Source organism: Bacillus massiliigorillae (assembly GCF_000380245.2).
Taxonomy (GTDB): Bacteria; Bacillota; Bacilli; order Bacillales; family DSM-1321; genus Bacillus_AD; species Bacillus_AD massiliigorillae.
In genome coordinates this window covers 1-100,626 of the sequence record NZ_HG428741.1, presented here as the reverse complement: position 1 = coordinate 100,626, position 100,626 = coordinate 1, and the positions used below count along the sequence as shown (strand labels likewise).

Here is a 100,626-nt window from a genome sequence, read left to right as displayed (position 1 = left end):
TGTAACACTTCAGGCTCTTTATCCTCTATTGCTTCTATAGGTGCTACCGTCACAGCTGTTTCCACGTATGAAGAAACATGATTTTTGTTTATATTAACATCATGATTTAACTCAATAACGTTTTGCTCAATCTCATATTGTTTATTTTCACTTACTAATTCACTATCGTTACTAGTACTAATCTGTTTTTCTATATGGTCTGGCTTCTTCTCTGACCATACTTGCTTAATCTCTTCAGTCCGAGGAATGATTCTAGCATCATGAATTACAGATTCAGGTTTCTTTTCAGTCACATAATGATTTACCTCATTAGAGTTTACTTTTTCATCATGCTTAAAAACATGTACTTCATTCTCAACTGTTTTTGGTTCTTTATTAGTCTTTTGCCAATCAGTGATAATAATTTCGGGCTCACCTTGCTTTTGCTGACTGTTCACAGTTTCATAATTGATGTCTTTATTAATCTGTTGTGGTCGTACATTAGTAGTATTTAAATGATCAGTTGTTTGCTCTTGAACTCTAGTATTGTGCAAGGGAGTCTGTTTTCGAAATACAGCTGGAGTATGATGATCCTCTCTTTCAATATTCGACAACTCAAATTCAAACTCGTCATTTTCTTCCTTCTTCGGTCTTCTCTGAAATCCATATACAGGAGAAGGTATCTCAGCAGGTACAAAAGGACGTTTTCTCGTCTCTTCTTGTTTCACTACTGGAGCTTTTGTTACTTTATTCTGATTTTCTTGTATTGGTCGCTCTCCTCTTGTTCTATCGCGTCTTGCCTGTGTAGGAGTAGATGTTGGAGCAGATGTTTCCTTGCGAACTGTTGGTTTCTTTCGCTCCCGCTCACTTGGCATATAATCAGGAATCACCGGAAAACGAAAAGCTCCTTTCGGATACTGATAACTTACCTTTGCATCCACATCATGAAAGTTTGTTTCACTCTCTTGCGGTCTATGATCAACAAATTTTTTAGGCTCTTGAAACTCTCTTCTTTTAGGTTCTTGCTGTTCTCTTCTTTTTTGAAAGAAGCTACTTTCTTGTTCAGTAGTTATTTTTACTCCTCTATTTTCAAGCTCTTGTAAATCAAGATGTTCATCATCTTTCAATACGATTTCTTCAATTTCATAAACTTCATCGGCTTTAAACCATTTTGCCATTTTTTTAAGCCACTTCAACACAATCACTCTTTCTAAAGCTATTATTCGTCTCTTTATTTTACCAGTAAATTAATAAATATCGAGCGAAAAGTAAAGGAATCATACCATATAATGAGAAAAAAATAAGCTAGTACTATTTTTGACATAGAAAACACTTACTTTGTACTTATAATTCCATAATAAAAACTGCCTTAAATAATGTTGTTATGTACAACATTATAAGGCAGTTTCATTATTCATTTGGTTTATTTTTACCTAAAATAAAAATAGGTTCTAATTCTCCGTCATTATATAGAAATGACAATGCCGTAATCGGTACGTGACCACTTGTAAAAAAGCTCATACTCATTTGAGCAAGAATGTCATACCCTGTGTTATTTCGAATATCCGCAATAATACATACATCACCATGCGGAACAGCAACAGCCATTTCACCTGTAATAGAAGTACGCATTTTTTCCAACCATTGCGTATTTAAAATTTTACTTGCATCATATCCATCTTTTGTACTCACAAAATAAAAAACATTACCCGCTACGCTTTCACTTTTTGCACTTGTATATAGCTTTGCCAAATTGCTGGCAGCTGAATGTTTCACCATCTCTGGTTTCCAACCATTTTGCTCGATAAAATTTATATCAAGCAAACGATACGTTGTACCTAAATCTAGCGCATAATAAATACGCGTTTCTGCAGTATGCTCTTCAGTCATAAATGTTTCGCCATCTTGATTAGACGTTGGAAATGAAGTACTACGAATAACAGGATATATATTCGCTTCCTGCTGATTTAAGCTATGGTCACTTCCCATGACTTGTAGCGCTTCATTGACATAATAAACCGTTTCATCAATCACTGCTTCTTTGGAAACTTCTGCTTTCGCCACAAGCGGTGACAATGAAATCGTAATCCCTTTCTTCGTCATGGTATTCTCAATTCTTAACGTTTCTTCCTTCGCATTATAGACAAAAGAACGATTAGTTTCTTCTAATCGCTCAATCAACATATCCTTTAACTTCTTGCTAGTCATTTTCATAGGGCTTGTAAGAAGCTTACTACTTCATCTTTAGTTTTTGCTTCTTTACTTACAAAACGTCCTAGCTCAGTACCGAAGCTGAATACGATAAAACTTGGAATACCAAATACATCATTTTCAATACATACATCAATAAACTGATCACGATCAACATATACAAATGTATAATCGGCAAAATCTGCTTCAATTTCAGGCATAATTGGTTCTAATAGTCGACAATCTGAACACCAATTTGCAGAAAATAAAAATACTACTCGATTATTATCTTTTAAATCTCTATATTGTTGTTCAGTTTCTAATTTAATCATTTTATAGTTACCTCCAAAAAATCTCTTTTAATATATGTGTATGATAACAAACTTCGATACTCATACCAACATATATCAATTTATTTCTTAAAAACTTTACAGTAAATTGCAAAGGCATAGTAGAAACAGGTAAATAGTCTTGTTCAAATAGGAAAAAAATTCTATACTATAGGGACAATTATGCAAAAAAATAGAGAGTTGGGGGGGTACCATGTTTTCGATAAAAGCAAAGATTGGAATGATATTAATTATGACCACCATTGGTCTAGTCGTATTCTTTTCCTTTAATATGATTTCGAACAATTTAAGTGAAGACGCTCGAAAAAAAGATGACGCACTTTCTAATGCAGTGGTCGTCAGCAAAGAAATCAAATATGAAATGATGCAAGCACGCAATTACAGCCAGCAATATCTTCAAAAACCACAACAAGGTACTGCCATATTAGTATTAAATGAGATCGATAAAATTCAAAAGCAAACAAATCTTTTAAAGAAACAGTTTAAAAATAACAAAGAAGTACTAGTGAGCTTTGATAGAATTGACAAGAGTACAAAGGAGTATATTGAGAAATTCAATACGCTTACCGATCTCAATAAAAAAATTGGCTATACTATATCTCTTGGATTACGAGGAGAGACGAGCAAACTTGCTAAAGAAGCAAATAAAATACTAATTAACAATGAATCACTTTATAAACGTTTTCAATATATTAGACAGCTTGAAAAAATTTATTACTCCACGAAAGATCCTGATGTATACGATGAGTATATGACTTCCCTTAATGACTTTACAACACTCATACAAAATGATGAAGCCGTAAAAAAAATAATATCTGAATATTCTATCGTTTTCACAAATACTATTACTTCTATTCGAGATAGTGAGAAATTAGCCCTTACGTTTGATAACAGCACAACAACAATTGAACGTGCTATTTTTGAAGTTGAACAAAGTGTAGGAAATCAAAAAAAATCCATTCAAAAATCACTTAATGGACAAATAAAAAAACTATCTAACCTACTAATAATAGTAAGCGCTATCATTCTAATCATCCTTGCTGCAATAAGTTATTTGTTATCAAAATCCATTCAATCCTCTATTGCACTATTTAAGAAAGGTGCAAACAAAATTGGTGAAGGTGATTTAAACTCTCGAGTAAAAATAAAAGCAAAAGATGAAATCGGAGAACTAGCAATAACCTTTAATGAAATGGCGAACACAATGCAACAGGCACTATTAAAAGTTCATACTTCAGCTGAGCAATTAAATTCATCGTCTCAACACTTAGCTGCAATATCAGAGGAAACAACCGCACAATCAAATGAAGTAAATGCAGCTGTTAAACAAGTGGCTCTTGGTGCTAACTATCAAGCCTCACAATTAGATGATAGTAATACTATTATGCTTCGCGTTGAAAAGGCCATTAACGATACTGAAACAATAAGCAAAGAAATCTATAAAGAAGCCGTACTAACGGAAGCACAAGGAAAAGAAGGAATTGAAACCATTCATCTACTTGAAGACACATCCCACCAATTCTTAGAGCTTTCGAACCATTTAATCATACAAGTGCAACAAGCAGCTGAATTCTCCAATAGCATCGCTAGCATCGTAAATACAATCCAAGAAATCGCCGAAAATACTAATTTACTTGCATTAAACGCAAGCATTGAATCCGCTCGGGCTGGTGAAGCTGGTAAAGGCTTCGCTGTTGTAGCGAATGAAGTAAGAAAACTAGCAGAGAAAACAAAAGCAGAAGCATTAAGTATACAAGAAGTGATTTTTAATATGAATGGTCAAATGCAGCAACTACTCACTGAATCAGAGAAATTCAATGAATATAAAACGATTCAAAGTAATTCTGTTACAACTACGAAAAACGCGTTTACAACCATTGTAGACCATGTTTCAGGTATCACAAGCAAAATAGCAATTATTCAAAAAGCAGTCAATGAAATCCAGTCCTCTAACACATTTCTTGGAGAGAAAATGCATAGTATATATGAGATTTCTCAACAATCTGCAAGTGCGGCAGAAGAGGTTAGTTCTTCAAGCGAAAATCAATTAACTGCAATCTCTCAAGTAAGTGAAGCCGCTACGCAATTAAGCTATATAGCAAACGACCTTCAAAATGCAATTAGCACCTTTAAACTAAAATAAAAGAGGAGTCATGAAAGTGATTTCAATCACTTTCATGACTCCTCTTTACACTTCCATGATGCTTCGTAGTTGTTTACATACATAGGTAATTCAGAAAAGTTACATAAAAAGGTTGATTCTTAACGCTTATGATATAGAGGATCGATTTTTAAGTTTCATCTATACCAAAAGGAAATCTTCATAACAATAACTTTTGAGTCAACCTCTTACTTTCCTTTCTGCTTAATAGAGGAAGCTATATCCATCATGTCTTCAGCATACTTTGACAGGTCTTTTACTTTTGTTTGGGCTGTTACTTTAACACCGCCAACACCAGTTGTTACTTCATATTCATCCTTTGATAATTCCTTGATAGCTGCAAAGCCAACACGATCGTCTTCTTGAAAAATCTCGTAAGCTAAGTAATCCTCTTTTTTCTTTTCAATTCTTTGGCTAATTGATTGGCTACTGCTACCTTCATTTGGATTAATGAAAATAATAACTGGATTATCCCCTTTATGAAGTATGATATTATGCTCTTCTTCTTTTTCTATTGTATAGTCTGAAGGCAAATAAAATTTAGTATTACCACTTTTTTCATTTATCTCCTTCGGTTTATTCATAAAAGCTTGCTTCGCTGAATCAATTGCTGTAACCTTTTCTTCGTCTATATTAGCCGAACAAGCTACTCCTACTAGAAGCAACAAACACATACAAACAAGAAGCATTATGTTTTTTCTTACCAAATCTTGATTCACCTCAAATCAACTTACCTTTTACAAAATAGTGTACCCATTCTGTAAAACAAATTATGATTTCTTTGTATATTTTTTCATTTTAACTATGGAGCCTTTGTTGTTGATACTTATACTGGCCAATTAACATTTTGACAATATGTTCAAACATAGCAATTCTTGAAATTTCCTCATTCGTGAAAACTCCAATAGCTCCTTCTTTTTTTCGGATATTTTTCTTCTTTGTGTATTCATCCATAATAGGACCAAGTTCTTCACCTTGTCTCAAACGAATAGCTATTTCTTCTGGTAACGGTATTCTAGCTCCGCCAGCTATAATTGGCTCTTGCTTATTAGTAACAAGTGCTCCCCAATTACATAGAAATAAGCCATATGGCGTTTCTACAACGCCACCTTCTAGCCCAATTCCGATTTGCCCGCTAGTCTCCATTAAACTCGCCTTTGCTCGATTAATAGCTCCTTTAATTGTTTCTTCATCAGAAAAAGGCTGATTTGAAACCCCCGAAGGCACATCCACTGCTAAAACCTTATTTTGATTAATTTCTACAACATTACTGACCGCCTCAACCTTAGCAGGATTTCTACTTCCTATAGCAATAATCATGATGGTTATACTCAGATCCTTCCCTTTATCACTTACATGCTTTTAATAGCTTTTACAGTTGCTGCATCTGTTTTTCTTACTAAGGCGATTAATAATTCTTTCGCCGCTTCATAATCATCAATAGAAATAATTGAAGCATGCGTATGTACATAGCGAGAACAAACACCGACAAACGCACTCGGAACACCATCATTACTAATATGAACACGCCCAGCATCCGTACCACCTTGAGAAGCGAAGTATTGATATGGAATCTTATTCGATTCAGCCGTATCTAATAAAAATTCACGCATACCTCTATGTGTAACCATTGAGCGATCATAAATACGTAATAATGTTCCTTTACCAAGTTGCCCAAATGCCTCTTTATCCCCTGATGTATCATTAGCAGGGCTTGCATCTAAACAATAGAAAATATCTGGTTTAATTAAGTTAGCAGCCGTTTGTGCTCCTCTTAACCCCACTTCTTCTTGAACCGTAGCTCCTGAATATAATATATTCGGCAGTTTTTCCCCCTGCACATTTTTTAACAACTCAATAGCTAGGCCACAACCAATTCGATTATCCCATGCTTTTGCCATAATTTTTTTGCTATTTGCCATTGGTGTAAACGGGCAAATTGGCACAATTTGTTGTCCAGGTTTGATACCGATTTTTTTCGCATCCTCTGCATCATCAGCACCAATATCAATTAACATATTTTTTATATCCATTGGCTTAGCTCGTTGTGCCTCATCTAATAAATGTGGAGGAGTAGATGCAATTACACCGACAACAGGACCTTGATCGGTAATAATATTCACTCGCTGTGCTAATAGAACTTGGCTCCACCAGCCACCTAGCGTTTGAAAACGAAGCATCCCATTAGCCGTAATGGATGTAACCATAAAACCTACTTCATCCATATGACCACCTACCATAACTGTAGGACCCTTCTCATCGCCAACCTTCACACCAAAGATGCTACCTAACCCATCTTGTACAATTTCATCACTATATTTTTCAAGCTCTTTACGCATAAATCTTCTTACTTCATGCTCAAATCCAGACGCACCTGGTAATTCTGTTAACGTTTTATATAAGGCTAAAGATTCTCTATTCATCACTTTACTCCTTTTTTATAGTTTCTTTAATATTTATTATTTTACCGAAACTTTTAGACTGTTACCACTACTACTAATTAAGAGAAATATATGTTAATCGACAATAAATTCATACCTAAAATTGAAGTTGTCCTCTTACTCTTGTATACTAATAAAGATACTAACTGGTGTGAAATTTTAGTTTTTTCTGAAAAAAGCATCATGTAAAAAGAATAGGGGGTAATTCAAAATGAAATGGAAAAACACTATATTGGGAGCAGCTATTGGTTTTGTGTGTGGTTACGCGACAAAGTATGCTATTGAAAAATGTACACAACCATCTCCTGACGCTATCTTAGCTCGTGTAAAAGAAACTGTTAGCCGTGAAGGGAAAATTACAGGATCATGGATACTAATGAAGCCAGAAAACTACGCAAAAAATGGTTTACATTATGACATATTCAAAGGTGGATTAACTCAAGTTACAGATGATGGACAAAAGCACTTTGAATTTATCGCTGATGCATCAACAGGGACAGTGCTTGATTTAATTGAGCAAACGGCATAATTGCCTTTAATTAAACGGTTAAACAATATAAAAAAAGAACCCTTTCGGTTCTTTTTTATATTGTTTATTATTTGTTACTTCTTTTAATACTATAAACAATTTCTTTTCCATCACTATCAAATTTAACAGCGCGATAAAGAGCATCATGATAAAATGTATAGATTGCATCTCTTTTCAGACCATATTCCATCCAAGTTTGTTTTTGGTACACGGAATTCATTGGATAGTCATCATATGCCATAACCCATAGCGCATTAGCATGAGCATGTGTCGCCATAATATCCCCCATATGAATTAGTACTTCACCATTTTGTTCCATAATAATGATAGCGTGTCCATCACTATGTCCACCAGTATGTACCATTTTTATCGAGTCAGTAATAACTATTTCATCCTCAAATGTAATAACCTGCTCTTGAATCGGCTCCCAATTTTCTTTCCAATACGTATTCTGAGAGCGAATATTCGGCTTTCTCATTTCATTCCACTCTGTACTAGTTGTCATGATTTTTGCATTCGGAAATACAGACTGTAATTGATTATTTTCAAGTTTGGTTAAGCCGCTAGCATGATCAAAATGCAAATGCGTCATTATAACCGTATCGATATCATTTACACTCAATCCTAGTTTTTCTAACGATTCATCTATTTCTGTCTCTGCTTCGACACCATAATTTCTTTTTTGTTTATCAGAAAACTTTCCCTTTCCAAGTCCTGATTCTATTAAAATATTTCTACCTTCCGTTTGTACTAAAATAGGATCTGTCGTTAGCTGAATTTGATTATTGTCATTAGAAGGATACTTCTTTGACCATAGTGGCTTTGGTACGACACCAAACATTGCTCCACCATCTAAATTCGTCACGCCTCCCTTTAACCATGTTAAAGTTATATTACCAAACTGTAATTTTTCCATATTACCCCTCCTTCTGTATATTTTATCAGAATATTAAATTATTAAAAACCTCAACGAAGGACTTTGTAATTAGTGTAAAAAAAAAGAAAAAAGTACACCACTCTATAAAAGTGCTGTACTTTTTTCTAAATCAGTAACAAACCGTCATTCAATTTATCTCTTTGGAAATTGAGCTTCTACTCGGTAAATACGACTACCTTTTTTCGAGAATTTCTCTTCGTATTCCGTCATAATATTGCCTTCAAATTCGCTATCATGTAAATGTAAATTTACATCTTTTAAAATCATACCGTATTGAGACATACTAACTAATGAATATTGGAATAAACCACGGTTATCCGTCTTGAAGTGAATTTCTCCACCTTCAGGTAAGATATCTTCATATATATTTAAGAAAGAAGCATAAGTTAATCTTCTCTTTTCGTGTCGATTCTTTGGCCATGGATCAGAGAAATTCAAGTATACTCTGCTTACATCTGTTTTCTCAAAGAACTCTCTTAAATCAACAGCATTCACAGGTAATAATTTTAAATTTGGAAGATTTGCTTCAATTAAACGATCTAAAGCATGTACAATAACACTTTCATAAGCTTCAATTGCTATATAGTTAATATCTGGATTAGCCAGTGCCATTCCAGTAATAAAACGTCCTTTACCTGTACCAACTTCTATATGGACAGGATTGTCATTTCCAAATAATTCATTCCAACGACCTTTATAATCTTCTGGATTGTGTACTACATATTGGGGATGAGCTAGTAATTTGTCTTTCGCCCAAGGTTTAAATTTAAGACGCATGATGACACTCCTTATTTGATTTACGTAGAAAACATAACATTACTAATGATAATTAACAAGTTACTTTTTTTGTAAAGCACACTGCATATTAATCTTTGTCCAATGACATCCTACAAAAGAAAAGCCCCTTAAAAGGAGCTTAAGCTTTATCCCGTTCAAACTGTTGCTAAGACTCCCGATTCAACACGAAGCCGATACAGAGTTGTTATAAGCAGGAGATCAAGCACCAGTAAGAACCCGATTGGTTCAACTAATGATCGGTGGGAATAAATTCCTCACCGATCAAAGTTTCACTTTATAAGAAGAAAGGTTGATTATAAATGCCTCTTTCACAACGAGATCAAGTAACTTTATTAAAAGATATTCTTAACAATCATCAAAGCGATTGCTGTGGCTCTGTATCCGAATGTCAACAAGTAGAGCGACTTGTAACATCACTATTAACGAACGGTGAGGTAAACGAACAGTTAATACCCATTCTTAATGAAATACAGAAGTATAGTCACGGTGGACAATCTACCAGTGATTTAGATACTCATATTACATCTCATCAAACACAATTATCAGAATGGGTTACAAACATGGATTCACTCACTTAGAATTGCTTGAGCATATTATCTAAATAGCCAAACCAATAGTTCATCTCTTCATAACGCTGTTTGGCTTTATGCCATTGAATTGCAGTAATACTTTGAGCAATCACATACCAAAGCATTCTTTTCTGTAAGAAATCTGTTAACTCAATACCATACTTATCGAGCCATGAGTTCCATTCATTCTTAGGAATATACGAATGAAGGAGCATGCCAAGATCAATAGCTGGATCGGCAATCATGGCTCCATCCCAATCAATAAGAAATAACTGCTCATCCTCAGATAGCAGCCAATTATTATGATTTACATCGCAATGGCATACCACTTCTTCATCACATTCAATATGAGGCAACATTTCAGTCAAAACGGCCATTGCCTTTTTTATTTTAGGATTAGAAGTAAGTTCTTCATCTAATGATATTTCTATACTTTCAAGTAGCTGTTCAGGCTTTAATGGCGTTTTCCCCAATCTTTTTAACATCGTTAATAATGGAGCAGATTGATGAATTTTTCGCAAAAGCCGAGCTACTGTTTCTTGTTTCATTTCATTCTGGTCTAATTCTCTACCATCTAACCACCGTTGAGCTGTAATAACATCTCCGCTTTCAAGACGTTTTGTCCAAACGAGTTTAGGAACGATGCCCTCAGCTGATAAAACAGCTAGAAATGGAGATGAATTACGTTTTAAGAAGAGCTTTTGTTCCTCATTTGTTGCAATGAAGGCTTCTCCAGTTGCACCGCCAGCAGGAATGATCTCCCAATCTTGACCCAGTATATGTTCCAATGTGGTCACCTTCAATTTCATTCAATAGCTAGATTAACATAGCTATTTAAGAGAGCTCTAATTCAATATTTAATGGTAAAGAGCCAACTAATATAGCTAGAATTTATAAAAAACCGTAACTAGTTCTTCACAAAATATTCACATACATTTCTAAAGTTTCATATATAGATAAAAAGCATAACATGTTTATGCTGTTTTTTAAACTAAAAAAGACAGCTATTGAGTCTATATCACATAACAATAGCCATCTATTAAATTTTATTGAAAATTTACTAATACGTCAAGTATATGTGTATAAATACATGTTAGTAAATAGCTATTTACTAAATATTCATATGTCTATTTAATGACTCGAACAGCTTCCGGAATAATTTCAGCTGAAATCTTCGAATAACCAATATGCTCCCCATCCGCTTGAATAGGTATTTCTCCATCTGCCTGTATATGAATATTATTACAGGTGAATGATTCAACCCACTTGAGCTTTAAATGCCCTCCCCAAGTAACGGTCGCGAAAACAAGTAAAAATAGCAGAGAAGGAATATTGTTTACAATAATTACTTGTATTTTTCCGTCCGTAACGGTTGAGTTCGGTGCAACTTTTATACCACCACCAAAATAAGGCTGATTGGCTGCTACTAAAAACCATACCTTCTCAAAATTACGTACCCGTCCATCTATTTTTGTTTTCATATGAAATGTGTTAAACGTGAACAGCATCTTCATAAAAAAATATAAATACACAAATTTCCCTAAACCAACCATTTGAAATCGTTTCTTCCAATGAGACTCATTCACTGCTTTAGCAATCGCCGCATCAAAACCAATGCCTAAACTGTTAACAAAATGCTTCTTATTTCCTTCATAGATTAATTGCCCTACATCAATAATAGAGGGTGCTTTCACATGCAAAATAGCAGAAACCACTTCTTCGAGACCTGAAGTACGTTGTACACCTCTTACATAATCATTCCCTGATCCAGCGGGCATACAGACAATTATGGCATGAGGATAGTTAATAGCTCCATTCATTACTTCATGAACTGTGCCATCTCCCCCAACAGCTACGATAATTGTATCTGATTGAGTCATTTGAAGTATTTCTTTCGTTAGAACGGTAGCATGCCCTGCGTATTCTGTCTCATATATCGAATACGAAAATGCTTGTTGTTTTAAAAGGCTTTCAACTTTCTTCCAAACCTTATTACTTTTGTTTGAATGTGGCGAACCGTTTTTTACAAAATAAATATGGCGCACCACTTCCTTTTCATTGTTCTTCGTTATTAGTTTTGAATTCATTATAATCATTCCATTCTAATCGATGCATTGATGTCGTTTGTGTATGCTCTAGCAGCACTTCTGCACCCTTTAGTTGATGATGTTTTAATGGAGAACTTAATTTTCTCATAGATTCAAACCAAGGCGTAAAGTTTTTCTTATCTAGCAATATAAGATCAAACGATGCAGCTGGATATTCAATATAGCCATTTCTAGAAATGATGGCTTTTTTAATTGGTAAATCTACTTGATTTAAAGAATATAACCTTTTAATAATGACCTCAGATCTATGTAAAGAAATGCTCGGATTTACTACCTTCTTCTCTTCACGTTGATGATGTCTCCTTACCCAAAACTTCCCGTTTGACCCGTCAAATACTGAATCTTCTTCATCCTCAAGAAAGCTAATACACCATGTAGCATTTGGTGTTAATACAATTGTTTCTAGTTCTACTGGTGCTTTGTTCAATCGAAAGACAGGTTGATACAAGATAAGAAACGTGTCAGGAAATCTTTGCAGTAAGAATTTCAACTTCTCGTCTACATAGTATTCTGGATTAACTAAAGATTTCTCCCTTACCGTTGACGTTGCCCACTTCATTTGAAATTTAAACATTTGATTTAAAAAAGTGATTTTCAATTCATCAATACTTCTTGGCATAAATGTTAAAGTCAATCGAAGATCTTTATCTTGATATATTCTATCTTCGATTTCACTTTCCGTGATCTCCTTACTTTCTTCCTCTTTACTCTCTACTTCCTTTGATTGACGTCTGAACATATTTTTAAACTTTTCGAAAAAACCTGGATCCTCTTCAAGCCAATCTTCTCGTTCATCCTGAGGGAAATACTTATATAACTCCCCATTTTCAAATGCATAATTCACTTTTTCCCATTGCTGCTTCTTCAATCTTACATACTGAGTAGGATATCTATATATACCATGTTCATATCTTGAAATATAATCTTGAATTTTAATCAACTGCCCCATATTCTCACAACCCATTCTCCCTAAAATACTATGTATTTAATAATTCTTATATATATATCGTCTGTAATTCTTGATACTTTGGTACTTTATCCATATGTGTTTCAAAAAGTGAGATTCGACACGCTTCAAAACTAATACCTTCTTCTATAATGTCATTACACTCTTTTAAATGTTCTTCAGTAAAATTCATCTCATTATTATATTTTCGTGCGATTGTAATATGAGGATTAAACGGCTTTGTATCCAGAATATAACCACTTTGTTTGCACGCTTCACTAACCTTTGTTTGCAGCGTATATAAGCATTCTTCATATTGTGGACCGCACCAAAAAATACGAGGCTTATCATGATGCCCGAACACGCCAAAATGTGTTAACCGAAGAGGAAATGCAGAATAATCTTTCAATTGCTCTGCTACCTTCTCCATACAATTTTGCCATTTTTGTTCATCTGATGCACCTAAAAAAGCTAGTGTAATATGAAAATCTTCTTTATGTACCCATTTTTTGAAATCATATCTTTCTTGTAATACATTTACTTTTGTATGTAATTGATTTTTCACATGCTCTGGTAATGACAAAGCAATAAAATAATGATGCTGGTTCATATCTTCACCTACATTTAATCTAGAATATAATCGTAGTAAAAAGCTGATACATTACTACTCCTGTATCAGCTTTTCTTACTTTTTATCACAAACAATAACTACCGCATTGTTTTTTTATTTCTTCTTCGTAATATGACTGGAGTTTTTTCGTAATCGGACCTGGCATACCGTTACCGATGATTGTACCATCCACTTCAACGATTGGAGTTATTTCCGAGGTTGTACTGGTCATAAAAATTTCATCTGCCCTCATGAGATCTTCTAAAGTAAATGGTGCTTCATCCACCTGTATATGATTACTCACACAAGTTTGAAGCATAACTTGGCGGACAATCCCATTTAATATGAGATGATTTGCAGGATGAGTCTTTACTTTCCCATCTACAACAATCGCAATGTTCGAGGCGCTTCCTTCTGTTACCATACCAATCCGATGCTGAATAGCCTCAAAACAACCCGCTTCATATGCACTTTGCTTCGCCAATACATTTCCAAGCAAATTCAAGCTTTTCACATCGCACTTTAACCAGCGAATATCTTCGACAGTCTTTGCTTTCACACCATTATAAATAGTTTCAACTGGACGTGAAAATTCTTTTGTATATGCACTTAGAATTGTTTCAACAGTGGCTGGCGGAAATAGATGATTACGAGGTGAAACACCTCTCGTTACCTGAACATATATACTTCCATTCTGTAGCTCATTTTCTTTCACTAACCGCGTCAACATATCAACCATTTGTTGGAATGAATATGGGATGTGTAACCTTACCTTTGAAGCACTTTCATAAAGTCGATTGATATGCTCTTTACCAGTAAACAAACATCCTTTATATACTCTTATTACCTCGTATATACCATCACCAAATTGATAACCTCTATCTTCAATGTCTACATGTACATCCATACGATCAACGATATTTCCTTGCCAGATTACCTTCATTACGATGCCAACTCCTCTCATGTTTGTCGGTTCCGCTTTTCTTCGTTATTTAGCTAAACGATATATAGCTTCCGCGTATAAAGCCGTAGCCTTTAACAAATCCTCTATATACATATATTCATCTTTTTGATGTGCTATATCTTCTCGACCTGGAAATAATGGTCCAAATGCTACACCAGCCTCCAATGAACGAGCATATGTGCCGCCGCCAATTGCTAACAGCTCTGCTTTTTCTCCTGTTTGTCCTTCATACACTTCTGATAATGTCTGAACGAGAAAGCTATTAGCGTCTACATGATGAGGTCCTGAATGAGAAGCCGTAGTAATTGTAAAGCCTTGTTGCTGCAATACTGTTTCTAATTGCTTCGCTGAAGCTTCATAGTCATATGTCACAGGATAGCGCAAATTAACACCTATAGTTCCACCGTCTTGTTCATCATACTTTAATAAACCAATATTTAAGGTTACGTCACCTGTTGCTTCATCTTTAAAATCGATTTTAAAAGTCTTTCCTCTTGAGTCCTTCCATAAATAGTCGGTTACAAAAGTAAAGTATACTTTCGCTTGCTGAGATAGTTCTAAACTATTTAAGAAAGCTGCCAAATAAAGACCGGCATTTACCCCATTATTTGGTTCCATTCCATGTGCTGAAACACCTTCAATAGAAATAGACACATGATTACCATTAGCTTGATAAGCTCCTTTTACCTTATGTTCATTAATAAATGCATTAAATGCTGTTTCTAATTCATTAATTCCATTAGATACTTCCAATTCAGCATTCGCTAAATCTGGTACCATATTAAATCTTCTACCAGATTCGAATTGTTTTACAGTCACTGCACCTATATGGTTATCCTTCATTGTTTCTTGTTTAATATAGAAATCCCAAATACCTTTTTCAGCAAAAATGATTGGAAAATCAGCATCTGGTGCAAAACCTAATTGAGGCATTTCTTCATGTTTAAAATATGTATCTACACAGCGCCAATCTGACTCTTCATCTGTTCCTAAAATCATTCGAACTCTTTTAGATAGCGGTAATTTTAGGTCGTTCACTATTTTCATAGCATAGAAAGCTGCCATTGTTGGACCTTTATCATCAAGAGCACCACGAGCAAATATTTTCCCATCACGAATATCAGCGCTATATGGATCTGTTGTCCATCCATCACCTTCTGGGACAACATCTACGTGACATAGAATTCCAAGAATATCTTCCCCTTGTCCCATTTCAATATGACCGGCTAGATGCTCTACATCCTTTGTAACAAAGCCTTCTTCTTTCCCTTTATTCAACATGAATTGTAGTGCCTCTTGAATTCCTTTACCAAGTGGCGCTTCTTTCGTACCATTCTCTTCATCTAACACACTTTTGATTTGTAGAAATGTTTGCGTATCTTTGATTAACGCTTCTTTTCTTTTCGAAACTTCTTCAGTCCAATTAATACTATTCAATTGAAACACTCCTTTTCTATATAGCTTGCTGTAATTTAATATAAGCGTCCTTACTACAAATTATAAACAATGTATCATCTTTAGAAATAGGCTCAGACAATTGACTCGTTATATTTAACTGTTTTTCTGTGCCAATTAACATTATGCCTGCCTCTGCTAAACTAATATATGCATCACGATAATTTACCCAATTTGGATTCGGTTTAATCTTAAATAAATCATCACCTTCGCCTTTACTAAGTAGCTGATTAAATATTTGCGTCGTTCCACCAGATAGAGCAGCATGTACCGCTAAATAAGAAATGGTTTCATCTGACACGATGAACTCATCCACAGATACATGACGAAATAATTCAATATTTCGTTCTTCTAGGACTTCCACTGTAATATGCAAATTCCCGGCATACTTCTCAAGTGCAGTAGCTGACATTAAAGAATAGGCATCCGCAAGCTTTGAATCCTTTATTTCATCCTCTGCAAATATAATAACACTTTTTGAACTTGCTACTTTTCCTTTTTGAAGAGTTACAGGATTTGAAGGATCACCTTGTATGTAATGGACACGATGATGATCAAAAGGAGATTTATCTAAAGGAGCGATTAACACAATCACGATATTCTTATCATGCTCTAAAATTTCATTAATCGCATGTCTTACCTTTCTTGACCATCCAAAAATAACAATATGATCACTACCATTAAAACTCAATTTTCCTTCCTCCCTTAACTTGCGAAAAATCGATAAGCTATCGATTAGCTTAGTAATCACAATACCGATTAAGCCAATTCCAAACACGAATAAAAATATAGCGTAAATTTTACCTGGTACTGTAACTGGGTAAAAATCGCCGTATCCGACAGTAGTAACAGTCGTCATGGTCCACCAAAAAGCATCCATATAAGTAGTAAAAGTATCGGGCTCTAACGCCTTCATAACAACCGTACTAATTAATAACAATAAGATACTTGAAATAGCTAGTAGCCAATTATTTAACGAAATAATTTTTCGAAATAAAATATGTAATACTATACAAACTCCTCCTTGTGAAATATCTAGCTGTAAAGATTTAACTAAAATAAATAATAACTAAGTGCTAGTACCGTTACGATAATCAAAATAGCAGGAAAGGCTAAATAAAGGCTAGCTCGTCTTCTTGCATGATAAAATGAATCTCGCTTCTCATATTGTTTGCTTATAGGATTAGAAAGAATAATATGGTTCCATAAATTGTTCAACCAAAAAAAGATAAAGAATACAAATCCTCCAGCAATAAAAAGCTTAAAGATAAGCGGTGGTAGTAAAATAATTGCCATTAGCGTAACACTAATAAGTTGCAAGTAACCTTTTAAATATGAAAAATTACGCAAAATTACTTTTAAAAAAACTTCGATAAAACCATTTTCTCGTGTGCGTTTCGAGAAAATTCGTTTTGATTTTGGAAATATAATAGGTCGTTTACGTTTAATAATTTTAGGTTTTTCCACTGAAGAAGATACAGAAAAAACCTTATTCATATAACGTAGTTTAGCCTCATTTTCTTGTACGAATTCTTCTTGAAAATATTTTGTTGATTGTACTCTTGGTCTATGTAAGACAATTGCTAATAACAAAAGGAGAACTGCTATACTAATTGAAAAAGAAAGCTCATAAACTTTCATTGCTTGTGTAAAAATCATGATGAAAAGAAATACGAAGAGTAAAGCAGAGTAAATTTTCCCACTCCAACGCTCTCTTATTGAAAACATAGTGGTGTGAATGGAAAGCAATAAAATATGTAAAGCAATAAAAAAACAAAAAAAGCTAATAATTTCTCCAATCGAAAGTGAAAACTTATGTAGATAAAATGGAAGTATTAGAATGACGATAAAACCTATTCTTATAAAAGCTTTAACAATGGAGAAAATTAATGCCCATTTCTTCATCGCAATAAATTTCCTAGTATGTTGAATGAAATACAGACCATCCGCTTCTTGAACAAAAGTCCGCAAGCTACCTGTCCAACATAGTAAATAGGCAATAATAACAGTTAGCTTCAATGATAAAAAGACGCTCCAATCTGGTAGCTCATTCCACCACGAACGATAAATCATAATTCCTGCGATTGAAAAAGGAATGATAATATATAGCATAACTGTCCAATCAGCAACAGACTTAATAATGCCATATTGGTATACATAATCTCTTTTCACTCGATTACAAAAAATACGAAAACTACTCATGACTATCACCTGTGATAATAGCATGGAAACAATCAAACAATGCCCCATTAGGTAACCGGGATTTCTGTTGAAAATCTTCTAAAGTTCCATCTGCAACTAAACGGCCTTGATCAATCAAAAGAAAGCGATCACAAATTTTTTCTGCAGTATCTAGCACATGCGTACACATCAATATCCCCACTCCACGTTCTTTCTCATGCTGTATTAACTCTAGTAAAAGCTTAGTAGCCATTGGATCTAATCCGATAAATGGCTCATCAATGATTAACACATCAGGCTCTGTCATTAATGCTAATATAATCATTGCCTTTTGTTGCATCCCTTTCGAATACGTAGCAGGAAGTTCGTGAACATGGTCTTTCATCTTAAACTGATTTAACAAAGATGTAATACGCTTCGAAACCATTTCATCTGTAATCTCTTCAACCGCAGCCACAAAATCAATATGTTCCTGTAGTGTTAAATCATCATAAAACACAGGTCGCTCTGGGATATAAGACATAAGAAAATTCTGCTCTCTCTTAATCTCACCTTCATAGAAAGGCAGCAGTTGTTGAATTGCCTTAATCGTTGTACTTTTCCCTGCCCCATTAGCACCAATTAAACCAATTAATTCCCCTTTTTCAATGGAGAATCGAATCTGATGAATCATCATTTCGCTTTTTTCATATCCCTCTTCCTTAATATTTACTGATAATAAGCTCATGATATTTCTCCCCCTCTTTTGTTATTACGAAAAAAGACAATAAATGTTACATCTAAAATACCATTTATTTAATTAACTATAGTTACCTAGAACCAAAATACAGATAATTAAATATACTAAGATATCAACAATATACAAATATAAAAAGTAAAATTCCTCTTTCTAAATATAATTCAACCTCTCTTTGTACACTGTTAAGTCCCTTTATCTTCTACCCTTAAAACAATAAAAATTGAATTCGTACAATGTTATTAAAATAAGTATAAAATTCACAAAATATAAGGTATATTCACTCTACTATTAACCATAGAATAATAATTAAAGAAGGGATTTTCTATAAAATCTTTTAATTCAATGGATTTTTAATCTTTATAGCGTTAAAATAAAAGTGTAAAAGGAGAAAAACTATATAGTAAATCTCTTTAAACTAATCCGCATAGGAAAAAGGAGATGTGTATTTTCAAAAACACAATACTTTATTCTTAGCAGTTTGTAGTTGTTGTAGTTTTGTCACTTGCAATTGGTACTAAACGGGAATGTCCGACAGTATGCTATTGATTTTAAGAAAGTGAGACTTCATTCCTGTAGACTAATAAGATATAAGGAGTGGTTTTTTGAAACCTTCTACGAACAGGATGCTAACCCGAATTAAATCAGTTTATATGTATATTAAACAGAACGGGACAGTAACTACTCAAGATCTTGTCGATGAATTTGGCAGCACTCCTCGTACTATTCAACGCGATTTAAACGTCCTTGCTTATAATGATTTAGTAACAAGTCCAAGTAGAGGACACTGGAAAACAACCAGTAAAAAAATTAGATTATCCTCTTAAAGAAGTAAAACAATTAGAACGACCTCTATATAAAAAAGACCAAGCAATCCAACGCTTGGTCTTTTTCTGTGTATAACATTCTAAACGAGCGCTTATTCACTCTGATAATTTAGTAAACCCTCAAGCTCTTCATCAGTAAGCTCTCTATACTCACCTAATTCCAATGTTTCATCCAGCTGAAGATTTCCCATTGTTAAACGCTTTAAATAGATAACTTTCTTATCTACTGCTTCAAACATTCTTTTTACTTGATGGAACTTTCCTTCTGTAATGGTTAACTTAATATCAGATGTTAATCCTGACTTTATTATTTCTAACTCACCTGGCTTTGTTTCATAGCCATCTTCTAATGTTACACCTTCTCGAAAAGCAACAACATCAGCTTCTGTCACTTCTCCTTTAATCACGGCAAAATATGTCTTAGGGACATGTTTTTTTGGTGATAACAAGCGATGAGCTAATTGACCATCATTTGTTATAAGTAATAATCCCTCTGTATCTTTATCAAGGCGACCTACAGGAAAGGGAGCAAAAACACGGTCTTCTTCTTCAAGAATATCAAGCACCGTTTCTTGACGATCATCTTCCGTTGCTGAAAGAAGCCCCTGAGGTTTATTCATCATTAAATAAATAAACTCTCTATATTCAACTTCTTCGCCATGAACCATAATCACTTGTTGCTCTGGATCAACATGCTGTTTAGCATCCTTAACCGTCACACCATCAACCTTGACCGCACCTGTTTTTAATAATTTCTTTACTTCTTTACGTGTTCCAAATCCAATGTTCGCTAACATTTTATCTATTCTCATTGCACATCAACCTTTCTTCATATGTATGTGAAGAAACCTTGCCATGAAAGACAAGGTTTTTATTTAAAATAAGAATGTAATCATTTAAATCATGTCTTGCTTCATCACTTACGCATTACTCGTTATAAACCAATTTTACTTTTTAAACGTAGTAATCGATCACCAAACAATCGATAAGCTAGCTTTGATTTAACGGCTAACAAGAAGTAAACAAGCGCTCCTATACCAGCTCCAATTACAATCGTAATAAAGGCAGGGAATAAATGTTCAGGGTTCAAGAACATTGATAACCCACTTGTTAGTAATACAACAACGACTCCCATTACTAACGTAAAGATTCCCATTAGCACCGTTCTCTTAAATACTAGTTTATAGCTATAGCCTGTAAAGTAATAAATCACAAAGAAGTTAATGAGTGTAGCAACTAAATATCCTAAACTTGTCGCATAAATAGCTCCCTCTGTTTCAAATATACGAATTAACGGTATATTCAACGCTAACTTTGCTAAGAAGCCTATCAATAAACTTAAGACCGTATATTTTTGTTGATTAATTCCTTGCAATACAGCAGCCGTTACAGAAAAGAATGCGAACAGAATAGCCGTTGGAGCATAAGTTTGTAAAACTTCAACTCCAAGCTGGTCATAACCATAGAAAACCGTATAAATTGGTTTAGCCAATAAAGACATACCGATAGCTGCAGGTAAAGTTAAGAACAATAATACTTGAAAGGCTTGGTTTAATTGAGTAGTAAACATTTGTGTATTTCTTTCAATAAAAGCCTTCGTAACAGAAGGAACAATCGTCATCGCAAAAGCCGTTGCTAATGACATTGGTATAATTACTAGTTTTTGCGTATTGAAATTTAGTATCCCAAATGCATCACCCGCAATTGACTTAAGACCAATGGAAGCCATTGCAGAGTTAAATGTTAATGTATCAACAAATTGGAAAAGAGGCATAGCAATTCCTACAAATACAAACGGAATTGAGTAAAGAATAATCTCTTTATACATATCTTTTAATGAAATAGAGGTTGCTCGTTGGTCGGTTATTCCCTTTTTCTTTAATTGCGGTTTTACCTTCTTCCAGTGCATTAGTAAGACAACTAATCCACCAACAGCACCTACAAACGCCGCAAAAGTTGCAACACTAATTGCTGTTACTATATTTCCATCCATTACGAACATAACAACAAAAGCTCCACCTAGTAGAACAATGATACGTACGATTTGTTCTACTACCATCGAGATTGAAGTAGGTCCCATCGATTCATTTCCTTGAAAGAATCCTCTAATTAAACTCATAAACGGTACAATAATTAAAGCGAAACTCACCGCTCTAATAACAGTAGCAATTTGATCCGGTGTAAAGTTCTCTTGTCCTTTTCCCATTGCTTCTCCTAAACCTGGAGCAATCAAGAAAAGAATTAAAAACGATACAATACCTGATAACAACATAATCTTCATACTAGAACGGAACAATTTTTGACCGACGTGGTATTCACCCAAAGCATTGTACTTAGCTACGAATTTCGAAACAGCTAACGGAATACCACCCGTTGCAATACTTATAAATATCGTATATGGTACATATCCATAAGAATACAGCTGTGTACCTTTATTTCCTACAATTGCCTCAAATGGAATAACATATAATAATCCTAGTACCTTCGATAAAACCATACCAATCGTAAGGATAAAGGTACCCTTTAACAATTTAGATGACATATAATCCCTTCCTATTGATGATCCTTTATGTAGCACGTTCTTAATATTACCATACTTTTCAAAGCTACAAGCAAATGGTTATTTAACAGGCATATATAAAGCTCATTATTTTTAAAATAAAAACATCTTACCTATTCTATCAAGTATTTTTATAAAGCAACAACTTACATTATAATGAAAGAATGAAAAAAAATATAGTTGGTGAAATAATGAAATATGATGTAATTGTAATTGGTGGCGGTCCCTCTGGATTAATGGCTGCCATTGCAGCTGGAGAAAAAGGCGCAAAGGTGCTTCTAATCGAAAAAGGAGACAAACTTGGAAGAAAGCTCGCTATCTCTGGCGGTGGTCGCTGTAACGTCACAAATAATCTTCCGATAGACGAAATCATTAAACATATTCCTGGAAACGGTCGTTTTCTTTATAGTGCCTTTTCTGTTTTTAACAATCAAGATATTATTCAGTTCTTCGAGAGACTCGGAGTCAAACTGAAAGAAGAAGATCATGGACGTATGTTTCCTGCGTCCAATCAATCAGCTGATGTAGTGAATGCTATGATTCGTCAATTAGATAACTATCAAGTTAAAGTTATGCAAAGCACAACCGTTCAAGATGTTATTTATAATGAACACGGTGTTTCATCTATCTTATTAAAAGACGGCAGAAGCTATGATGCAAACGCTCTTATCATTGCAGTTGGTGGAAAGTCTGTTCCGAAAACAGGTTCAACAGGAGATGGCTATGCCTGGGCTGAAAAAGCGGGTCATACCATTACAGAATTGTATCCTACTGAAGTTCCACTTACTTCAAATGAACTATTTATCAAAGCAAAAACACTGCAAGGCTTATCTTTACGCGATGTAGAATTAAGCGTGCTTAACCCTAAAGGCAAAGCAATCATTACACATAAAATGGATATGCTTTTTACACATTTCGGTATTAGTGGTCCAGCTGTTCTTCGTTGTAGCCAATTCGTCGTCAAAGCAATGAAAAAAACAAAAGGTGACGTTACGATGAAACTTGATGTTTTCCCTGATTGTAATCAAGAAGAATTATTTCAACTCGTTGTAAAGAAAATCAAAGAAGACAATAAAAAAGCTATTAAAAATATATTAAAAGGCTTTATCATCGAACGTTATTTACTTTTCTTATTAGAAAAAGCAGACATTGATGAAAATGAACAAGGTGGTACAATCTCTCATGAGAAACTACGTCAATTTGCATCACTATGCAAAGGATTTCTGTTCACTGTTAACGGAACTCTTTCGCTTGAGAAAGCATTCGTCACTGGTGGTGGCGTATCTGTAAAGGAAATTCATCCAAAGGAAATGAGCTCTAAATTCATGAACGGCTTATTCTTTTGTGGAGAAATACTAGATATTCATGGATATACTGGAGGATATAATATTACGTCTGCACTTGTGACAGGTAGATTAGCTGGTGTGAATGCTGCAGCCTATAGTCAAACAATAAAATAATAAACAAGGGGCTGTTGCCAAAATGATTTCAACTTCTTTGACAACAGCCCCTCTCATATTTAATTTCATTTATTTGTATCTTCTTAAACATGGATTCATCAAGCACGATAAATAATCATCGAGCTGAAACAATAAATCTGTTCATTAGCGTCTTCTCCGATAGCAGCTACATTATATTTAATATCCACAAGCTGGTCTTCAGACATTTTATGCAAGAACTCATTCATTTCTTTCTCTAAATCTTTCTCATGCTCATAATCAAACATTTTAACTTTAATCATGTTCTACCTCTCCCAGTCCTCTTTTCAGCTAGTTTCGCCAAAAAGATAGAAAAGTAAAACAATTATTGCACATCACCCGTCCAGCTATGCATGCCGCCTTCCATATTAACAACGTCATATCCGTTCGCTAATAAATAGTGACATACCTTTTCACTACGTACTCCTCCAGCACATACAATAACATATTCTCTGTGCTGATCAAGAATCTCTAAATTATTTGGAATCTCATTCATCGGAATATGTACCGCATTTGGAATCATACCATTTGCAACTTCAAAATCTTCACGAACATCGATAATATATACTTCTTCATTCGCTTCAACCTTTGCTTTTAGCTGATCAGCTGTCATTACTTTCATTTCACTCATACTATCATCCCCTATCGTTATTCTTCGCTTATCAAAACATCTTTTTATTGTAGTAATTCCCTAAAAAAAATGCACGTATAATTACTTAAAAGTAAAAAAAAGCTAATTAATTCTTTAACTTAAGAAATAATTAGCTTTTTTTAGGATACTTCATCATTTTGAATTTAACCTTAAACGAAAAGACTAATAAGGTTTCCATCAGGATCTTTTACAATTGCATAACGCTGGCCCCAGAAGGCATCCCAAGGTTCACGATGTCCTACATATCCATGCTCTATAATCTTCTTATACAAATTATTAAGCGCTTCTTTATCATCGCATAAAAAAGCTAACTCAACTCGATGGCCAGAAGGTTCTTCCCACTCTCCATAAATTTCTTTTATCATATTCTGTGTATCAAATGCTAACCGAACACTACCTTGTTCTACTTCAACATGCGGTTCTTCATTCTTGTTTTCAGGAATCTCAAAACCTAAAACACGATAAAAGTCTAAAGCTTTTTTCATATCTTTCACTACTATACCTACCATATCAAGCTTAATGCCCATCATTCCCACTCCTATTTTTAAAATTCACCAGCACCCATTTTATATACTAAAAAGCGCTAGTTTAAACGTAGCTTCACTAACTTTCCCCTTATAAATTTTATTTAATTTCTATGTTATAAGTAAAATCGAGCGTCAAGCTGTCACTTTCCACGAAAGATTTCACTTTATGATATACAAACAAAAACGACACCTACTTATACGATAAGCAAGTGTCGTCTTCGTTTGTATATAAAGGATTAATAATCGTTTTTAAATCAATTAGTTAGCAACAATATTCACTAATTTACCTGGTACTGCAATGACTTTACGTACTGTTTTGCCATCGATTTGTTCTTTAACTGAATCTGAACCCATAGCAATTTCTTGTAATGCCTCACGAGTTGCATCAGCAGGAACCATTAATTTAGCTTTTACTTTACCGTTGATTTGGACAACAATTTCTACTTCATCATCCACTAATTTAGCTTCATCATATGCTGGCCATGCTGCATATGCGATTGATTCTTCGTGACCTAGCTTGCTCCATAGCTCTTCCGCAATATGAGGAACGATTGGTGCAATCATTTTCACGAAGCCTTCAATATATGCTTTCGGTAAGCTTTCCGCTTTATATGCATCATTAATGAATACCATCATTTGTGAAATAGCTGTATTGAAACGTAGACCTTCAAAGTCGTCCGTTACTTTCTTCACTGTTTGGTGATACACTTTTTCTAATTTACCGCTATCATCGTTTTCTACAAGTTTAGAAGTAATGTTACCATTTTCGTCTACAAGTAAACGCCAAATACGATCTAAGAAACGACGTGATCCATCTAAACCGTTTGTTGACCAAGCGATTGAAGCATCAAGAGGTCCCATGAACATTTCATATAAACGTAATGTATCTGCACCGTGACTATCAACGATATCATCAGGATTTACAACATTACCTTTTGATTTACTCATTTTTTCATTATTTTCACCAAGAATCATACCTTGGTTGAATAATTTTTGGAATGGCTCTTTCGTTGGTACTACGCCGATATCATAAAGGAATTTATGCCAGAAACGAGCATATAATAAGTGAAGAACTGCGTGTTCTGCACCACCGATATACATATCAACTGGTAACCATTCGTTAATTTTCTTAGGATCAGCTAGTGCTTCGTTATTATCTGGATCGATGTAACGAAGGAAGTACCAGCAGCTACCTGCCCATTGTGGCATTGTATTTGTTTCACGACGACCTTTACGACCGTTTTCATCTACAACATTTACCCATTCTTCAATATTAGCAAGTGGTGATTCACCTGTACCTGAAGGACGAATTTCAGTTGTTTTTGGTAATACTAATGGCAATTGTTCCAATGGAACTGTTGTGCTTTCTCCATCTTCCCAATGAATAATTGGAATTGGCTCACCCCAGTAACGTTGACGGCTGAATAACCAGTCACGTAGACGGTATGTTACTTTCTTCGTACCAATTTCTTTTTCTTCTAACCATGCAATCATTTGAGTAATTGCATCTGATTTGTTTAATCCATCTAAGAAGCCAGAGTTTACATGTAAACCGTCACCAGTATATGCTTCTTGCTCCACATCTCCACCAGCAACAACTTCTTTAATTGGTAATTCAAATACTTTAGCGAATTCATAATCACGCTCATCATGGGCTGGAACCGCCATAATTGCACCTGAACCGTAGCTAACTAGAACATAGTCCGCAATCCAGATTGGCATTTTTTCATTACTTACAGGATTGATTGCATATGCACCTGTGAATACACCTGTTTTTTCTTTCGCTAAATCTGTTCTTTCTAAATCAGATTTACTTTTTACTTTTTGAATATAAGCTTCAACCGCTTCTCTTTGCTCTGGTGTTGTAATTTCATCAACTAATGCATGCTCAGGAGCTAATACTGCATATGTTGCACCGAATAATGTATCTGGACGAGTTGTGAACACTTCAAATGTTTTGTCTGTGCCATCAATAGCAAAGCGCACTTCAGCACCTTCAGAACGACCAATCCAGTTACGTTGCATTTCCTTAATACTTTCTGGCCAATCAAGTTCTTCTAAATCCTCAATTAAACGATCTGCATAAGCCGTAATCTTTAGCACCCATTGTCTCATTGGACGACGTTCAACTGGATGACCTCCACGCTCACTTACACCGTCGATTACTTCTTCATTCGCAAGTACTGTCCCAAGAGCTGGACACCAGTTAACAGCCACTTCATCCACATATGCTAAGCCTTTTTCATATAACTTAGTAAAAATCCATTGTGTCCACTTATAGTAGTCTGGATCAGTTGTGTTGATTTCACGATCCCAGTCATAAGAAAATCCAAGTGATTTAATTTGACGACGGAATGTGTTAATATTCTTCTCTGTAAATTCAGCTGGATCATTACCTGTATCTAATGCGTATTGCTCAGCTGGTAAACCAAACGCATCCCATCCCATCGGATGTAGAACGTTATAGCCTTGCATGCGCTTCATACGTGATAAAATATCTGTAGCCGTATAACCTTCAGGGTGACCTACGTGTAGACCTGCACCTGATGGATAAGGGAACATATCTAATGCGTAAAATTTACGCTTACCTTCATCTTCTCTTGTTTTGAAAGTTTTATTGTTTTCCCAATATTGCTGCCATTTCTTCTCAATATCTTGATGATTGAAACTCATAATATTTCCTCCTAAGTATATAAAGTAAAACCTGTGCTAAGTATGAAAATAACTTCACTAATCATTTCATCTGTTATTCAAGAAGCAGATTCGCGAATATGTTTATTCATTAATACAAAAAACCCCTCATCCCTAAAAAGGACGAGAGGATTATAAATGATATATTCTTCCCGCGGTACCACCTTAGTTGACGTTTAAAATAATACGCCCCGCTTAAAAACAATCTGTAACGTGATCACACGTCAAACACTACTTTAGTTCATGTTTGCAGCTCAAAGGCGAGTTCGCATTATTTCCTCCACTGACTTTCACCAACCGTCAGCTCTCTAAGTCGGTCCTAAATGTTAGTACTCCTCATCATAGCTTAAGTATTATATTTTAAATATTGATACCTGTTATTTTAGTAAATTTTAGAGAAAAAATCAAGTCAGCATCAGTATCTCTCAATATTAACTAAAATATTCAGTCACACTTATTTTGCAACTGAATATTTTTCTGAAACCTTAGCATTTATGATTTTGTCATATAGCAATGTCGTACCCATTGCTAACACGAATAATCCCATTAACACAATAAACATCATTTGCATGCCATATAAATCTACTAGCACACCACCTAATAATGGACCAATCATTCTTCCTGCCGTAGCAGTACTGTTGACTATTCCTTGATAAAAACCTTCTTTACCTTTCGGAGCAAGCTCGCTAGCAATGGTCGGAACCGCTGGCCAAACAAGCATTTCACCAATAGTTAAAACGAGCATCGCTGTTAAGAATCCTGAAAAATTCGTCGCAAACGCTGCAACAGCAAAAGATGCCATCAAAATAGCCATACCTACAATCAGCTGCACTTTTACTTTCTTCATGAAAGAATATACAACCTTGTTCACAACAGGTTGCCCTAAAACGATTAGCGCTCCATTAATTGTCCACAAGAAGCTATATTGTCTTAAAGACACACCAATTTCTTGTGTATAAGCGGAAATTGTCGAAGTCCATTGTACATAGCCAATCCAACATAAAAAGAATCCGATACATACTACTAGTAAAGCAATAAATTTCCGATCATTCTTAACCGGTTTTTGCTCATCTAGAACACTAGTAGTTACCGCATCCTTACTCTCTATATTTCGATAAGTAATAACAACTAATAAGAAGAAAGCAATATACATGATTGTATTTGCAATGAAGATATAATCAAATGAGAAGGAAGCAATTAATCCACCTAGAGCTGAACCAACAGCTACTCCTAAGTTTTGAGCTACATATACTGCATTAAAGGCTCTTCTTCCCCCTTCTTTCCAAACAGAGCCTGCCATCGCAAACATCGCTGGAAAGATTAAACCTGAACCAAAACCAATAATCGTTAACCAAAGAACATAAAGAGGCCAACCATGATTGATTGTCAAGCCAACTAAGGCCGCTAAAGTCGTTATAGCCCCAACTAAAATAGAGCGATAACCACCTATTTTATCAAAAAGGACACCTCCTAATAAATTACCCACAACAGTAGCACCAGCATTTGCCATGAGGACTAATCCTGCCACTGACAATGATTTTCCTAAATGCTCGTGTAAATAGATTGTATTTAAAGGCCATAAAAAAGAAGATCCTGTAACATTAATAACCATACCAATAACAATAAACCATAAACTTTTTGGCATAAAAAATATCACTTCCCTTATTCTTTTATTTCGAGTACCTAAGTAATTGTAAGAGCATTGATGTTAACTTGCAATATTTTTGTATATCGAATTACAAAAAAAAAGCAAACAATATCATATAATTTTAAAAAACACTAAAGGATAATCTTAATGACAACAAAAATCCTCGCTCTCAATCTATGAGCGAGGATTTTTCTTTTTTTATTCTTCTGAGCTAAGCTTCATCTTCTCTGTCATCTTTAAAACATCTTCAAGAGATAGTTTCGGATTCTCAATTAATAATGAATAACGAACACCATCTTCATCCCAACTAATATTCCGAATTAATTCTAAGTATTCTGCATTTTGACCACGTACTTTGTAATTACCTTTAATCTTTAGCTTATCCCCTTCAGGCGTTTTAAAAACTGCCAAATGGAATAGTGGACCTTCATCATTTTTGTATGAAATATTCACTTCAGTACGATTAAGTTCTCCTTTTAGTTTATTTATCTTGATACTTTCTACAGTTGCATCATCTACATTAAATTGAAGAAATGGCTTCCCTATAGCTGCTTCTGCATCGACTATTGTTCCTTCTGTTTCTTTATTCATATCTTCCATCGGTATTATTTTTATAGAATCTGGGATATTTAGTTTGAATGTATTTTCCTCAAACTTCGGTGAAAAATCTATTTTCTTATACTCCATAACGCTCTTTATGTCTCCTGTTTGTGACTCGTTTTTAATAACAAACCATGTTTTTTGATCTATCCAAAAATCCATATCACCCATGATGTCATTTTTTTCTTTTGAAGTAAGCTTAATATGCGTCGTATCAAAACCATTTATTTTTTCTTCACCTACTATTTCTCGCTTATGACTATCCTTCACTGCATTTAGCATCATGTTCATTTGGTCTTTTGGTGAACTTGTGGGCATATCAATGTTTGAAATATCCATACTCATAGCCTGCCTATTACCTTCATCATACATTAATAATTGCTTGCCATCATTTAAAGCAGTCACACGTTGTTTTTTGTTTTTATCTTCGGTTATTACTTTTCTTTTACCACTTACATCTACAAATTCTTTTATTGTCGATTCCTCTTTTAATTGATCTTTTTCGTATATTTTCATCGTTGCTTCTGCATAATAAGCTTCCACTTCCTTTCCAGCTTCAATAGCATTCGAAACTATTTCCTCTGCGGAAGCCGTCATTTGTTGAGAGCAACCTCCCATTACAGCTATTGAAATCATTAATGCCATCCATTCCTTTTTTATATTCATATTTAGATCCTTTCTTTTAGCCAACATGCGACAAGTGTACCGTAGCCTTCTGTTGACCAAAGTTGTATTTTCCCTTCTTGTTTCTCCATCAATTCTTTTGCTATGCTAAGACCTAACCCAGCACTACCACCCGCACCTCTTGCTTCCTCTGCTTGGACAAACGGTTGAAATAATGCTTCTTTCATATAGTGCGGAACAGCTTCACCTTCATTTTGAACAAGCACAATCGTTCCATCACTTCTCCAACTTTCAAGCTTTGCTTTTACTATTGGAAAAATCCATTCTGGCAATGCTTGCCGAGAATGAATGACAGCTAGCCGTAATGCTCCATCTAGAGGTGTGTGTCGAATTGCATTTCCTACAATATTATCCATTACTCTTACCATTTGTTTAGTATCTAACATGTATGTTCCTTCAATTTCACTTTCAATGGTTAAAGCTAGATTTTTCTTTGCACAATTCTCTTCATAACCTGTTAGCAACATCTCAAAAAATTCCTCACCATCTATCTCCACTAGCTTCATTTTCATTTGCGATGATTGCAATGCTGTATAAGTGCTTAAATCATCAAACAATTGCTTCATATAGGAAAGCTTTTCAAATAGAATCTTTCTATACTCGACCTTCTCGTTTTCTGATAATCGTCTTTCATCTAAAAGAGCTTCTGTATATGCTCTAACCACCGTTAACGGCGTTTTTAAATCATGCGAAAGAGATGCCACAATAAACTCTTTATTTTGTTGTTCCTTTAGTAGTTGTGCACTCGTTTGTTCAATTTGCGTTTTCATTTCCAAGAAATGTTCATTTATTTCTCCCATTTCATCTTTCGAATGAATGAGAGAGGTTTGAATTTCTTCTCCTTTAGCAAATGCCGTCATATGCTTCATTAATAATTCTAATGGTTTATTTAGTTTTCGATTTAATAAAAAGACAATAGCTCCATAAATAACTAGAAAAAGGACACTTCCAAGCACTAGTAAAATCACTGAACGATTAGTTAGCCCTTTAACCCATTCTTTTCTCATAATCGAAATTTCATAAATACCCACAAGTTTTTGTTCTGAAAATACCGCTCCTTTGTATGAATAAGTACGATTATTTTTCTTGATTTCATTCAAATCTTTAACAACTTCATTAAGGTCATCCCAACCAGACAGAGATGCTTTACTTAATGTAGAATATAGCTTCATCCCATCATAACGATATAAAGTAATCTGCATTGTTTGGTCTACTAGATTTTGAATTTCTTCATACTGTTTCTTTGATTGATACGTATACCACTTAGGTTGCAATAAAATCTTTTCTAAGTCTTCAATTTTCATTGAAACCTCAAAATATTCGTTAACATCTCTTTTTTGATCTAGATTAGCAATACTTACATATAGTAAATAAATGCCTACTAAAGGTAGAAGCATGACGAGAAAGAAACTAATCATTAACCAATATTTAATTTTCATGAAAGCTGATCTCCAATAAAGCGATATCCTTCGCCCCATACCGTTTGTATAAACTTAGAGGCTCTTGTTTGATCTTTCAGCTTATCTCGTAAACTTTTAATATGAACAGTTACAGTATTGTTACCTTCTGAATCTTCTTGCTGCCAAATATGCTCATATATATCTACTTTCGTAAATGTTTGGAAAGGGTTCCTAGCTAATAGAAATAATACATCTATTTCTTTCGCTGTAAGCATAAGTGGAGCACCATTTAAATAAACGACTCTTTTAACATAATCAATCGCTAAACCGCGCGAGAAGCGTTGAATTTCTTCTTCATCTTGAATCATGTAGCGACGGTAGCGTCTTAAATGAGACCGAATGCGCGCACTTAATTCTGCAAGACCAAATGGTTTCGTTAAATAATCGTCTGCTCCCAAACCAAGTCCACGTACCTTGTTTTCTTCCTCTAGCCTCGCACTAACAATCAAGAGTGGAACTTCACTCTCCAGACGGATTTTCTCACAAAGCGAAAAGCCATCCATTTCTGGTAACATTAAATCAACTATTACTAACGAATACTCTCCCACTTTGAAATCTTCAAACCCTTCCTTCCCTGTAGAAGCCCATGTAGTGTCATATCCCTCCTTACGTAAATGATCACTCATTATTCGTGCAATGTCATAGTCATCTTCTACAATTAAAATGGATTCTTGTTTATGCATGAGCCATCCCTCTTTCCACTTTTATTATAAAATGTTAAATTAACCCTAACATATTTTTTATAATTACTTTATATTTACCGCTTCAAGTCTCTTAAAGAAAGGGGGGTTATCAATTGTTACAAGAGGAAATCAAAAAGCTGGCAATAGAACTTGGTCATATACCATCAATCTTTACATTAATGATTGAAGAGTTTAACAAGGAAAGCGGGAATGGATTCTTCATATGGGTTCATCCAAAAGATGACGATCAATATATCATTATTGAACTTACTAAAGAAGGACAACTTATTAAATTCATAACTTCTTTAATTACCAATGACCATTCACAATGGAACGAGGAGCAATTGAAGGAAAGAGCTTTGCAGTACGCTCATTTATATATTCCACTTGAAGATTGGGACGCATTAACATTAGAAAACTGGAAATTTACGAAAAATGATACATACCGACTTACGTATACACAATTTCACAATCAGCTTACCCTTCCATATACAGGTTTTTACTTAGATATTCATAAAACAAATACTGTAACTGAATTTAAGTATTACGGAATTGCCAAAAATATTCGTTCTTACAAGCATGAGTTGGACGTAGAAACTGTGAAGGCCAAATATATAGAAGGTTTGGAGATGGAACTAAGCATTAAAACATTAAACCCTGCTCTCTATGTAAATGGAGATAACCTCCCACATTTCGTATATGAGCCTATTTGGCATAATCACTTTAATATAAGTGAAGGAAAAATGGAAAAACAAGAACTAAAAGAAGAAATAGAAGAGAAATTAATAGACCTTAAAATGCCAGATGCCCTTGAATCAAAAACAATTGAAGAATTTATTCACTTTAAAAAAGAAGAATATACGAAAATTCGTGAAGTAAATATGGATCAATACTTAGGAGTTGTTTGGAGGCATAAAGAGAGCTTATTATTACCCAAAGAAGACTTAACTTTTAATAGCTACTTTGATGAACAAAATAATGGTACATTGAAGTTAATGTTAGATCCTCAAACAAATGAAATCAGGGGTGCTTATTCATTTCATAATAGAACTGGTCAATTAAATTTAACCATTGAAGAATGTCAAAGCATCGCTATGCAAATGGTATTTAATATTTATCCTGATGCGAATAAATATTTTAAGATGATATCAGATAAAGTTGTAACGAAAGAAAATAAATGTATGTTTAAATATCGTCTCGTTTATAATGATATACCAGTTAATATTCATGTTCTATTCATTACTGTTAATCGAACAACTGGTTACGTTGATTATTTTCAAAATTGTGATATAGAAATAGAAACTCTTAATCAACTAAAAATAGCACCTACCTTTACAGCAGAAGAAGCAAAACAAATCTTGATAGATGAATTAGAAATTGAAATGAAATGGCGCGACATATATGATGCTTCATCAGAAGTTTATTACGCATTATATTATGCACCATATTTCCCGAACTTAAATGAAAAGTTAGTAGCCATAGATGCAGTAACAAAGAATAAAATAATAGCAAAACTTTAGTAAGTACTTTAAACATTATAAATTTCCATTTAAAAATACAAAAACACCCGCAAGAACATCTCTGCTTCTTGCGGGTGTTTTTCATTACGAACGATCGCCACCAAATATATCAAACATACGTCCAGCTATACTACCTTCATCTTTTGATTTTCCTGAAACAGGAGCTGCTGCGAATACACGACTTGCTAAACGGCTAAATGGAAGTGATTGAATCCAAACTGTACCAGGTCCTCTTAATGTCGCAAAGAATAAACCTTCCCCACCAAACAATGCTGTTTTAATTCCACCTACCATTTGAATATCATAGTCAACTTCTTTTGTCATCGCTACTAGACAGCCCGTATCCACTCGAAGTACTTCACCTGGAGCTAATTTCTTTTCTACAATTGTTCCACCTGCGTGAATAAAGGCTAAACCGTCCCCTTCAAGCTTTTGCATAATGAAACCTTCTCCACCGAAGAAGCCTGCACCAATTTTCTTTTGAAATGCAACTCCGATGTTTACACCTTTAGCAGCCGCTAAGAAAGCGTCCTTTTGACAGATGATTTTTCCACCATGTTCACTTAAATCCATTGGAATAATTTTACCTGGATATGGTGAGGCAAAAGAAACGTGTTTCTTACCTGAACCTACATTCGTAAATGTAGTCATGAAAAGACTCTCACCAGTAACGACACGCTTACCAGCCGAAAACAGCTTGCCCATAAAACCACTTCCTTGAGATTCTGATCCATCACCAAAGATTGTTTCCATCTCAATTCCATCTTCCATCATCATTAGTCCACCTGCTTCAGCAATGGCCGTTTCATTTGGATCTAATTCAATCTCTACGAACTGCATATCATCTCCATACAATTTGTAGTCAATTTCATGATTATTCATGTTCATATCCCCCAAAATAGTTTTTACATTACTTATACCCATATACGACTCAATAAACATATTGTTTCATATATAAGTAGAAAAAGTAAATATTTTCTAATGAATAATCTATATAAACAACCTCTCTATTAAAAATAAAAAACAACCTCTATTAAGTATAGATGGTTGTTTGAAATGTTAAATTGAAAAAGTATATTCATTAGGCAATACACGTTTCAGAAATTTCTTTGTTCTTTCTTCTTTCGGTGTAACAAAGATTTCTTTCGGTGTACCTTCTTCTACCACTACACCACCATCCATGAATACAACTCGATTGGCTACTTCTTGTGCAAAAGATATTTCATGGGTTACAACTAACATCGTCGTACCTTCATTTGCAATATTCCTCATTACCTGTAATACTTCACCTACTAATTCTGGATCAAGCGCAGAGGTTGGTTCGTCAAACAAGATAATATCAGGATTTAACGCGATAGCTCGTGCAATACCGACCCTTTGCTGTTGTCCGCCAGATAATGCACTTGGATAAGCATCGTATTTTTCCGATAACCCTACTTTATTTAATGCTTTTTTTCCTATTTCAATTGCTTCTCCCTTGGGTACATTTCTTCCGATAATTAATCCTTCAGTTACATTCTCCAAAACTGTTTTATTGTTAAACAGATTATAATTTTGAAAAACAAAGGCTGTTTTTTGTCTAACTTCATGAATTTGCTTCTTAGACGCGGTATTCAAATCCACTTCCATATGATTAAAAGTCGCATGACCATGATCAGCTTTTTCTAAAAAGTTAATGCACCTAAGCAATGTTGTTTTACCCGAACCACTCGGTCCCAAAATAACGACTACATCACCTTTGTCAATTTTCAAATCCACACCTTTTAATACTTCATTCTGACCAAATGACTTATGAATGTCCGTAATAGCTAACATCTATTCAACCCCTTTTTATATGCTTGCTACCTTATATTTGCTTAAACGTTTTTCATATAATTTAAAGAGATACTCCACTGTACTACATAGAATTAAATAGATTAGAAAAATATCTATATAAGCTTCTACATAGTTGTATCCAACATTCGCTGCCATCTGAGCCTTTAACGTGATTTCTTGTAGTGACATAGCGTAACCGAGCGACGTTGCCTTGATTAAATTCACAGCCGCTGTACAAATATTCGGTAATGCAACTACTAATGTTTGTGGAATAATGATTCTGCGAAATGCTTGAATATTCGTTAATCCTACAGAATGAGCTGCTTCCATTTGCCCCTTATCGACTGTACCAAGTGCAGAGCGGAATACCTCAATTAATATAGCCGTTGTATTAATAGAAAAAATAATGAATGCATACCAGATTGGATTAATGGAATATACATCAATTCCGATTGCATATTTTTTAAAAATAGCTGTTAACACCAATGGAATACTACTATAAATAATAAATATTTGTACAATAACTGGTGTACCTCTTACGAACGAAACGTACACTTGTGCAAAACGATGTAAGATAGGAATTCGATTAATTCTAGTTAACGCAAGTAAAAAACCCAAAGGAAGCGCAATTAACATTGAAACGATTGAAATCATTAATGTAGTCGGTACTCCCGTTAATGCCAAGAAAAACGTATCTATTAAAAAATCAAAATTTAAACCTTGAGACATGCCGCTTCCCTCCTATGTTGTTTTTATGACTTGCTTACCTTTACTGAAAACTTTTTCTAACTTCAAGAATGTCTGCTCTATTACTATTGAAAGAACCCAGTAAATAATAGATAAAGCTAGATATGTTTCGAGTGCATGAGCATTAAAGCGTCCATCAATAATGAGCTGTGCTTTCCCCATCACATCAATTAAACCAATCGTATACGCTAACGATCCCTCTTTGATTAACTCAAGTAATCCGTTACCAAAGTTAGGTAGCGCTACTACAAAAGCCTGCGGCACAATTATTCTTCGAAAAACTTGAAAATGACTTAATCCAACACTTACCCCAGCTTCATACTGACCTTTATCAACAGATTGATAAGCACTACGTATGACTTCCGACATAATAGCTCCGAACTGTAATGAAAATGTGATAACAATAAACACGATCTTGTTAACATCATTTAAGTTCATTCCAAAGTTAGCAGCAACGGATGGTATGCCATAATACACAAGAAAAAGAAGAACAATAGATGGTGTACATCTCATAATTGTTGTATAACCATTGGCTAAAAATCTACCTAGCTTATTCGAGCCTAATTTCATAATCGCCAATATCAAACCAAGTAACGATCCAAATATAATCGATAGAATCGTCACAAAAAAAGTTATTTGCAAATATGGAAGTAATGCAGGAAATGACTCCCACAAGTAAGTTACGTCAAAATATTTGTTCATGCTCACCCTCACCTTCTTAACCGTACTTTGCTAACAAAAGTACAAAAACTTGCCAATTTCTTCACATTAGGCAGATAGAAGTTAATTCTCTCAATAACCTCAAAAAGAAAGTGACAAGTTCTAACCTCATTATTTCTCCTTTTAAACCAACAGTTACGACTCTCACTTTTCAAATCGAATAAGAATCAAGAAATCCAAGTGGGAAATCTACGCTATTACGAACCCAATCTTCAACTAATCATTTGTAAGAGATGAATCCCTTAAAAAGCATAGTTTCAACCTATCGTTCTACTCTTTCAAGAACCTCAAACAAGTCTTTATCATAGAACTTCTTAGTTAGCTCGTTAGTTTTCTTCTCTTCTTTTAATTGTTTAATAGCTTTGTCATAGGCATCAGCAAACTTTTGTTGTTCTTTGTTAAACAATGGCCACGTTTTAATAACAGCAAATTCATTGTAGACAACATCATCCTTTAAGTTATAATATGGCCCCTCTTTATCTAATACTTGTTTATTAAATGCACCTTCAATCATAACTCCACCATCTACACGACCTTCATTTACCCATTGAACAACATCGACAGTAAATGCATCACCCGCTTTTAGCTTCACTTGATTGTTAGGATTCTTTTTATTATATTCATCAATAATTGTGTACTGAGCATTGTTTGCCGCTATCGGCGCAAGAGAGTATTTTGCAGAAGCAAAGTCAGCCAATGATTTGATATTTGCATTTTCTTTCTTTAATACAAGTCCAGCACTACTTAACCCTAGGAATTCCTTTGGGAAAATAAATTTCTCTGTTCTCTCTTGTGTCCAAAAAGCATTCTTAACACCAACCTGGTACTTTCCTTGCTGTACACCAATTAATAAATCATCACTAGATGTCCCAACAAACTCGAATTCATAATCAGGTAATAGCTCATCCACTAATCTCATAATTTCTACATCATATCCAGTTGCTTTTCCGTTTTCATCTTTCCATGACATCGGTTTTGTAGATTGGTCATATGCTACTTTTATTTTTATAGCATCAGAATTATTTCCTTTTGATTCCGTACTTGCATCTTCATCTAAGCCACAACCCGCTAATAAGGATAGTGATGTAACTACAGCTGCTAAAATTCCTATAAATTTTTTCTTATTCATGAATATCTCTCCCTTAACACTGTTTAATATTTATCTATTATTTACTTATTAACTTGCTTCTCTTTCTCTAAAGCGGATGCAGCCAGTTTAATAATGGTCATATCATCCATAGGTGGATTGTGTAAGCCAGCTCTCACATCACGATAATATTATTGAAGTGGATTACTGTTTTGTAGACTTTTTGCACCAACAATTCTCATCGCTTTATCTACAATAGTAATTGCGGCATTTGTTATCGTATGTTTAACAACACCTAATTCGTTAGTCAAATTCACTCTTCTCGATACATCATCATACATTTCAGCAACACTATATATTAAATGCCTTGCTCGAATTAACTCTAAATCGATTTCTCCAATATGTTGTTGAATATGAGGTAACTGACTAATCGGTCCTTTCAAACTATTAGGTGAATATTCATTAGCGAAACTTACGGCATAGTTCCTTGTTGCTTGAGCTATACCTAGATAACAAGCTGGTATATGAAGCAACCAACCGTTAAATTTTGAACCAGCTCCTTTATCAGGGAGCTCCACTAAGCTTGTTTCCTTAACAATGACATTTTCAAGCACAAGGTCATGACTCCCAGTTCCTCTCATAGACATAACATCCCACGTTTCTTCTATGCTAAGACCTTCTATATCTCTAGGGATTAAGAAGAATCCGACTTGCTGCTTTGCTTCAATCCAAGCTCCTACAAGAAAATGTGTTAAAACTGGTGATGCTGTTGTAAAAATCTTATGTCCATTAATTACCCAGCTATCTCCTTGTTTTATTGCATTCGTTCCAGGCTTTCCACCTCTTGTCGGGCTACCTGTTTGTGCTTCACTAACCGCTCGATTGACAATCGCACCATTTAACAGTTCATCTGCAAAAATAGTTAGTTGTGTATCATTCCACAATTTATTCTCATAAAGATCACCTACAACACCTTGATTCCATCCAATCGAAAGCGCTGTGTTTGAATCAAAGCTAGCCAATATTTCTTGAAGAAGCACCATGTCATATACCTTTAAGCCATGCCCACCATACGATTGCGGTAATGTAGCGCAGTTATATCCAATTCGAATTAACTCTTCAAAATTCTCTTTTGGAAAAGTTGAAAAGCGATCTATCTCAGCGGATTTACTTCGAAATAAAGCTTCTCTCTTATATAATTTATCAATCCATAGTTGCTGATGTTCTGATTTAATAAATAGCTTAAGCATGTATGATTCCCCCTGTATACAACTTCTCTATCTCAAGGATTTTTATAAAAAAGTTAATTCTTATAATTCCAACTTGTTTTGTTGGTTTTAATCATAAATAAATTGGATATTTATGTCAAGATATATTTTGTTTAATTTAGAATATTTTTTACTAATTAAACATATAATTCATTTTTATTTTATGAACCCATAACTTTCTTGTTACACTATTCAACAGTAAAAAAAACGACTTATCGCCAATAATGTTTAAAGTCGATCTTGTTTCTTACACTTTAATCCTCTAAAGAAGTTTAACTTTCTTAAAGTACAAAAAAGGATTGAATATAGAGATTTCTCCCTATTCTCAATCCTTTTCTTATACACACGCTATAGAACTACTCCACTTCTCTCATTCGATCTATAATACTGTTTTTACTAATCGATTTATATCCTAAAACCGGGGTAACAAGCATTAAAATGGCTATTACAGTAACAGCTATTGCTATTGCAATACCATATCCCACCCAATTAAACCCACCATAAATCGGAAGCATCTTAGGAGCAACCCATGCTGCTAAAGCACCTAAAGGTAGAACTAATACTAAGGATAATAGAATATAGTATACGCCTTCAAATATAATCATCTTACGTATTTGTTTCTTCGTCATACCAATTGCTTCAAGTGTCGCAAGTTCCAACTTTCTTGTAATCAAACCTGTTAGGACTGTATTAATGACATTCAATGCACCAATAATACCGAATATACCAGCAATCACAACTCCCAACAGAGTAAAGGTACCTTTTACTTCAGTTACACCTTCAATAAAATAATTTTTACTTCTAAAATCTACTTGACTGTTATTATAATCAACTAGTACTTGGCGCACACGTTCATCGGCAGCCACTATATCAGTTCCTTCTTTCAACTCAATACCAATCTTTTGAATATAGCTTTCATATTGTGGGAAGATTTGCTTGAATGCTTCCTCCTCTATCGTGATTTTTCTTAAATTATTTGCCATATAATCGTTTTCTGAATCATTAGCTTTGTCACTAACAACAGCCATTACTTCAAATTCTTTTTTAATTATTTGTTCATTCCCTTTCTGGTCACGCACAACAATCTCTAATGGAAGTTTATCTCCCGCTTTTATAACGCTATTACTTCCATCATCATAATAAATAATCGAATTACCTTTTTTGAATTGCTCTTCATCAAGTTTTCCATCTACAAGACGCATTCGAGATGTTTCTTCCTTTATACGACTTGCTTTCATACTTCTCATTGAAACAAGATAATGTCCTTCTTCTGTCGTTTCAAATCCATAATAATTAGCAGTACCTTTACCTTTAAGTTCTTTATCAATAAGCCCTTTATTCACTAACTCTGCAGCAAATGTGCCCTTGCTCGGATCAGCTTTATAGAATGACATCGGTTCATAATAAGGTTCGATATGTTTAACAAAATCGAGACTTTTTAATTCATTATATAAATCAGCAGAAATTGGCTTATAAGCCTTATCTGTCATGCTTGAATACTTGTTATTTACTTCAATATCCGATGCCATTTGGCGGTCTGCATGCAGTTCTGGATCAATTCCTGTAAAAATATTGATTGAGAATACAAAGATGGTGGAGCTTAAAGAAATAGATAGCAGTGATAATGCCACACGTTTTTTATTCTTCATAATATTGGACCAAGCCATTTTGTGTAGCTTACCACCGTTTACACCTTTTTTATTTTTCTTCTTATACGTAACATCCTTTGAAACATACTTTACTGCTTCAATTGGTGATACTTTCCCTGCTATTTTACCTGGTTTTCTACAGCTAATTAATACAGTTAATAAAGAGAATAAAGTAGCAATAATAAATATATATGGACTACGTTCAATGATTAACATATTACCAATCATCATCTTACCGAATGCCATCTCACTTAGCTTAGCACCTGTAAAATACCCGATGATTAAACCTAACGGAATACCAATGAGAGATAACAGTAACGATTGTCTGATAATCATTTTCTTTATTTGTTTAGAAGTCGCACCAATTGTTTTCATTAATCCATAGAATTTTATATCTCTTACAATGGAAATATAGAAGATATTATAAATAATTAAATAACCACTAAAGATAATGAGTACAATACCTGCGACTACTGCAATAATTTGTCCTGTTTGATCTGAAACAACTTTAATTCCATCTTTTTCGAAGGATGGATGTGCTTCATACGAATCACTACCAATTTTTTTAGCTATTTGTGCTAATGAGGCCTTCACTTCCTTCAATGAAGATTTCTCATTAATAGAATCCATTTTCACGAAAGCAGTCCCGCTGTTTTTCTGCTTTAACATAGCTGGGTTATAATTTTTCACAAAGCTTGGTGAAACAATCACCTTTCCCATATTTGATCCTTCTGATTGCACAGACTCATAAAAACCACTTACTGTAAATGTGATTTTCTTCACTTGATTATTAATAGGAATATCAAGCTGAATCTTCTCTCCTACTTTTTTATCTACACCTAATCGATCTAACACCCACGTTGGTACAAATACTTCCTTATCACTCTTTGGATAATTCCCTTTCATCGGAACAATCGCCATCATATCAAACAACTTTTGATCATCTATCGCTAGTAATGAAACATTTTCCCCGAGAAACTCTTTATTCTTTAAAGAGTCATTACTTGCATTTTGCGAGAATCCTATCTCTTCAATATCTTTCTGATCCTTTAATTTCTCGTATTGCTCTTTGGTAGCAGAAATAAATCCTTCTGCATCAACACCTGTATATTTAACAATATCGTATAATTTATTTGATTTATAAAAAGTAAATCCTGCCACTAGAGTGGATGTGAGAAGTACGGTTGTTAATAAAATAGATAGAATAACAAATACATTTCTCATCGGATTAGCACGAAGGCTTCTATTGCTAATTCTTTTTATAATTTTACTATTATTATTCTGTAGCATGATTGAAACCTCCTAACCCTTCACTATTTTTCCATCTTCAATTCGGATAGTACGATCCGCACTTTGCGCAATTACATCGTCATGTGTAATCATAATAATCGTTTGGTTGAACTTCTCACTCGTAACCTTCAGCAAGCCAAGCACTTCTTGTCCCGTCTTACTATCTAAATTACCTGTTGGCTCATCCGCTAGAATAATGGATGGTTTTGTTACTAATGCTCTTGCAATCGCCACCCTTTGTTGCTGTCCACCTGATAATGTATTAGGCAAATTAAACATTTTCTCTTTCAAGCCTAAGCTCGTAATAATCTCTTGAACAAAGGCTTCATCGATTCGATTTCCATCCAATTCAATCGGTAAAACAATATTTTCATATACATTCAAAATCGGAACTAAATTAAATTGTTGAAAAATAAATCCTACGTTGCGACGACGATAAATCGTTAATTGCTCATCCGTCATGTCTGATATATTTTTTCCGTTTACAAACACACTACCTTCTGTCGGATTGTCTAATCCACCTAACATATGTAATAGCGTACTTTTCCCTGAACCAGATGATCCAACGATGGCAACAAATTCTCCTTTATTCACTTCAATATCCACTGAATCTAACGCTTTCACTATATTTTCTTTTCCATAATATTTCTTTAAGCCATGCGCTTCTAAAATCATCATCACTTCCAACTCCCTCTCACTTCTTGTTGATATAAGCGTAACATTCGAATCTTGTTCAAGTCCTCACAAAAAAGAGACATTCAATAATTGAAATGTCTCTTTTTTGTTATATTTACTTTTCGCTATAATCGTTAGGAAGAAAAATAGAAAAAGTAGAGCCTACATTTTTCTTTGACTTCACTTTCATATAGCCGCCTTGCCCGCTAATTATCTCTCTTGAAAGAAACAGACCAATCCCTACACCTTCAATTGCTGAAACAGAATGTGACCGATAAAACCTTTTAAAAATCTCATTGATTTCACTGATAGCAATCCCTATCCCAGTATCACTAATTGAAATAACAGTAAATAGCTCCCACTTCTCAACTGCTATAGAAATCTTACCACCAAAATTCGTATATTTAACCGCATTATCTAATACATTAAATATTGCTTCACTTGTCCATTTCGGATCGTGAAATAAAGTGATTTTTTGATCACAAGAAACTTCTATTGAAATATCTTTTTGCTCTGCCTTAGCATATACACCACTTAATGCAACAGCAATTGTTTCACTTATGGCGATATCACTTTTCTTATACTGAATCATACTACTTTCTAAGCGAGACATTTTAATCAAGCTTTGAATTAGCCAATCTAATTTATGTAACTGTAACTTCATATTATTTAAAAAAAGTTTTCGCTGCTCTTCATTCAATTCTCTCTGATTTAGCGTATCATTATACATCGTAATATTCGCTAAAGGTGTCTTCACTTGATGTGATATATCCGAAATCAGTGTTTTAATATGATTTTTCTCATCTTTATATTTTCTCTCTCTTTCAACCATCACTTCAGACATTCGCTGCAATTGATTCTCAACCTTAGATAATAATGTTTCTTCCGTATTTTGAAATTCAATTACAGTGCTTGTTGTTAAAACACAATCTAATAGAGTCATTAAACGAGTCGAAAAAGTAACAAGCTGATTACGAAGCAAGTATACAAATAATAACGCTAACAATACAATCAACACAGCAAAGAATACACAAGCAATAAAAATGGACTGAATACCTTGTATATGTTTGGGAAGAGATTGTACTTCTATATAGATGTACCCTATAAATGTAATAGCTACAACTACGAACAGTGTAATGAAAACACTATAAATATGGCTATTTACTCGCCTCATAACGGCATTCAATGACAGTCACCTGCCCATGTATATCCCATTCCATAAACTGTCTTTACATAATTCGGTTTCGATGGTTCATCCTCAATTTTATTACGTAGTCGATTAATCGTAACCGTTAACGTATGCTCTTCAACAAACTCATCATTCTCAAATAATACTTCCAAAAGTTTTTGCCTCGTAATAACTTCTCCCTTTCTTTCCATCAATGTTTTCATCAATTTATACTCAGATGGAGTTAATGCCAAACTTTCTCCATCCTTCTGAACAGTCATACTATCCAGATTCATTTCAAAACCGTCTTGCCTAATTACATCGACTTTATTTACATGATTGTAGCTTCTTCTAAGAAGAGCAAACACTCTTTCGCGCAATATATTTAAACTAAATGGCTTCGTAATATAATCATCCCCTCCAATTCGAAAACCAGTTATTACATCAAGCTCCATGTCGCAAGCAGTCAGAAATAAAATAGGCATTGTATATCTTTCTCTTACTTTTTTACAAAAATCAAAACCACTGCCATCTGGAAGGTTCACATCCAAAATAATTAAATGTATTTCTGTATTGTTCAATTGTTCAGTAGCCCCCTGAATAGTTGAAGCAGAAATCACCTCAAACCCATCCATTTGCATGTTGAATGTAATACCTGTGTTCAACATTTGATCATCTTCTACAATCATAATTGTCTGCATTCGAAATCTCCTTTAATGTATTCGTGACGAAATTGTCTACATAATTAGAAAAACCTTCATAATAAATGAAGCGAAAAATATTCTCGTTTCATTCATTATAAAGGTTACTTTCTCACACAGACCATAGAAAATCACTTATTTCTCTGCGACTTCTAACGCTTCATTCGAAACATAGAAGCCTTTTCCGTTATATACGGATACATCCTTTAATACATGTAATTGTCCATTTTTACTTAAAACATTTTTATTTTGTGGTATTTCAATATTGATGTTCTCTTTGGTAGCTTTAAATACGATGTTATGTGGATTTGAATGATCTACTTCAGTCACATAGCCACGACCACGAAAAAGTGCATTTGCATCCATAAACATTTCTTCATTTAACTCATCTAATGAAACACCCATGTATTGTGACAGTACGCGAGCTATATCAATATTTTCAATCGTTCCTGTAGGTCTTCCAGGTCCATAAGAATACAGTATGACATCTTCACCTGTATGTCCGTTGGTCGTAAATCCTAAATGGGCTCTTTGTGCTAACATTTGTACCATTTGTTTCTTTAGATTCGTCGCTTTCTTTAAAGAATTTAGCTCTGCGACAGTCAAATTTGTTAAACCATATTGAGCTGCTACAAACTCTATGTTTGAACGATTTTCATTCAAGTCCTGTAAGGCACCTTCAAGGGAACGTTTCGCTTCCCTTAATGGTGCAATATAATCAGCCACTGGAGTAAATGGATAAGAAGTCGATGTATCTCTATTTCCCATTCTAATCCCACTATTCCCATGATCAGCTACAGCAACAACAAGCGTATGAGCATCTTTCTTCGCAAATGCTACAGCTTCCTGTACCGCCGCTTCAAAAGCTAATGTTTCACTAATCATCCCAATAGGATCATTATTATGTGCTGCCCAATCGCCTTTACTACCTTCCACCATTAAAAAGAAACCATCACGATCACGAGATAAAACTTGGATCGCTTTCTTCGTCATGTCTGAAAGTGTAGGCTCTTTCGTTTTTTCTACACGATCAATATGATAAGGTAACGAATCGTAGGCAAATGCACCCCAAATCTTATTACTTTTACTACTCATTAAAGCTTCTTTATTCTCAACAAAGTCATATCCCTTATCATTGATGACTTTAACTAAATTTTCTCCATCTTTACGCGCTCGGTTATGCTCACCTGGGAGAAGTGACGCTTTACCTCCGCCTAGTATAACATCCATCCCTTGGTACACCTGCTGTTCCGCAATATCCGAGTAATTCTCTCGATGAATCGTATGGCTTGAAAATGCAGCTGGCGTCGCATGTTGAATTTCCGATGTAGCGACAATTCCTGTTGCTTTTCCTAGTCGTTTTGCACCTTCTAAGATATTAGCAATAGGCTTCATCTTGTCATGCTCATCCACTTTAGGAACATTAGGCGACGTTACAATCGAAGGTAAAACACCAACATATTTATCATTCGATTTATAACCCGTCGCCATCGCTGTTGCAGCAGGTGCCGAGTCAGAAATGGCTGACTCGGCAGAATATGTACGGACTGCACCCGATGCCAAAGCATCTAAAGCAAGTCTTTCCCCCTTATACCATCTCGATAGCGTAAGAGTATCTATGCTTGTTCCATCCATAATCATCATAATGACATTTGTTGGCTTTACCACAACTGCTTTTGCTTCCACATTCTCAGGTTCTTCTTTTGTAAAAACAAAACCACTAAAAGCCATGATTCCTGCCAACACAACTATAAAGACCTTCGTTTTCATCAACTCGCCATCCCTTCATTAATGAAATACAACTCCAGTATAAAAAATTCATATTAACTCTTTATATTGGTACATTTAAGAATCTGTAAATAAAAGAATCAGTGCTTACTCATCAAGCATAAAAGGCGTCCCAAAAGTAATTAATACTCACTTTCGAGACAGCCTCAACATCAATGCCTTAACGTAATCATATCGTGTTGCATTTGTTCGATTTGTATCTTCATTCGATTCAATTGCTCACGTTGTTGATCATTACAACTGTGTGCCATTAGCTGTAATTCATTCGCAGCAAGCTGTAATAATTGCTGACTTTGGATATAGTCTTCATCATTATAATGCTCTTGCTTCGCTGCCTCTGAATATTGCTGGTTTGCAATTTCTAGAGCTTCATTACAATGAAGTAAACAATTATCAACGGATTCTCTAGTCGCCATATTACTAATCCTCCTACTTTAAATCATGCTTACATTGGTAGTATGTGAAACATCCAAGCACACTATTTTAGTAATAATTAGCTTGTTTGAAAAATAAAGCTGAATGGAATATAGACGTTATTTCATGTTACAATATTCTTTATGCTGAATTTCTTTCATTAAGGAGGTTTCTGATTTGAATCAGAATAACCCGTTTCCATATGCAAGTGATGATAAACGATATCACACTTGGAATTATCATTTACGAAAAACCTTTGGACATAAAGTATTTAAAGTAGCATTAGACGGTGGTTTCGACTGCCCGAACCGTGATGGCACAGTTGCACACGGAGGCTGTACATTTTGTAGCGCTGCAGGATCAGGCGATTTTGCTGGCAATCGTGTAGATTCTATCGAGAAGCAATTTGCCGATGTTAAAGATAAAATGCATCAAAAGTGGCGTGATGGAAAGTATATGGCTTATTTCCAAGCTTATACGAATACCCATGCTCCTCTTGAAGTATTAAAACAAAAGTTCGAGCCAGCACTGGAACAAGAAGGTGTTGTCGGCTTATCAATTGCAACACGTCCTGACTGTTTACCAGATGACGTAGTCGAGTATTTGGCTGAATTAAATGAACGTACGTATTTATGGGTAGAACTTGGATTACAAACAGTTCATGAAAAAACAGCTCGTATTATTAACAGAGCACATGATTACCCAACTTATGTAGAGGGTGTAGAGAAGCTACGTAAGCATAATATTCGCATTTGTTCTCACATCATTAATGGTCTTCCTCTTGAGACACCAGAAATGATGTTGGAAACAGCCAAAGAAGTAGCGAAGTTAGATGTACAAGGCATCAAAATCCATTTGTTACACCTCTTAAAAGGAACACCAATGGTGAAGCAATATGAAAAAGGATTATTACAATTCCTTTCATTTGAAGAGTACATTAATCTTGTTGTCGATCAATTAGAGATTATTCCTCCAGAAATGATTGTTCACCGCATTACAGGTGATGGACCGATTGATTTAATGATTGGACCAATGTGGAGCGTTAATAAATGGGAAGTTTTAAATGCAATTGATGCGGAGTTAAAACGTAGAAATAGCTGGCAAGGCAAATACTATAATCGTGTTGGAGGCGTGACAAGTGAAGCTTGATCGTATCCTTCCATTTGCGAGACTTTTATTAGAGAAGGCTGTATCGCCTGGTGATATCACCATTGATGCTACAGCTGGTAACGGACATGATACTCTTTATTTAACAAAGCTTGTCGGAGAAGAAGGGCATGTCTATGCTTTCGATATTCAAGAACAAGCGATAAACAAAACAAGAGCAAAGCTAGAAGAAAATCAAAGTGCCCATTTAGCTACTTTATTTCTAGATAGCCATGACCAATTAAAAAATAAACTTCCTCAAGCAGAGAACCGAAAACTAACAGGTGCAATCTTCAATCTTGGCTATTTACCTGGTGGAGATAAAGAGGTTGTAACAGTTGCTCACTCAACAATTGCTGCAATTGAACAATTGTTAGAGCTTATGGAAATAGAAGGCATCATCGTTCTTGTTGTTTATCATGGACATCCAGAAGGGGCAATTGAACGTGATGAGTTAATGCAATATGTAACATCTCTTCCACAAGAGAAAGCACATGTATTGCATTACGGATTTATGAATCAAGTCAATTCACCACCTTTTATTATTGCGATTGAAAAAAGATAAGGAGTATGCACCTTCGAGGTGTATGCTCCTTATCTTTTTTCACCTAATGACCTTATTATATAAGTTATGCATTTTCATATAATTATAACAATCGTCTGGAACTAAATATCTAGGCTCTCCACCTTTAGCAAGTTCTTCTCTAATATAGGTAGAGGAAATCTCCATTGATAACCCTTTATCTAATAATTGAAAGCGTCCATCATCATGATTTCTTAATAAAGGTGACTTACTTATCGTTTGCAGCATATCAATTTCATTTCGAGCCATAACAATAAATTGCGTACTTTCAACTAATTCTTCAGCCATCCTCCATTTACCCTCTGCAATATCAACTAAAAGGTCAGCACCAATTACAAAAAACAACTCAGCATTCGGAAACACTTCCTTAAAATGCTGCATCGTGTAATATGTATATTGCTTTCCAGGAGGTACATAAAATTCATAAGTATCTAAAATAAATTTCGGATTATCAGCAATCGCCATTTCTACCATCTTTTGACGATGTTCATCATTTGTTTGTAACGTTTTATCAATCCGATTTCCATTAGAAGGCAGAAATATAATATAATCTAATTTCTTTCGATGTGCGACTGTAGAAGCTGTCCATAAATGAACATTTGTAATTGGATCAAAAGAAGAACCATATATCCCTATACGTATTCCTTGTTTGAATAAACCATCCAAACCTCCCTTATTACCTATAGGGTGGTTTGGATTTAACTCATTAAAATAATGAACGTATTGTTCAACCGTTTTTCCCATCACTTAACCTCCGTCTATTCCGATCAAGCAATATTCTTTATTTTTCTTCAACAATCTTAGCAACTTGCTTTTTCACTCTTCTAATATTATCCATTTTATTATCCCAACATTTTTGACTTAAATCGACAGGATACTCTGCTGGATTCATCGAACGTTTATATTCTTCCCATAATAATTCCATGTTGCTCATGGCATAAGCCTGAATTTCGTATATATTCGGAAGGTCATATACTAATTTCCCATCAACTATAATATCCTTAAGCAAGTTTTTCGCTTCAAAATTCATTACATACTTACTAATATACGTATGCGTTGGATGAAACATGTTAATAAGTTTTTCCTGTTCAGGAAATTCATCCTTCATCGTAATATAATCCCCTTCAGAATGATGATTATTCAAATTAATAATACGATAAAGTTTCTTTAGTCCTGGTGTACTTACCTTTTCTGGGTTAGCGCTAATCTTAATTGTATCTAACATATTTCCATGCTCATCTTCAATAGCTACAATTTTATAGACCGCTCCTAAAGCAGCTTGATCAAAAGCTGTAATCAATTTTGTGCCGACTCCCCAAATATCAATTTTTGCACCTTGAGCTTTCAAGTTCAGAATGGTGTACTCATCTAAATCATTCGATGCCACAATCTTTGTATTTGGATAGCCTGCCTCATCTAATAATTTTCTTGCTTCAATTGACAAATATGCCATGTCACCACTGTCTAAACGAATACCTTTAAATTCAATTTGATCTTTAAATTCATTCGCTACACGAATAGCCGCAGGTACCCCTGAGCGCAGCGTATCATACGTATCAACAAGTGGGATGAAATCTTTATTTTCTCTTCTTAAACAACTTTCAGCATATTTCTTCATGGCAACATAATCATCTCGATATGTTTGAATCATTGAGTGAGCATGTGTCCCCGATACGGGGATACCGAATAATTTTCCCGCTCTATAATTACTCGTAGCATCAAAGCCTCCAATGAAAGCTGCTCTCGTACCCCAAATAGCAGCATCCATTTCATGAGCGCGACGAGATCCAAACTCCATTGCTGTTTGTTTTCCTATAACTTGTTTAATTCTTGATGCTTTTGTGGCAATTAACATTTGATAATTAACAATGTTTAAAAGCGCTGTTTCAATCAGTTGTGCTTCAGCTAAGGTTGATTCAACTTGTAGAAGTGGTTCATTCGCAAAAGCTAGTTCACCCTCCACCATTGATCGAATCGTACCTGTGAAACGAATACCTTTCAAATACTCTAGATAATCCTCTTCATAGCCGACTTCTTCACGTAGATACTCAATATCACTGTCACTAAATCTATAATCACGCAAATATTCAATAATTCTTTCTAACCCTGCAAAAATACCGTAGCCATTATTAAATGGAAGCTTCCTGCAATATAATTCAAATACCGCTTTCCGATTATGAACATTATCGTGCCAGTATGTTTCTACCATATTTAACTGATATGCATCTGTGTGTAAAGCTAAACTATCATCACTATATTTTCTATTCATTATGTGCCTCCTCGTATAAACGACAATCCGTGTATATTTATCAAAATATCTTTCATTTCTATACCCTAAATAAGATAATTTAGTACAAATTAAACGACATACATTCTTTCTCCATATATTGCCCTGAAGTTTAATAAGTTAAAGCTATTACTTTAGTTATATAAATAAGTTATAACTCATTTCTAATAGACAGCGTTGCTATTTTCCTTATTTATAAATACTCTTCTTCACATAATCATTCGTAAATCTGTATAACTTAGTAGGCTGTTTAGCGAATCGCTTCTGTCTTTTCACTTCGCCATATACATCTTTTACTTCTTCAATAAATGATAAGCTTTTCGCCTTCCGATGAAAGTTAGGATATGATTCAATTGCTTTTTCTCCTGCAACACTTACGACCAAATGCCAAAGTTCAGAAAGAGTAAATTCCTTCGGTAAGAACTCTTTAGCCAAAGTTGTTTGCATCATATCTTCTTGCACCTGTCGCAATGCATCACGAATAATAACTTCATGATCAAATGCCAATGGTAATTGAAAGATTTCCTCCATATCGAAAACTTCTACTTCCATAGCATCATCAGCAGCTTTTCGTAATTCTATATAATTCATAGGAACTAACGCATAATGGGCATTTGATATAATCCATCCTCTTGGATCTCTACCTGGAGCATCATAGACTCCAAAATGTTTTACATGAACACCACTTATAGTTGTTTCCTCCAACAACTCTCGAACCGCTCCTTCATATGCCGATTCATCTGGTTGTATAAAGCCACCTGGTAAAGCCCATTTCCCTCCTTCAATATTCGGCTTTCCTTCCCCATTCACCAGCGCTCGCTTAATTAACATTAATTTCAGTACTTGCTCCTGTGAATGAGCATTTTTAGGAACAATTGTAAAAACAGCTATATCACTTGTATATCCAGCAGGTGTTTCATACTTTTTCACATCATATTCTTTTAGCGCATCTTGTGCAGAAACCGTTTCTACATCTTTGTTGCTCATAAAAATTATACATCTCCTTAATAAAACATGATGATAAAACTATTATCAATTATCATTATGATAATTGTATTATATGCCAAACAGAAAAATCTGACAATAAATAATTATAAAAAGCAGATCTCAATATCGTTTCATAACGATTTTTGAAATCTGCTTCTTTATTTAAAGATTGTTTCATACGTTGCGCGATATTCACTAGGGGAAAGCCCAACTAGTTTTTTGAATGTACTACTATAGTAATTCGGCGTATTAAAACCTGTTTCTGCAGAAATTTGTTCTATTGTATGATTGGTTGTTCTTAAAAAGGTTAATGATTTATAAATCTTTATAAATGCCACATAATCTACATAGCTCTTACCTGTTTCCTTTTTAAACATTCGGCTAAAATGCGTGACACTAAAATTCATAAAAGACGCAGCATCACTAATTGTTATATTATTAGTACAATTTTGTTCTATAAAGCTGATTGTTTTTAATAACTCTGGATTTTTCGTAATTCCATCGAAATATCGCAATTGAACATGATTAGGAGCCGGCATCCTTCGCGCTTTCCTAGCTTGTCCATACGAATGATGTAATAATAATGGCTCTTGATATGTCTCTCCAATGCCTACGTAAACATAAATTCCATACTTTTCTTTTAATAAATAAATGATATGGAACATTAAGTCTTCACCTTGTAACCATTGTTTAAAGGAGGAATATTCTTCTGGTATTCGCATTAATATAAGCAAATGCTTTTGATAGGGTAGAAATGATACATGAGGGACTAAAGTTATAAAATGCTCTCTAATAACTTCTTTAATGAGCGAGCTCGCTCCTTTTTTTCCATCTGGTAATTCCTTTAATGAAAAACTTTGGAGCAATAATACGACGTTTGGTATTGCTTTTGAAGGCAAAAACGTCCTTGCTTCTATCACTTCAGTCTCTGATGCTATCTCTCCTCTTAATAGCCTTCTTAGAAAGGCTTCCTGAAAGGGAGCATTATCACTATCTGATATTTGTGCGTATAAATCGGTATATGTAAACGCAATATTTTGCTTCTGAATAAATCTTGTTCTCATCTTCTTAGCAGTTCTTAAAAAAATGCTTTTTTGCAAAGGCTTTACTAATATGGATTGTAATTTCAAATCGATGGCTAGAGCTGATGTATGCGACAATTTTGGACATAGAATTGGACAGATCATACTAGTTGAACATTTCTTTTGTAATCGCCGAATCTTCACCCAATCAAAAATCTTGACTACTTCTACAAAATAAATATCAGCTTGTTGATGATCTAATGTTTCACTAATATGAAAACGACTAGGTAAACTATCGTGTAACCAATTTATTATCTTCTTACGTTCATTATCATCTGCCATTAATAATTGGATTCGCAACAACAATTATCACCTCATAAAAAAGCCCTTTAATTACACTATTTTACACTAAAATTGCGAAAATTAGCAAATTTTTGTATATTTCGAGCAACAGACTGTAAGGTAACAGCCCTTTTTTTACAATACAATTATAGTACAGTAGTAGTTCCGCACAACAAAAGGGGGGACAAATTCTGCGGGTAAAAATGGGCAAAAGGGGAGATTAAGTTATGGCAAGTGAATTTTCAGAGTACGACTATGTCGAAGCAGGAACGATTGAGTATAGTAAACTACCACCGCTAGATGCTGAGACAAACAGAATTATGAAAGCTGAGTTTAAGACAGGTTTTTCATTAACAATATTTTACTTTATTTTCATCTTTTCCATTCCAGTAATGAACTGGCATTTTCCAGATTTCGCATGGTCGAAACTTTGGGGTGGTATGAGTGTATCCTGGTTTATTACTAGTGTTGTCGCAATGGCAATGGCATTCATTATTGCCTATGTTCACACTACATTATATGAAAAGCGTTTAAAAAAATATGCACTCACTAGTCAAGAAGGGAGAAAACTTGGATGAGCATGTTATTAGAACCCAAAATGATACTGACAATTCTCCTAATGGGAACAATTGTTTATATCACTTACTTGACTAAGAAAAGCGCAACTGCTTCTGACTATTTCGTTGGTGGTAGAAGCTTTGGTTGGTTTACAAATGGATCAGCAATCGGTGGAGACTACTTAAGTGCTGCAACATTCTTAGGAATCGCAGGTTTAACGTTCCAATTAGGTTACGATGGCGCATACTACGCTTTCTGTTTCTCTATCGGCTTAACACTATTAGCCATCTTCGTAGCAGGACCTTTAAGAAAGTTCGGTGCCTATACAGTTGCCGATTTCCTAGCTTACCGTTTCCATAGTAAGCGTGCACGAATTGCGGCTGTAGCAGTAGTTCTTTCTATTTCTGGTTTCTATGCAGCTCCACAGCTTTTAGGTGCTGCCCAAATCTTAAGTATGTTCTTTGGTACAAGTTATGAATTCGGAATTATATTTACATGTGTAGTTATGATTTTCTATGTTGGTGTAGGTGGTATGAAAGGTACAACTATCAACCAAGCACTTGAATTATGGATTCGTCTTGGTGCATTCGTAATCATGTTAATCGTTGCATTGTACGGCGGACTTCATTATGATAAGATCCTTCATGCAATTAACTCTTTCAGCGGTCCAATCGAAGGTACATCACCTTACGCATTGGATGGTAAAGACCAAGTTTTTGATGGACAAGCATGGTCAGGAACAGGATTCTATTTCCCAACATTTTGGCAAACAATTAGTATGACAATCGGTCTTGCATTAGGAACAATTGGATTACCTCATATTCTATTACGTTTCTATACAAATCCAAGTGCAAAAGCAGCTCGTAAATCAGCTCTTATGGCTATCGGAATTGCAAGCGTTTTCTTCTTACTCGCAGTTTATTTAGGAGTTGTAGGTCGTTCTATTTTCCTTTCTGGTGATGCTAGTACAGAAGTAATAAAAGACCTTGTACAAGGTGGTAATAACATGGTTATTCCTTCAACTGCACAAGGTTTAGGTGGAGAATGGCTACTTGGATTAGTTATTGCAGGTGCATTTGCTGCGATTTTCTCGAACCTTTCAGGTCTATTCATCACAAGTTCAGGAGCACTCGCTCATGACTTATATGCAACATTCTTCCGTAAAAATATCAGTGAAAAAGAACGTGTAATCGCTGGTAAAGTAGCAATCGTAATCTTAGGTTTCTTATACGGTGCTTTAGGTTTATTAGTTAAAGATGCTTCTATCGGACATCTAGTTGCCCTTGCCTTTACCGTTGCAGCAAGTACCTTTACACCTATTTTCATCCTTGGTATTTGGTGGCGAGGAATGACTGAAAAAGGTGCTATTGCAGGTCTTGTAATCGGATTACTTGTTTCAATGTGGATGATTTTCTTACCAAACACATTACCAACATTCTTACAATTCAAAATCCCTGGTCTAATAACAGTTCCGGTAGGCTTCTTATCTGTATGGATTGTATCTATGATTGACCGTAAAGTTCCTGCAGACGTTAATGAATTCATGAAGAAAGTACACTCCCAAGAAACAGAAGCAAGTTAATAAGAAAAGCGGAAGCGCCTGTTTAGCTCCGTATCTTCTTCCGCCCACCTACTGAGATAAAGGAAACACGAGGAGACGATAGTCAATTCGATGTGGACTTATCGTAGGGAGGTTGGTGAAGTCCACTAGGAGCTGGGCAGGTATAAGGTGTAAGGTTAGACACCACACAAAACTATTTATCTTTATAAAACTACAACGCCCACATAACATCATGTGGGCGCTCATTATTAATTTCTTATTTCAACGTAGCTACTACAAACTTACTCGGTAACATCTTTTTAACGGTACGATAAAACTTAGCATTAATATAAAAAAACTGCGACTGCATCCCACCAAGCTTAACCATTTTCTTCGCTAATACTTTTGTTTCTTTTTTCTCGTCCACTTTTTCATCAGATAAATATAGACCTAATAATCCACGGTGAATCAGTTTATGAAATCCCTTATGCGGAAGAAGATCTAAATATTGATCTGCCTTTTGAACAAAATGAGACATACGGGCAAATAGTTCCTGATTGTTTTCATAATAGAAACAAAAATTCAAATCTCCACCATCTAAATCTTCTTGTTGATCGATAAAATAATCGAGCATTATATGCAATCCTTGAATATAAGGAAAATATCCATTACGTATTTGCTCTGCATGATCATGTTTAAAATCATCTCGTAGAGCATATGAAATCAAGCAAAAAATCCCTAAGGTTGAACCTGAACAAGCTGAAAATTCGTACCAAGACATTTTAGGAAGATTACTTTTATGTAAAGAAAACCAATTTTTCAACCTTAATTCACGTTCATTCACATGCACGTGTTTATGGACCTGTAAATCAGAATAGTACGAACACAACTCTTGCAAATATCCCTCTATATGTTCAAAATTCTCTAGTTTACGTAAAAATGATTGACATGTTGAGACTAATTTTTTTAAATAACCTCCATCATCTTGATCTTCACGAAAACGATAATAATTGACCTCGGGGGAATTTGTTTGCAGCGAATGGAACATTGATTCGTGAAGTACAGTGAAGTCTTGATCATCCAAAGATGTACTACGATCACATAAATTATCTAAATAATCGCTAATCGTTTGATATGCAATAATGAATGAAATAGCTTCTGACTTACGATTTTCAGCAAGAAGAGCAAAAATCGCTCCTCCTTCACAATGAAAATCTTTATTCTCTATACTATCTATTGCTTGCTGTCTTAATTCTGGATTGGGAATCTTCCGTGCTTCCTCTTTCCAATAATGCAGTTCCTTCTGCACCTTTGGAAAAATCCCTTTATATACTTTATTCATTAACATTAAAGGTGTCGTAGGAATACTCAAATTACTTTTCCTCCTTAATTACACAACGTACCCTAAATTACGAAGTGCGTTTTCAACAAAACCCTTTGCATAATAAAATACATCTTCCTTTTCCGGCTCACTAAATAATTCATGGTATAGTCCATGCCATTCTTTATATGCTTTTTCGCTACATTGCGTATAATTAAACCATTCTTTAACCGAATGTCTATCCACAATTTTATCATCTCCAGCTTGCATTAGCAGAAGTGGAACATCTGATAAATCAGGAATATTTTCAAAAGCTTCCTTCACATTTGTTAGCAATTCATGATACCAACGAACAGATACTTTCGTTATGTACAACGAATCATTCGCGCTTGATTCACGCACTTCCGGATCTCTCGTTACCATGTCAATTGTTATACCAGTAGTTGCTTTAAAGCTTGGATAAGCAAGATTCAATACAGCTGATGCAGCATGAATAGCCTTAGATGGATAACTTACAAGCCCTAGACATGGAGAGGATAATATAAGCCCCGCAACATTTACTTCCATTTCCTGTAGTAAACGTATAGCTATTAGCCCTCCCATACTATGTCCTAGTAAAAAGATAGGCAAATGATACTCATATGCTTCCTGAATCCAATCTTTAACCTCTATTATATATTCTTCAAAAGAATTAATATGACCTCTCTTCGAACGAGTGGTTAATCCTTGTCCCGGTAAATCCCCCATTATGACATGGTAGCCGGCAGAGCGCCACATTTCCACTAACCATTTATAGCGGCCTTGATGTTCCATGGCTCCATGCACTATAACAATAACAGCCTTTGCATCCCCATCGGCTTCCCATTTATACATGTTGCTTGTTACCTCCTTATTAAGAAAAGCATAACTCTATTTTAAATCAATCCCCTATCGAAGGAAAGATATTGTACATATGTTAATTTTCAATATAAACTACCAATAGAATACTAATTCCACGAAATACACAAAGGGAGATGTGCATAATGATAGTTTATCCTTTTCACGAAAAAAAACCCGAAATTCACGACAGTGTATATCTTGCTGAAAACGCTGTAGTAACAGGGGATGTGAAGATTGGAGAGGAATCCAGTATATGGTTCAATACTGTTATTCGAGGTGATGTAGCACCCACTATTATTGGAAAAAAAGTGAATGTTCAAGATAATTCTGTTCTACATCAAAGCCCAAATAACCCGCTCATTTTAGAAGATGAGGTAACAGTTGGTCATAGCGTGATATTACATAGCTGCACAGTAAAAAAAGGTGCACTAATCGGCATGGGCTCTATCATTCTTGACGGGGCAGTTATTGGAGAAGGAGCCTTTATTGGAGCAGGAAGCCTAGTCCCACAAGGTAAAGTCATTCCACCAAACTCAATGGCATTCGGAAGACCAGCAAAAGTAATACGACCAACAAATGAAGCCGATATTCAAGATATGCTGCGAGTAAGCAGAGAATACGCAGAAAAAGGACAATATTATAAGTCTATTCAAGAATAATAAGAAAAGCGCAAGCGCCCGTTTGGCGACGTATAGATTGGAGCACTTCGACTGAGATAAAGGAAACACGAAGAGGCGATAGCTGATTCGATGTTGACTTATCGTAGGGAGATGGGCGAAATCTATACGTCACTGGGCGATGGAGCTAGACACCGCACAAATTTATATACTTTCTTATCTGTTAAGAAATACCGTCACCGGTCTTTTTTGATTGATGCTTCTTGATTTACATCCAATCAAAAAAGAGCTATGCGGCAGAAATAAGACGAGCTGTTCTTGAAAACCCGCACTTGGTTTTCAAAAGAGGTTGGCTTATTTCCGAGCATAGCAGGTGTAAGGTTAGACACTACACAAAATTATATACATTCTTATCTTTTAAAATCAGCCCACAGAAATTAAACTTACGGTCTCCTCTTATTTTTATGTAGTTAATTCTTATTAGCAAATATTAAGCCTCATTTACTTTCTTATTGAACTAATAGCCTGCACTAATCTAATAATCTGTTCAGTAGTTATTTGAAGTTGCTTACTTGTTACTTGTTGCGACATAGCATCTGCTAAATTGCGACATTCTGTTTGGATGGAAAAGACAGCATCCAAATATTGATTTAATTCATGTAATTCTGTATCAATTCGACCAGCTATACCGATAACCACTTTATGATGTTTCTTGGCCAGTTTCGCTACTCCAACAGGAACCTTGCCCATAACAGATTGCCCGTCAAGGCTACCTTCCCCCGTAATAATTAAGTCTGCTTCTTTGATTTTCCCTTCTAATCCGACCATATTTATAATCAAATCAATACCAGATTGAATATTCGCATCAAGCATACTAGCTAAAGCCCCTCCAAGACCACCTGCTGCTCCAGCACCTTTAACATCTTGAACATTGCGTTTGTATTTCTTTTCAATCAACTTAGCAAATTTGAACATAGCTGCCTCTAAAAGAATCATTTGCTCACGAGTGGCTCCCTTTTGACGAGAAAAAATTTGAACGGCACCTTGTTCACCATAAAAAGGATTCGTCACATCACTCATAACCGTAAATGTACACTCCTTCAATTCACTCATTACTTGTGAATCATTAAAGTCTTCCACTCTAACTAGCGGATTCCTGCTAATTCCAATGACCTCTCCCTTTTCATCGAAGAACTTCCAGCCTAATGCTTGAAGCATACCAATTCCAGCATCATTAGTGGCGCTTCCTCCTAAGGTAAGATAGAATTTACGATATCCCTTTGCAAGAGCATCTTTAATTAATTCTCCAAGTCCAAAACTGTTTGTATTCAAAGGATTTCTCGACTGTAGAGGAACAAGATTTAACCCTGTACTTTGGGCACTCTCGATGATTACACAATCTTCACCTCGAACCGATATTACTGCATAGGAAGCTTCTATTATATTCATTAATGGATCATGAACAGATACATTTACTCTTTCACCACCATTTGCATGAAGTAATACCTCAACTGTTCCTTCACCACCGTCCGCAATTCCAACAATTTCAACATTCGCATGAGGCGCAGAATTTATAATACCTTGCTTAATTTCTTGTCCCACTTGAAGTGATGATAACGAGCCTTTGAATGAATCAGTAGCTACAACAATCTTCACACCATTCCCCTCCAAGATTTATATTTCTTACATATTATTATTCACAAAAGAAAGAGAAATCACAATAACTCATCTTAAACATACTGTTAGTCCACTAAGTAAAAGTAAAATTAAAATTGAAATGAAACCGACTTCGAATGGTTTTAAAAGCATAAAAGGCGTCCAAAAAGTGATGTAAACCACTTTTTGGACGCCTTTTTAACTGTTTATTTATTTAACGCTGCTTGCTTTAATACTTCAGCTTTATCAGTACGTTCCCATGGTAAATCTAAATCGTTACGACCGAAATGTCCATAAGCTGCTGTTGCTTTATAGATTGGACGACGAAGATCTAACATTTTAATGATGCCAGCAGGACGTAAATCAAAATGTTTGCTAACTACATCAACTAATACATCCTCTTCTACTACACCAGTTCCAAATGTATCAACTGAAATAGATACTGGCTTCGCAACACCGATGGCATATGCAAGTTGAACTTCAACTTTATCAGCTAATCCAGCCGCAACCAAGTTTTTCGCTACATAGCGAGCTGCGTATGCTGCTGAACGGTCTACTTTTGTAGGATCCTTACCAGAGAAAGCTCCGCCGCCGTGACGAGCATATCCACCGTAAGTATCAACAATAATTTTACGTCCAGTTAATCCAGCATCACCTTGAGGACCTCCGATAACGAAGCGTCCAGTAGGATTAATAAAGTATTTCGTTTCTGCATCAATTAATTCTGCAGGAACTACTTCATTAATAACATATTTCTTAAGGTCCGCTTGGATTTGCTCAAGTGTTACATCAGGATCATGCTGTGTAGAAATAACAATTGTATCAATACGAACAGGTTTATTGTTCTCATCATATTCAACCGTTACTTGTGTTTTTCCATCCGGACGTAAGTATGCTAGAGTACCATCTTTACGTACTTCTGTTAAACGACGTGCTAATTTATGTGATAAAGAAATAGGAAGTGGCATTAGCTCCTTCGTTTCATTACATGCAAAACCAAACATTAAACCTTGGTCACCTGCACCAATTGCATCAATTTCTTCATTAGTCATTTGGCCTTCTCTAGCTTCAAGTGCTTGGTCAACACCTGCAGCAATATCAGCAGATTGTTCATCTATAGATGTTAAGACTGCACAAGTCTCAGCATCAAAACCATACTTAGCTCGTGTGTAACCAATTCCTTTAATTGTTTCACGAACTGTTTTTGGAATATCTACATAAGTAGAAGTTGTAATTTCTCCAGCAACAAGCACTAAACCTGTTGTAACTGAAGTTTCACACGCAACACGTGCATTCGGATCTTTAGCTAAAATGGCATCTAGAATAGAATCTGAGATTTGGTCACAAATCTTATCTGGATGACCTTCTGTTACTGACTCTGAAGTAAAAAGTCGACGTTTTTTTGACATCAAATTACCCTCCTCAAATATTGGTAGAGGCTGTTATGAATATTCATCATATTCATCTTCCCCTCTTTTGTTGACGGAAATCATTCCCTAGATACAGGAACTTGATTGGTTTTATTTAGGACTATTATGCCCATAAAAAAAACCTCTCCTTGATGTGAGGAAAGGGTACTTGTTTGTGTACATTTAAGCCTTTCGCTCTTATCGTTCAAGGGCCATTGCCTTGCATCAGGTTAGCACCTTCGCTTATATATGTTCTAAAAAACACATATAGCAGGTTGCTGGGCTTCGTAGGGCCTGTCCCTCCACCAGCTCGGGATAAGAGAAATCCGTTCAGACATAAATAATAACACACATCATAGATTTGTCAATATTTTTACAGGATTGATGACTTGAAAAAAACTAATTCTTTCATTATTATATTCTAATAAATCTACCTATTTTAAATTTATTAAATTCACAAAAAATACGTCTAGAGATAAAAAAATACGGTTTTAGGATAAATTAGTATAGATTAATAAATTTAATGTGTTATACTATTTGTTATGTTATACTAATATTAAGAAAATTACATTAATGATAAAGGAAGGTATCTCATAATGAATACAGTGGGCATTTCACATGAGCTACATGATTTGTTAAAAGGTAGTAATATCAATGTTCAACTATCTGTGCCTCAACTAGTTGAAAAAGTGTTAAATCGTAATGAGGGTGTACTATCTTCAACAGGTGCAGTAAAAGCTGATACAGGAAAATATACAGGTCGTTCACCAAAAGATAAATATATTGTTGAAGAAGATTCTACAAAAGATAAAATCGATTGGGTATCTAATCAACCTATTTCTCAAGACATATTCTTGAAACTTTATAATAAAGTTATTGCTTATTTAAAAGAACAAGAAGATGTATTTGTTTTCAAAGGCTTTGCTGGCGCTGATAAAAAATCAAGTTTACCAATTCAAGTAGTAAATGAATACGCATGGCATAATCTATTTGCACATCAATTATTTATTCGACCTACTGAAGCGGAACTAGTTGATCACGAATCACAGTTCACAGTAATTTCAGCTCCTAATTTCAAAGCTGATCCTGCTATTGATGGCACAAAATCAGAAACATTCATCATCATTTCTTTTGAATACAAAACCGTTTTAATTGGTGGAACAGAATATGCTGGTGAAATGAAAAAATCTATATTCTCTATTATGAACTATTTACTACCAGAGAACAATATTCTTTCAATGCACTGCTCTGCAAACGTGGGTAAAGAAGGCGATGTTGCGTTATTCTTTGGTTTATCTGGAACAGGTAAAACAACGCTATCAGCAGACCCTAACCGTAAATTAATCGGGGATGATGAACATGGATGGTCATCTCATGGCGTTTTCAATATCGAGGGTGGCTGCTACGCTAAATGTATCGGTCTTTCACGTGAGAAAGAGCCACAAATTTTCGATGCGATTCGCTTCGGCTCTGTATTAGAAAACGTTGTACTTGATGAAAATTCTAGAATTGCAGACTACGATGATAATTCACTTACTGAAAATACTCGTGCTGCTTATCCAATCGATGTAATGAACAATATTGTTAAGCCAAGTATTGCTGGACATCCAAATACAATTATTTTCTTAACAGCTGATGCTTTTGGAGTACTACCTCCAATCAGTAAATTATCAAAAGAACAAGCAATGTATCACTTCTTAAGTGGATATACAAGTAAGCTTGCTGGTACGGAACGCGGTATTACAAGCCCAGAAGCAACATTCTCAACATGTTTCGGTTCACCTTTCCTACCACTACCTGCAACAGTTTATGCAGAAATGCTTGGCAAAAAAATTGACGAGCATAACGCTAACGTATTCTTAGTAAACACTGGCTGGACTGGTGGCGAATACGGTGTAGGTAGTCGTATGAAACTAGCTTATACACGTGCTATGATTCAAGCGGCTTTAGAAGGCGATTTAAATAATGTGGAAACTGAAAAAGACGTTATATTTGGACTTGAAATTCCACAACACGTTCCTGGTGTACCAGATGATGTATTACAACCAAGTAAAACATGGCAAGATAAAGCGGCTTATGAAGCTAAAGCAAAAGATTTAGCAAAACAATTCCGCGAGAATTTCACTAAATTTGAAAATGTTTCTTATGAAATTAAAGAACTTGGTGGTCCGATCCAATAAGATTAATCTATTCTCATTAATCTTTAATTAAAAAAAAGTCCTAAGTGAATACTGTTCACTTAGGACTTTTTAGTATACGTCATCATATTAATCTACATTTTTCCGAAGTACATATATAATAGATTCAAACACTTGAATCCCATTAGCTAGGATGCGCTAGGGCACAAAACGTGGCTAACTTACAGAAAGGACTTAATAATAGTGAAGAACATAAAAATTGATCCTATTCTATATACATCCACTGATCATTGGCTAAATACTTTCCTTGCTTCTGCAAAAGAAAGACCTATTTACAATAAAGATACTAATGTCTTCACCTTTCAACGAATTGGACTTCAAGTCCTTGGTATTCCTTTGGATGAAGATGACTATTATAATTCTCTATTCGAGATGCATCAAAAGGATTATATCTATGTTTTAAGTGAAGACCTTGATAAAACAATCAATCAAGGCGTTTTTAAGTCCATTCAAGAAATATTAGAGCTTCATCAGCAACAGCCTAAAGGCTTATCTATTAATCGTTTAATCGCTTTTATGTATGGTAAGAACCTAATCCCTAAATATAAGGACACTACTTTAAATCATCACATACAACAAACAGTTATTAAAGTCGTTGAATACTTTCAAAGTCAGCATAATACTGGACTGCAATCACCAGAATTTAGACGTTTTTTAATTGATATGGTGAAATGGATGCAAAATCACCTGGCGAAATGGATGGCAAACAGTAAATTCGATGATGATTATCCAAAAGTCGTGTGGTACGGGAATTTAACAGAAAGTCAAAAATACTTTTTAATATTGCTAATGGAGTTCGGTTGCGATGTACTCATCTTTCATCCAAGCGGTGTTGATCAGTTTGCAGACATTGACCCTACCAACCGTTATTCAATTGTTTATAACTATTCTAATACTGGAGAGCTAGAGCCTTTCCCTACCCAAATGAGAGAAAGACAAACGACAGTCGCCTACCGTGCAAACAAACAATTAGAAAAAATGATGAACGATCAGCATTCAGGTGTATTCAAGCCTTGGCAATTTCGTAATCATAGCCCTACTTCTATCACAATGAAAATGACATATGATGACATATTTATATATGAAAAAGAAAAAGCGATGATTCGACCTGATTTTAAAGTAGACCAAGGTAAAGTGTATATTCCCGTAATCTTTGCGAAAATTCAAGGAGTATCAAAAGACCGTAAAGAATACTGGGAAAGAATGAGAGAATTAAGCGACAACGCATTAACGCTAACCATTCATCAATTTCCTTTTTCACAAATAACGAAGGCAAATTATCATTATCATTTTCAACATTCATTAAATAAAGGCAAATTATCACCCGAAAAAATGATAAAGGGTAGCTGGTGGCAATATGGGCACTTACCTAACGAGCTACAGTTAGCCATTGCCCATACGATTAAGGAGTATTGTGAACAACCTAAATTGAGAAAGCTCGAACAGGAATCCGATTACGATTTACAATTATTTCTATTTAAACAAGCTTCAAGAATACCAGAAGTCATTTTACAGCTTCTCCAAAAGTATGATTATGCACAGGACATACCGAAACTACTGCTCTATCATATGGAAACAAACGGTGACCTGTCACGTGAGGATGCTGCTTTATTACTATTTTTAAATGAATTTGGCTTAGATCTCATATTATATAATCCTGCTGGTCATAACGATATTGAAAACTACATCGATACCAATTATTATGATTCTCATTGGTTAGAAGAAGTCGTGTTTAATCAAGAGTTTGAAGGTTTTACTAAGAAAAAAGGTTCATTAATATCTAAACTTATCAATAGAATTTTTTGAATGAACAATCCTTCCCTCTTAACGAGTGAGAAAACATCGTACTTAAAATAAGAACATAATTGAATAGGAGTGTTAAAGTATATGACAACATCTTTATCTTTGGAAAAACAAGAATTAAACCAACAAACAGCTAATCAACTGAGAGTACAATTACGAGAAGATCCTCAAGTTCTTCAAATCGTACAAGCAATTGATTTAAGAGATCAAAATGAACTTTTAACAATTGGAAAAGAACCAGCAGAGAAACTATCTCGCTTTTCCGATCGCATTCTAAACTCTATGTCTGTATCAAAGCTTGATGAATCTAGTAAACTACTAAATCAACTTGAGAATGTCATGAAGAAATTTGATAAAAATGAAATCATGAAAGAACCTGGTTTTTTCGATAAAGTTTTCAAACGTGCTCAGAAAACAATTGAAGCTTTATTTAAGAAATATCAAACTCTTGGTGGTGAAATTGAAAAAATTCATGTTCAATTTTCCATGATTGAAGACGAACTAAAACGCGCTAATATCGATTTAGAAGGATTATATGAAGAGGATATAAACTATTACTTCGAGTTAGAAAAATATTCAGTTGCTGCAGAAATGAAATTAGAAGAATTGAACACCACTGTCATTCCTCAATTCGAGGAGCGTGTAAATAACGGTGATCAAATGGCTCGCATGCAATTAGAGAAATATCGTACCGTAAAAGAATTATTAGAGCGAAAAATTGACGACCTTGAAAAAGCTCGTATGGTCGCTGTCATCGCAGCTCCACAAATTAAAACAATGCAACGAGGTAATAATGATTTAATTGCCAAAATCAATAGTGCCTTCGTAACAACTATCCCAATCTTTAAAATGGGTATCATTAATACCGTACATGCGAAGCGCCAAAAAATGCATTCAGATTCATTAAATGCCTTTGAAGATCGCGCTAATCAAATGCTTAAAGATGTAACAGCTGACATCATGAATCAAAGTGTAGAAATTGCTCAACGCTCTGGAAGCTCTAGTATCAAACTAGATACGATTGAAAATATGTGGGATACTATTACGAAAGGCATAGATGACTACAAAAAAGTAAAAGATGAACAAGCTATGCAACGTATTGAAGACAGAAAACGTTTAGAAGTTCTTCGTGAAGATGCAAAGAGAGTTCTATCAAACTATTAATATTTCATTTTTATAAAAATAATCACAATTAATGAAACATTTCGACAAGAAATTCGTATACACTATAGTCAGAAACCAAATATAAAGATTCGACAACAAAATAGCAAATGGAGATGATTCTTAGTATGGTTATTAGTCTACAAAAAGGACAACGTATTGATTTAACAAAAGGCAATGCTAGTTTGAATCAGATTATGGTTGGATTAGGTTGGGACCCTGTTGGTAAATCTTCAGGTGGTGGTCTTCTAGGTGGACTTTTTGGTGGAAACAAAAACGCTAATATAGACTGCGATGCATCCGTCATAATGTTACAAAATGACAAATTCGTAAACAAGAATGACTTAATTTATTTTGGAAATTTAAAAAGCAGCTGTACATCCGTTCGTCACTCAGGAGACAATTTGACAGGTGATGGTGACGGGGACGATGAACAAATCATGATTAATTTAAAATCAATTCCTGAACGCTACAACAAACTTGTATTCGTCGTTAATATTTATGATGCTGTGAATAGAAAACAAGATTTTGGAATGATACAAAATGCTTACATTCGAGTAGTAAATGATTCATCAAAACAAGAATTGGTTAAATTTAACCTTACTGATAACTACGGCGATCTTACAACACTCGTAACTGGTGAGATTTATCGTCATAATGGTGAATGGAAGTTTGCCGCTATCGGAGATGGAACTAGAGATAGAAATCTGTCTGAAGTAGTTTCAAAATTCCAGTAACTTATTATATTAATATAATTTTAAGGAGTTGTTTAACATGGCAGTCATTTCTCTTGCTAAAGGTCAAAAAGTTGATTTAACGAAAACAAATCCAGGTCTTTCAAATGTAATCGTAGGTCTAGGTTGGGATGTTAATAAGTATGATGGTGGTAAAGATTTCGATCTTGATGCTTCTGTTTTTCTATTAGATGAAAGCGGAAAAGTAAAAGGCGGAGAAGATTTCGTATTCTACAATAATACTACAGGAGCAAATGGTGCAGTTGTTCACACAGGAGATAACCTTACTGGAGACGGTGATGGTGATGATGAGCAAGTAAAAGTATCGATTAAAGAAGTGCCAAACCATATTCAAAAAATCGCCTTTACTGTAACCATCCATGAAGCGGAAACTCGCAACCAAAATTTCGGAATGGTTTCGAACGCTTTCATTCGTGTTGTTGATGCTGACTCTAATGCAGAGCTAGTTCGCTTCGACCTTGGTGAAGATTTCAGTATTGAAACAGCTGTTGTAGTCGGTGAATTATACCGTCATAATGGTGAATGGAAATTTAGTGCAGTTGGTTCAGGTTATCAAGGTGGACTAGCAGCGCTATGTAACGATTTTGGCTTGCAAGTAGGTTAATAAGAGCCCTATTGGTAGTTTTATCGTGATTAAAAAGCCAAAATTATAGGCATCTTTCAATAAGATAAAGGATGAAAGGCTGTCTTAGAAGCGATTACGAATCACTTCCGAGACAGCCACTTCAACTTCATATTCTCTACGAAAAAATCTTCCGCTTATTGTTTTCTATTTTGAAACAACTAATTGATTAAAAGGATGATAAACTATGGCAATTCAATTAAGTAAAGGTCAACGCATAGACCTAACAAAAAATGATCCAACATTACAGAAAATCACTATTGGCTTAGGTTGGGATGTTAAACATTTTGACGGTGGTCAAGACTACGATCTTGATGCTTCTGTTTTTTTATTAAATGCTAACGATAAATGTCGAAATGAATTAGATTTTATTTTTTATAATAACTTACAAAGCCCAGACGGCTCTGTTGTTCACACTGGTGATAATCGTACCGGTGAGGGAGATGGTGATGATGAATCAATCCAAATCGATTTAACACGCGTTCCGAAAGATGTTGAAAAAATCGCAATCACAGTTACTATTCACGACGCTGAAAGTCGCGGACAAAATTTTGGTCAAATCGCTAATGCGTTCGTCAGACTAGTAAATGAAGATACAAATAATGAAGTTTTACGTTATGACTTAGGAGAAGATTTCAGCATTGAAACAGCTGTCGTTTTCTGTGAAATTTATCGCCATAACGGAGATTGGAAGTTCTCAGCAGTTGGTTCTGGCTATCAAGGTGGACTGCAATCATTAGTTCGAGCTTATGGATTAGACGCGTAATTTCCCTATTCTTAAACCACACACATTCATGAGGAGTTATGCTCTCTTCTATATAAAGCGGAGGTTATATTTTTGGAAATCATCGAACAAATATTCAGTACTTATGCGCTATTTTTTGATTTAGATATGTGGGTGAAAGTTTTATCTGACCCTGTATCTTGGGGACTAATTGGATCATTAGTCATTATGGAAGGGCTATTATCCGCAGACAATGCATTAGTACTTGCCGTATTGGTTAAGCATTTACCTCCAGAGAAAAGAAAGAAAGCACTTATGTATGGGCTACTTGGCGCATATGTATTTAGATTTATATTCATCGGAATCGGCGTATACTTAGTAAAATTCTGGTTCATCAAAGTATTAGGTGCCGCTTACCTTGCATGGATTTCAATCAATCATTTTCGTAGTAAAGGAAACGACGATGATGAAGAAAAAGAATTCAATAAGAATAGTTGGTTAGTTCGTACATTCGGTGTATTCTGGGCAACTGTTATTATGGTTGAAATGATGGATATTGCTTTCTCAGCAGATTCTATTCTAGCTGCTTTTGCGATTTCTGACCAAGTTTGGGTTCTACTTCTTGGGGGTATGATTGGTATTTTATTAATGCGTACCGTTGCACGTTTCTTTCTTGTATTAATAGATAAAATTCCTGAGCTAGAAAATACAGCTTTTATTTTAATTGGTATCATTGCTTTAAAAATGTTTGTAAGTGTATTCGGTTATGAATTACCGCATGAGATTTTCTTTTTAATCATTATTGCAGCATTTGTTATTACCTATATAATTCATAAAATCAACCAGAATAAAGTTACAAAGGCAGAAACGGCTGCCACAAAGGAAGACAAATAATCTTTCATGGGCTACTGCAAATGCGGTAGCCTTTGTTTTTTGTATGATATTTACAATTTGTTGCTTTCAACGACACTTACGAATAGGAGTGAAATGCTAATTGAAACACTTCAATTTTGATAACCAGCAAAAGAAAAATGAAATTTTCTATAAAGAACCCGAATCATTTACTAAATTCACCAATCGAGAAAGTTTATCTTTTGCTCTCGGTGCAACCTTATATATGCCTGCAACGAAAGCAACCATCGCTCAAGATATCATAGGTAATAAATATCCTGAATTAACATCGATGGTTATTGATTTAGAAGATGCCGTTGGCGATTTAGAACTCGAAGGTGCAGAGCAGCAATTATATGAACACCTATCAACTATTAAACAAGCCATAGATGAACAAATCATCACCTATGATGAAATACCATTAATTTTTATTAGAGTTAGAAATCCTGAACAAATGACAAAAATCACTAACCGACTTGGCATATTACAAACAGTATTGACTGGCTATGTTTTCCCTAAATTCAGCTATGAAACTGGCAAACAATATTTACGTATTTTACGTAAATGGAATTCGGAAGATATGGTTCTATATGGAATGCCTATTTTAGAAACTGCGGAAATTATTTATAAGGAATCTCGTGTAGAAGCTTTACTACGAATTAAATCATTAATAGATTCCTATAAAGACTTCATTTTAAATATTCGAATTGGAGCTACAGATTTCTGCGGATTATTTGGAATTAGAAGAAAAGCCGACATTACCATCTATGATGTTGCCATCATAAGAGAATGCATTACAGATATTATCAATATTTTTAATAGAAAAGACAGTTCCTACGTAATTTCAGGACCTGTATGGGAGTTCTTCACTAAAGAGCAAAGAATTTTAAAACCAAAATTAAGAACCTCTCCCTTCCAAGAAAAGTTTGGAACTAACGGTTTAGAATTACGATCTGAAATAATTAATCAATATATGGACGGTTTAATGAATGAGGTAATCTTGGATAAATTAAACGGACTACATGGTAAAACCGTTATCCACCCTACCCACCTTTCGATTGTAAATGCGTTATATATTGTCACTCATGAAGAATACATTGATGCTTTAAGTGTCATTGACAATAGCGAACAACAAATTGGCGTAGCCAAAAGCTTATACGGAAATAAGATGAATGAAATGAAGCCGCATTTATATTGGGCAAAACAGATTATATTGCGAGCCAAAGTGTTTGGCGTCTTTAATCCAAGTCAAGACTTTACGACCATCCTAATGGAAGAACAAAATCAAAATGAACTGTTTGAGGTGAAATAATGAAAGTAGCAGCTTTTTCTGAACAAGAAATACATCACATTCTAGATAACTTTCAAGTTCAAATAAACATCCATTCCAATCCTTACAACATACCTTTACATCAATTATTTCAAATGGCAGCTCGAATAAACACGAAACGAAGCTTTTTATTTGTAAGTAAAATATTAGGGAAGCACTTAGCGGTGAAACCTCTTATTCCTTTATTAACAGGAACTTTATTAGCAATGCGTTATAAGGAAATCGTGCACGGAGAAAAAGACGAACGTGCTCAAGTAATTGCGACTGCTCTGCAATCTAAACAAAATCTATATCAATTACAAGCATTAATTGAAAATGAACCCATACCTTTAGCGGTACCTATTACTATAATTGGCTTCGCTGAAACAGCAACCGCTCTAGGACATGCAGTGTTTCATTCATTTAATAACAATGCAAGCTACATTCATACAACTAGAGAAAACATTCAAAATCTATCCTCTTCCATTCATTTCGAGGAGGAACATTCACATGCAACTAGCCATAGAGTGTATGCGTTGGACGATACTTTCTTAAAGAACAATCAAGAAATTGTCCTTGTCGATGATGAAATTACGACTGGGAAAACAGCATTGAATATTATTCGTACGCTAAAAGAATATAATCCTACCAAAAAAGTATTTTCTATTGTTTCCATTCTTGACTGGAGAACAGCCGAGCATCGAGAACAATATCGTCAATTAGAGAAAGAATTAAATATTACAATTCATGTCATTTCATTAATTGAAGGAAACATAACTATTAACGGTACACCAACACTTGCGCGTGAGCAAAAAGAAACTATTTCTTCCACACAGCAAGAGATTACGTTCATACCTTTATACGAACATATGGAAAAGGATAATTTTTTACCATTCTCTTCAACAAGTGAAAACCAAACGAAGCACCCTTCCCCATACCTTAAATCAACCGGAAGATTTGGTTTAACAAAAGAAGAAGATATACTTTTCTCAAATCAATGTTGTGACTTAGCTCAGTATGTAGCTAACTATCGTAAAGGAACAAAATCATTAGTCATTGGTACAGGTGAGTTCATGTACATTCCAATGAAGATTGCATCTGAAATGGGAAACGGTATTTATTATCAATCTACAACGCGTAGCCCTATTTATCAAACAGAACATGAAACTTATTCTATACGTAGCAAATTTACTTTTGAAAGCCCTGAAAATCCAGGCGTAACGAATCACCTGTATAATATTGAATCGAGTCAATATGATGATGTATTTATCTTTATCGAAAGGCTATCTACCTATGATCATATCCATTCATTAATTGAAGAGCTAAAGCGGACTCACATCCCTCATATTAATATTGTAGTAATGACGAAGGCTGGTGAAGATCAATAATGCTATATACCACAAGAGAACCAGATATTATGGGTAGCTATTCTCAAGATGATATTCAATTTTTATTACGAGATATATCCACTATTATGTCGGAAACAAAAACAGAAGATCGTGAGAAACTTATACAATCAGGCAGACATTATTCAGAAATGTTACCCATTGAATATCAACCTAATGAGGAATACGTTGCTTTATTTTCAAATTCATTGCAATTATATGCTAAACGAATTGCCATTGCAGTAGGTGTAGTCGCTGAACAAATCGTAAAGAAGAATGGTCTTCAAGACCTTGTAATTGCAAGTCTTGCTCGTGCTGGTACACCAATAGGTATCCTTATTAAGCGTTATATAAAACATAAATACAAAGTAAACATTCCACATTATTCTATCTCCATTATTAGAGGTAGAGGAATTGATAAAACGGCTATACAGTATATTTTCTCTCATCATCCAAATGCTCACATTCAATTTGTTGATGGCTGGACAGGAAAAGGAGCAATTACAACTGAATTACAACAAGCTTGTGCTTCCTATAATTCGACTCATGAAAAGAGGCTAGATTCGAGCTTAGCCGTACTTGCTGATCCAGGGCATTGTACGGAACTATTCGGTACACGAGAAGATTTCTTAATACCTTCCGCTTGCTTAAATTCCACTGTATCTGGTCTAGTAAGCAGAACAGTGCTAAATTATGAGTTTATGGAGGAAGATGATTTTCATGGCGCGAAGTTCTATAAAGACTTAAGCTCCGTCGACGTTTCTAATCTATATATCAATACAATAACAAATGAATTTGCTCACGTTGATAATGACACACGAAAAACTTTGCTAGAACAACAACAGCAAAATCTCACTCCAACTTGGAAAGGCATGCAATCAGTCTTTGCAATTGGAGAGAAATATAATATTTCAAATATCCATTTCATCAAGCCAGGGGTTGGAGAAACAAGTCGAGTTTTGTTGCGGAGAGTACCGTGGAAAATATTAATTAATCCCCTCTTTTCAAATGATTTAACTCATATTCTATTACTAGCAAAAGAACGAAAAGTTCCAATAGAAGAGTATACAGAAATGTCTTATTCATGCTGTGGAATCATTAAAGAATTATAAGGGGGCTTTCCATGCTACTATTTACTTCCGATTTAGACCGAACACTGATTTATTCAGACCATATGATAAAGAAATTCCCTTTTGTAGGTGAAAGCATTCCTGTAGAATTCAAGGATCAACAAATCATCACATATATGTCAAAGCAATCGATTGAATTGTTAAAACAAATTAACCAAAACCAGTACTTTGTTCCAGTCACAACAAGAGCATACTATCAATATAAGCGAATCTCCATTTTCCAAAATGAAATCAAGCCAAAATATGCGGTTGTATGCAACGGTGGTACAATTCTCGTCAATGGAAAAATCGATGTAGACTGGCACCAATATATCCATAAGAAAATAGCTACAACTTGCGCTCCTAAAGAAGATATGATGACTGCTTTTGCAAGAATCCGTCATTCTTCGTGGGTTGTAAAAGAATTCTATGTTGATGATTTCTTTTATGTTTTTCATATTATTCAAGAGTCTATTCCCCACTCAGAATTACAATCTTTTGAGGAGGAATTACACACTCTAGGTTGGAGATTATTTTTACATGGAAAAAAACTTTATATTCTTCCATTTCCTTTAGATAAAGCTGCTGCTGTTGCTAGAATACAAGAACAACTCGATTATGACCTTCATATAGCTGCAGGAGATTCCGTAATGGATTATAGTATGATTGCTAGTGCCAACATTGGTTATAGTCCAATACACGGAGAATTATTTGAGAAGCAACCAAATGCTGCAAATGCAAACTGGATTCAGCAAAATGGGGTACGCTCGACTGAGGAATTATTATCCTTAATCCTTTCCTTGCAAAAGACTCCTACACTTTGAGTCAATCGAAAAATAGCCATACATCTACGCTTTACGCTGTAAATGTATGGCTATTAATCACCTATTCTTTTACTACTTCTAAAGACTCATTCCTTACCACTGACTCTTCTCGTTCAGCTTTACTTACCGCTTTATAATTTCTAGTAAAGGCACTAACTGCTAATGTAATAACAATATTAAGAATAACAACTACTAATCCCACATCAAAATCTTTTAAGACTTGTGGAAATGAAGGAAATAAATCACCAATTGTTGTATTCGTAATTGTTAAATAAGCAACCATCGCTACACCTGAAACCATCCCAACAATTGCTCCAGGAAGCGTAACCGGATTTTTCTTAAATAAACTAAAGAAAAGAGCAGGAAATAGTTGTGCCATCAAGCTATAAGCCATTAAATACAATGTTGAAATCGTTTTTCCACCATTAAAAGTACCGTAAAGCGCAACGATTGCAATAATCGGAACAAAAATACGTGTTATGTTTGCTAATTGTTGATCAGTTGTCTTCGGCTTCCAAACTTTATACACATTATTAGCAACTATAGTTGCCGCAGATGTAAGAAGCAGTGAACTAGGTACTAGAGCGGCTAATGCTCCAGCAGCACCAATAAAACCAACAAGCCAAGGGTCAAATGACATTTTAGCAAATTTAAATAATACTAAGTCTGTACTTGCACCACCAAGATCTGTAACTTGGAGAGTAGCAGCAAATCCGATAAATAAAGCAAATATTAAAATAGTTGAATAAATAGGCATTGTTGCAGCAGTCCAGCGGATGGACTTGGCGCTTTTAGACGCGTAAACCGAAGTATGCATATGCGGCCACATATAATAAGATACACCTAACATAATGGTAGTTGTGATAAACCACGTTGTGCTTAGTCCACTATCAGGTAGTGTAAGAAAATCAATTTTCTCTTTATCAATTGCTTTAAACATAGATTCAAAACCACCATAATAATGCATAGGCAAATAAATACCCATAAATACAATTACAGCTAGAATCATAATATCCTTAATAATGGCAGTCCAAGCTGACCCACGTATACCTGAAATAATAACGTAGAATGTAACAGAAAGAACGCCAATGAAAATAGCTACATTAGGTGAGATGGCTCCGTAAGAAGCTTCCGATACTATTATCCCTAAACCTTTCAATTGGACAATTAGATAAGGAATAATAGCGATAATACTAATAATAGCTACGATAACGCCTAGAGTAGTACTATCGTATTTTTTCACATAAAAATCAGACTGTGATAATAGTTTTTGCTCTTTTGAATACTTCCAAATTGGAGGTAAAATCCAATAGGCTACTATAAAGAAGAAGCAATTAAACACGTAAATGGCAGACATTCCAGAGGAAAAAGTAAAGCCAGTAGCCCCTAAGAATGTAAATGTCGTGAATATCTCTCCTGCTAACAAGACGAAAATAAATATTGTCCCGAAGCTCCGACCGCCAACCGCCCATTGCTCCATATCCATATCTTGACCTTTTCGAGCAAACAGTCCTAATATAATGGCTAATACTAAAAAGCTACCGATAATTACGATTGAAATATTCATGACTCACTCTCCTCTTTATTATCAGGATCAACTTTATACGCTAAAAGTAAAAAGACTGAAGTGAGTATTACCCAAGATACCTGCCAAAAAAGAACAAAAGGAAGTCCTAATACATACGGCTCAACTCGATTAATTACCATTAAACACCCTATAGCAGGGATTAAACTTAATATGACAGATAGCTTCTTCATCAGGTTTGCTCCTCTCTCATCAAATGAGTATATGATGTGATACATTCATTTGTAGGTATGTTACATGAATTGAAACGCTTACAAACAAACATTAGCCAAATGACCATACATATATTCTCAATCTATTATTCATTCATTGCTTTTCCAATTAATTGATGAAAGTATTGTAGGCCTTGCTCAGTTGGTGAATATATTCCTCTTCCAAATGCCTTTGAATGAAATCCTTTTTGTAGAAGTTCCACAAGACCAAAATCTTCTTCTCGTACTTGATCCACAAATTTAATTAGTTCTTCTTGTTCTTCCGTTAACTCTGTGTTTGCAAAATAATAGCGATATACAGCTAATGTGCGTTCTTCATCCAGTGGATATAGTTGTGTTGTAGTCATATTTCCATTACCCGGATAAATACTAACCATCATATTTGGCCAAACCCAATAGAAACGTGCCCCATCACTTTCCTCTTTATTTCGAACCGTTGAACATTGATAAGAGTAATTATCACTTGGAACAATACTATAATTGGATAAGTCAAAAGTTCTTGAGAAGCCAGGATGAGCAATTGGACAATGATCACATTCTAAGTAATTATCAACTACAGCCTTCCAGTTTGCTTCAACTACTCGTTGATTTTCACGACATAAAATTAAAGAATCTAGAAAATCATATTGACCTATATCTTGTAAAAATGTTGCATATTCTTCATCAAACGCTTTAGCATCTGGATCTAAATTCACAAAAATCATTGAGTTACGTATCGCTAATTGAATACTGCGCATACAACTAAATTCACCTAAATCCTTCGTATCGAAATTAGGTGTTCTATGAACTTTACCATCTAAATGAAACGTCCAGCCATGATAAGAGCACTGTAATATTTTCTTTTTGCCTTTTTCACTCGTTTCAATCCTTGTTCCACGGTGAGGACAAATATTATATAAAGCATGAATATTACCATCTTTAGCATGCGTAATAATAATTGGTTCTCCTGCTAGTTCAAGAGTGAAAAAATCTCCTATATTCGCTAACTGACTTGTATGTCCTACTAGAATCCAATTCTTCGAAAAAATCGCTTTCATTTCTTTATTATAAATTTCTTTACTAACATAATTGTCATAAGGCAATGTCGTTTCTAATGATTGTACATTGTTTGTTGAAGTCATTCTTCAAATCCTCCCTTTTAGTAATGAATTTTTTTCTTTCTAAATATTAGTAATGCAAGTATTGTGCCATTTACGAAAAACCTATTGCCATAGGGTTTATATCTTTTTTATCACCCTCAAAAGGAGATAAAATGTTATAATTAACTGAATTATTTCAATTTTGACTCAATTTAACTTTTATAAGATAGTACAAAATTTACTTAAAGAAAATCTCATCGTTTGAAAGGAGTCAGTCAATGCAAAAATCTATCGCTCATAAAGAAAAAATTGAAATCAGTATGGAAACAATGAAAAAAATTCTAGACTATTCTCCCAATGAAATTTACGTATTAAACAAAAATGGACAAGTTCTTTATGCAAATAAAGCTTATGAGAATCATTATGGACTCAAAGAAAGTGACATTATTGGAAAATCAAACGACGAATTTTTTTCTAAAGGCTATTGGAAACCTAGTATTCTGCCCCTTGTAATGAGCAGTAAACAGGAGACTACAATTACACAAGTCTCTTATATTGGCAAAGAAATCATAACTACTGCCATACCACTACTAAACGAAAATGAGGAAATAGAACTTATTATTACGACCGGGCAAGATCCAAACTATAAGGAATTATTACTTTCAAAAGAATCAAAGGCTGAGCCTACAAAAGTGGAACCTATTATTAATCCAATGACGACAAACAATAAGGAAATGAAAAATGTAGTAAGCTTAGCTCAAAGGGTGGCTAAAGTGGATACAACGATCTTAATCCAAGGTGAATCAGGAACTGGTAAAGGCGTTTTAGCAAAGTATATCCATGAAAAAAGCGCTCGTAGAAATGGACCTTTTCTCTCATTAAATTGTGCTACAATTCCCGAACATCTCCTTGAATCTGAATTATTTGGTTATGTGGAAGGGGCATTTACAGGAGCTACAAAGCACGGTAAAGAAGGGCTTCTAGAAATGGCTAATGGAGGAACGATTTTTCTAGACGAAATCGGCGAAATTTCACCTAGTACCCAAGTAAAACTACTAAAAGTTATTCAGGATTTAGAATTCATTCCAGTCGGAGGAAGAAAAGTTAAAAAAATTGATGTACGAATTATTTCAGCAACCAATCGAAATTTACATGAGATGGTACAAAACAAACAATTTAGAGAGGACCTATATTACCGACTACATGTTATTAATATACATATTCCTCCTTTACGAAAACGAAAAGAAGACATCATTCCACTAACTAATTATTTCAACACGCTTTTTAATAAAAAATATCGTGTTAAACGACTAATTAGTAAGGAAGTTTTAGATGTCTTTTACCGTTACTCTTGGCCAGGAAATATTCGTCAATTAGAAAACATGATTGAGAGTCTTGTCGTAACAAGTGATTCAATTATTGAATTACGCAACTTACCTGATATACTTTTTCAAAAAAACAACTCATCTTCTACCCTATTAAACACCTCAGACGTTACTTTACAAGATGCCCTAGATGACTGTGAAAAAAGCATAATTGTCAACTCCTATAGAAAATACCGAAATACAAGAAGTGTTGCAGCAGATCTATCGATTAGTCAATCTAAAGCATCAAGATTAATTCGGAAATATTGTAAAGACATAGATTTTACGATTGATTAATAATTGTCTTACACAATTAAACGTAAAAAAGGAGCTGTCCATCGTCTACTATATCAACGCATGGACAACTCCTAACTTCCTATTTCGTTAATCTTCCCAAATTGAATCTAATAGAGATTTTATTTCATGGCTTCTTTTTTCAGTTGCAACTTTATCCGTAAACCATTTGGCTTCCTTTAGCTCAACAACATCTCCAACAGCCACATCTTCTCCTACACTTGCACGTGGAAAATCTTTTGTTTTTCCATCTATCTCAATAATAACAAACTCATCTTCAAAGCGATCAACTATCCCTCTCATCTAAACACATCCTTATTGTGGAGTAAAAGCAGTTTGAGTACTAGTTGTTTGACCATTAGCTGTAACAGTTATATCTCCATTAACCGTAAAGCCTTTAGCTGCACGCCCTGTTCTAAATGTAATAGTAGCAACACCATTTGCAGCCGTCACACCAGAATATTGTGTATCTGTTGATTTATAATGTAAGTTCAATTGAACATTTGCTCCTTGAACCGGCTTTCCGTTTTGATCTTTCACATTTACTGTCACCGTTACAGAAGCATTTTGACCTGGATTAGAATCATCAATTGTTGCATTTACTGTAATGGGTGTAGTCACTGTTGCATTACCCGCTGGAGCATTATTCACCTGATTACTAGCACTAGGCTGTTTACTAGTATTAGGTGATTGGCTAGATCCCGTATATTTCCAATCACTCTTATTTACTTCTAAATTATTACCATTGCTTTTGAATATAATCGTACCATCTGTATCTGTACGATATATTTTCGCACTGGCATTTGTAAGTCTCGCAAGAATTTCTTGCTCTGGATGTCCATAATTATTCTTTCCTACTTGAATTACTGCATATTTCGGTTGGACAACGTCAATAAACGCCTGACCTGTTGAATGTCTACTGCCATGGTGACCGACTAGCAGAACATCTGATTTCAATGTTTCACCTGATGCAATCATAGCTTCTTCGGACGGTAATCCAGCATCTCCTGTAAATAAAAATGAACGCTCACCATATACTAAACGAACTACAGCGCTCATTTCATTTGTCTCATTTGACACTCCAATTGGTGCGATCATTTTCGCTTGTACAGCAGAGTCTAGCTCAAGAGTAACTCCCGCTTGAGCAGTTGTAACTTTCAAACCTTTATTTTGTACCGATTGAAGTACCGATTGAAAAGTTTGTGTATTACTTTGTATTTTAGGCATATAGATTTTTCCGATATCGAATGCATCTATAACGGCATCTATGCCACCAATATGGTCAGCATCAGGATGTGTGCCAACTAAAATATCTACTTTCTTCACACCTAATTGATTTAAATAAGCGACCATATCATCTTCATCATCATTATTTCCACCGTCAATAACCATTACCTTCTTATTCGGTGTAACAATAACCTGAGCTGCGCCTTGACCAACGTCTACAAAGTGAACTTCTAATGTTCCTTTAGGTGTTTCAACCTTCGTTACTTCTGTAGCTTTTGGAGTTTCTTGCTCAGTTGTTTGTTTACTCTCATCGGGTTTCTCTTCTTTTTTCACTTCTTCTTTTTGTTTTTCTGTTTCATTTTTTGTTTTTTCTTCGACTGAAGATTTCTTTTGATCTTCAGCAGGCGAATCAACTGGAACTATAATAATAGAAAAAACAAAGACAGCTAAAGAACACGTTAAAAACAGCGCACTCGCTTTCGTCGATTTCAGTTTTAAAAATTTTAGACTTCCTTTAATTACCCCTACAATACCAAACAAAATACCTAGTAAAGATAATAAAAAAAGTATTGATGCAACGGCTATCATGGATTTACCCCTTTTCTTATTAGTCTTATGTAATACTTATATTTTATCAGAAAAAACAGACCCTAAAACGGGTCTGTTAATTAACCGAATGTAATGAAGTTAATTCATATGTAATGTGCGTCGAATCATTTTCCCACACGACTTTCTTGATTACCGCTGTTCCAATGGATTCACCATGCATTGTCTTTCTAATATCAATCGGAATTTCCATCGGATATAAGCGATACCCACTTTTAATTAAAGAAAAATCGTTGCTATTAATTCGCTGTTCATTCCCTTTTGTTACAATCATTGTATTTAGCTCTAGAGGCATTCCCACATTAATCTCCTCCTTTCTACTATTTATATTTTATCATTTTTCACTTTTGATTTTTCATCCAATTCGTTAACTTTTCAACCGTTTGTCGATTCACTCTCGGTGGAAAATAGTGCGTGTATTCCTTGAAGTACCAAGTTTCTACGGTCTTGTTTAATGCTTTTAATTTTTCTTCTAGAATTTCAGCATGTACGACAGAAACATTATAATCTTGGACACCATGAATAATGAGTACTGGACAATTCATTCTTTCTAATTGATTTAACGGTGTACGCCATTTATATCGCTCAGGATATTTCGAAGGAGTTCCTCCGATGACACGCTTCATCATTCGGCGTAAGTCCACCCGCTCTTCATATGTTAAGAACATATCAGAAACTCCGCCCCAAGTAACAAGTGAGGCTATCTTCTGGCATTCAATTGCTGTCCACAATGCCATTACCCCTCCACGCGAAAAACCAAACACATGTATTCGACTCACTCGTTGATGCTGCTCTAATAATTGAAAAGCCGCAAAAGCATCGTGACGATCATCACCAGCGAAGTCTTCTACTCCTTCACCTCCTCGATTCCCTCGATAAAAGGGAGCAAAAACAATAAATCCTTGAGAAGCAAACTGAATAATCCTTCCTGGACGAACTTGTCCAACATTGTTTTGTCCACCACGTAAATAGAGAAAGCCATCTAGTTTATCCTCTCCCTGTGGTTCAGCTAACAATCCTTTTACCTTTAGTCCTTGAGATAGATATGTTACTATCGACAGTTTAATTTCAGGATGCGGAGAAGGAAAAAGACTCCGTTCAATTATTACATCATCTATTACATTCATTTTATTACTCCTTTATCCTTTGCTTTTTTCACACAATAGGCATTCACACATTTTTCACTCCTACATACGATATGTTGAAACCACTATAGGAGGATCGATTATGAAAAAATGGGTTAAAGTATGTATCAGTTCTTTACTTATCTTGTCCATGCTAACATTCATAGTTGCATGTGGCAAAGAAGAAGCCAAAACCGTGCGAGTAGCTGAAGTAACACGCTCAATCTTTTACGCTCCTCAATATGTTGCATTAGAAAAAGGCTTCTTTAAGGATGAAGGATTAAAGGTAGAATTAACAACTACTTGGGGTGGTGACAAAACAATGACTACCCTCTTATCAAATGGAGCTGACATTGCATTAGTCGGTTCCGAAACATCCATATATGTTCACGCACAAGGATCAAAAGATCCAGTCATTAACTTCGCTCAGCTCACACAAACAGATGGAACATTCCTAATCTCTCGGAACAAAATCGATACCTTTACATGGGATATGCTAAAAGGCAAGGAGTTCCTTGGTCAGCGTAAAGGTGGCATGCCTCAAATGGCTGGAGAATTCGCATTGAAGAAACATAATATTGACCCACAAAAAGATTTGAAGCTTATTCAAAATATTGATTTCGCAAACATTCCAAATGCTTTTCTTTCAGGAACTGGCGACTTCGTTCAACTATTTGAACCACAAGCTAGCATCTTTGAGCAAGAAGGAAAAGGCTATATTGTTGCTTCATTTGGAACAGAATCAGGAAAGGTTCCATATACATCATTCATGGCTAAAACAAGTTACTTAAAAGATAATAAAGAAACAGTTGAGAAGTTTACGAAAGCTATTCAAAAAGCCCAAACATGGGTAGAAAAAAATAGTGCAAGTGATATCGCTAAAGTCATTCAACCATACTTTAAAGAGACAGACTTAAAAACAATTGAAATGGTTGTAGATCGCTACAAAAATCAAGGCTCATTTGCGACAGACCCTATTCTCGACAAAGAAGAGTGGAATAATCTAAAAGCCATTATGAAAGAAGCTGGAGAATTACCGAAAGATATTGGTTATGACACATTAGTTAATACTGACTTTGCCAATAAAGCTGCGAAAGAGTAAGGAACTTGACTATGAGCTTTCTTACAATTGAAAACATCCACCATGTCTATTTCTCAACTGCACATGCCAATACAGCATTAGAAAATGTGTCAATGTCTATAGAGGAAGGTGAATTTGTTTCCTTCCTTGGTCCAAGTGGCTGCGGAAAAACCACCTTATTATCCATCATCGCTGGCTTATTGAAACCTACTAGTGGTGTAACCAAATTAGATGGTGATTCAGACTATACTGATAAAAAACAAGATATCGGCTATATGCTACAACAAGATTATTTATTTCCTTGGAAAACCATTCGCGAAAATATCTTATTAGGGTTAAAGCTTCAAAAGAAACAGCAAATAGAGCTCGAATTACGTGCACTTAAACTGTTAAACGAAATTGGCTTAACCAATGTCGAAAGTCTGTATCCAAGTCAACTGTCTGGAGGTATGCGCCAACGAGTAGCACTCGTCCGAACATTAGCAACCAATCCAAAACTACTATTATTAGATGAACCTTTCTCCGCGCTAGATTACGTAACAAAGCTTAAATTAGAAAATCTTGTTTTTACAACTTTAAAAAATTTTAATAAAACCGCTGTTCTTGTAACTCATGATATCGGAGAAGCAATTGCCATGAGTGACCGTATTTTTATGTTTGCAGCTAAGCCAGGGAGACTATATCAAACATATACTGTACCTGAAGAATTGAAGAATTTAGCTCCGTTTGAAGCTAGAAATCATCACTTATATTCTTCCTTATTTCAGACAATATGGAAGGAGTTTGAGGGCATTGAAGAACATGCAACCAAATATTAAAACCTTACATGAACAATATCGACTAGGATTGCGTAAAGAGCAAAAATATGTTCGCTTATATCAAGCTTTCATCTTTGTCTGCTTTTTTGGTCTTTGGGAAATAGCTAGTCGACTTAGCTGGATTGATCAATTAATTTTTAGCGCACCTTCACACATCGTTAAATTATTTATTGAAAAAATCCAAGATGGAACCTTGTTAGGCAACGTAGGTGTAACATTATTTGAAACAGTACTTGGGTTTATTCTCGGTACATTGCTAGGTACTTTGCTAGCGGCAATACTTTGGTGGTCTCCGTTTCTCTCTAAAGTTTTAGATCCCTATTTAGTCATCTTGAATGCAATGCCAAAAGTTGCTTTAGGACCTATATTAATCGTCGCTTTAGGACCAGGATTCACCTCTATTATCGCAATGGGAACGATTATTTCCATCATAATTACAACGATAGTCGTCTATACATCTTTTAGAGAAGTGGACCCCAATTATATTAAAGTACTCCAAACATTCGGTGCATCTAGAATACAATGCTTTCAGGAAGCCATCCTTCCCGCTTCATTGCCAACAATCATCTCTACCTTAAAAGTAAATGTTGGTTTATCATGGGTTGGCGTAATCGTTGGTGAGTTTCTCGTGTCAGCAAAAGGCTTAGGATACATGATTATATATGGCTTTCAAGTATTTAACTTCACACTCGTGCTCATGTCACTCTTACTCATCGCCATCTGTGCAACTGCCATGTATCAATTAGTTGAGCTATTAGAAAGAAAATTAATTAAGTAAAAAAAAGGAGATTGGCTGTAGTATGGCGTAATAAAACATACAGTCAATCTCTTCACTTATTTCTCTATATCACCTAGCGTTAGCTCCTTTGGTAACCAACAATTCTGAAATTTGTTGATTAATATCTTTAATATTTACAGGACCCGTTACTTGGTCAGACAATTGATATTTTTGTTTTAACGTAAGAATTCTATACACACTTTCATCTAGTCTTGCTTTTGTAATTTTATTCGTGTTAACTGCTACTTTCAAGGCATTTAACACCGCTGTTACATTTCTATAGTCGTGACAAACAAGCACAACATCAGCACCTGCTTGAATAGAGAGAACAGCTGCCTCTCCAATTTTGTGATATCTTGTTATAGCCTTCATCGTTAAATCATCAGTAAACACTACACCGTTAAAGTCTAACTCTTCACGAAGCAACTTCGTAATGACTGTTTGTGATAAACTAGCAGGGTTTTTATTGTCCAAACTTCTCAAAAGTATATGTGCAACCATTACTCCATCCGCTCCTTCTTCAATGGCTGCTCGAAATGGTTGCAATTCAAATGAGCGTAATTTTTGAAGTGGTGCATCTACAATTGGTAAGTCTAAATGAGAATCTGTTTTTGTATCACCATGCCCTGGAAAATGCTTCACTACTGAAATGACTTTGTTATCTTGTAAACCTTTCATTGTCTGTATGCCGAGTTTGGTCACAATATCTGGACGATTACTAAATGATCGGTCACCAATGACTGGATTATTCGGATTACTGTTAATATCTAATACAGGAGCGAAATCCATATTAAATCCGAAGCTTTTTAATTCTTTAGCAAGAATACTACCTACACCATAACTATATGCCGCATTATTTATTTTTCCTATTGCCTCATTCGTCGGTAACCCATTTATTTCTGGAGGCATTCTCGATACACGACCGCCTTCTTCATCTGTACTAATAAACAAAGGTATTTCACTTGCTTGATGTTGAGTTTTAATAGTATTAATAAGGTTTTTTAATTGATTTGCATTCTGTACATTACCTCCCATGATAATAATGCCACCCACTTTATCTTTAGTAAGTAAGTTACGATTATTTGAAGTTAATCCTGTTCCTTCAACGCCGGCTATAATTAATTGGCCAATTTTCTCATCAATACTCATTGCATTCACTTTTTGCTGAATAATATCTATAGGTGGCTTTTCTTTTTTCTTCATTTCCTGATTACTTCGTTGCTGTTCAACTGATGAACTTGTACTCGTTCTTACATCATTACAGCCTGAAAGCATTAACAATGTAGCTACTATTATTAGACATCCTTTTTTTACGACCATAAATATACGATCCCCTTATCCATCAATCTGGAACTCTTACTAGCATTTCAGTTTATTAGCAGTATCATTCAAAAATAACCTTTTTCGTATTATAAAAAAAGTCCACCATATAAATGACGGACTTACTTATACAAGTTGTAATTTCTTCACTTGTTCCAAACTTAATATTATGACTTGATCACGCATAATAAAACTATATTTTTCTTTTGAAAAAGTTTCTGGTAGTTGCTCTACAATAACTGCACCTTTTGTTTCCATATAATCCGCTTTTGTTTCCAGCGATACTACCTTAGCAAAATAGACGTTTTTAACAAAATGACTACATTTATCTTGTACCTTGTATTGACCTATATAAATTAGCTCATCAATATGAGCACCTGTTTCTTCCCAAACTTCTCTGATGGCAGCTTGTTCAATGGTTTCACCCTTTTCTCTTTTTCCACCTGGAAATTCTAAGCCTCTCACTTTATGTTCCGTCATTACCCACCCAAGTGGGCTGTGTACAATAACGAGAACATGATTAGGCGAAGAAGAAAAAGGATGCGGCTTCGTTGAGAAACACACTTTATTTCCATTTGCATCTATAAAATTATTAACCACTTGTATTCTCACTTTCATTACGAGATGTATACTATTACTTTACAGTAAATATAATACTAATGAAAGAAATTCAAATGGCTTTTCCGTTATTCCATTTTCTTCATTATTTTTACAATTCATTTGAAAGAAAGATTAAAAAGGATCTAATAAGGGTAAAAAAGTATAAGAGGAAAAATAGAATTAATATGATACAATATACTATAAATAGTAGGAATTTTTAATTAGTTACTTTCAACTATCTTTTATGAACTGAGGTGTTTATGTTGAAACTCATTGATGATTTATTTGAACACTACCGCACTAAATTAACAGGTGATGACGAAGATATCGATATACTTGCTTTAGCTGTACTGGAACAATTAGATCAAAAAGATATTATTGAACATATTCTTGAAATGGATGATGTTGAATTACGAAGCTTTTTTGGACTTTACATAATCGAAACATTAAAAGGAAAGTTCGCAGATGCTAACAATCCAACACGATCAAAAGAAGGCTACCCATCTCAATATGGTAACCTTCATTAATAATTATAGACGCAAATTTCGCAAAAACAGTCCCATTATACATAACGTATTTGGGACTGTTTTTTTGTTACACCTTAATGGCAATATCGCTTCCCACCAATCTAAGAATACATTAATTAACATTTTCGTGCTGTTTCAGTTCTAAAAAACAATAAATGCCATGGTAATATAATACATATACAATTTTACAACAGGCAGGAGTGGAAAAGTTTTTGACTACCGTACTAATTATCTGTTTAATGATTATATTTATTGTCATTATTTTAAGCGTTATAACGATTACAAAGGCCTATCAATTCAAGCATACAATTGATTCACTTCCTCCAGAAGAAGAAACCGATAGAAAAGAGCAATAAAAAAAGGAAGCTGGCTAAAATATAGCCAGCTTCCTTTCTTATTACGCAAATACTTGCTCTAGCTCTTCTCTTGAATGAGTTAACCAGAATTTCATTAGTTTCTTAGCACCTTCTAAATCATGCAATTTTGCTTGACCACATTGCTTTTCATTAGCCGCTGGTACCTCAACTACTTCAATACCGTCCTTCATCGTATCCTCTAAAACATCAATAATTTCCGCTACTGTAGGCTCTCCACTAACAACTAAATAAAAACCCGTTTGACATCCCATAGGAGAAATATCAATAACATCCCAATTAGGATACTTCTCAGAATGCTTACGAATATTATAAGCTAATAAATGCTCTAAAGTATGAATAGCATCTGGCTTCATTGCTTGTTTATTTGGCTGACAAAAACGAATATCGAATTTATTTACGACTCCGTCACTACCTACTTTATGAACACCACAATGTCTAACATAAGGTGCTTTCACCGCATTATGATCTAATTCAAAACTTTCAACTGATGGCATATGTTTCACTCCTATTTTTATAAATATTCTCACTCTTCATAATATAACTAATACGATATATTTTCAGCATATTACCTTCTTTTCTAGAAATAATTTTTATTCACAACGTCTCACATTATATGTATGGGAGTGAAAGGTGTATAATAATAATCGAATACAAACATAAAAGTATTTTTTAACATATAAAGGATGAGCTACTTATGAAGAAACTTTTTTTATCCATAATTCACTTTTATCGTACAGTTATTTCACCTTTAAAACCTCCTACATGTCGTTTCTATCCTACTTGTTCTGCATATGGTCTTGAAGCCATCCAACGCTTTGGAGCCTGGAAAGGCGGCTGGCTAACATTAAAGCGAATCCTCAAATGCCACCCTTTTCATCCAGGTGGATTTGATTATGTACCTGAAAAAGAGCCTAAAAATAAATAATATTTATCGATAAATGACGAAAAAAATTAAACACGAAACGCTTGCTTTCGTGTTTTCTTTGCGTTAATATACAATATGTAAATCGTAATGATTTCGTTTTTTAAAATTTAAATCGTAATTACTACGATTTATTAGGGGGAAGAAAATAATGAAAAAAAGTATAATCTTATCGCTAATTCTTCTCTTCTCAGTGTTTTTATCAGCTTGTGGTAACTCGGAGAAGACAGGTGAAAAAAAAGAAGCCAATAAAGATGGCGTGAGTACAATTTATACAACTGTTTATCCTATCCAGTTCCTTACAGAACAAATTGGTGGAAAATATGTAAATGTTCAATCTGTATATCCACCAGGTTCAAACGAACATACGTATGAGCCATCTCAAAAAGATATGATTGATATGTCAGATGCTGATATGCTTTTATACATTGGATTTAATTTAGAAGGCTTTATAAACAAATCAAAATCAATCTTTGAAAAAGAAGACGTAAAAGTAATACCAGTTGGAGAAAATAGCTTAGCTGATCATGAAAAAGAACATAAAGATGAAGCCATCCATGAAAGCAATAATCAAGAAGAACATAGTGATGACGATGGACATAATCATGGTGACATTGATCCTCATATTTGGTTAAATCCTGAAATGATGATTCATATGGCTCAAGAAGTGAAAAAAGAACTCGTTTCATTAAATCCACAACAAGAGGAATACTTTGAGAAGAATTTAGAAACAGTTACTTCTAAATTAGAAGAACTAGATAAGCAATTTAAAGACACTGTTGATAACAGCAAGAAAAAGCCAATCATTGTTTCTCATTCTGCGTATGGCTATTGGGAAAAACGATATGGAATTGAACAAATTGCTGTAACTGGAATGGCGAACTCAAGTGAACCATCACAAAAAGAATTACAAAAAATGATGAAATTAGCAAAAGAACACGATATTAAATACGTCCTTTTCGAACAAAATGTTGATTCTAAATTAACTAAAATCATCCAAAAGGAAATCGGAGCTAAATCATTAACTCTTAACAATCTATCTGTACTAACAGATCAAAATATAAAAGACAAAGAAGATTATTTTAGCTTAATGGAAGCTAATATCACTACTTTAAAGAAAGCTTTAAACTAGTATAGCATCAATACGTTATTTACCATTCATGACTTCTACTTTTTCGTTCAAACTATCCTTGTAAGGAGGATGATTACAGATGGCAAAAGATGTAAAATGCGGTGTACACAGCTGTGCTTTTTGGAAAAGTGGAAATAAATGTGGGGCAAAAAATATCGTAGTTGAAATGTACTCTGAAGGAAAAGCAAAAACGAGTGGGCAAACAGGCTGCCAAACATTTCGACCAAAAGATTTGCTTTAGCAATCTTTAGAGGATTAAGACGGGACTTCCCTCTTAATCCTCTTTTTTTTCATTTAATTTTTACGAAAATAAAGTGGGGAATACTTAAAGGATAACGAATTACTGGAGGATTATATAAAGAACAGCCTTTAAATAAAACGCTTTCATTTTCTGTTACACTGAAATTTGCACTTCAACATTAATAATTCTTCTTCCAATAGGTCAGTAATCTCCATTATTACGTGTAAAGGTAATTGACGGTTTAGCAAGACTTCTGCTATTAAATATGGTTTCTTCTCTCTCTTCATATGCTCTACCTACCTGTATAATATATAGTTTTCAGATTATTCAAACTCTATACTACTATTATACAGGATTAGATAGCAAGTAAAAAATTATAAAATACCTATTTTTTGATATTTTTTATTTTAATGGAAAAGTTTCTATATAATTTGTTAGTTTATTTAGTACAGTCCAGTTGATTTGACACCCTATACCTATTTCTGCTGAAACCTTAACCTTACCATTTACTACAGTTAATTCTGGCTCAACAATATCTTCTTCCCAAAATCGTGAAGACGAAGAAATATCACCAGGTATGGTAAAGCCATCTAAAGTAGCTAATGCTAGATTATGCGCTCTCGAAATACCGAATTCAATCATACCACCACACCAAAGAGGAATATCATGCTGCATACTGTAATTATGTATAGCCAACGCTTGAGACCATCCACCAACACGCCCCATCTTCACACATAGTATCTTTGCGCTTTGCAGGGCAATAGCATTTTTAGCCATATTAAAAGACGTAATGCTTTCATCTAAACAAATTGGTGTCTTCAGTTGCTTTTGAAGTTCACTATGAAGCAGAAGATCATCATGCTCTAATGGTTGTTCAATCATCATTAAATGAAAATCGTCTAACCTACGAAACAACTCTTGATTATCTAATGCAAATGATGAATTCGCATCTACCATTAACGGTAAATCTTCATACTCCTTACGAATGGCTGAAATATACTCTATCGCATTATGAGGGCTTACTTTCACTTTATAACGCTTATAACCTTCAGCTTGATAAACTTCGATTTGCTGCAACGCTTTCTTCACATCGTTAGAAGCAATAACTACACCTGCTTCTACTTCCTCTCTGCTTCCTCCAAATAGCTTATATAACGGCTGTTTTTGTTGCTTACTATATAAATCCCAAAAAGCACATTCAAGCCCTGATTTGGCCATATAATGCCCTCTTACCGTTGCGAAAATCTTTTGTAAATTATGTGGATGCTTTAATTCTTGATGAAGAGCTGGAATCAAATACTCTTTTAATACATAGTAACAAGTTTTTATGGTCTCTTCCGTGTACCAAGGACTTGAGAAGGCAACGACTTCTCCCCATCCACTTATACCATTTTGATCTTTCACTTCAATAATAATAGCTTCTCTTTCTGTCAATGTACCCAAGGCATTATAAAATGGCTGTTTTAATGGAGCCGAAATCATACGTAACGTGATAGATTTAAGCATACTTTATTCCTTTGCCTCCATCATTTGTTTCAAATTTCTTCTTACTAATTTATTACTTGAGTTTCTTGGTAGTTCTTTAACAATATAGATTCGTTTAGGCACTTTATAAGATGCTAAATATTTCTGGCAATGTGCTTGTAACTCATCTAGACTTACTTGTGCTGATTCATGTACAACAACAAAGCCAACAGGAATTTGCCCCCACTTGTCATCCTCTATTCCAGTAACCCCCGCTTCAAATACAGCTTCATGCTTCATTAATGCCGCTTCGATTTCAGCGGGATATACATTTTCTCCACCAGAAATAATTAAATCTGAACGTCGATCCACAACAAATAAAAAGCCATCACTGTCCAGATAACCAATATCACCTGTTTTAAACCATCCATTTTCAAATGCCGCCTTAGTAGCATCTGGGCGATTTGCGTAACCCTTCGTCACGTTAGGTCCTTTCACAACAATTTCACCTACTTCATTAGCTTCTGCTAAACGAGAATCTACATGAATTTCAAGCTGTGATGGAAATAATGCTTTACCTGCTGAGCCTAGCTTTTCTATACTATACTCTGGTGAAAGTGTAACAATTTGCGAAGACGTTTCCGTCATGCCGTATGTTTGAAATACTGGTATTTCTTTATCTCTACAAGCTTCTAACAAGCTTAATGGTGCAGGTCCTCCACCAAGAAGCATACAACGCAATGTAGAAGGGTACTTTTCCTCACCAAGGTTAACAATCATACGATTTAATGTAGCCGTCACAACTGACATAATCGTAACATTATGCTTTCTGATAGCTAAATTAGCTACTTCTTCATCGAATTGCTCATGTACAACTACTGTCATTCCATAAATAACACTACGGTATAAGATTGATAAACCACTAATATGGAACATAGGAACTACACAAAGCCATATATCTTCTTCATGCAATCCTAGATTTAGCATTGAACCAACCGCACTCCACCAGTGATTACCGTAGGTTTGCATAACTCCTTTTGGATTTCCAGTCGTACCTGATGTATACATAATAGTAGCTGTTTTATTTAAAGCAAACTCTTTAACAATGGCTAATTCTTCACTAACTATCATAGAAGAAATATGCTCAATCATAATAATAGTAGCGCGATGACTATGTGTTCCCGCTACTTTTGTAGCGTACTTATCTTCCGTAATCAGCCACTTTAACTTCGCATCTTGAAACTGCCAAGCTAATTCCTCAGATGTTAACCTTATATTATGAAATACAATTTCCGCACCAATATGCATTAGCGCATGTATGGTTACAACCAGTTCAAAGCGATTTCCTACTAGAATACCGACTGAATCTCCGTTTTGGATACCTGTCGAGTGGAGCTTAGAAGCATATTCAATTGAATACTCATATAGCTCCTGAAACGTAACTTGCTTATCATTCATAATGAGTGCGATTCGATTAGGAGATAGTTCCGCTCGTTTCTTTAACCAGTTAGGTAACACAGTGTTTTGCATCATTCTTTTCAACTCCTCATAAGAAAAACCGTCACCGGTCCTTTTTGATGAATGTGTTTACATTCTTATCTTTTAAAAAAACCTGACAAAATAATTCTTTGTCAGGCTTTCCATTTTTATATGATAATCAAGGGAATTTAGGGAATTGATCAAAATTAGGTTTACGTTTTTCTTTAAACGAGTCACGACCTTCTTTTGCCTCATCCGTAGTGTAATAAAGAAGTGTTGCATCCCCAGCAAATTGTTGGATACCTGCAAGACCATCTGTATCAGCATTCATTGCTGCTTTTAAGAAACGTAAAGCCATTGGGCTCTTCTCTAACATTTCTTCACACCATTGAACTGTTTCTGCTTCTAATTGCTCTAAAGGTACAACTGTATTAACAAGACCCATATCTAGAGCTTCTTGTGCATTGTATTGACGGCATAAGTACCAAATTTCACGGGCTTTCTTATGACCAACGATACGTGCAAGGTATCCTGAACCGTAACCAGCATCGAAGCTACCTACTTTAGGACCTGTTTGTCCAAATACCGCATTATCAGCTGCAATTGTTAAATCACATACGATATGTAATACATGTCCGCCGCCGATTGCATAACCCGCTACCATCGCTACAACTGGTTTAGGAATTACACGAATTAAACGTTGTAAATCTAATACATTTAGGCGAGGAATTTGGTCGTCGCCTACATAACCACCATGTCCACGTACTTTTTGGTCTCCACCTGAACAGAAAGCTTTTCCGCCTTCACCTGTTAAGATGATTGCACCTATCTTTTCATCATCTCTTGCACGAGAAAAAGCGTCAATCATTTCGTTAACTGTCTTCGGTGTAAATGCGTTATGCACATGAGGACGGTTGATTGAGATTTTTGCAATACCATTATAAGAAGAATAAATTATTTCGTCGTATTCACGTTCTTGTACCCAATTAATTGCCATACTAGTTAAACCCTCCATTTTTCAACAAATTCACTTACTATTTTACCAAACTTTTCAGGATTCTCCACATGAATTGCATGTCCAACTTGTTTGACAACTTGCCAATCACAATTTTCGATGCGTTGTTTCATCTCATTTGCAATTCGACAATACTTCTCATCGAACTCTCCTGTTACAAGAAGTACTGGGTTAGTTATGGAATCTATATCATCCCACCACGAAGGTTGAGAGCCTGTGCCCATTCCAAGTAAGCTGTTTGCTAATCCTATTTCACTATTAGTAAGGCGTTGATTTTTTATTTTTTCTCTTACATCTTTCGCTAAAAGCCTTTGTGACTCGAAAAGAGGTATACCTTGCCAATAGTCTACAAATTTCGCCATGCCTTCACGAATAATTCTTTCAGCTAATGCTCCATCGCTTTGTCTTCGGCTAAGCCTTTCCACTTCAGTTGCGAGCCCTGGTGATGCACTTTCTAAAATAAGCGTCTGTACCCATTCATGATGGAGAATAGCAAATGTTAATGCTAATCTTCCACCCATCGAATAACCGAGAACATGTGCTTTTGTTATTTTTAATGTTTGTAAAATATTTCGTAAATCATTTGCCACTTCTTCAATGGCATATCGTTGTTTCGTATTAGGATGATCCGTTTGCCCATGCCCAATAATATCAGGCATAATACACATATAACGCTTACTTAAAGACTGTATCGTTTCTTTCCACGTTGAATAATCTCCCGTAAAGCCATGAAGCAATAATAACGGCTCACCTTGCCCCACTATTTCAACATGATACGATATATCATTACATTGTATATTCATCTTGATCACCCGAGAGAAAACGCACAATATCTTTTGAAACATCCTTCCACAAATTACGATGCTTTATGACATTCTCTTCACGGTCCGTTCTGACTTCAAGTACCTTTAGTCCATCCTTTTGGAAAGACTCTACAAATGCTTCTTCAAACTGTTTCCAGCTTTCCACTTTTGTATATTCCCCTCCATACATCTGAACAGCATGTGAAAAGTCTAAACCATGAGGTGTTCCAAACAACTCTTCAAAATACTCTTTCTCACTAGATTGCGGTAAAAATGAGAAGATACCTCCACCATCATTATTCACAACAATAATGGTTATATTTAAATTCAGCATTTTTGCAGCTAGTAAGCCATTCATATCATGGTAAAAGCTTAAATCACCGATAACCAACACTGTAGGCTTACCCTCTACACTCACACCAAGAGCTGTAGAGACTACACCATCAATCCCATTGGCTCCTCGATTCGCATAAACCTTACTATTTGTTTCATTACAGTGAAAGAATGTATCACAATCTCGAATTGGCATACTATTAGAAACAAATACATTTGCTTCATCCGGTAAGAGTTTACGCAACTCAGCAAAAATCTTACCTTCATTCATAGATGTTTCTTCCTGAATGCTCTGTAAACCTGTTCTCGTCAATTGATTTAATTGCTCCCACAATTCAAACCAGCGATGATTTTGTTGTGGTGATAGTTTCTCTGCTACACGACGACAGAATAAAGTTTCATCACAAGAAATCATTTGAGTAGCCATACCTGTTGGTTCTCTCCAGCCAGTTCCTCCATCTACAACAATATGAGTAACTTCCTTACTCTGCTTCATAAACAATGTAAGGGCTTTAGAAACAGGCATCGCTCCGAAACGAATGATAACGTCTGGATGCAATTCGCTTACCGCTTCATCTATACGCAAGAATGTATCATAGCAATCGATTACATGTGATTGATTCTTACTTGTTCTTAATTGTGATAACGGATCTGCTAAGATAGGGAATCCTAGCTTCTCAGCTAATTCAATCACTGCATCTGCGAAATGAGTATCGTGTATTTCTCCACAAACAATAATACCTTTTTTCTTTTTCGTTAACTCTTTCACTAATGCATCGATGCTTGAATCTTCTAGCACAGCAAAACTATCCATATGCATAGAAGTTGCTCTTCTACCTATATGGAAATAATCTTCATTCATATTTGGAATAAGCGGCTCTCTTACTGGAAAATTCAGATGCACAGGTCCCGCTGGATTTTGCTTTGCAACAATTGCGGCTCTTCTCGCAGTATTACGTACATATTGAATAGCACTATCCGTCATTTCAGGTATTGCCATTTCTGAAAACCATTTCACATATTGGCCGTAAAGCTGAATTTGATTAATAGCCTGAGGTGCTCCTACATCTCTTAATTCATGAGGACGATCCGCCGTCACAACGATTAATGGAACTCTTGATATTTGCGCTTCTACAATAGCTGGATAATAATTAGCAGCCGCCGTTCCTGAAGTACAAACAATCACTACTGGTTCTCTAGTTGATTTAGCTATTCCTAATGCAAAGAAAGCTGCTGAACGCTCATCAATATTTATATGTGTTTCAATAGTAGGATGTTTCAATAGCAGCATACTAATCGGTGTTGAACGTGACCCTGGGCTAATAACAGCATGTTTCACATTCATGCTTGAAAGCTCATCAATAAATGCTGCTGTATATGCTGTTAGAGTTTCTTGATGATTCACGATAAATCTCCTCCTAAAGCATTCAACATCGGCTTAAACTTAATCCATGTTTCTTGATATTCATCTTCAGGATTAGAATCTTCAACAATTCCACAACCAGCAAATAAAGATGCTTCTTTTCCTTGTAATAATGCATTACGCAGTGCAACCGCAAACTCTCCATTACCATACGCATCTACCCAACCAATTGGACCACCATATAAGCCACGTTCTAAACTTTCATGCTCTCGAATCCATTTCACAGCTTCTAATTGTGGTAAACCTCCTAATGCTGGCGTTGGATGTAGATTCTTCACTAAATCAATAATCGATATATGATCACTACACACTGCTGTTACAGGTGTAAACAAATGTTGAATATGCTTTAATTTCATTAATACTGGTGAATTCGGTACATTTAACTCCTTGCATAATGGTTGCAGAACATTCTTTATCATTGTTACAACATATTGATGCTCTATAAGATTCTTCGGATCAGTTAATAATTGGTTTCCTAATGCTGCATCTTCCACTTCTGTCTTTCCTCTAGCAATTGATCCAGCTAAGCATGTTGATAATACATGATTATCCTCTTTCTTAACCAATCTTTCAGGTGTCGCTCCAATGAAGCAATCACTTGCCGATTCTAAACTATATATATAACTCGAAGTGTGTTCTTTTAATAGATGATCAAGAACTGCATCCGATGATATTGGTTGTTGATACGTTAATCTTAATTCTCTAGCTAGAACAATTTTATCCATGCTAGAACTCTTTAATGTTTTAACAGCATCGGCCACTTGTTGTTTCCATTGATTCGGGTCAACTTCTTTTTTCTTCATTAAAACATTCTCATCAAATGAAACATTTCTATGAGCAGCTTGCCATAATTGTTCTCCAATTTCAAAAGCTTTAATAAAACGATTTACATCCTCACCTGGAGAACAAATAATATTCGTTGTAAAATACGTTTCATTATTCATATTCGAAATCATATAACGCGGTACATAAAAAAAGTTATCACCGAAATGATCCCATAGTAATGATTGACTCTTATTATAATCAAAAGAAAAAGCCCCAAATAAAATAGGTCCCGTCATAGGGATCTCTTTCTCACATTGAATAACACTATTGTTTAATAAGTCCTGCCACTCTTTTTCAATATTACTATATCTATGGTTATCTGGGTTTGTTTGTAACTTTTCCACTCTTCCTAGCCCAACAATTGCCGTTTCACTTGTCGGCTCCTGCCAGAACAAGCGCTCACCTAAGAATTGTTCTCTTCCTGCTATATAAAAAGAAAGGGGGCTGAGTGCCTGCACCTTGATTACTTTACTAAAAAGTACGGAAGTGTTTAATTCTTTTGCTTTTTGCACTGCTTTTTCTATGCCTTCAAGGAGCTTTGTTTCAAGTATGATAGCCATAAATCTCCCCCCTTTTTCCTTAACGTGATATACCTGTAGACCTATTTAAAGATACACCTCTTAATTCAATTGTGTCAACGATTCAAGATTAACCTAATTACTCTTCATTATAAGTCTGTTTCTTCCTTATTATTATATACTCTTTATTCTATCATATTTGTGATAATCCTTCTTATCTTAAATATAAAGTGATTGACAGCAACTATGTCTTTTCTTAAACTAACATGTGCAGACATGTTCACATTTTATGATATATGTCTTTTTGTTATGTTGATAACATACACTTTTAAGGGGAGACTACATTCATGCCAACTCAAATAAATACGCAGCCGGAATCGGTCACGCCGAACAAACCTGGTTGGAGAGTATGGTGGCAACTTACTAGACCTCATACACTAACTGCAGGCTTCGTTCCCGTATTAATCGGTACTGCACTAGCGATGCAAAGCACGGATATAAATCTACTTTTATTCAGTGCCATGCTTATTGCTACTTTATTAATTCAAGCTGCGACCAATATGTTCAACGAATATTATGATTTTGAACTAGGGCTAGATAATGAAAATTCAATTGGCATCGGTGGCACAATTGTACGAGATGGTGTTCACCCAAAAACAGTCCTGAAAATAGCCTTTTCATTATATGGTATTGCTGCACTTTTAGGGGTATATATCTGTGCAACCTCTTCATGGTGGCTAGTTTTTGTAGGTTTAGTTAGTATGGCGGTTGGATACTTTTATACAGGTGGGCCTTATCCAATCGCGTACACGCCATTTGGAGAATTGTTTTCAGGCTTCTTTATGGGAATGTTAATCATTCTAATTGCTTTCTTCATTCAAACTGGAACGCTTACATCCACATCATTCTTAGTATCTATGCCGATTGCATTTCTTGTTGGAGCTATCCTGCTTTCCAACAGTATTAGAGATATTGACGAAGACACTGAAGGTGGTAGAAAGACTCTAGCTATACTATTAGGTAAAAAGAATGCAATCGTATTCCTTGCAGGAATGTTTACAGGGGCATATGTATGGATAATTGTTTTAGTACTATTAAATATCGTAACACCATGGGTATTACTCGTAATTCTAAGTGTACCTAAGCCATTAAAAGCTGTTAAAGGATTTATTGGCAAAGAAACACCGCTACAAATGATGCCTGCTATGAAGGCAACAGCACAGACGAACACGATTTTTGGTTTCTTATTATCAGTTGGACTCTTTCTAAGTTATTATCTTTAATTCCTAAAGGATGCTTCATAATGAAGCATCCTTTTTATTATGCCTGTTTTATTATGGAATAAATCAAACTCAGAATGATTTTTCTTAGAAAGCTTATACTATGTATGACGTATAAAAGGAGGTTCTAAGCATTTGACTATACCTAATAAAATACAACATTTCAAACAGCTTTTATTACAACAAAGAGATGAAATTGAACATACAATCGAACGTTCAAATTATAATGCAGATGAAAGAAGCTTAAAAAACTCAGTAGATGAGCTTTCTTCCTATGATAATCATCCTGCTGATTTAGGGACCGAATTATTTGAACGTGAGAAAGACCATGCACTTGAAGAACATGCTTTGCTAGAAATAGAAAAAATCGATTTGGCTTTGAAAGCCATTGAAGAAGGAACATATGGGAAATGTATTATTTGTGGTGTTAAAATTCCTGATGAACGCTTAGAAGTTGTTCCTTACTCTCTGTATTGTGTTGAACATACACCTGAACAAAATTTAGCTTCAGATTACAGGCCTGTAGAAGAAGACATCATACGTCCACCAGAAACAAATTCATATGATACAAACAAAAGTCCATATATATCTGATTATCTAGACAGCTTCCAAGAGGTAGCTCGCTATGGAACATCAGAAACACCATCAGATTTCGTTGGTGACTATGACACCATGAGCAGCCTCTATAATGATGGTGATGATCAAGAAGGTTTTACAGAGGATATCGAAACATTTATTGCTACAGACATAACAGGAGAAAATATTATTGTAGTTCCATCGGTCGCTCATGAAAATTACGAGGAAGTTTTAGATGATGAAAATATTGAATCAATAATGGGAGACATTCCTTATAGAAAAACAGACGGATACGAAGAGTAATCATGATTTCCGAACAAACAAAAAAGCATGTAGATTATTCTACATGCTTTTCTTTATGACCCGTACGGGATTCGAACCCGTGTTACCGCCGTGAAAGGGCGGTGTCTTAACCGCTTGACCAACGGGCCAAATTATATATGGCGGAGAAGGAGGGATTTGAACCCTCGCGCCGGTTACCCGACCTACACCCTTAGCAGGGGCGCCTCTTCAGCCTCTTGAGTACTTCCCCATATATAAATATGGCTCCGCAGGTAGGATTCGAACCTACGACCGCTCGGTTAACAGCCGAGTGCTCTACCACTGAGCTACTGCGGAACAATGTATGGTGGGCCTAAGTGGACTCGAACCACCGACCTCACGCTTATCAGGCGTGCGCTCTAACCAGCTGAGCTATAGGCCCATTTTTTGGAGCGGGTGAAGGGAATCGAACCCTCATCATCAGCTTGGAAGGCTGAGGTTTTACCACTAAACTACACCCGCAAATCTATGGGGCGACTGATGGGAATCGAACCCACGAATGTCGGAACCACAATCCGATGCGTTAACCACTTCGCCACAATCGCCGTTACATTTATATTTTAAAATT

94 protein-coding genes, 6 tRNA genes, 3 pseudogenes, 1 riboswitch and 1 other annotated feature are annotated in these 100,626 nt (G+C 35.1%); of the genes and pseudogenes, 34 read left to right on the top strand and 69 right to left on the bottom strand.

The window, feature by feature from the left end; translation table 11 throughout:
• The 3 genes from TX86_RS00500 to TX86_RS00490 form a co-directional block, all read right to left on the bottom strand.
• Nucleotides 1-1,157: hypothetical protein (locus TX86_RS00500; RefSeq protein WP_195892846.1), on the bottom strand; the 1,157-nt coding region annotated here is incomplete at its 3' end.
• Nucleotides 1,158-1,389: 232 nt separating this feature from the next.
• Nucleotides 1,390-2,193 carry a DUF1444 domain-containing protein gene (locus tag TX86_RS00495; RefSeq protein ID WP_081707514.1) on the bottom strand — a complete coding sequence of 268 codons (804 nt, stop codon included), beginning with the start codon at nt 2,191-2,193 and terminating at the stop codon, nt 1,390-1,392.
• Nucleotides 2,190-2,501 (bottom strand): thioredoxin family protein, encoded by a 312-nt coding sequence (locus tag TX86_RS00490; RefSeq protein WP_042345261.1) that lies wholly within the window; start codon nt 2,499-2,501, stop codon nt 2,190-2,192. Before TX86_RS00490 ends, TX86_RS00495 begins: the two co-directional genes overlap by 4 nt.
• A gap of 211 nt (nt 2,502-2,712) precedes the next feature.
• Between TX86_RS00490 and TX86_RS27675 the strand changes: the two are divergent.
• A pseudogene (locus tag TX86_RS27675) lies at nt 2,713-3,717 on the top strand (HAMP domain-containing protein); the annotation flags it as partial.
• A 405-nt stretch (nt 3,718-4,122) separates the two neighbouring features.
• Nucleotides 4,123-4,662: pseudogene (locus TX86_RS27670) on the top strand (methyl-accepting chemotaxis protein); the annotation flags it as partial.
• Between the two features lie 206 nt (nt 4,663-4,868).
• Here the strand turns inward: TX86_RS27670 and TX86_RS00480 are convergent.
• The 3 genes from TX86_RS00480 to TX86_RS00470 form a co-directional block, all read right to left on the bottom strand.
• Entirely contained in the window at nt 4,869-5,387 is a 519-nt protein-coding gene (locus TX86_RS00480) for a hypothetical protein (protein ID WP_042345257.1), read from the bottom strand.
• A 91-nt stretch (nt 5,388-5,478) separates the two neighbouring features.
• The gene (locus TX86_RS00475; protein ID WP_042345255.1) at nt 5,479-6,000 is read right to left on the bottom strand and encodes a DUF84 family protein; all 522 of its coding nucleotides are present in this window, start codon (nt 5,998-6,000) and stop codon (nt 5,479-5,481) included.
• A gap of 32 nt (nt 6,001-6,032) precedes the next feature.
• Entirely contained in the window at nt 6,033-7,103 is a 1,071-nt protein-coding gene (locus TX86_RS00470; RefSeq protein WP_042345254.1) for a M42 family metallopeptidase, read from the bottom strand.
• A gap of 229 nt (nt 7,104-7,332) precedes the next feature.
• On the opposite strand from TX86_RS00470, the gene TX86_RS00465 reads away from it, so the two are divergent.
• Complete coding sequence (locus tag TX86_RS00465) at nt 7,333-7,650, top strand: hypothetical protein (RefSeq protein WP_042345252.1); 318 nt, start codon at nt 7,333-7,335, stop codon at nt 7,648-7,650.
• A 67-nt stretch (nt 7,651-7,717) separates the two neighbouring features.
• Here TX86_RS00465 and TX86_RS00460 read toward each other — a convergent pair whose 3' ends face one another.
• Together TX86_RS00460 and trmB are read right to left on the bottom strand one after the other, a co-directional pair.
• Entirely contained in the window at nt 7,718-8,566 is an 849-nt protein-coding gene (locus tag TX86_RS00460) for a YtnP family quorum-quenching lactonase (RefSeq protein WP_042345249.1), read from the bottom strand.
• 153 nt (nt 8,567-8,719) lie between these two features.
• Nucleotides 8,720-9,364, bottom strand: a complete 645-nt coding sequence (trmB, locus tag TX86_RS00455; RefSeq protein WP_042345247.1) for a tRNA (guanosine(46)-N7)-methyltransferase TrmB — start codon at nt 9,362-9,364, stop codon at nt 8,720-8,722.
• 320 nt (nt 9,365-9,684) lie between these two features.
• On the opposite strand from trmB, the gene TX86_RS00450 reads away from it, so the two are divergent.
• Nucleotides 9,685-9,963: a YtzH-like family protein gene (locus TX86_RS00450; protein WP_042345245.1), complete on the top strand. Its 279-nt coding sequence runs from the start codon at nt 9,685-9,687 to the stop codon at nt 9,961-9,963.
• Here the strand turns inward: TX86_RS00450 and TX86_RS00445 are convergent.
• The 9 genes from TX86_RS00445 to TX86_RS00405 form a co-directional block, all read right to left on the bottom strand.
• The gene (locus TX86_RS00445; protein ID WP_042345243.1) at nt 9,960-10,742 is read right to left on the bottom strand and encodes a phosphotransferase family protein; all 783 of its coding nucleotides are present in this window, start codon (nt 10,740-10,742) and stop codon (nt 9,960-9,962) included. The genes TX86_RS00450 and TX86_RS00445 overlap by 4 nt on opposite strands.
• A 339-nt stretch (nt 10,743-11,081) precedes the next feature.
• Complete coding sequence (locus TX86_RS00440) at nt 11,082-12,041, bottom strand: diacylglycerol/lipid kinase family protein (RefSeq protein WP_042345241.1); 960 nt, start codon at nt 12,039-12,041, stop codon at nt 11,082-11,084.
• The gene (locus TX86_RS00435; protein ID WP_230203550.1) at nt 12,010-13,026 is read right to left on the bottom strand and encodes an NERD domain-containing protein; all 1,017 of its coding nucleotides are present in this window, start codon (nt 13,024-13,026) and stop codon (nt 12,010-12,012) included. Before TX86_RS00435 ends, TX86_RS00440 begins: the two co-directional genes overlap by 32 nt.
• Before the next feature lie 31 nt (nt 13,027-13,057).
• Complete coding sequence (gene thpR, locus TX86_RS00430) at nt 13,058-13,618, bottom strand: RNA 2',3'-cyclic phosphodiesterase (RefSeq protein WP_042345239.1); 561 nt, start codon at nt 13,616-13,618, stop codon at nt 13,058-13,060.
• A gap of 85 nt (nt 13,619-13,703) precedes the next feature.
• Nucleotides 13,704-14,561, bottom strand: coding sequence for a D-amino-acid transaminase (dat, locus tag TX86_RS00425; protein WP_042345237.1), 858 nt, complete (start codon nt 14,559-14,561; stop codon nt 13,704-13,706).
• Nucleotides 14,562-14,606: 45 nt separating this feature from the next.
• Nucleotides 14,607-16,019, bottom strand: coding sequence for a dipeptidase PepV (gene pepV, locus TX86_RS00420; RefSeq protein ID WP_042345235.1), 1,413 nt, complete (start codon nt 16,017-16,019; stop codon nt 14,607-14,609).
• A gap of 16 nt (nt 16,020-16,035) precedes the next feature.
• On the bottom strand, nt 16,036-17,049 hold the full coding sequence (locus tag TX86_RS00415) for an ion channel (RefSeq protein ID WP_042345233.1): 1,014 nt from the start codon (nt 17,047-17,049) through the stop codon (nt 16,036-16,038).
• A 41-nt stretch (nt 17,050-17,090) separates the two neighbouring features.
• Nucleotides 17,091-18,239 (bottom strand): ABC transporter permease, encoded by a 1,149-nt coding sequence (locus TX86_RS00410; RefSeq protein ID WP_042345231.1) that lies wholly within the window; start codon nt 18,237-18,239, stop codon nt 17,091-17,093.
• Complete coding sequence (locus TX86_RS00405) at nt 18,232-18,945, bottom strand: ABC transporter ATP-binding protein (protein ID WP_042345229.1); 714 nt, start codon at nt 18,943-18,945, stop codon at nt 18,232-18,234. Before TX86_RS00405 ends, TX86_RS00410 begins: the two co-directional genes overlap by 8 nt.
• A 614-nt stretch (nt 18,946-19,559) precedes the next feature.
• Here TX86_RS00405 and TX86_RS00400 point away from each other — a divergent pair.
• The gene (locus TX86_RS00400) at nt 19,560-19,781 is read left to right on the top strand and encodes a DeoR family transcriptional regulator (protein ID WP_042345227.1); all 222 of its coding nucleotides are present in this window, start codon (nt 19,560-19,562) and stop codon (nt 19,779-19,781) included.
• A gap of 92 nt (nt 19,782-19,873) precedes the next feature.
• Here the strand turns inward: TX86_RS00400 and TX86_RS00395 are convergent, their stop codons facing one another.
• Nucleotides 19,874-20,593, bottom strand: coding sequence for a pseudouridine synthase (locus tag TX86_RS00395; protein WP_042345226.1), 720 nt, complete (start codon nt 20,591-20,593; stop codon nt 19,874-19,876).
• 122 nt (nt 20,594-20,715) lie between these two features.
• Nucleotides 20,716-22,323 carry a putative polysaccharide biosynthesis protein gene (locus TX86_RS00390; RefSeq protein ID WP_042345224.1) on the bottom strand — a complete coding sequence of 536 codons (1,608 nt, stop codon included), beginning with the start codon at nt 22,321-22,323 and terminating at the stop codon, nt 20,716-20,718.
• A 206-nt stretch (nt 22,324-22,529) separates the two neighbouring features.
• Between TX86_RS00390 and TX86_RS00385 the strand changes: the two genes are divergently transcribed.
• Nucleotides 22,530-23,801, top strand: coding sequence for a BaiN/RdsA family NAD(P)/FAD-dependent oxidoreductase (locus TX86_RS00385; protein WP_439096834.1), 1,272 nt, complete (start codon nt 22,530-22,532; stop codon nt 23,799-23,801).
• A 98-nt stretch (nt 23,802-23,899) separates the two neighbouring features.
• On the opposite strand, the gene TX86_RS00380 is transcribed toward TX86_RS00385, so the two are convergent.
• The 8 genes from TX86_RS00380 to TX86_RS00345 all read right to left on the bottom strand — a co-directional run bounded on the left by TX86_RS00380 (nt 23,900) and on the right by TX86_RS00345 (nt 32,764).
• Complete coding sequence (locus TX86_RS00380; RefSeq protein WP_042345220.1) at nt 23,900-24,082, bottom strand: sporulation protein Cse60; 183 nt, start codon at nt 24,080-24,082, stop codon at nt 23,900-23,902.
• A gap of 62 nt (nt 24,083-24,144) precedes the next feature.
• Nucleotides 24,145-24,450, bottom strand: coding sequence for a rhodanese-like domain-containing protein (locus TX86_RS00375; protein ID WP_042345218.1), 306 nt, complete (start codon nt 24,448-24,450; stop codon nt 24,145-24,147).
• 170 nt (nt 24,451-24,620) lie between these two features.
• The gene (locus TX86_RS00370; RefSeq protein ID WP_042345217.1) at nt 24,621-24,998 is read right to left on the bottom strand and encodes a VOC family protein; all 378 of its coding nucleotides are present in this window, start codon (nt 24,996-24,998) and stop codon (nt 24,621-24,623) included.
• A 258-nt stretch (nt 24,999-25,256) separates the two neighbouring features.
• A complete protein-coding gene (gene leuS / locus TX86_RS00365; protein ID WP_042345214.1) occupies nt 25,257-27,671 on the bottom strand; it encodes a leucine--tRNA ligase in 2,415 nt (804 codons plus the stop codon).
• A gap of 134 nt (nt 27,672-27,805) precedes the next feature.
• Nucleotides 27,806-28,041, bottom strand: a binding site (T-box leader).
• A gap of 102 nt (nt 28,042-28,143) precedes the next feature.
• Complete coding sequence (locus TX86_RS00360) at nt 28,144-29,334, bottom strand: MDR family MFS transporter (RefSeq protein WP_042345212.1); 1,191 nt, start codon at nt 29,332-29,334, stop codon at nt 28,144-28,146.
• Nucleotides 29,335-29,535: 201 nt separating this feature from the next.
• Nucleotides 29,536-30,603: a LolA family protein gene (locus TX86_RS00355; protein ID WP_195892845.1), complete on the bottom strand. Its 1,068-nt coding sequence runs from the start codon at nt 30,601-30,603 to the stop codon at nt 29,536-29,538.
• Between the two features lie 2 nt (nt 30,604-30,605).
• Nucleotides 30,606-32,060, bottom strand: a complete 1,455-nt coding sequence (locus TX86_RS00350; protein ID WP_042345208.1) for a sensor histidine kinase — start codon at nt 32,058-32,060, stop codon at nt 30,606-30,608.
• The gene (locus TX86_RS00345) at nt 32,057-32,764 is read right to left on the bottom strand and encodes a response regulator transcription factor (RefSeq protein ID WP_042345206.1); all 708 of its coding nucleotides are present in this window, start codon (nt 32,762-32,764) and stop codon (nt 32,057-32,059) included. The genes TX86_RS00350 and TX86_RS00345 overlap by 4 nt, the downstream gene beginning before the upstream one ends.
• 113 nt (nt 32,765-32,877) lie before the next feature.
• Here TX86_RS00345 and TX86_RS00340 point away from each other — a divergent pair, with 113 nt between their 5' ends.
• Nucleotides 32,878-34,284 (top strand): YcdB/YcdC domain-containing protein, encoded by a 1,407-nt coding sequence (locus TX86_RS00340; protein ID WP_042345203.1) that lies wholly within the window; start codon nt 32,878-32,880, stop codon nt 34,282-34,284.
• Nucleotides 34,285-34,368: 84 nt separating this feature from the next.
• Here TX86_RS00340 and TX86_RS00335 read toward each other — a convergent pair whose 3' ends face one another.
• From TX86_RS00335 to TX86_RS00280, 12 genes and pseudogenes are all read right to left on the bottom strand, one after another.
• The gene (locus tag TX86_RS00335) at nt 34,369-35,166 is read right to left on the bottom strand and encodes a TIGR00266 family protein (RefSeq protein ID WP_042345201.1); all 798 of its coding nucleotides are present in this window, start codon (nt 35,164-35,166) and stop codon (nt 34,369-34,371) included.
• Between the two features lie 177 nt (nt 35,167-35,343).
• Nucleotides 35,344-36,099: an amino acid ABC transporter ATP-binding protein gene (locus TX86_RS00330; RefSeq protein ID WP_042345199.1), complete on the bottom strand. Its 756-nt coding sequence runs from the start codon at nt 36,097-36,099 to the stop codon at nt 35,344-35,346.
• Between the two features lie 15 nt (nt 36,100-36,114).
• Nucleotides 36,115-36,828, bottom strand: a complete 714-nt coding sequence (locus tag TX86_RS00325; RefSeq protein ID WP_042345197.1) for an amino acid ABC transporter permease — start codon at nt 36,826-36,828, stop codon at nt 36,115-36,117.
• 12 nt (nt 36,829-36,840) lie between these two features.
• Nucleotides 36,841-37,548, bottom strand: coding sequence for an amino acid ABC transporter permease (locus TX86_RS00320; RefSeq protein WP_042345196.1), 708 nt, complete (start codon nt 37,546-37,548; stop codon nt 36,841-36,843).
• A 280-nt stretch (nt 37,549-37,828) separates the two neighbouring features.
• Nucleotides 37,829-38,695 carry a transporter substrate-binding domain-containing protein gene (locus TX86_RS00315; protein WP_042345195.1) on the bottom strand — a complete coding sequence of 289 codons (867 nt, stop codon included), beginning with the start codon at nt 38,693-38,695 and terminating at the stop codon, nt 37,829-37,831.
• Nucleotides 38,696-38,736: 41 nt separating this feature from the next.
• Nucleotides 38,737-39,903 (bottom strand): annotated as a pseudogene (locus TX86_RS00310) (acyl-CoA dehydrogenase family protein).
• Nucleotides 39,904-40,277: 374 nt separating this feature from the next.
• Nucleotides 40,278-42,860 (bottom strand): ABC transporter permease, encoded by a 2,583-nt coding sequence (locus TX86_RS00305; protein WP_042345193.1) that lies wholly within the window; start codon nt 42,858-42,860, stop codon nt 40,278-40,280.
• A 12-nt stretch (nt 42,861-42,872) separates the two neighbouring features.
• The gene (locus TX86_RS00300) at nt 42,873-43,538 is read right to left on the bottom strand and encodes an ABC transporter ATP-binding protein (protein ID WP_042345192.1); all 666 of its coding nucleotides are present in this window, start codon (nt 43,536-43,538) and stop codon (nt 42,873-42,875) included.
• Nucleotides 43,539-43,650: 112 nt separating this feature from the next.
• Nucleotides 43,651-44,721, bottom strand: coding sequence for a sensor histidine kinase (locus TX86_RS00295; protein WP_052343492.1), 1,071 nt, complete (start codon nt 44,719-44,721; stop codon nt 43,651-43,653).
• On the bottom strand, nt 44,718-45,404 hold the full coding sequence (locus TX86_RS00290; RefSeq protein ID WP_042345190.1) for a response regulator transcription factor: 687 nt from the start codon (nt 45,402-45,404) through the stop codon (nt 44,718-44,720). The genes TX86_RS00295 and TX86_RS00290 overlap by 4 nt, the downstream gene beginning before the upstream one ends.
• Before the next feature lie 135 nt (nt 45,405-45,539).
• Complete coding sequence (locus TX86_RS00285; RefSeq protein WP_042345188.1) at nt 45,540-47,174, bottom strand: alkaline phosphatase; 1,635 nt, start codon at nt 47,172-47,174, stop codon at nt 45,540-45,542.
• Nucleotides 47,175-47,344: 170 nt separating this feature from the next.
• Nucleotides 47,345-47,608: a DUF2524 family protein gene (locus tag TX86_RS00280; protein ID WP_042345187.1), complete on the bottom strand. Its 264-nt coding sequence runs from the start codon at nt 47,606-47,608 to the stop codon at nt 47,345-47,347.
• Nucleotides 47,609-47,783: 175 nt separating this feature from the next.
• On the opposite strand from TX86_RS00280, the gene mnmL reads away from it, so the two are divergent.
• Entirely contained in the window at nt 47,784-48,755 is a 972-nt protein-coding gene (gene mnmL, locus TX86_RS00275; RefSeq protein ID WP_042345185.1) for a tRNA modification radical SAM protein MnmL/YtqA, read from the top strand.
• Nucleotides 48,745-49,317, top strand: a complete 573-nt coding sequence (gene mnmM, locus TX86_RS00270) for a tRNA 5-(aminomethyl)-2-thiouridylate-methyltransferase MnmM (protein ID WP_042345183.1) — start codon at nt 48,745-48,747, stop codon at nt 49,315-49,317. Before mnmL ends, mnmM begins: the two co-directional genes overlap by 11 nt.
• A gap of 39 nt (nt 49,318-49,356) precedes the next feature.
• On the opposite strand, the gene nadD is transcribed toward mnmM, so the two are convergent.
• The 4 genes from nadD to TX86_RS00250 all read right to left on the bottom strand — a co-directional run bounded on the left by nadD (nt 49,357) and on the right by TX86_RS00250 (nt 53,997).
• The gene (gene nadD, locus TX86_RS00265) at nt 49,357-50,079 is read right to left on the bottom strand and encodes a nicotinate (nicotinamide) nucleotide adenylyltransferase (RefSeq protein WP_042345181.1); all 723 of its coding nucleotides are present in this window, start codon (nt 50,077-50,079) and stop codon (nt 49,357-49,359) included.
• A gap of 37 nt (nt 50,080-50,116) precedes the next feature.
• Nucleotides 50,117-51,604: a nicotinate phosphoribosyltransferase gene (locus TX86_RS00260; protein WP_042345180.1), complete on the bottom strand. Its 1,488-nt coding sequence runs from the start codon at nt 51,602-51,604 to the stop codon at nt 50,117-50,119.
• 207 nt (nt 51,605-51,811) lie between these two features.
• Complete coding sequence (locus TX86_RS00255; protein ID WP_042345179.1) at nt 51,812-52,609, bottom strand: NUDIX hydrolase; 798 nt, start codon at nt 52,607-52,609, stop codon at nt 51,812-51,814.
• A gap of 158 nt (nt 52,610-52,767) precedes the next feature.
• Entirely contained in the window at nt 52,768-53,997 is a 1,230-nt protein-coding gene (locus TX86_RS00250; RefSeq protein WP_154663025.1) for an AraC family transcriptional regulator, read from the bottom strand.
• A gap of 203 nt (nt 53,998-54,200) precedes the next feature.
• Here TX86_RS00250 and TX86_RS00245 point away from each other — a divergent pair, with 203 nt between their 5' ends.
• Together TX86_RS00245 and TX86_RS00240 are read left to right on the top strand one after the other, a co-directional pair.
• A complete protein-coding gene (locus TX86_RS00245) occupies nt 54,201-54,551 on the top strand; it encodes a hypothetical protein (RefSeq protein WP_042345177.1) in 351 nt (116 codons plus the stop codon).
• Complete coding sequence (locus TX86_RS00240; RefSeq protein ID WP_042345175.1) at nt 54,548-56,113, top strand: sodium/solute symporter; 1,566 nt, start codon at nt 54,548-54,550, stop codon at nt 56,111-56,113. The genes TX86_RS00245 and TX86_RS00240 overlap by 4 nt, the downstream gene beginning before the upstream one ends.
• 235 nt (nt 56,114-56,348) lie before the next feature.
• Here TX86_RS00240 and tbcS read toward each other — a convergent pair whose 3' ends face one another.
• Nucleotides 56,349-57,443 (bottom strand): tetraprenyl-beta-curcumene synthase, encoded by a 1,095-nt coding sequence (gene tbcS, locus TX86_RS00235; protein ID WP_042345174.1) that lies wholly within the window; start codon nt 57,441-57,443, stop codon nt 56,349-56,351.
• A gap of 18 nt (nt 57,444-57,461) precedes the next feature.
• Nucleotides 57,462-58,265 carry an alpha/beta hydrolase gene (locus TX86_RS00230; protein WP_042345173.1) on the bottom strand — a complete coding sequence of 268 codons (804 nt, stop codon included), beginning with the start codon at nt 58,263-58,265 and terminating at the stop codon, nt 57,462-57,464.
• Between the two features lie 149 nt (nt 58,266-58,414).
• On the opposite strand from TX86_RS00230, the gene TX86_RS00225 reads away from it, so the two are divergent.
• Nucleotides 58,415-58,930: a gamma carbonic anhydrase gene (locus TX86_RS00225; RefSeq protein ID WP_439096715.1), complete on the top strand. Its 516-nt coding sequence runs from the start codon at nt 58,415-58,417 to the stop codon at nt 58,928-58,930.
• Nucleotides 58,931-59,389: 459 nt separating this feature from the next.
• Here the strand turns inward: TX86_RS00225 and TX86_RS00220 are convergent, their stop codons facing one another.
• Nucleotides 59,390-60,544 carry a glycerate kinase family protein gene (locus tag TX86_RS00220; RefSeq protein ID WP_042345171.1) on the bottom strand — a complete coding sequence of 385 codons (1,155 nt, stop codon included), beginning with the start codon at nt 60,542-60,544 and terminating at the stop codon, nt 59,390-59,392.
• Nucleotides 60,545-60,750: 206 nt separating this feature from the next.
• Nucleotides 60,751-61,953 carry a methionine adenosyltransferase gene (metK, locus tag TX86_RS00215; RefSeq protein WP_042345170.1) on the bottom strand — a complete coding sequence of 401 codons (1,203 nt, stop codon included), beginning with the start codon at nt 61,951-61,953 and terminating at the stop codon, nt 60,751-60,753.
• Between the two features lie 195 nt (nt 61,954-62,148).
• Nucleotides 62,149-62,275: riboswitch (SAM riboswitch) on the bottom strand.
• 274 nt (nt 62,276-62,549) lie between these two features.
• Between metK and pckA the strand changes: the two genes are divergently transcribed.
• From pckA to TX86_RS00160, 11 genes are all read left to right on the top strand, one after another.
• Nucleotides 62,550-64,133: a phosphoenolpyruvate carboxykinase (ATP) gene (gene pckA, locus TX86_RS00210; RefSeq protein WP_042345168.1), complete on the top strand. Its 1,584-nt coding sequence runs from the start codon at nt 62,550-62,552 to the stop codon at nt 64,131-64,133.
• A 201-nt stretch (nt 64,134-64,334) separates the two neighbouring features.
• The gene (locus TX86_RS00205) at nt 64,335-65,957 is read left to right on the top strand and encodes a YceG family protein (protein ID WP_042345166.1); all 1,623 of its coding nucleotides are present in this window, start codon (nt 64,335-64,337) and stop codon (nt 65,955-65,957) included.
• A gap of 81 nt (nt 65,958-66,038) precedes the next feature.
• The gene (locus TX86_RS00200; protein WP_042345164.1) at nt 66,039-67,118 is read left to right on the top strand and encodes a toxic anion resistance protein; all 1,080 of its coding nucleotides are present in this window, start codon (nt 66,039-66,041) and stop codon (nt 67,116-67,118) included.
• A 125-nt stretch (nt 67,119-67,243) separates the two neighbouring features.
• A complete protein-coding gene (locus TX86_RS00195) occupies nt 67,244-67,852 on the top strand; it encodes a TerD family protein (RefSeq protein WP_042345162.1) in 609 nt (202 codons plus the stop codon).
• 37 nt (nt 67,853-67,889) lie between these two features.
• Entirely contained in the window at nt 67,890-68,474 is a 585-nt protein-coding gene (locus TX86_RS00190; protein ID WP_042345160.1) for a TerD family protein, read from the top strand.
• Between the two features lie 205 nt (nt 68,475-68,679).
• Nucleotides 68,680-69,258 carry a TerD family protein gene (locus TX86_RS00185; protein WP_042345159.1) on the top strand — a complete coding sequence of 193 codons (579 nt, stop codon included), beginning with the start codon at nt 68,680-68,682 and terminating at the stop codon, nt 69,256-69,258.
• Between the two features lie 126 nt (nt 69,259-69,384).
• Complete coding sequence (locus tag TX86_RS00180) at nt 69,385-70,110, top strand: TerC family protein (RefSeq protein WP_439096833.1); 726 nt, start codon at nt 69,385-69,387, stop codon at nt 70,108-70,110.
• Nucleotides 70,111-70,210: 100 nt separating this feature from the next.
• Nucleotides 70,211-71,419 carry an HpcH/HpaI aldolase/citrate lyase family protein gene (locus tag TX86_RS00175; RefSeq protein WP_042345155.1) on the top strand — a complete coding sequence of 403 codons (1,209 nt, stop codon included), beginning with the start codon at nt 70,211-70,213 and terminating at the stop codon, nt 71,417-71,419.
• Nucleotides 71,419-72,804: a phosphoribosyltransferase family protein gene (locus tag TX86_RS00170; protein WP_042345153.1), complete on the top strand. Its 1,386-nt coding sequence runs from the start codon at nt 71,419-71,421 to the stop codon at nt 72,802-72,804. Before TX86_RS00175 ends, TX86_RS00170 begins: the two co-directional genes overlap by 1 nt.
• Nucleotides 72,804-73,913 carry a cysteine protease StiP family protein gene (locus TX86_RS00165; RefSeq protein ID WP_042345152.1) on the top strand — a complete coding sequence of 370 codons (1,110 nt, stop codon included), beginning with the start codon at nt 72,804-72,806 and terminating at the stop codon, nt 73,911-73,913. Before TX86_RS00170 ends, TX86_RS00165 begins: the two co-directional genes overlap by 1 nt.
• Nucleotides 73,914-73,924: 11 nt before the next feature.
• On the top strand, nt 73,925-74,734 hold the full coding sequence (locus tag TX86_RS00160) for an HAD family hydrolase (protein ID WP_042345151.1): 810 nt from the start codon (nt 73,925-73,927) through the stop codon (nt 74,732-74,734).
• 61 nt (nt 74,735-74,795) lie between these two features.
• On the opposite strand, the gene TX86_RS00155 is transcribed toward TX86_RS00160, so the two are convergent.
• From TX86_RS00155 to TX86_RS00145, 3 genes are all read right to left on the bottom strand, one after another.
• Nucleotides 74,796-76,301 (bottom strand): sodium:solute symporter family protein, encoded by a 1,506-nt coding sequence (locus tag TX86_RS00155; protein WP_042345148.1) that lies wholly within the window; start codon nt 76,299-76,301, stop codon nt 74,796-74,798.
• Nucleotides 76,298-76,492: a DUF3311 domain-containing protein gene (locus TX86_RS00150; protein WP_042345147.1), complete on the bottom strand. Its 195-nt coding sequence runs from the start codon at nt 76,490-76,492 to the stop codon at nt 76,298-76,300. The genes TX86_RS00155 and TX86_RS00150 overlap by 4 nt, the downstream gene beginning before the upstream one ends.
• Nucleotides 76,493-76,617: 125 nt before the next feature.
• Nucleotides 76,618-77,652, bottom strand: a complete 1,035-nt coding sequence (locus tag TX86_RS00145; RefSeq protein ID WP_042345145.1) for an aromatic ring-hydroxylating oxygenase subunit alpha — start codon at nt 77,650-77,652, stop codon at nt 76,618-76,620.
• 236 nt (nt 77,653-77,888) lie between these two features.
• Between TX86_RS00145 and TX86_RS00140 the strand changes: the two genes are divergently transcribed.
• On the top strand, nt 77,889-79,271 hold the full coding sequence (locus TX86_RS00140; protein WP_042345140.1) for a sigma-54 interaction domain-containing protein: 1,383 nt from the start codon (nt 77,889-77,891) through the stop codon (nt 79,269-79,271).
• 87 nt (nt 79,272-79,358) lie between these two features.
• Here TX86_RS00140 and TX86_RS00135 read toward each other — a convergent pair whose 3' ends face one another.
• The 4 genes from TX86_RS00135 to TX86_RS00120 form a co-directional block, all read right to left on the bottom strand.
• Nucleotides 79,359-79,571 (bottom strand): DUF3006 domain-containing protein, encoded by a 213-nt coding sequence (locus TX86_RS00135; protein ID WP_042345138.1) that lies wholly within the window; start codon nt 79,569-79,571, stop codon nt 79,359-79,361.
• Nucleotides 79,572-79,583: 12 nt separating this feature from the next.
• A complete protein-coding gene (locus tag TX86_RS00130) occupies nt 79,584-81,083 on the bottom strand; it encodes an MBL fold metallo-hydrolase (protein WP_052343490.1) in 1,500 nt (499 codons plus the stop codon).
• 76 nt (nt 81,084-81,159) lie between these two features.
• Nucleotides 81,160-81,402, bottom strand: coding sequence for a DUF2584 domain-containing protein (locus TX86_RS00125; RefSeq protein WP_042345137.1), 243 nt, complete (start codon nt 81,400-81,402; stop codon nt 81,160-81,162).
• 40 nt (nt 81,403-81,442) lie between these two features.
• On the bottom strand, nt 81,443-82,228 hold the full coding sequence (locus tag TX86_RS00120; RefSeq protein WP_042345136.1) for an alpha/beta hydrolase family protein: 786 nt from the start codon (nt 82,226-82,228) through the stop codon (nt 81,443-81,445).
• Between the two features lie 100 nt (nt 82,229-82,328).
• On the opposite strand from TX86_RS00120, the gene TX86_RS00115 reads away from it, so the two are divergent.
• From TX86_RS00115 to TX86_RS00105, 3 genes are read left to right on the top strand one after another with little or no spacing between them, the layout of a single operon-like run.
• Nucleotides 82,329-83,327: an ABC transporter substrate-binding protein gene (locus TX86_RS00115; RefSeq protein WP_042345135.1), complete on the top strand. Its 999-nt coding sequence runs from the start codon at nt 82,329-82,331 to the stop codon at nt 83,325-83,327.
• Between the two features lie 11 nt (nt 83,328-83,338).
• Nucleotides 83,339-84,124: an ABC transporter ATP-binding protein gene (locus TX86_RS00110; protein WP_042345134.1), complete on the top strand. Its 786-nt coding sequence runs from the start codon at nt 83,339-83,341 to the stop codon at nt 84,122-84,124.
• The gene (locus TX86_RS00105) at nt 84,108-84,902 is read left to right on the top strand and encodes an ABC transporter permease (RefSeq protein WP_042349980.1); all 795 of its coding nucleotides are present in this window, start codon (nt 84,108-84,110) and stop codon (nt 84,900-84,902) included. Before TX86_RS00110 ends, TX86_RS00105 begins: the two co-directional genes overlap by 17 nt.
• 69 nt (nt 84,903-84,971) lie before the next feature.
• On the opposite strand, the gene nagZ is transcribed toward TX86_RS00105, so the two are convergent.
• Both nagZ and ytkD read right to left on the bottom strand, forming a co-directional pair.
• Nucleotides 84,972-86,222 (bottom strand): beta-N-acetylhexosaminidase, encoded by a 1,251-nt coding sequence (gene nagZ, locus TX86_RS00100; protein WP_042345132.1) that lies wholly within the window; start codon nt 86,220-86,222, stop codon nt 84,972-84,974.
• A 126-nt stretch (nt 86,223-86,348) separates the two neighbouring features.
• The gene (gene ytkD, locus TX86_RS00095) at nt 86,349-86,822 is read right to left on the bottom strand and encodes an RNA deprotection pyrophosphohydrolase (protein WP_230203549.1); all 474 of its coding nucleotides are present in this window, start codon (nt 86,820-86,822) and stop codon (nt 86,349-86,351) included.
• A gap of 260 nt (nt 86,823-87,082) precedes the next feature.
• Here ytkD and TX86_RS00090 point away from each other — a divergent pair, with 260 nt between their 5' ends.
• Nucleotides 87,083-87,349, top strand: a complete 267-nt coding sequence (locus TX86_RS00090; RefSeq protein WP_439096714.1) for a DUF6154 family protein — start codon at nt 87,083-87,085, stop codon at nt 87,347-87,349.
• 212 nt (nt 87,350-87,561) lie between these two features.
• The gene (ytzI, locus tag TX86_RS26010) at nt 87,562-87,705 is read left to right on the top strand and encodes a YtzI protein (RefSeq protein WP_154663024.1); all 144 of its coding nucleotides are present in this window, start codon (nt 87,562-87,564) and stop codon (nt 87,703-87,705) included.
• Nucleotides 87,706-87,746: 41 nt separating this feature from the next.
• On the opposite strand, the gene TX86_RS00085 is transcribed toward ytzI, so the two are convergent.
• Nucleotides 87,747-88,220: an S-ribosylhomocysteine lyase gene (locus tag TX86_RS00085; RefSeq protein ID WP_042345125.1), complete on the bottom strand. Its 474-nt coding sequence runs from the start codon at nt 88,218-88,220 to the stop codon at nt 87,747-87,749.
• Nucleotides 88,221-88,420: 200 nt separating this feature from the next.
• Here TX86_RS00085 and yidD point away from each other — a divergent pair, with 200 nt between their 5' ends.
• The 3 genes from yidD to TX86_RS26005 all read left to right on the top strand — a co-directional run bounded on the left by yidD (nt 88,421) and on the right by TX86_RS26005 (nt 90,021).
• Nucleotides 88,421-88,651, top strand: coding sequence for a membrane protein insertion efficiency factor YidD (gene yidD / locus TX86_RS00080; RefSeq protein WP_042345123.1), 231 nt, complete (start codon nt 88,421-88,423; stop codon nt 88,649-88,651).
• A gap of 148 nt (nt 88,652-88,799) precedes the next feature.
• Nucleotides 88,800-89,780 carry a metal ABC transporter solute-binding protein, Zn/Mn family gene (locus TX86_RS00075; RefSeq protein ID WP_042345121.1) on the top strand — a complete coding sequence of 327 codons (981 nt, stop codon included), beginning with the start codon at nt 88,800-88,802 and terminating at the stop codon, nt 89,778-89,780.
• A 79-nt stretch (nt 89,781-89,859) separates the two neighbouring features.
• Complete coding sequence (locus TX86_RS26005; RefSeq protein WP_081707508.1) at nt 89,860-90,021, top strand: DUF1540 domain-containing protein; 162 nt, start codon at nt 89,860-89,862, stop codon at nt 90,019-90,021.
• Nucleotides 90,022-90,423: 402 nt separating this feature from the next.
• Here TX86_RS26005 and menC read toward each other — a convergent pair whose 3' ends face one another.
• From menC to TX86_RS00045, 6 genes are all read right to left on the bottom strand, one after another.
• The gene (gene menC, locus TX86_RS00070) at nt 90,424-91,527 is read right to left on the bottom strand and encodes an o-succinylbenzoate synthase (RefSeq protein WP_042345116.1); all 1,104 of its coding nucleotides are present in this window, start codon (nt 91,525-91,527) and stop codon (nt 90,424-90,426) included.
• Nucleotides 91,528-91,530: 3 nt separating this feature from the next.
• Nucleotides 91,531-93,015, bottom strand: coding sequence for an o-succinylbenzoate--CoA ligase (locus TX86_RS00065; protein ID WP_042349978.1), 1,485 nt, complete (start codon nt 93,013-93,015; stop codon nt 91,531-91,533).
• A gap of 127 nt (nt 93,016-93,142) precedes the next feature.
• Entirely contained in the window at nt 93,143-93,961 is an 819-nt protein-coding gene (gene menB / locus TX86_RS00060) for a 1,4-dihydroxy-2-naphthoyl-CoA synthase (RefSeq protein ID WP_042345113.1), read from the bottom strand.
• A gap of 5 nt (nt 93,962-93,966) precedes the next feature.
• Entirely contained in the window at nt 93,967-94,782 is an 816-nt protein-coding gene (gene menH / locus TX86_RS00055; RefSeq protein WP_042345111.1) for a 2-succinyl-6-hydroxy-2,4-cyclohexadiene-1-carboxylate synthase, read from the bottom strand.
• Nucleotides 94,766-96,520, bottom strand: coding sequence for a 2-succinyl-5-enolpyruvyl-6-hydroxy-3-cyclohexene-1-carboxylic-acid synthase (gene menD / locus TX86_RS00050; protein ID WP_042345109.1), 1,755 nt, complete (start codon nt 96,518-96,520; stop codon nt 94,766-94,768). Before menD ends, menH begins: the two co-directional genes overlap by 17 nt.
• Nucleotides 96,517-97,923, bottom strand: coding sequence for an isochorismate synthase (locus tag TX86_RS00045; protein WP_042345107.1), 1,407 nt, complete (start codon nt 97,921-97,923; stop codon nt 96,517-96,519). Before TX86_RS00045 ends, menD begins: the two co-directional genes overlap by 4 nt.
• 305 nt (nt 97,924-98,228) lie before the next feature.
• On the opposite strand from TX86_RS00045, the gene TX86_RS00040 reads away from it, so the two are divergent.
• Both TX86_RS00040 and TX86_RS00035 read left to right on the top strand, forming a co-directional pair.
• Nucleotides 98,229-99,164, top strand: a complete 936-nt coding sequence (locus TX86_RS00040) for a 1,4-dihydroxy-2-naphthoate polyprenyltransferase (protein ID WP_042345106.1) — start codon at nt 98,229-98,231, stop codon at nt 99,162-99,164.
• Nucleotides 99,165-99,296: 132 nt separating this feature from the next.
• Nucleotides 99,297-100,040, top strand: a complete 744-nt coding sequence (locus tag TX86_RS00035) for a TraR/DksA C4-type zinc finger protein (protein WP_042345104.1) — start codon at nt 99,297-99,299, stop codon at nt 100,038-100,040.
• A 56-nt stretch (nt 100,041-100,096) separates the two neighbouring features.
• Here the strand turns inward: TX86_RS00035 and TX86_RS00030 are convergent.
• From TX86_RS00030 to TX86_RS00005, 6 genes are all read right to left on the bottom strand, one after another.
• Nucleotides 100,097-100,168: transfer RNA gene (locus tag TX86_RS00030), tRNA-Glu, on the bottom strand.
• A gap of 10 nt (nt 100,169-100,178) precedes the next feature.
• Nucleotides 100,179-100,269, bottom strand: a tRNA-Ser gene (locus tag TX86_RS00025).
• Between the two features lie 11 nt (nt 100,270-100,280).
• Nucleotides 100,281-100,355, bottom strand: a tRNA-Asn gene (locus TX86_RS00020).
• A gap of 8 nt (nt 100,356-100,363) precedes the next feature.
• Nucleotides 100,364-100,440, bottom strand: a tRNA-Ile gene (locus TX86_RS00015).
• A gap of 6 nt (nt 100,441-100,446) precedes the next feature.
• Nucleotides 100,447-100,520, bottom strand: a tRNA-Gly gene (locus TX86_RS00010).
• 7 nt (nt 100,521-100,527) lie between these two features.
• Nucleotides 100,528-100,603: transfer RNA gene (locus tag TX86_RS00005), tRNA-His, on the bottom strand.
• Between the last annotated feature and the right edge of the window lie 23 nt (nt 100,604-100,626).

What these genes read in the sequence shown, in the direction of transcription:
- TX86_RS00495 (WP_081707514.1), bottom strand. Translation starts at nt 2,193, where the DNA reads ATGAAAATGACTAGCAAGAAGTTAAAGGATATGTTGATTGAGCGATTA.
- TX86_RS00490 (WP_042345261.1), bottom strand. Translation starts at nt 2,501, where the DNA reads ATGATTAAATTAGAAACTGAACAACAATATAGAGATTTAAAAGATAAT.
- TX86_RS00475 (WP_042345255.1), bottom strand. Translation starts at nt 6,000, where the DNA reads ATGATTATTGCTATAGGAAGTAGAAATCCTGCTAAGGTTGAGGCGGTC.
- TX86_RS00470 (WP_042345254.1), bottom strand. Translation starts at nt 7,103, where the DNA reads ATGAATAGAGAATCTTTAGCCTTATATAAAACGTTAACAGAATTACCA.
- TX86_RS00465 (WP_042345252.1), top strand. Translation starts at nt 7,333, where the DNA reads ATGAAATGGAAAAACACTATATTGGGAGCAGCTATTGGTTTTGTGTGT.
- TX86_RS00460 (WP_042345249.1), bottom strand. Translation starts at nt 8,566, where the DNA reads ATGGAAAAATTACAGTTTGGTAATATAACTTTAACATGGTTAAAGGGA.
- trmB (WP_042345247.1), bottom strand. Translation starts at nt 9,364, where the DNA reads ATGCGTCTTAAATTTAAACCTTGGGCGAAAGACAAATTACTAGCTCAT.
- TX86_RS00450 (WP_042345245.1), top strand. Translation starts at nt 9,685, where the DNA reads ATGCCTCTTTCACAACGAGATCAAGTAACTTTATTAAAAGATATTCTT.
- TX86_RS00440 (WP_042345241.1), bottom strand. Translation starts at nt 12,041, where the DNA reads ATGAATTCAAAACTAATAACGAAGAACAATGAAAAGGAAGTGGTGCGC.
- TX86_RS00435 (WP_230203550.1), bottom strand. Translation starts at nt 13,026, where the DNA reads ATGGGTTGTGAGAATATGGGGCAGTTGATTAAAATTCAAGATTATATT.
- thpR (WP_042345239.1), bottom strand. Translation starts at nt 13,618, where the DNA reads ATGAACCAGCATCATTATTTTATTGCTTTGTCATTACCAGAGCATGTG.
- dat (WP_042345237.1), bottom strand. Translation starts at nt 14,561, where the DNA reads ATGAAGGTAATCTGGCAAGGAAATATCGTTGATCGTATGGATGTACAT.
- TX86_RS00410 (WP_042345231.1), bottom strand. Translation starts at nt 18,239, where the DNA reads ATGAGTAGTTTTCGTATTTTTTGTAATCGAGTGAAAAGAGATTATGTA.
- TX86_RS00405 (WP_042345229.1), bottom strand. Translation starts at nt 18,945, where the DNA reads ATGAGCTTATTATCAGTAAATATTAAGGAAGAGGGATATGAAAAAAGC.
- TX86_RS00395 (WP_042345226.1), bottom strand. Translation starts at nt 20,593, where the DNA reads ATGAGAATAGATAAAATGTTAGCGAACATTGGATTTGGAACACGTAAA.
- TX86_RS00390 (WP_042345224.1), bottom strand. Translation starts at nt 22,323, where the DNA reads ATGTCATCTAAATTGTTAAAGGGTACCTTTATCCTTACGATTGGTATG.
- TX86_RS00380 (WP_042345220.1), bottom strand. Translation starts at nt 24,082, where the DNA reads ATGATTAAAGTTAAAATGTTTGATTATGAGCATGAGAAAGATTTAGAG.
- TX86_RS00375 (WP_042345218.1), bottom strand. Translation starts at nt 24,450, where the DNA reads ATGAGTGAAATGAAAGTAATGACAGCTGATCAGCTAAAAGCAAAGGTT.
- TX86_RS00370 (WP_042345217.1), bottom strand. Translation starts at nt 24,998, where the DNA reads ATGGGCATTAAGCTTGATATGGTAGGTATAGTAGTGAAAGATATGAAA.
- leuS (WP_042345214.1), bottom strand. Translation starts at nt 27,671, where the DNA reads ATGAGTTTCAATCATCAAGATATTGAGAAGAAATGGCAGCAATATTGG.
- TX86_RS00360 (WP_042345212.1), bottom strand. Translation starts at nt 29,334, where the DNA reads ATGCCAAAAAGTTTATGGTTTATTGTTATTGGTATGGTTATTAATGTT.
- TX86_RS00355 (WP_195892845.1), bottom strand. Translation starts at nt 30,603, where the DNA reads ATGAATATAAAAAAGGAATGGATGGCATTAATGATTTCAATAGCTGTA.
- TX86_RS00350 (WP_042345208.1), bottom strand. Translation starts at nt 32,060, where the DNA reads ATGAAAATTAAATATTGGTTAATGATTAGTTTCTTTCTCGTCATGCTT.
- TX86_RS00345 (WP_042345206.1), bottom strand. Translation starts at nt 32,764, where the DNA reads ATGCATAAACAAGAATCCATTTTAATTGTAGAAGATGACTATGACATT.
- TX86_RS00335 (WP_042345201.1), bottom strand. Translation starts at nt 35,166, where the DNA reads ATGAATAATCATGAAATTGACTACAAATTGTATGGAGATGATATGCAG.
- TX86_RS00330 (WP_042345199.1), bottom strand. Translation starts at nt 36,099, where the DNA reads ATGTTAGCTATTACGGACATTCATAAGTCATTTGGTCAGAATGAAGTA.
- TX86_RS00325 (WP_042345197.1), bottom strand. Translation starts at nt 36,828, where the DNA reads ATGTCTCAAGGTTTAAATTTTGATTTTTTAATAGATACGTTTTTCTTG.
- TX86_RS00320 (WP_042345196.1), bottom strand. Translation starts at nt 37,548, where the DNA reads ATGAACAAATATTTTGACGTAACTTACTTGTGGGAGTCATTTCCTGCA.
- TX86_RS00315 (WP_042345195.1), bottom strand. Translation starts at nt 38,695, where the DNA reads ATGAATAAGAAAAAATTTATAGGAATTTTAGCAGCTGTAGTTACATCA.
- TX86_RS00305 (WP_042345193.1), bottom strand. Translation starts at nt 42,860, where the DNA reads ATGCTACAGAATAATAATAGTAAAATTATAAAAAGAATTAGCAATAGA.
- TX86_RS00300 (WP_042345192.1), bottom strand. Translation starts at nt 43,538, where the DNA reads ATGATGATTTTAGAAGCGCATGGCTTAAAGAAATATTATGGAAAAGAA.
- TX86_RS00290 (WP_042345190.1), bottom strand. Translation starts at nt 45,404, where the DNA reads ATGCAGACAATTATGATTGTAGAAGATGATCAAATGTTGAACACAGGT.
- TX86_RS00285 (WP_042345188.1), bottom strand. Translation starts at nt 47,174, where the DNA reads ATGAAAACGAAGGTCTTTATAGTTGTGTTGGCAGGAATCATGGCTTTT.
- TX86_RS00280 (WP_042345187.1), bottom strand. Translation starts at nt 47,608, where the DNA reads ATGGCGACTAGAGAATCCGTTGATAATTGTTTACTTCATTGTAATGAA.
- nadD (WP_042345181.1), bottom strand. Translation starts at nt 50,079, where the DNA reads ATGGGAAAAACGGTTGAACAATACGTTCATTATTTTAATGAGTTAAAT.
- TX86_RS00260 (WP_042345180.1), bottom strand. Translation starts at nt 51,604, where the DNA reads ATGAATAGAAAATATAGTGATGATAGTTTAGCTTTACACACAGATGCA.
- TX86_RS00255 (WP_042345179.1), bottom strand. Translation starts at nt 52,609, where the DNA reads ATGAGCAACAAAGATGTAGAAACGGTTTCTGCACAAGATGCGCTAAAA.
- TX86_RS00245 (WP_042345177.1), top strand. Translation starts at nt 54,201, where the DNA reads ATGGCAAGTGAATTTTCAGAGTACGACTATGTCGAAGCAGGAACGATT.
- TX86_RS00240 (WP_042345175.1), top strand. Translation starts at nt 54,548, where the DNA reads ATGAGCATGTTATTAGAACCCAAAATGATACTGACAATTCTCCTAATG.
- TX86_RS00230 (WP_042345173.1), bottom strand. Translation starts at nt 58,265, where the DNA reads ATGTATAAATGGGAAGCCGATGGGGATGCAAAGGCTGTTATTGTTATA.
- TX86_RS00225 (WP_439096715.1), top strand. Translation starts at nt 58,415, where the DNA reads ATGATAGTTTATCCTTTTCACGAAAAAAAACCCGAAATTCACGACAGT.
- metK (WP_042345170.1), bottom strand. Translation starts at nt 61,953, where the DNA reads ATGTCAAAAAAACGTCGACTTTTTACTTCAGAGTCAGTAACAGAAGGT.
- pckA (WP_042345168.1), top strand. Translation starts at nt 62,550, where the DNA reads ATGAATACAGTGGGCATTTCACATGAGCTACATGATTTGTTAAAAGGT.
- TX86_RS00200 (WP_042345164.1), top strand. Translation starts at nt 66,039, where the DNA reads ATGACAACATCTTTATCTTTGGAAAAACAAGAATTAAACCAACAAACA.
- TX86_RS00195 (WP_042345162.1), top strand. Translation starts at nt 67,244, where the DNA reads ATGGTTATTAGTCTACAAAAAGGACAACGTATTGATTTAACAAAAGGC.
- TX86_RS00190 (WP_042345160.1), top strand. Translation starts at nt 67,890, where the DNA reads ATGGCAGTCATTTCTCTTGCTAAAGGTCAAAAAGTTGATTTAACGAAA.
- TX86_RS00185 (WP_042345159.1), top strand. Translation starts at nt 68,680, where the DNA reads ATGGCAATTCAATTAAGTAAAGGTCAACGCATAGACCTAACAAAAAAT.
- TX86_RS00180 (WP_439096833.1), top strand. Translation starts at nt 69,385, where the DNA reads ATGTGGGTGAAAGTTTTATCTGACCCTGTATCTTGGGGACTAATTGGA.
- TX86_RS00170 (WP_042345153.1), top strand. Translation starts at nt 71,419, where the DNA reads ATGAAAGTAGCAGCTTTTTCTGAACAAGAAATACATCACATTCTAGAT.
- TX86_RS00165 (WP_042345152.1), top strand. Translation starts at nt 72,804, where the DNA reads ATGCTATATACCACAAGAGAACCAGATATTATGGGTAGCTATTCTCAA.
- TX86_RS00160 (WP_042345151.1), top strand. Translation starts at nt 73,925, where the DNA reads ATGCTACTATTTACTTCCGATTTAGACCGAACACTGATTTATTCAGAC.
- TX86_RS00155 (WP_042345148.1), bottom strand. Translation starts at nt 76,301, where the DNA reads ATGAATATTTCAATCGTAATTATCGGTAGCTTTTTAGTATTAGCCATT.
- TX86_RS00150 (WP_042345147.1), bottom strand. Translation starts at nt 76,492, where the DNA reads ATGAAGAAGCTATCTGTCATATTAAGTTTAATCCCTGCTATAGGGTGT.
- TX86_RS00145 (WP_042345145.1), bottom strand. Translation starts at nt 77,652, where the DNA reads ATGACTTCAACAAACAATGTACAATCATTAGAAACGACATTGCCTTAT.
- TX86_RS00140 (WP_042345140.1), top strand. Translation starts at nt 77,889, where the DNA reads ATGCAAAAATCTATCGCTCATAAAGAAAAAATTGAAATCAGTATGGAA.
- TX86_RS00135 (WP_042345138.1), bottom strand. Translation starts at nt 79,571, where the DNA reads ATGAGAGGGATAGTTGATCGCTTTGAAGATGAGTTTGTTATTATTGAG.
- TX86_RS00130 (WP_052343490.1), bottom strand. Translation starts at nt 81,083, where the DNA reads ATGATAGCCGTTGCATCAATACTTTTTTTATTATCTTTACTAGGTATT.
- TX86_RS00120 (WP_042345136.1), bottom strand. Translation starts at nt 82,228, where the DNA reads ATGAATGTAATAGATGATGTAATAATTGAACGGAGTCTTTTTCCTTCT.
- TX86_RS00115 (WP_042345135.1), top strand. Translation starts at nt 82,329, where the DNA reads ATGAAAAAATGGGTTAAAGTATGTATCAGTTCTTTACTTATCTTGTCC.
- TX86_RS00110 (WP_042345134.1), top strand. Translation starts at nt 83,339, where the DNA reads ATGAGCTTTCTTACAATTGAAAACATCCACCATGTCTATTTCTCAACT.
- TX86_RS00105 (WP_042349980.1), top strand. Translation starts at nt 84,108, where the DNA reads ATGCAACCAAATATTAAAACCTTACATGAACAATATCGACTAGGATTG.
- nagZ (WP_042345132.1), bottom strand. Translation starts at nt 86,222, where the DNA reads ATGGTCGTAAAAAAAGGATGTCTAATAATAGTAGCTACATTGTTAATG.
- TX86_RS00090 (WP_439096714.1), top strand. Translation starts at nt 87,083, where the DNA reads ATGTTGAAACTCATTGATGATTTATTTGAACACTACCGCACTAAATTA.
- TX86_RS00085 (WP_042345125.1), bottom strand. Translation starts at nt 88,220, where the DNA reads ATGCCATCAGTTGAAAGTTTTGAATTAGATCATAATGCGGTGAAAGCA.
- yidD (WP_042345123.1), top strand. Translation starts at nt 88,421, where the DNA reads ATGAAGAAACTTTTTTTATCCATAATTCACTTTTATCGTACAGTTATT.
- TX86_RS00075 (WP_042345121.1), top strand. Translation starts at nt 88,800, where the DNA reads ATGAAAAAAAGTATAATCTTATCGCTAATTCTTCTCTTCTCAGTGTTT.
- TX86_RS26005 (WP_081707508.1), top strand. Translation starts at nt 89,860, where the DNA reads ATGGCAAAAGATGTAAAATGCGGTGTACACAGCTGTGCTTTTTGGAAA.
- menC (WP_042345116.1), bottom strand. Translation starts at nt 91,527, where the DNA reads ATGCTTAAATCTATCACGTTACGTATGATTTCGGCTCCATTAAAACAG.
- TX86_RS00065 (WP_042349978.1), bottom strand. Translation starts at nt 93,015, where the DNA reads ATGCAAAACACTGTGTTACCTAACTGGTTAAAGAAACGAGCGGAACTA.
- menB (WP_042345113.1), bottom strand. Translation starts at nt 93,961, where the DNA reads ATGGCAATTAATTGGGTACAAGAACGTGAATACGACGAAATAATTTAT.
- menH (WP_042345111.1), bottom strand. Translation starts at nt 94,782, where the DNA reads ATGAATATACAATGTAATGATATATCGTATCATGTTGAAATAGTGGGG.
- TX86_RS00045 (WP_042345107.1), bottom strand. Translation starts at nt 97,923, where the DNA reads ATGGCTATCATACTTGAAACAAAGCTCCTTGAAGGCATAGAAAAAGCA.
- TX86_RS00040 (WP_042345106.1), top strand. Translation starts at nt 98,229, where the DNA reads ATGCCAACTCAAATAAATACGCAGCCGGAATCGGTCACGCCGAACAAA.